Raw genomic sequence first — 109,539 nt, 5'->3', positions numbered from 1 at the left:
TACCTCGCCGACGGCAGCGTCCTGACCACCGAGATCACCGGACTGGGCCGGTCCGAGGCCAAGGCCGTCGCCGAGTCGGTGGCCTGATGGCCGCGGGCAGGAGCCGCGCCGACAGCCTGCGCTGGACGGCCCAGGGTACCGAGATCTTCTTCGGCGCCCTGGACACCCTGCCGGACGACCGGCTGCTCCGGCGGACGGCGCTCGACGGCTGGACCGGCGGCCACCTGCTGGCCCACGTCGCCGCCAACGCCGACGCGCTGGTCAACCTGGCACAGTGGGCGCGCACCGGGGAGGAGACGCCGATGTACGCCTCCCCGGCGCAGCGTGACGCCGACATCGAGGCCGGTGCCGCCCGGCCGGCGGCCGAGCTGCGCGCCTGGGCCACGCGGTCCGCCGGCACGCTTCAGGAGCGGCTCGCCGAGCTGGACGAGCGGCAGTGGGCCCGTCAGGTCCGCACCGCCCAGGGCCGCACCGTCCCGGCCGGCGAGATCCCCTGGATGCGGGCCCGTGAGGTCATGGTCCACGCGGTCGACCTGGGCGCGGGCGTGGGCTTCGACGCTCTCCCGGCCGACTTTCTCGCCGCCTTGATCGGCGACATCACCGCCAAACGGTCCGGCGCCGGTGACGGCCCCGCGCTCACCGTCACGGCCACCGACCACGACGGCGAGTGGTCCACCGCGGGCGCCGGCGGCTCCATCCCGGTGACCGGCACCCTCGCCGGCCTCGCGGCGTACCTCTCCGGCCGGGGGACGGACGCCGTCACCGGCCTCGGCGGCCGACCGGCGCCGGAGCTGCCCCGGTGGCTCTAGGACCGCGTGCCGGGCTCACCGGTCGTCGGCGGCCGCCGCCCAGTCCAGCAGGGCCTGCGCGGTCTCGAAGCGGCGGCTGGAGTCGGTCTCGCCGAGGAGTACGCCGATGAGACGGTCGCCGTCGTGCTCGGCCGCGAAGGCGAGGGTGTAGCCCGCGGCCCGGGTGTAGCCGGTCTTCACGCCGAGGACGCCCGGGTTGCCGAGCAGCCGGTTGGTGTTCTTCCAGCTGTACGAGCCGTGCTCGGACGTGGCGCTGACCGAGTGGTAGCGGGTCGAGGTGACCGTTCTGAGGGTCTCGTCGTCCAGCAGCGCCTTGGCGAGCATCGCCTGGTCACGGGCGGTGGAGTAGCCGCCGCCCTGGTACGGCATGCCGTCGGCGTTGACGTACATGGTGTCGTTCATGCCGAGCTCGCGGGCGGTGGCGTTCATCTCGGCGACGAACGTCTTCACGCCCGGCCCGTAGGCGCGGGCGAGCGCGTGCGCCGCGTCGGCCCCCGAAGGCAGCATCAGCCCGTACAGCAGGTCCTCGACGGTGAGGACGTCACCCGCGCGCAGGTAGGCCACCGACGCCCCGCCTTGCGCGCCGTACCGGACGTCCGCAGTGGTGATCTTGACCTTGTCCGTCGGCTTGGCCTGCTTGAGCACGGTGTAGGCGGTCATCGCCTTGGTGATGCTGGCGACCGGCCGGCGCAGGTCGGCCTCCTTGCTGAAGCGCACCTCGCCGCTCTCCGCGTCCATCAGGTACGCGGCGCTGCCGAGCACGGCGGGAGCGTCGGTGACGGGGGATCGGGTCTGGGCGGCGGCCGTGGCGTCGGCGGTGACGGCAGTGGCGGCAGTGGCGGCCGGCGAGGCGGCCTGCGCGGCACCGGCGCCGACGGTCAGGGCGCCGGTGGCGACGGCGAGGCCGAGCAGGGCATGGCTGAGCCGGTTGGTGAGACGCATGAAAAAGGGTTGCTCCTAGCTTCCATACCGCCTACCGGGTTAGCTGACGGGTTCGGGCGTGGAAGTGCCCTACAGCGCGGACATGCGCTGATTCACCCCAGAAGAGTGGGTCCCCGGCTCCGCCTGACGGCGGATTAGGCGGCCGCGCGAAGGCACGGTCCGGGCAATGAACAGCAACGGCCGCATGTACGGGACCGCCGCTCGCAAGCCCCAAACGTAGCAAACGGGTATAAATCGGTCAAGAATCGTTATGATCGCCCGCCCACGAGGGAGTCGCACCCGGTGTACGGGGGGAACAGTGATCCGGGTGCCGGGCGAAGTCGATCACCCGGTCCAGCTGGGCCAGAGCATGCTCCAGCTCGGCCATCTTCGCCGCGATGCGGTCGCGCTCGACGGACAGGACGTCGAGGACCTCGGGCGTCGCGGTGCCGGCGTCGACGCAGGGCAGCACGCGCAGGATGGTCCGGGTTCCTGAAGCGCGGCGCGCGGACGGTGTACGCGACCGCCCGCCGCGTCGTACGGACAGCGGGGCCCGGACCGGTGCGCCGCTCAGAGCAGCCGGGGCAGTCCGTAGCGGAGGGCCCGGATGAGCAGGGACCGGGTGAGCCAGCCGAGCCCGGCGGTGAACAGCGGCGCCCAGAACAGCGGGCTGAGGGAGTAGACGATCACGAACACGAGCGGCACCCACGGCTCGTGCACCGCGCGGTACAGCAGGGTGGTCTTACGCAGCCTGATCACGCGGGCGATGTCGGGCAACGCGAAGAACAGCAGGACGGCGACGGAGGCCACCACGCCGCTGGTGAGGCCCTGCGCGATCGCGAAGCCGCCGACGAAGACCGTGGCCACCCACCACGCGATCTTCCTCAACCACGGCCTGCGCTGCTCGGGATCTGCCGGCACTTCGTCGTATGGGAGTTCGAGGGTCACCCGACCAGCGTAGCCACCCGGAGGTGGGGAGGCCGCTCCTCCCAGGTCACCGGTCGGCGTGACTTACCTGGACGGCCGTTTCTCGAAGCATGAGGGGCACCCCCTCGCCGCAGCGGTTCCAGCAGGCGCAGGCCGCGGCTCCTGCTGACCCTGTCGCTCGCGACCGCGCACGACCCTCGCCAGATGCGGGAGCTGTTCGGGGAGCACGGCAAGCCACAGGCGGCGAAACTCCCCTGAGAGACCTCCCGGAAGGGCCGTCCGGCGGCGCCTCACGCAGGATCGGGGCGCCTCCACAGGAGGATGGCGGACGCGTGTGCGGACCGGTGGTACGAGGGCAGGTCGTCGCCGGTCCAGTAGACCTCGACCTGCGGATCGTGCTCGCCCATCTCCAGCAGTTCGTCCTGCGCCTCCAGGGCGAGCTCCCAGGCAGGGACACCTGGGTCCACCTCGGCCAGATAGACGCGGCGCGGCCCCGAGGGGCCGGCACGCCAGGCGCGCCGGACCTCCACGACGCCCGCGTGCTCGCTCAGCGCGTCGACCGCGAGGTGGTCGGTGAGGTCGAACAGCTCGTCCTCCAGGTCGGCGAACTCGCCAGGGACGCCGTCCGTCAGGTCGAGCCCGGCGGGCACGCGTGCCGGCCGAGCCGCATCGGGGGAGAAGACGTGATCCGTCGCGGGTGTGCCGGCCGCGACCGCGACCGCGTCGGTGCCCGCCGGGTCACCGTCCGCGCCGAGCGCGGCGAGCATCTCGCGCAGGACGGCGACCTCCTCGGCCGTCAGCGCGACCCCGCCCGCCACCGCCGCCATGGTCACCGTGTCGGGCAGGTAGGACAGCTCACCCCTGGCCAGCATGGCGCGGACCCGGGTGATCAGCTCGTCGGGCACCTGACCGGCCAGGCGGAGCAGCAGCCTGTGCGCGCCGCTGTAGAGCCGCCACGCCCTCTCGTCCAGCTCGCCCCACTCGGCGCTCACGTCAGCTCTCCTCCATCACGATGATCTCATAGGACCGCGGCGCCTCCGGGATGACGCCCCGGACGACCATGTCCGCGGCCAGCCGGTCCGCCTCCTCGCGAAGCCGCGCGGCCGATTCCGGATCGTCGACCCGGCGCGTACGCGAGTGCGGTGGGAAGACGGACTCCTGGTCCTCGGCGAAGGAGGAGAAGACGGAGATGTCGCGCGCCTGCCGCCCGGTGAGCCGATAGACGACCAGGACCTTGCGGTCGCCGGCCGGATTCTCCGCCATGAACCGGATGGCCACCTCCAGCAGCCCGCTCACGCTCAGGAACTCCCGGGCGGTCCCGTGCGGGTGCAGCCGGGAGCCGTAGATGGGGGAGTGTACCGGGGTGATCCAGTCCCCCCGGTACGCCTGCACGGGGTTCTCCGGTGAGCCGACGCCGGGTAGCCGCGTCATCGCGTCGTGCACCATGTCGGCGTGCCAGCGCATCTCGTCCCACAGGCGTGGCGTCACCCCGTCGAGGTGCTCCTTCAGCGCGTTCCACGCTTCCCGCCGGTCCCTGCGCGCCTGTCTGAGCTCCCCGCCCGCCTGTCTCGCCTCTTGCGTACGGCCCCGCTCCTGCAGGCCGGCGACCCGCTGCTTGGCCTCGTCCGTACGGCGGACCGCGTCGACGTAGGAGCCGGCGAGCGGGCTCAGCGGCGAACGCGAGTCGAGGTGACCGTCCCCGACGTGCAGCATCGGGCGCAGCGCCATCGGCAGGGGCAGCGCCTTGGTGCCCGCGGCCAGGTTGTCCAGGTAGTCGCCGACCAGCCGGCCGGCCTTGTCCGCCATGCGGTGGCGGACCAAGGACTCCGACATTCCCGCGGTCCACAGCTGAGTGCGCGTCACGTTGTTGATGAGGTAGTGGCTGTGCCGGGTGTACACGGTCAGCGCCATCACATGCGCCGGTGACAACCGCTCGCCCAGCGCGCGCACCTCGGCCGGGTCCGCCGGGTCGATGCCGGAACGCCGCAGCCAGTTCGACAGATCCGGGTCGGTCACCTGGCCGCTGGCGAGCTGTGGCCAGAGGCGGTCGACGGTCTCGCGGACCTTGGGATGCTGCGTCTCGGAGAAACCGGCCTTGTCCGTGGCATTCGCGAAATATCGGTGCTCGTGTGGGAACATGCCGTCGGGCAGGATCTCGTGCCGCAGTGTGGCGAGATCGAGGCCGGGCAGGTCGCGGTAGAAGTCCACGGCCGAGGGCCGGGAGCCGGGGTCGAGCCTCATCCCGCCCACGTCGGCGATCTGCGCGCCTCTGGCGATCTCGAACAGGGAGTGGTCCAGGCCCGGCAGCATCCAGCCCATGAGCGCGCCGAGGAACCGCTCGGTCGTCGGACGCCCCAGGTCGAGCATCTTGACCGCGGTGAGCATCTTGGCCGTGGTGCCCGAGATCCCGTCCACCACGAGGAAACCCTCCCCGGAGACTTTGCTCGCCCACCGGGTCGACGTGGACTCGTGCGCGGTCGCGCCCTCCCTCCAGGGCAGCGGCGTGTCGGGGCCGAGCCCGCCGTCGACGTTCTCCTCCACCAGCGCCCGCTCGAATCTGCCCAGCGGCGCGCCCAGCTCTTCGTAATGAGCGGGTGTCGTATGGAGGCCGAGCCGCTGGATCTCCGATTCCGAGCGCTCGTTCCGGTTGTGCTGGCTGCTGACCATCTCGGCGACGTCCCGGGCGCCACGTTCCGACAGCATGCCGACGTTGCCCGTGCCGAACGGGTCGCGGGCGAAGGTGTAGCTGTCGTCCATGAACCTGGCCTCCAGCCGTCCGAGCAGCGGACGGTGGAGTCGCTCGTCCAACTGGTGGTGCGCCCGGCGTACCTCGGCGACGTCGAGACCGACCTCGCGAGCCCGATCCCAGGCGCCGGTGTCCATGATGCGGAGCAGGGCCTTGCCGAAGATGTGCGGGTTGTGGCGGTTGTAATAGGCGGCGTTGTAGACCGCGGTCACCAGTTCGCGGAGGTTGCCGTGGGCGAGCAGGTCGTCGACCGTCAGGCCGGCGCGCGTGCCCACCTGACCGGCGCTGGCCGGGTCGTCCTTGAAGAAGGGGCTCTCCGCGCGGCGGGCGAAGGCGGCGGGCGACTCGCCCGGTTCCCCCGGGGTGAGGGCCAGGAGGACGTCCCGCAGCTTGCTCAGCACCGTGCGGGCGGCGTCCAGGGTCTGCGGGTCGTTGAAGTAGTGGGCGCCCAGACGCCGCTCGAACTTCGTGGCGTCCGCCGACCAGCGGGGATCGTTGTAGAAGCGTTCGAAGTCGAACGGGACCCGCGCGGGAGCGCTTCGCGAGCCCGCCTCCTCCGGGGGCGAAGCCGGATCGCCGTCCGCTCGGGACGGCATCGGCGGCACGCTCGCGAGGGTCGGCGGCACGCCTGCCGGCGTCGGCGGGACGCCTACCAGGGACGGGGGCATGCCTGCCGGCGTCGGTGGCACGCTCGCGAGAGACGGCGGCACGCCTTGCTGGGACGGGGGCACGCCTGCCGGGGTCGGCGGGAAGCCTGCCGGGGTCGGTAGGACGCCTGCCGGGGGCGGTGGGACGTCGCCGGCGGCGGCCGGAGTGGTGCGGTCCGGCGGGTGCGCGCGAGGCGCGCTGTCTCCGGGCTCGGGGACGTGGCTGAGCAGCCGCTCGATCCGGCTGGTGGGGACCGGCTCGCTGAGCGCTCCCTGACCCCCCGCCGCACCGCTCTCACCGCGGCCCGCTCCCGGTGGCGGCACGTCCGGGGCAGCGCCCTCCGCGCCCTCCGCGTCCCCCGTGTCACGGCGCGGCGTGCCGCCGGACAGCGGGTCGCCAGGCCGCCGCACGCCACCATCGGCTGTCTGCTCAGTGGCGTTCCGGGACGCGGGGGCGCTGTGCTCGCGCGGGGGCGGAGGTGCGGGTTGGTCGAGGGGGCGCGGTGACGGATCCGCCGTGCCGCCGCGCTCGGCTCCGCGTACGGGCGACGAACCCTGATCCGGTACGGTGTGCGCCCCCGTCTCCCCCGGAACGCCGGGGCCTGACGGCCGCTCCGCAGGAACAGGAACCTGCGGGACAGCGTCCTGGCCGTGGCGCACCTGGCTCAGAGAGGTGCCGCCATCTGGGCCGGTCACGCGGGCGCCCGGCGAGGGACCGGGTGACGAGGTGGGAGAGGGAACAGCGCGGGGATCGGCCGAGGGGTCGCCGCCCTTGGGAAGGGTCGTGGTCAGGTGCTGGCCATCGGCGCCGAGGGCGCTGGAGGTCATGCCCTTGGCGAGGAGTTCCCAGCTGAAGTCGCCCTGGGCCAGCATGGTCCCAGCCGTGGTGAGCCCACCGGTCAGCGCGTCCTGGGCGGCCTGACCGTGGAGCGACGAGGTGGCGGCCGCCAGCAGCCGCTCGGCCGTGCTCATCTCCGCTCTGGTCAGCCCGGCGCGCAGCGCGGGTGTGGCCAGCCGGGTCAGCCCGCCGGACAGGAGCCCCATCGCCCCTCCCATGGCCCCGCCGCTGAGCGCGGAGATGCCGAGCTGCCGCAGGTCGAGCTCGTCCCTGCGTCCCTGGGGCAGCTGGGTGAGCTGGACGCCGCCGTCCATGGCGGCCACGACCCCGGCGAAGATCGCGATGTTGGCGAGCGTGCGTTCGGCGATCTGAGCGACGGTCATGCGGGCGAGACGCACCCGCGCCGGGATGATCGCCAGGGTGGCTCCGCCGCTGGCCAGCGAGGCGGCCAGCAGGTACGTCAGCTGCGCGATCAGCAGCCAGACGGTGAGCTCGATCATGTACTTGGCGCACTGGATCTGCACGCCGACGCCGTTGAGCGCGACGGCGGCGTTGACGAGGCGGTTCACCACGTCGGCGACCTGGGCGTCGGTGGCCTTGGCGACGTACTCGGCGAAGGCCAGGTGGGCGCTGCCGTCCCAGTCCGCGCCGATCTTGGCCGCGGTCCACGGCTGGTCGGCGGCGGTGCCCTCGACGAGCCGGTGAGCGGCGGACACACAGGCGTCGGCGAGTCTGAAACAAGCTGTTTCGTCCCCTTCGGGCCAGTCCATACCGACCACCCAGCCGACGTACCCCTTGGCCCAGTCAGGGACCAGGACACCGTCGAACCCCATGCGACGGTCAGGAACCGGCAGCGGGGGGACGGTCCGCCGCCTCGTAATTAGCCGCGCTGGTGTGCAGGCCGGGAGCGATCCGGTCCAGCGCGTCGATGTAGGACCGCAACGCGGTGAAGATGCCCGATTCGATCCCCGGCAGCTTCTTGGCGAGTTCCGCGCCGTACTCGTCGTCGCCGAGCGCCTTCCTGTCGTGGTCGAAGGCGGCTCGCAGGAGGTCGCGCACCTCCGCCGCGTTCCGCCGCTGTTCGTCGTAGGCGCGGGAGCCGCGGCGCAGCGCGTCGGGGCGGACGTCGAAGCCGTCCCGGGACGGCTCGGTCATGCGTCCCCGTCCACGGGGGGCGGCAGGAACGCGTCGAGGGTGACGCCTTGGCCGAACACCTCGTCGTAGGGCAGTTCCGCGGGCATGAGCGGTGCGATGAGCCGTCTGCGCTGCTCCGCGACGTCCGCGGTGGCCCGTGCGGCCTGCTCCATGATCGCGCCGGCCAGCTCAGACGGGGACAGGTGCCGGTACGCCCGCGGATGGAGCCGGATGTCGTGGAGCCGGCCCTGAGGACCCACCGTCACACTGATCATGCCGTCCGCGGACTGTGCCGTGGCCTCGATCGCCCCCACCGCCTGGTAGGCCGCGCGCGTGCCGGCGATCCGCTGATCGATGTCGGCGGCCAGCTCCTCGACCGCCGCTTGGAACTCGTTCACTCGGCCATCACCTGCCACTTGGTTAACGAATGACTCCTATATTGCCGCGTAGTTAGGCTGTTTGCTCAAATTCCGATTTGCTCAAATTCCGATCGTCAGCCCGTGGCCAGGTCCATGCGGAGGAACTCGGTGATGCGCAGCAGCCTCGGTGGGCGTGCCACCTTGTCGGGGAGGGCCTGGAACGCCTCGTCCTCCCCGATGAGGCGCGGGACGGCGAGCTCCACCTCCCGCCCGTCGACCCGGAGCCGCGCACCGCCGGCCGCCAGGACGTTCCGCACCCAGTCCGAGCCCGATCCGTACACCAGGACGAACAGGTAGCCGCCGTCGACGGGATACGCGTCGAGCGGCGTGTGGTACGTCGCACCGGACGTGCGGCCGACGTGCGTAAGCACCGGCCACTTTCCGCCCGCGACCGCGCGAGGGTTGAACACCCGCTTGTTCACCTGCCCCCACCACCTCGGCATCGGCATTCGGGACCACCTTCTCTCGTCGTGACTTACACTCGTAAGGAAACTTACGCCAGTAAGGCTGACTTACACTCGTAAGGTTGTCAACCCGCGCCCACCCAGGAGTCGTCGTGTCCCCAGCACCGCTACCGCTCAGCCGAGGTCGCGTGCTCCAAGCCGCCATCAGGGTCGCGGATCGCGGCGGCGTGGAGGCGATCACGATGCGACGGGTGGCGCAGGAACTGGGCGTCGAGGCGATGTCGCTCTACCACCACGTACCGAACAAGGACGCGATCCTCGACGGCGTGGTCGACACGGTGTTCGCCGCGATCGAGCTGCCCGGCGCCGAGCGCGGCGATTGGCGCGACGCGATCCGGGCGCGCGCTCACTCCGCGCGTACGGTCCTGTCGCGGCACAGCTGGGCTCTCGCTCTCCTGGACTCCCGCCGCCACCCGGGGCCGGCGACGCTACGCCACCACGACGCCGTCCTCGGCGTCCTCCGGGAGGCGGGGTTCACCCTGCCGATGGCCGCGCACGCCGTCTCGCTCATCGACAGCTACATCGGCGGATACGTCCTCCAGGAGGCGAACCTGCCGGTGAAGACGCCCGCCGACGTCGACGAAGTGGCCGGCGGCATCCTCGCGCAACTGCCCGCGGACGAGTTGCCGTACCTCGCGGAGATGATCGTCGAGCACGCCCTGCGGCCGGGCTACGACCACACGAGCGAGTTCGGCTACGGCCTGGACCTGATCCTGGACGCGCTCGAAGCTCGCCGCGGGCAGAGCCCCGCCACGTGAACCTCGCCCCCGCCGGTCAGGCCAGGGGGCGGGCCGGAGGGAGGCGGAGGCGGTCGACGGCCTCGCGGCGGGTGCGCTCGGGGCGGCGGTCGTAGCGGGCGGTCGTGGCCGGGGAGGAGTGGCCCACCAGCGCCTGGGCGGTCGCCAGGTCGACCCCGGCGTCCAGCAGTTCGCCGATGAACGTGCGCCGGAAGTCGTGCGCGGTGCGCGGGGACGCGCCCGCCTCGCCGAGCCGGCGGGCCAGGATGTCGGCGATGCCCTGTCCTGTCAGCCCCACCGGCCGGTCGTCGCGCAGCCGCAGCCGCCCGGCCTTGCTGATCGGGCTGAACAGCGCCCCCGGAGTCCGGCCCCTTGCCTTCAGCCAGCGCTCCAGCAGGCCGATCGCCTCGGCCGTCAGATAGACCAGGCGTTCCTTGTCGCGCTTGCCGCGCACCCGCAGCGAGCGGGCGCCCGGATCGTAGTCGGCCAGCGCCAGCCCGCCGACCTCGGCGCGTCGGCAGCCGGTCGAGTACAGCACCGCGATCAGGGCCGCGTCACGCATCCCGGCCGCCGAGTCGTCGCAGGCCGACAGGGCCGCCCCGACGACCTCCGGCGGCACGTGCTGACCGGTGGGCAGGCGGCTCTGCCGGACAGGGGCCAGGTCCGAGGCGCGCGCGTAGTCCTCGGCGGTGGTCTGGCCGAGCCGCCAGGACTCCTTGAGCACCCGGCGCAGCGCCACCAGATGCTTGTTGACGTAGGCGGCCGACCAGCCCTGCTCGGTCAGCAGCGTGCGGATGCGCACGGTGTGCTCGTAGCGCAGCAGGTGCCACGGCTGCCCCGAGCCGGTGGCGGACTCGTCGCCGGTGAGCAGCCGGGCCAGCCGGTCGAGGCAGCCGCGCATGGTGCGCCGTGACTCCGGGCTGGTCAGCGAGGCGAGGTAGACGTGGTAGGGGTCGCGGGCCGGCTCGACGGGCGACGCCGCCGAGTCCAGCACGGCGGGCAGACTCATAAGGTGATCTTAGAAGCCGTTCAGCGGTCGCCGGACGCGAGCCGCTCGACCTGGCCGAGCGCCATGCCGGTGGCCCGGCCCAGATAGTCGGCGATGAGGCGCAACTCGGCGTCGGAGTAGGTGGCGAGCAACTCGTTGTAGGCGGCCCCCGGCCGGTCCCAGGCCGCGGCGATCCGGTCCTGGACGCCGGGCGTCAGCTCCACCAGGGCTCGCCTGCGGTCCACGGGATCGGCCCGCCGTTCGACGAGCCCGGCCTTCTCCAGCCGGTCGACCAGCCGCGAGGCCGACCCCGGCGTCAGCCCGGTGAGCTTGGCGATCCGGCCCGTGGTGACCGGGCGGCCCTCCAGGTCGAGCATGGACACGCACTGGAGGTCGGTGGGGTGCAGGCCGAGATGGTCGGCCATGGCCTGGTTGAACAGCGCGTACGCCGCGTAGTGCCGCTGGCTCTCGGCGGTGATCCGCCCCATCAACTCCCCAACGCGCTGGCCTGGGCCTGGCCGATCAGGTCCGGCAGGCCGGTGAGCCTGCCGTACCCGAACGCGCACAGCGACCCATCCACGAGGCCGACGTCGCGGACGTCGCGCTGGCCGTACTGACAAAGGCGGAAATTTCCGGACGGCCCTACACGCTGACCGGCCCTCGCTCACTCACCTTCGCCGAGCAGATCGATCACCTCTCCCAGGTGACCGGCCGGAGCATCGACACCCGGCACGTCACCCGGGAGGAGTGGAAGGCCGAGATGTCCGAGCACATCCCGGGCCACGTCGCCGACGCGCTGCTCGACTGGTGGCGGTCCAACGACGGCAGGCCCGCCGAGCTCACCACCACCGTCGAAGAGCTGACCGGCCACCCGGCCCGCCCTTTCGAGACCTGGGCGGCCGACCACGCCGGCGACTTCCTGCCGCCCCGCTGAACCGGAAGCGCCCTGCCTCCGGCAGGGCGGGCCGGGCGGGCTCAGTTCAGGTCGGCCACGCCCTCCAGGAGCCGGTCCACGTCGGAGCGGTCGTTGTAGTGGACCAGGCCGGCCCGCACCGCGCTGCCCGCATCGCGGATGCCGAGCGCGGCGGTGACCTCCCAGGCGTAGTTGTGCCCGTTCGCCACGTTCACGCCGCGCGCCGCCAGGTGCTGGGCCACCTCCAGAGGCGTGTGCCCGGCCACGGTGAAGTACGCGGTGGCGGTGCGCCTGACGGGCTTGCCGTACATGGTGACGTGCGGCATCGCCTCCAGGCCCGCTTGCAGGACCTCGAACAGCTCCAGTTCGTGCTTCTCCGCCGCCGTCATCGAGGCCAGCAGCCGCTCGCGTCGTGTCCCCATGCCGGGGGTCAGCGCGGCCAGATGGTCCACGGCCGCCGTCACCCCGGCCAGGTCGGCGAAGGCGGCGGTGCCCCGCTCGAAACGGTTGGGCACGGTGTCGGGGGAGGAGGCCAGCTTGTCCGGTCTGACCGTCTCCAGCAGGGCCGGGTCGGCGACGACCGCGCCGATGTGCGGGCCGGACCACTTGTAGGCGCTGGTGGCGTAGAAGTCGGCGCCCAGCGCCCGCATGTCGACCGGGCCGTGCGCGGTGGCGTGCACCCCGTCCACGTACGTCAGCGCCCCGGCCCGGTGCGCCAGCGCGGTGATCGCGGCCACGTCGGGGCGGGTGCCCAGCACGTTGCTCGCCGCCGTCACCGCCACCAGCCGGGTACGCTCGCCGATCAGCTCGGTGTACTGCTCCACCGGCAGTTCGCCGGTCACCGGATCGACCTCGGCCCAGCGGACCGTCGCCCCGGTCTGCACCCACGGGCGCACGTTCGCGTCGTGGTCCAGCCGCGACAGCACCACCTCGTCGCCCGGCCCCCAGTCCCTGGACAGCGCCCCGGCCAGCCGGTAGGTGAGGGTCGTCATGTTGGGGCCGAGGATCACCCCGCCGGGCCGCCCGCCGACCAGGTCGGCCACGGCCTCCCGGCACGCCGCCACGATCGCCTCCGAGCGATGGCTGGCGGGGAAGGCGCCGCCCACGTTGCCGATCCCGGCCCGGTAGGCGCCGGCGATGGCGTCGATCACCGCCTGCGGAACCTGAGTGCCCGCCGCGCCGTCGAGGTAGGCGTGGCCGTCGGTCAGGGCGGGATAGGAGGAACGTACTGATGCGATGGGAAGGAGCATGATGGAATCATGCTCACCCTGCGGGACCTCAACCGGGCCACCCTGGCACGTCAGCACCTGCTGCGGCGGCACCAGGGCGCCGTGACCGACGTCGTGCACCGGCTGGCCGGGCTGCAGGCGCAGGAGCCGCGCCCGCCCTACCTCGGGGTGTGGACCAGGCTGGCCGGCTTCGCCCGCGACGACCTGCACGCGGCGCTGCACGCCCGCACGGTGGTGCGGGCGACCCTGCACCGCGGCACCCTGCACCTGGTGACGGCGACGGACTTCGCCGCGTTCCGGCCGCTGCTGCGGCCCGTTCTGGAAGCCGCCGCGCGGCGCTTCGACGCCGTGGATCTCGGCGGGGACGTCGACGCCGTGGTGAAGGCCGCCGGCCGGATGCTGGCCGAGCGCCCGCACACGTTCAACGAGCTGCGGCCCCGGCTGCAGGCGGAGTTCCCCGGGGCCGACGACCGGGCGCTCGGCTACGCGGTGCGCATGCTCGCGCCGCTGATCATGGTGCCGACGGGGGACCGGTGGAGTTTCGCCCGCGAGTCCGCCTTCGCTGCCCGGCATCGACCTCGACCCGGCGCCCTCGACGGCGGACCTGGTCGAGCGTTACCTGGCCGCGTTCGGGCCCGCCACCGTCGCGGACATGCAGGTCTGGTCCGGGCTGGGCGGGCTCAAACCCGTCTTCGCCGGCCTGCGCGACCGGCTGGAGGTGCTGACCGACGAGACGGGCAGAGAGCTGTACGACCTGCCGGGCGCGCCCCGGCCGGGCGGCGACGTGCCCGCACCGGTCAGATTCCTGCCGGACTTCGACAACCTGATGCTCGGCCACGCCGACCGCACCCGGATGCTGGCCGACGAGCACCGCGGTGCGGTCGCCACCAAGAACCTGCGGATCCGCGCCACCTACCTCATCGACGGCTTCGCCGCCGGCACGTGGCAGATCAAGCGCTCCGGCAAGCAGGCGAGGCTGCTCGTCACCCCGTTCGCCGAGCACCCGATGGACCCGCTGGAGGAGGAGGGGATGGCGCTGCTGGCCTTCGCCGAGCCGGACGCGCCGGGCCGCCGACTTGAAGTAGTGGGGTGAGTCTGATTGGTTCAGGGCGGAGGTGTCACCATTTCACCATGTCCCAGCTGACCGCCCTGGATGCGCAGTTCCTGCACTTCGAGACCGCCACGAACGTCGCCAACATCGCCGGCCTGGCCGTCCTCGAGGGAAGTCTCAACCGCGCCGACCTGCAGGACCTGCTGGAGGCGCGGCTGCCGTACGTCCCGGCGCTGCACCGCAAGCTGGCCCCGGTGCCGTTCGGCCTGGACCACCCCTACTGGGTGCGGGAAGACGATCTCGACCTCGACTACCACGTACGTGAGATCGGGCTGCCGCCGCCGGGGGACGACAGGCAACTGGCCGAGCAGGTGGCCCGGCTGCATCCGCGCCGCCTGGACCGGGGCAGGCCGCTGTGGGAGATCTACCTCATCCACGGGCTGCGCGGCGGGCGTACCGGGCTCTATGTGAAGATCCATCACGCGGCCGTGGACGGCGTCGGCGGCGCGGACGTGCTGGCCGCGCTGCTCGACCTCGGGCCCGTCCCCGCGCCCCCGCCCGAGCACGAGCCCGAGTGGGACGAGCCGCCGCCCGGCCACGCCGAGATGGTGGCGCGCGGGCTGGCCAGGATGGCCGGCAACCCGGCGCAGGCGTTGCGGTTCGCCGCCCGCGCGATGCCGCACCTGGACGAGATCCCCGTCGTGTCGTCGCTGCCTGGCAGCGGGGCCGTCGCGGCGCTGGCACGCCGGGCCGCGGGCAGCGGGCAGGCGCCGGAGCTGCCGTCACTGCCCGCGCCGAAGACGCCGTTCAGCGGACCGATCTCGGCGCACCGGCGCTTCGCGTTCGCCTCGCTGCCGCTGGAGGAGTTCAAGGCGGTGCGCAAGGAGTTCGACGTCACCGTCAACGACGTGGTCATGGCGGTGTGCGCGGGGGCGCTGCGCCGCTGGCTCGCCGCGCACGGCGGGATCCCGGACCAGCCGCTGGTGGCCGGGGTGCCGTTCTCACTGCGCGCGGCGGGCGACGAGGGGACGGGCAACCAGGTCACGATCATGACCGCGCCGCTGGCCGTGCACCTGGACGATCCGGTGGCCCGGCTGCACGAGGTGCGGCACGCGATGCAGCGGATCAAGGACCGGTTCTCGCTGTCGCCCGCGCGGTGGCTGCGCGAGTTCAGCGAGTCGATGCCCGCGGCGCTCATGGGGCTCGCCTCCAGGTCGGCGTTCGGGCTGGTCGGGCAGACCGTGCCGCCGATCAACGTGTTCATCTCGAACGTGCCGGGCCCGCAGTTCCCGCTGTACGTGTCCGGCGTGCGGCTGCTGCACCACTATCCGGTCTCGGTGATCACCGACATGAGCGGCGGGGTGAACATCACCGCCTTCTCCTACGACGGCTCCCTCGACTTCGGAGTGGTCACCGACCGGACGATGGTGCCGGACGCGTGGGAGCTGGCCGGACACCTGCGCGAAGCCCTCGACGAACTGCTCAATGCGGAAGCATCCTTTCCGCGATAGTGCCTAGCCTGCCGGTATGAAGCTGAACCGCAGGGTGCTCAACCGCACGACGCTGGACCGCCAGCTCCTGCTCGCCCGCTCGTCGCTGTCCCCGGCGCGGGCGATCGAGCGGCTGGTCGCCCTCCAGGGGCAGGAGGTCAACCCGCCGTACTTCGGCCTGTGGTCGCGCCTGGCCTCCTTCGCCCACGACGACCTGACCTCCCTGCTGTACGGCAGGCAGGTCGTCCGCGGCTCGCTGCTGCGCGGCACCCAGCACCTGGCCCTGGCCGACGACTACCGGTGGCTGCGGCCGCTCATGCAGGCGCCGATGTCGCGGGCCCGGCAGGCCGGCTTCGGCCGGGCCACCGCCGGGGTGGACCTGGACGAGCTGGTGACGCTGGCCCGTGGCCACCTGGCGGGCCGTACGCTGACCCGGCCCCAGCTCCGCGACCTGCTCCTGGAACGCTGGCCGGACGTCGAGCCGTTGGCGCTCGGCTGGTCGGCGCAGGCGCTGGTGCCGGTGGTGCACACCCCGCCGAACGGCATCTGGAACCGGGGCGGGGCGACCCCTTTCACCCTGGCCGAGGAGTGGCTCGGACGGCCGCTGGACGACGCCCTGCCCGTCGAACGACTCGTCACCCGCTACCTCGCCGCCTTCGGCCCCGCGAGCGTGATGGACGTGCAGATGTGGTCGGGCCTGACCCGGCTGCGGCCGGTGATCGACGCCATGTCTTTACGGAAATATCATGACACCGAGGGTCGTGTTCTCTACGACCTGCCGGACGCGCCGCTGGCCGAGGAGGACGTGCCCGCTCCCGTGCGTTTCCTGCCGGCCTTCGACAACCTCATCGTCGCGTACGCCGACCGTACCCGGATGATGACGGACGAGCAGCGCAAAGCCGTGTGCGTGGGCGCCGTCATCTTCCCCACCTTCCTCGTCGACGGCGTCGTCGCCGGCATGTGGAACATCAAGGACGGCGTGCTGGACCTGCGGCCCTTCCACCCGCTGCCGGAGCCGGCCAGGGCCGAACTCGCCGCCGAGGGCGCCGGCCTGCTCCGCTTCGCGGGCGCGCCGGACGGCACCATCACATGGTGGCGCCCCTCGGCGGCGTGACGGCACCCCTCGGAAGACCACCGGCCGAGCGGCGCCGGCCGCTAGCCGAGGTAGTCGCGCAGCGCCATCGCCCTGGACGGGTGGCGCAGCTTGGACATCGTCTTGGCCTCGATCTGCCTGATCCGCTCGCGGGTCACGCCATAGATGCGGCCGATCTCGTCGAGGGTCATCGGCTTGCCGTTGGTCAGGCCGTAGCGCATGGAGATCACGCCCGCCTCGCGCTCGGACAGGTCGTCCAGCAGCGCGCGCAGCTGCTGCTGCAGCAGCGTGAAGGAGACGGCCTCGGCGGGGGAGACGGCCTCGGTGTCCTCGATGAGGTCGCCGAACTCGCTGTCGCCCTCCGTCCCGAGCGGCGTGTGCAGGGAGATCGGCTCGCGGCCGTAGCCCTGCACCTCGATCACCCGGTCGGTGGTGAGCTCGGTCTCGGCGGCGATCTCCTCCGGGGTGGGCTCGCGGCCGAGGTCGCTCTGCAGCGTGCGCTGGGCCCGCGCGACCTTGTTGATCATCTCTACCATGTGCACCGGGATGCGGATCGTGCGCGCCTGGTCGGCCATGGCCCGGGTGATCGCCTGCTTGATCCACCAGGTGGCGTAGGTGGAGAACTTGTAGCCGAGGCGGTAGTCGAACTTCTCGATCGTCCGGATGAGGCCGAGATTGCCCTCCTGGATCAGGTCGAGGAAGAGCATGCCACGGCCGGTGTAGCGCTTGGCGATGGACACCACCAGGCGCAGGTTGGCCTCCAGCATCCGCTGTCTGGCGCGGTCCCCGTCGTCGGCGATCCACTCGAGGTCGGCGCGGAGCTCACCGCTGATGCCGTCCTCGGTGTCGAGCCGCTCCCGGGCGAACAGACCGGCCTCGATGCGCTTGGCCAGGTCGATCTCCTGAGAGGCGGTCAGGAGCGGCACCCGCCCGATCTCCTTCAGGTAGGTCTTGACGGAGTCGGTGCCGATGACTGAAGTCGTGTTGTCGTCCAGGTCGACGAGCTCTGCTGCTGCTTGGGTCAAGGCGATCTCCTCGCTCGGGTTGGACGGAGTCGGCGGCGGCGCCGGCACCGGCGTCGGGTGCTTGTCGAGTTCGGGAATCGGCCCCCTAGCACGAGCGGGAGAATTGTTCACCCCCAAGCTACCCAACGGCACCGACAGCTTGTGACGCCCGTCTCAACCTGATCCGAAGGACATCCACGCCGCGGTCGCGTCGTCATGCGGCTTCCCGCGCACCGGGCCGTGCGCCCGCTCCTCCGCACGCACCCTGGCCAGCAGCTCCTCGGGGGCCCGCGCGGCGCCGCTGACCAGCCACTCCCAGGAGTGGCCGTACCAGTCCGCCAGTCTCGTCACGCCGTCGGTGAACAGGGCGATCCCGCGCAGCTCGGGCACCGGCGTCGAGCCGGTCAGCGCCTGCGCAGCCGCCTCGGGGCAGGTGCTCGCCACCCAGAACCCGCCGGGCCTGTTGCGCAGCGAGGCGACCAGCTCCAGTGAGTACGGCCGCCCGCCGGGCAGACGCTCGAGCCGGTCGTCGGTGACGACCATGACCGTGCCGTCGTGGCGCCACAGCCCGATGGCGCAGTCGCACAGCACCAGGTGGTCGAGCCGGTCGCCGCGGCGGCGGGCGATGGCGACGGTGCAGGAGGGCGAGTTCGGGTTGCCCAGGTCGCAGGTCGCCGCGTGCGCGTCCATGGTGGTGGCGATGGCCCGCCCCAGGATCCCGGGCAGGCGCTCGTCGCCGTCGAGACGGACCGCCAGGGCGCCGGCCAGCGTGCGCACCAGCCAGCTCACGTCGTGGACGCAGCCGGAGTCGATACCGCGCGGCGCGGTCGCGCCGTCCAGCACCACCACCCAGGACGGCCCGGCGATCACGTAGTCCTCGTTGACGCCGCCCGGCGCGGCGGCAGTGGCATAGCGGACCCGCGTCATCGAACTCCTCGGAATGGCCGGCGCATTCGCGGGTAACCGTTACGGAGAAAGGCTGCGCAAATGGCGATTCAAGATTGTCACGCGAGCCGGTCGGAGGCTCCGGCAGGTGATTTACATTCCCCTCATGACGGCCGTGCCCACCTCTCCGGCCCGTGACAGGGCCCGGATCTACCTTTGGCGGTACAACACATGACACGCCCTCGTTCGAGCCTCGTCCACCAGGCCTCGTACGCGCTCAAGCACCCCCACAAGGTCGTACCGCACCTGCGCAGGCTCGCCCGCGACTCGTGGCTCCGCCTGCGCACCCGCGACCACGTCGCCTACTACCGGGCGGTCATGAAGTCCGACACGGCGCGCAGCCCGGAGGGCGCCGTCGGGTCCCACTCGCACAAGCGCTGGCTGGCCCTGGGCCGCATGCAGTTCGACTACCTGGTGGAGCACGGGCTCAAGCCCGAATGCCGCATGCTGGAGATCGGCTGCGGCAATCTGCGGGCCGGGCGGCTGTTCGTCGACTACCTGCACACCGGCAACTACTACGGCATCGACATCTCGCCGGACATCCTCATGGCCGCCCACGACACCGTCGCCACCCACGGGCTGCGCGACAAGATGCCCTACCTCACCCCGGTACGTGACCTGCGCTTCGCGTTCCTGCCGGACGAGCACTTCGACGTCGTCCACGCCCACAGCGTCTTCTCCCACTCGCCGCTGGAGGTGATCGACGAGTGCTTCGCGCACGTCGGCCGGATCATGCGGCCGACGGGCTGGTTCGACTTCACCTTCGACCGCACCGAGGGCAAGGAGCACCAGGTGCTGCGTGAGGACTTCTACTACCGCACCGAGACCCTGGTGGCGCTGGCCGACCGGCACGGACTGGACGCCGCATTCATGGAGGACTGGGAGCGAGGACCGCACAAGCAGTCCAAGATCCGCGTCACCAGGCGACGATAAATCCGGATGCGCGCCGTACCCGCCGGTCCCTAGGGTGCTGGGGGTGAGAGACGTCCGCGCGCTGCCCAAGGCCCACCTGCACGTCCACCTGGAGAGCACGGTGCGGCCACGCACCGTGCTCGACCTCGGCGGCGAGCCGGCGCCGGAGGAGGGCTTCACGAGCTTCCGCGCGTTCGCCGACCAGCGGGCGCGGGTGCGCGGCCTGCTGCGCACGGCCGGTGACTTCCGGCGGGTGGCGCTGGAGTTCTGTGAGGACGAGGCGGCGCAGGGCACCCGCTACGCCGAGGTCACCTTCACCGCGGCCGCCCACGGCGAGCGGCTGGGGGCGCCGGAGATGCCGCTGGAGGCGGTGCTCGACGGGCTGGCCGAGGGCGCCCGGTACGGCATCGAGTGCCGGGTGCTGCTCGACCACTCCCGGCGGCGGCCCGTCGAGCGGCTCTGGCGGACCTACAGGCTCGCCACCCGCTACGAGCGGGTGATCGGGATCGGGCTGGCCGGTGACGAGAGCCACCCGCTGGCGCCGTTCGCCGAGGTGTTCGACGCGGCGAGGGACGCCGGCCTGCACCTGGTGCACCACGCGGGGGAGTTCGCCGGGCCGGCCAGCGTCCGCGAGGCCCTCACCCTCGGCCACGCCGAACGGCTCGGCCACGGCATCCGCGTGCTGGAGGACCCCGCCCTGGTCGAGGAGGTGCGGGAGCGGGGCATCCCGCTCGAGGTCTGCCCCACCTCCAACGTCCTGCTCGGCGTCGTCGCCGACCTGGCCGCCCACCCGCTGCCGCGGCTGCGCGCGGCCGGACTGGCCGTCACGCTCAACACCGACGGCGAGACCACCCTCGCCGGCGAGTACGGCCGCGCGCGCGACATCTTCGGCTGCGACGACCCGGCCCTGGCCGAGCTGGCCAGGGCCGGCATCGAGGCGTCGTTCGCCCGGCCGGAGCTCAAGGCCGCCCTCCTGACGGGGGTGGACGACTGGCTCGCCGGTGAGGTCAGGGCTCCCCGAGGCCCGCGTCCCGGGCCATGGTCACGGCCTCGACTCTGCTGGTGACCTGCAGCTTCTCGAAGATGCGGCCGATGTGGTTGCGTACGGTCTTCTCCGAGAGGACGAGCGCCGCGGCGATGCGGTGGTTGTTGAGCCCGCGGGCCGCCAGGGTGAGCACCTCCCGCTCCCGCGCGGTCAGCATGGGCAGGCGTGGCTGCGCGGCGTTCCCGCGCGGATCGGTGAGCAGACGCGAGATGCGCCGGGCGACGTCGGGGCCGAAGACGGCGCCCCCGGCCGCCACGGTGTGGACCGCGTGCAGCACGGTGTCCCGTCCCGCCCCCTTGACGAGGTAGCCGCGAGCGCCCGCCTGCAGCGCCGAGACCAGGCTGCCGTCGTCGTCGGACATCGTCAGGACCAGCACCGGAGGCGCGTCCTCGGCCGCCGCCAGCCGCCGGGTGGCCTCGACGCCCGATGCCCCGGGCAGCCCAAGATCCATGATCACAACGGTCGGGCGGTGCCGGGCGACGGCGTCGCCGACCTCCGCGGCGGAGCCCGCCTCGGCCACCACCTCGATGTCCCCCGAGCTCTCCAGCGCCGCCCGCAGGCCGTGCCGGAAGAGCGGATGATCGTCCACGATCAGAACGCGTACCGCCGGAACATCCTTCACAGCCTTCTACACTACGAGTAGTCGCCTGAACGCGTACAGCGATTGACGCTCTGCCCGGATCCCGGGCGCCCACCCCGGGCGCATCCGGGGCCACCGCCCCATGCGGTCATGACCACAGGCCTGCCACGTTCGAGGAATCACCCGCCGTATCACCCCGTACGAACCGAAGTGGAGTCACCGTGTGATGCGCTTCCGACCCGGCGGAGTCCCGCGATGACGGGCCCGGCCGGCCGCCTGGCCAGGCGGCAACTGACCGGCGCCTCCATCCTGTGCGTGCTCACCGCCGCGAGCCTGCTCTGCTGGGGCGCGCTGCTGTTCGGCGGCCAGGCCAGGGAGCGAGACGTCGGCACCCTGCTGGACGACGCCGGGCCCGTGCTGGTCGCGCTGGTCCTGGCCGTGTCCGGCCTGGTGATCGTCGCGCACCGGGCCGGCCTGGCGATGGGCTGGCTGTTCCTCGCCACCGGTCTGGGCATGATCATGGCCAGGGCGGCGTCCGAGCTGATGCCGGTCGTCGAGGGCGACGCCGCGGCCATCACCGTGGCGCTGCTGGTCTGGGTGCTCGGCAGCGCGCTGCACGCCTTCCTCACGGCCGTGCTCCCGCTGTGCTTCCCGGACGGCAGGATGCGGGCCGCGCGCGCGTACGTGGTCGTGGTCGCGGTGTGGGCGCTGGTCGTGTCGTTCCTGCCGGTCGCCGCCGAGAGCGAGCAGGCGGGCGAGCCCAATCCCCTGCGGTCGTGGGCGGCGGGCCGGGTCGCGGGCGACCTCTACGACCGGTTCCACGTCGTGGCCAACCTCAGCTTCGCCGTGGTGATCGGGATCGGGCTGGCCGTGCTGGCCCGGCACTGGCGGCACGCGGACTCGGCGCGGCGCCGGCAGGCGGTGGTGTTCCTCGGACCGTACCTGCTGTGGGCGGGCGCCCTGAAGGCGGCGTATTACCTGGAGGCGAGCGGCTGGATGCGGTTCGCGCTGCTCGGCTGCTGCGCGGCGCTGCTGTGCGCGGTGATCGTCCGGGTGTTCACCCGGGATCGGGTCTGGGCCATCGATCGGTCGGCCCGGTGGCTGCTGACCTGTTTCGTGCTCACCGTCGGGCTGATCGTGCTGCCCGGCGGCGGGGTCGCGGTGGTGCTGTTCCTCGCGCCGGCGGCCCGCAGCGGGCCCGCGCTGGGGCTGGCCGGGCTCGCGCTGCTCATCGGCCTCGCCGCGCGGCGGGCCGCGCGCTGGTCGGCCGGAGTCGCCGACCGGCTGTACTACGGGCGTCGCGCGCATCCCTACCAGCTGGTCCGCGACCTCGCCGCCGACCTCGGCCGGGTTCCCGGGCCGCAGGACGCCGCGCGCCTGCTGTGCGAGACCGCCGTCGAGCAGCTCGGGCTGCCCGCCGCGCGGATCATCGTACGAACCCGGCAGGGGCCGCGCGAGATCGCCGGGCGGGGCCGGATGCCGGACCGGCACAGCAGCTTCGACCTCGTGCACCAGGGCGCGGTCGTGGGCGCGCTGCTGGTGGGCGCGCGCGAGGGGGAGAGCGGGATCGACGGCCAGGACCGCGACATCCTGCGCGTCCTGATCGCCCAGGCGGCCTCGTCCGTCGCCGCCTGCCGCCTGTACGAGGACCTGCAGGCCAGCCGCGAGCAGATCATCACCGCCCGCGAGGAGGAGCGCCGCCGGCTGCGCCGGGAGATCCACGACGGCCTCGGCGCCACCCTTTCCGCGCTGCGGCTGTGGGTCGACACCACGTCGGCGCAGATCCCGGGCGACTCGCCGGCCTCGGCGTCGCTGGGGGAGGTGTCGGAGGGCATCGCCCGGCTGATCGTGGACGTCCGGCGCATCACCGACGGCCTGGTGCCCGTGACGCTCGCCGACTTCGGGCTGAGCGAGGGCGTACGCCGCCTGGCCGACTCCCTGCAGGGCGGCGGGCCGCGGCTCACGGTCGAGCTCGACCCCGATCCGCTGGTGGCGCTGCCGGCGGCGTTAGAGGTGGCGGCGTACCGCATCGTGTCGGAGGCGCTGACCAACGCCGTCCGGCACGCCCGCGCCGCGAACTGCCGGGTCACGGTGACGGTGACGCCGGGTGCGCTGGTGGCCGAGGTCGCCGACGACGGGACGGGCTTCCGCGCGGACGGCGGGCGCCGCGGCATCGGCCTGCGCTCGATGGCCGAACGGGCGGCCGAGCTGGGCGGCAGGTTCTGCATCTCGAGCGACGGGTCGGGGACCCGCGTCCAGGCGTGGCTGCCACGCTCCACGCCCGGACCTCTGCGGGAGGCCGGCCTCACTCATGGCGAAGCCGGCTCGCCGTCGGCTACCTGGTGGGCGGAGTCGAGTGGGGGCAGTACGGCGGGCACGGCAGCGGCAGCGGCGGCTCCCACGGGCAGTAGGGCGGGCACGGCAGCGGCGGCTCCCACGGGCAGTACGGCGGGCACGGCTGCGGACACTCCGGACCCGGGGTAGCCGACGGGGAGCCAGGCTCGGGGCAGTGGACGGCCGGTGACGCGCTCATGCCGCTGCCCGCCTGCTGGGCGGCGTGAGCCGCCGGCCCCAGTCCCGTGACCACCGCGATGCCCACGGCCAGCCCCCAACGACTCAACGTACGCACCACGTCAACCTCCGAATATGACTAAGAGTTACTGAACAACTCCCCAGGGTAGTTGACGTGATCGGCACGCGACGGAAAACGCCGCACAGCGGCGTGGTCGCGCGCCGGTAAGCAGGATCGCGATGCTCGCGGTCCAGGCGGCGCCGTACCCTCCGGCGTGGGCGAGCCGGCCGAAGCCGAAGGGGCCGATCGCGCCGCCCAGGAAGCATCCCGGTGGCCGCCCCGGCGCGGTGTGGGTGCAGTGTGGCCACGCCGTGCGCCATCGGGCCCTGCCGGCTCCAGCCGATGCCGCGGGTGACCATGGCCGCCAGGGCGACGACCGGGATCGGCGCGGCGATCACCAGGCCGAAGACCCCGGTTCCGGCCCGGTGCGCGGCGGCGGGTCAGGGGTGGCCCGCAGGCGTACGATCAACTATCGTCGATCGACGATGAACGCTCATGAGAAGCCGCTCGGCCGGGCCGCGGCCGAGGAGTACGCGAGCTGGTTCAAGGCGCTCGCCGACGCCACCCGCATCCAGATCGTGTCGATGCTGGCCAGGCGCCGGGAGCCGATGACCGTGGGGGAGATCGTCGCCGCGTCGGGCGTCGGCCAGTCGACCGTCTCCCATCACCTGAAGATCCTGGCCGAGGTGCGCTTCGTCCTGGTCGAGAAGCGCGGCACGTCCAGCCTCTACCGGATCAACGAGACCTGCGTGAGCTGCTTCCCCACCGCCGCCGACGTGGTGATGGGCAACCCCGCCCCGCTCGCTCCCGCCTGCGACTGAGTGACACGCGAAGGATTCGTCCCGGCCGCTCGACCGGCCGGCGCCTACCGTGCGACGTCCGGGGCGGTCAGGGCGCGGAAGTAGTCGTTCGCCGCCGTGAAGTCGACGCTGTCGCCGCGGTAGCCGATGTACTTGTCGGGGCGGACGATGTAGAGGCTGGGCCGGCGCACGCCGTAGCGGTTGTGCGCCTCGCTGCGCAGGTCCGCGGCGATGCCGGCGGCCGGGCCGGGTGGCAGATGGCCTCGCGTGATGACGTGCGCCTCGCCGTGCCCGGCCATCGCCGTGCGGGCCGCGGATCGCCAGGCCGCCAGGGCGGCGGGATCGGTGGTGTCCGCGGCGAACAGCAGCAGGTGGTGGCCGGGGCCGCGCAGGAGATGCCGAAGCGCCACCGGGCCGTCGCGCCTTTCCAGGTAGGCGTCGCGCATCAGCTCCCCTGGCCGTGGGCCGGTGCTCGCGAGGTCGCTCCAGGCGCGGGCCGGGGACTCGCGCCAGCGCTGGAAGACCAGGCGGCTGTCGCGGTAGTGGACCAGGTGCTCACCGAAGGCCTCGGACAGCCGCTGTTGCACCGGGTTCAGCCGGCCCAGCAGGCGCAACGCGTGCCGTCTGGCTCTGCGGACGATCAGGGTGCTGCCGGTGACGACCCTGGTCGTGGCCGAGGTGGCGTCGACGACGGCCTTGGCCACCGGCCAGCGTTCGGCGTGGTAGCTGTCCAGGAGCGCTTCGGCGGCGTCGCCGGTGACGACGAGGGCGAGTTTCCAGCCCAGGTTGTAGGCGTCCTGCATGCCGGTGTTCATGCCCTGGCCGCCCACCGGGCTGTGGTTGTGCGCGGCGTCGCCGGCCAGCAGCACCCGCCCGTCGCGCAGCCGCTCGGCCAGGCTTTCGCGGGCCACGAACGACGAGCTCCAGCACAGGTCGCGCAGGCGTGGGTCCAAGGGCGTGCGGTCGGCGACCAGGGCGGCGAAGGCGTCCAGGCCGGGTGCCGACGGCGGCTCTCCAGCGTCGGCCAGGATGCGCCAGTGGCCTCCCGCCATGGGGAAGACCGCGACCAGCCCCGATCGGGCGAAGTAGACGTGGAAGCGGTCGCGCGTCAGCGGCCAGTCGGCGGCGACGTCACCCAGGATGAATCCCCGCCGCAGGTCCGCCCGTTTCCGGCCGATCCCCGCCGCCTCGCGGACGGTGCTGTGCGCGCCATCCGCGCCGACCAGCCATCTGGTCTCGCAGCGCTCGCGACGGCCGTCGTCGTGCTGGAGCTCCACGGTGACCCCGTGTTCGCTCGCCTTCTGTTCCAGCAGGCGGGTGCCCCAGTCGACGGAGACTCCGAGTTCCGCCGCGCGTTCGCGCAGCAAGCCGACGGTCTGCCACTGCGGGATGCACAGGTCGAGGGGGAACGGGGAGTCCACGGCCGTGACGTCCATCTCGGCGAGCGTCGTGGTGCCCTGGTAGAAGTTCAGCGCGTGCAACGGCACGCCGCGGTCGATGGCGTCCTCGGCCAGCCCGAGGTCGTCCAGGACCTCCAGGGTCCGGGCCACGATGGACACCGCCCGGCTCTCCCGGTGGTCGGCGGCGCCCGCGTCGACGACGCGGGGGATCACTCCTCTGCGCGCCAGCTCGATCGCGAGCACCAAGCCGGTCGGCCCCGCGCCGGCGATGAGTACGTCTGGTCCGACGGTCATCACTCCTCCTAAAAAACGAACGATCGTTCTTTTAGAAGAGCATGAGTGAGCCATGGCCGTCAAGGGCCGCTGTCAGTTCGCCTGAGCGGGCGCCGACATCAGTGCGCGCATGCCGTTACGGAAGGCCGCCGCGTCCGCATGGCCGTCGTGGCCGTACACCGCGCGGGACACCAGGAATCCGTCCACCAGTGCCATCAGGACGTCCGCCACATGCTCGGCCGGGACGTCACCGGAGAGCAGCCCGTGCCGCTGGTGCCGCGCCACCAGGCCGGCGACCACCCGGCGAGCCTCCTCCATGACCGCCTGAAGCTTCGTGCGCAACGCCGGCGACCGCATCGCCTCCGCCCACACCTGGACCATGAACTGCGCGGACTCCCGCGAGCCGGACAGCGGCGGTCTTCCGACCCGCAGCACGAGGTCGACGAAGTCGTCCAGATCCGGCGGCGCGGCCGACTCGTCCGCCTCGAACGCCGTGGCCAACTCGGCGAGGGCTTCGGAGGCCGTCGCCGCGATGATGTCGTCCTTGCTCTTGAAGTAGCGGTAGACGGCTCCGGTCGACAGGTCGGCCTCGGCCAGAACGTCCTGCATGGACGTGGCATGGAAGCCGTTGCGGATGAAGCAGCGCCGGGCGGCGTCGAGGATCTGGCGGCGACGGGCCTCCAGATGCTCTTTGGGCATGCGGGCCATGCCACCTCACCGTAGAACGAACATTCGTCCTTGACAACTTTCCCGAGCTAAGGTCGGCCCTCAGCTCACGAGTCTGCCCTCGCGCAGCGTGAGCCGGGTGCCTTCGAAGCCGCCGCGGAAGCGGCGGTCGTGGGAGACCACCACCAGCGACCCCTCGAACGCGCCCAGGGCCTCCTCCAGCTCCTCGACGAGCGCGAGCGACAGATGGTTGGTCGGCTCGTCGAGGATGAGCAGGTCGGCCGGCCGGCTCACCAGGCGGGCGAGCTCCAGCCTGCGCCGCTGCCCCACGGACAGGTCACCGACCGCCCGCCCCAGCTCCGCCCCGGCGAACAGGCCGAGCGACAGCAGCCTGGCGGCGTGCTCGTCCGCCGGTCCCGGCAGCCCGGCGGCGAACGCGCCCAGCACCGTCGTACGCGAGGCCGCCGGCGGCACCTCCTGACGCAGGTAACCGACCCGGCGAGGCCGCCGGACCGTGCCGGAGTCAGGGGCGAGGTCGCCCGCCAGAACCCGCAGCAGCGTCGTCTTACCGGCACCGTTGGGCCCGGTGATCAGCACCCGCTCACCGGAAGCCATCCGCAGGCGGTCCACGCACAGCCGATCGGCCACGGTGACGCCTCGCATCGAGACGGCATCTCCGCCCGCATGGCCGCCGGCGGTCTCCTCGGCCCCACCCTCCAGGCGGGCCGTGAAGCGGAGCGGGTCCGGTGGCCGGGGCACCGGGTTCTCCCGCAGGCGCCGGAGGCGCTCGCGGGCGTTGCGTACCGTGCCCGACAGCCCGGCCTCGTGGGACCTGCGATGGCCCGCCGTGCGCGGCCGGTCCGCCGAGCGCTCCGCCGCGCCGAGCCTTACGATGCCGCTCTCGGCGAGGCGGGACTGGCGCTCCGTCTCGGCCACCCAGTCGTCGTACTCCTGCTGCCGGCGTCGGCGGGTGGCGGCCCGGGCCGCCACGTAGCCGTCCCAGCCGTCGCCGTAGCGGACGACGGTCCGCCGGTCATGGTCGACCTCGAGGATGGCGGTGGCGAACCGGCTGAGGAAGGCGCGGTCATGGGTCACCGCGATGACGGTGCCGCGGTGGCCGCGCAGCTGGTCCTCCAGCCACGTCACCGCCTGCTCGTCGAGGTGGTTCGTCGGCTCGTCCAGGAGGAGCAGCTCCGGCGCCGACGCCAGCACGCAGGCCAGGGCCAGGCGGGACCGCTCGCCGCCCGACAGGCTGCCGAGGGTCCGGTCCCGGGTGACGCCGGCCAGGCCCAGGCCGTGCATGGCGGCCACCACCCGCGCGTCGGCTTCGTACCCGCCACGGGCCTCGAACGCGGTGAGCAGCGCGCCGTAGGCGTCCATGTCGGCGGCCTCGGCGGCGCGGAGCATGCGCTTCTCCAGGTCGCGCAGCTCGCCGAGCGCCTCGTCCACGGCGTCCTGGACGGTGTGGCCCGGAGGCGGTTCCAGCGTCTGGCGCAGGTGCCCGACGCCGTCGGCGGCGACGATCACCTCGCCGCCGTCGGGCCGGTCCGCCCCGGCGATGATCCGGAGCAGGGTCGACTTGCCGGCCCCGTTCTCGCCGATGACACCGGCCTTCTCACCGGAGGGGACGGTGAGGGAGATCTGATCGAGTACGGCGCGTTCACCGTACGATTTGGACACGTCGCGAAGGGTGACTTGGCTCACGAAGGGAGCCCTCCAGGTCTGCGGAGAAATGATCAGGGGAAAAGAGGTGGTCCGGCTCGATCGGTGAAAAGCCGAGAGCCGCCTCGCCGCGTCAGCGCGGGAGGCTTAGTGGAACCACAGCCTGAAAGGCATCCCTGAACATGCACCCATGTCCGCGACCGTACCCGAAGGACTCGAAGGGTGCGACCGATTTATCGCGGGAACAGCAGTAAGCGGTCGCGCGGCAGCCGTACGCCGCCCAGGTGCTGCCAGCCCTGGCGCGGCTCGTCATGACTGCCGGACGGGACCTCCGCCGGTGTGCTGACCCGGACGGGCGCCGGTCGCGGGGCGGGAACGGGCGGCGGCACGGGGGCCGGGTGCGCCACGGCCGGCCGGCGGTGCCGGCGGGCCCACGCGCACGGCCCCGAGCGACCTCCGGCGCGCGCGTGGTCGCAGCGGAGAGATCGCCTCGAAGGCGGCCTTAAGACGCCACGGGCGCAGGCGTGCGCGCCGGGCCGGACCTGGGACAGTGTCACGTCGGGACTCCTCGGACGAGAACGGGACCGTCCCCCCAGGCCTACCGCCCGGCAGGTGGATCCATGCCCAACGGCTGTCCATGTTTGCGGGTGCGTCAGGTCAGGAAATCTCAGGCATGCGCCCCCACGGTGATCGTGCCGATGGTGAGCCGCGGCCTGCCCTCCAGAATCTTCCCGATCCGGGCCACCTGATCGTCGAGTTCGCCCAGCCGTGCCTGGGCGAGCTCGATCAACGGCTCCACCGTGACGTCGATCCTGCTGCCGGAGCGGCGCTGGTGCCAGACACCGGCCACCTGCCCGTCCACGAGCAGCACCGGGAAGTTGCCCGCCTGCCTGCCCGCCAGCGCCCGCTCGGCGGCCGGTCCGGGATACAGCAGATCGCGCGGCATGCCCGCCACCAGGTAGGCGTCGAAATACGGCAGCAGCCGCACCCCTCGCGGCGCTTCGGCGGGGGCCTCGGTGTCGCCCGCCACCACCCAGGCGGGCTCGCCCTCGAAGAGCACCTGCTCCAGCTCCATCGACGCGAACAGCGCCGTGGCCCACCGCTTCGGCGCGTCCAGCCATCGGGCGAACTGGCCGGAGGTCGCCGGGCCGTACGCCCGCAGATAGCTCGTGACCAGCTCGGCCAGCCCGTCGGCGGGACGGAGGCCGGCGGGTGGGGCGGTGTAGGTGACCTTGCGGTCCCTGACCGGGCCGAAGACGAACGCGCCCCGGTGCGCCGCGAGGCTCATGGCCTGCCGCCAGCGCGGCCACATCGTCTGGAAGGCGGGCATGACCGCGTCGCCCGCCCACGGCCCGGTGGCGGCGACGACCGCGTCGTGCAGCTCGTCGATCGTCAGGCAGGCCCCGTCCAGCGCCGCTCGGATGGCCGCCACCACCTCGTCGGTCTGCTCCGGCGTCATCCGGACGCTCTCGGAGTGGGCGCTGCGCCCCGTGGGCAGTGATGACAGGGCGCCCACCCATCCGGGCAGGTCACGGGTGGGCAGCACGTGTACGGTGCCGCGCGGCCCGTAGGTCTTGACCAGGCTGCGCTCCTCCCACAGCGCTCGCCGCACGTCCGCACGGGTGGCCTCCTCCAGGCGGAGCGCGATGGACAGCTCGGCAGCCGACATGACTTGCGCGTGCGCCCCGCACATCGCGGCCACGACCTGCGCCGGTGTGCCGTCCTTCACCGGTGCGGTCAGCCCCGCACGCTCCAGCCGCCTGGCGCTGACCTGCTGCCACGACATCTCGATCACACGTCCTCCTCGGTCCGTACGACCACGGTAGGAGCCATTGCGGAAGGTCCACTTCCGCATTGGCCGGAGATGGCCGGCGTTGTATGTTCGGGTCCCGGAGGAAGGGGCGCTCATGCGCGCGCTGCTCGCCGCTCTTCTCGCCGTGCTCCTGCTGACCCCGGCCTGCGGCGACGCCGCCCCCGACGACCCGAAGCTGCGGGCGGAGCTGCTGGAGATGCTGGAGCAGGACCAGCGGTTCAGGACCGCCGACGCCGCCCAGGCCGACTGGGACCGGGTAGAGAAGGCCAACACCGACCGTATGCGGCAGATCCTCGACACCCGTGGCTGGCCGGGACGCGCGATGGTGGGCGAGGACGGCGCGCACGCCGCCTGGGCACTCATCCAGCACGCCGACCTCGACCTCGACCTGCAACGCCGCGGCCTGGAGCTGATGCGCCGGGCGGTGGACGACGGCGACGCCGACCCGGGCGACCTGGCCTACCTCGTCGACAGGGTGCGGGTCGCGGAGCACAAGCCGCAGCTCTACGGCACGCAGTGGGAGACCACGGCCGACGGCGAGTGGAAGCCGCGCACCCCCATCGAGAACGAGGCCCAGGTGGACGAGCGCCGTGCGGAGGCCGGGCTCAAGCCGCTGCGGGAGTATCTGCAGGAGCTCAAGTCCGTGGAATGAGCCGGAATGAGCCGGATTGAGCCGTGAGTCGCGAGCGGGCGGCCTGCCTGGTTAGCTGTGCGGCATGAAATACATGCTGCTCATCTATGGCAATCCGGCCTCCCAGCAGGCGATCGCCGACGCTGTCGACGACGTGATGGCCGAGGTCGACGCGCTGATGAAGGAACTGACCGAGTCCGGGGAGCTCGCCGGCGGCCAGGCGCTGGCCGAGCCCGCCGCCTCGAGGACCGTCCAGGTGCGCGACGGCGTGCCGGTGGTCACCGACGGGCCGTTCCTGGAGGCCAAGGAGTTTCTGGCCGGCTATCTGATCGTCGAGTGCGACAGCCTGGAGCGGGCCACCGAGATCGCCGCCCGCTGGCCCGACGCGCGCCTGTGCGCCATGGAGGTCCGGCCGATCATCGACGAGGTCTCCTGAGGTGAGCACCGTCGAGGATGCGCTGCGCGAGCTGGCGCCGCACGTTCTCGGGGTGCTGGTGCGGCGCCACGGGCAGTTCGACGCCTGTGAGGACGCCGTACAGGAGGCGCTGCTCGACGCCGCCGTGCAGTGGCCCGAGCAGGGCATGCCGGACAATCCACGCGCCTGGCTGGTCACGGTGGCCACCCGTCGCCTGATCGATCAGGTGCGCAGCGAGTCGGCGCGTCGTCGCAGGGAGGAGAGCGCGGCGGCCCGCGTGCCGGCCGACGAGTTCGTGGCGCCCGCCCCCGGCGACGAACGCCTGCCCGACCAGGACGACACGCTCACCCTGCTCTTCCTGTGCTGCCATCCGGCGCTGTCGCAGCCCTCGCAGCTCGCACTGACGCTGCGCGCGGTGGGCGGGCTGACGACGGCGCAGATCGCCGCGGCCTTTCTGGTGCCGGAGGCGACGATGGCGCAGCGGGTCAGCCGGGCCAAGCAGCGCATCAAGGCGACCGGCGTGCCGTTCACGCTCCCGCCGGAGCCCGAGCGGGCCGAGCGGTTGCGCGTGGTGCTGCACGTCCTCTATCTGATCTTCAACGAGGGCTACACCGCCACCTCGGGGCCCGACCTGCATCGGGCGGAGCTGACGGGGGAGGCGATCCGGCTGACCAGGGCCCTGCGCCGGCTGCTTCCCGGCGACGGAGAGGTCGCCGGGCTGCTGGCCCTCATGTTGCTCACCGAGGCCCGCCGTCCGGCCCGCACCGACGCGGACGGGCGGCTGATCCCGCTGGCCGAGCAGGACCGCGGCCTGTGGGACCGCGACGCCATCGCCGAGGGCGTCGCCCTCGTCACCGGCGCGCTGTCCGGCTCGCCGCTCGGGCCGTACCAGCTCCAGGCGGCCATCGCGGCGGTGCACGACGAGTCCCCGACTGACGCCGACACCGACTGGCGGCAGATTCTGGCGCTGTACGGCGTGCTGTCGGGCATGGCGGACAACCCGGTGATCAGGCTCAACCAGGCGGTGGCCGCCGCCATGGTGCACGGCCCTCGGGCCGGGCTGGACCTGCTCGACGAGGTGGCCGCCGACGAGCGGCTGTCCCATCACCACCGGCTCGCCGCCGTCCGCGCCCATCTGTTGGAACGGGCTGGGGAGGCCGAGGCCGCCGTGACCGCCTACCGGGAGGCGGCCCGCCGTACCACGAGCCTGCCCGAGCGGCGTTACCTGGAGGAGCGGGCCGCGAAGCTGGCTTGACAAGATATTTTTTCGGTGCGATCGTTGGGCGCATGTACGAAGTGGCTGTGATCGAGGACCCCGCGGCAGCGGAGGCGTCGCTCGACCCCATGCGGTCCAAGCTGCTGGCCCAGCTGGTCGAGCCCGGCTCGGCCACCTCCCTGGCCGCCAAGGTCGGCCTGGCCAGGCAGAAGGTCAACTACCACCTCCGGACACTGGAGCGGCACGGCCTGGTCGAGCTCGTCGAAGAGCGTAAGAAGGGCAACGTCACCGAGCGGGTCATGCAGGCCACGGCCGCGTCGTTCGTGATCTCGCCGACGGCGCTGGCCTCGGTGCAGCCCGACCCCGCCAGATCCCCCGACCGGCTGTCGGCCCGCTGGCTGCTGGCCCTGGCCGCGCAGCTCGTCCGCGACGTCGGCTCGCTGGTCACCGGCGCGGCCGAGGCCCGCAAGCGGGTGGCCACCTTCGCCATCGACGGTGAGATCCGCTTCGCCTCAGCGGCCGACCGCGCCGCCTTCGCCGAGGAGCTGGCCGGCGCCGTCACCTCCCTGGTGAGCAAATACCACGACGAGGGCGCCGAGGGCGGCCGGGACCACCGCCTGGTGATCGCCGTGCACCCCGCCGTGCACCCAGCCGTGACGAAGGAGCACTGAGGTGGGCCACGAGTTCGAGCTGCCCCAGGAGGCCCTGGTCGAGGCGAGCCCCGAGGAGGTGTGGGCGGCCATCTCCACCGGCCCCGGCATCGACTCGTGGTTCATGGGCCGCAACGAGGTGGCGCAGGGCGTCGTCAGCACCGCCTTCGGCGGCATGGACCTGCCCGCGTCCACCGTGACCGCCGCCGAGCCGCAGCGCCGCTTCGCGCACACCAGCGGCACGGCCGAGGACGGGCGGTTCGTCGCCTACGAGTTCCTCATCGAGGGCCGCGACCAGGCGAGCACCACCGTGCGCATGGTGACCAGCGGCTTCCTGCCGGGCGACGACTGGGAGACCGAGTTCGAGGCGATGACCGGGGGCCTGGCGCTGTTCTTCGCCACCCTGGTGGCGTACCTCGACCACTTCGCGGGCCGGACCGCCACCCCGCTCACGGAGTTCGGCCCGCCCGTCACCGACTGGCCGCGCGCCTGGGAGACCCTGTACGCCGAGCTCGGGCATCCTTCGGTGGGCGACAAGGTGCGCTTCGCGCCCGACGGGCTCGCCCCCGTCGAGGGAGTCGTGTACCACATCGGCGCCCAGACCCTCGGGGTGCGCTCCGGGGACGCCCTCTACAGGATCCTGCAGGGGATGGGCGGCATGATGATCGCCTCCCACCACCTGTTCGGCGACACCGGAGACCAGGGCCCCGCCTGGCAGGCCTGGCTCCAGCGGCTCTACGGCTGAGGTTTGCGGGCTCTGATCGCCAGCACGACCGGCACGGACCCGCCGGTCTCGGCGAACCGCTCCAGGACCAGCCCCGCCTCCAGGAACGCGTGCAGCAGATCCTGGACCGGCCAATGGCTGGCGCCCACCTTGTCGCGAACGCCCCGGTCTGTCCAGGACTTCTTCGTCCAGTGGCCGTCGAGATAGCCGGGCCGGATCAGCACCTCCTCGGGATCCGTCCGGTCGGCGAAGCCGCCGCAGAAGCACGGATGCACGCCGACGTGCACGAACATCCCGCCGGGCCGCAGCACCCTGGCCACCTCGCGCAGCACCGCCGGGTAGCGGGGCATGTCGGTGTGCGTCATCATCGCGATCACCGCGGGCAGCCGCGCGTCGCGCACCGGCAGCCGCCCGGCGTCGCCGCGTACGGCCGGCAGGCGGCCCCGGGCGTGGCGCAGCATCCCGGCGGACAGGTCGACGCCCGCCGGCGTCCAGCCGAGCTCTCGGACCAGCGCCGCGTGCACGCCGGTGCCGCAACCGATCTCCAGGCAGGGGCCCCTCCCCTCGCCCAGCAGGTCGCGCAGCACCCGCTGCAGACCCAGCGGGTCACCCTGGGGAAGGAACTCGTGCTCGTACCAGTCGGCGATCTCGTCATAAGCGGCCTTCACCCCTCCAAACGACCACGAGCCCACACCGCCGGCCAGCGTTTCCGCCAACGGCGTAGGGAACGTACGGCCAGAGCTTGGACATGGTGTGCCGGTCACGAGGGCCGAGTGGCCGCGTCACGGAGCAGGGAGAGGCGGCCGTGCCGGGGGCGGACTGGATACCGGGGGAGGCGGCCGAGTCAGGGGGTGGAGGTGGTGGCGGTCATGGTGGCCTCGACGCCGGTGAGCAGGACGGTGAGCCCGGTGGCGAACGCCGCGCCCGCCTTGCCCTCCAGGTAGGAGGCGTGCTCGTCCGGCGGGGGAGTGGCCGCCTGGGTCTCGAGCCAGGTCACCATCGGGTAGCGGCCGGCGAACCCGGGCGCGACCTCCTCCAGCAGGGCCGCGCGCGCGTGCCACCACTCCTCGTCGGCCACGCCGGTCGCCGCCGGCGCCTGCCGCGACTCCGTGACCGTCCGGGCCGACCCGCGCACGAAGTCGTGCAGCAGCGCGACGACGCCCCGCAGGGTGCGCGCGTCGAGACCCGTCTCGCGCAGGATCCGCACCAACGCCTCGATCACCGCGAACTCGTTCGGCCCCAGCACGGGCCGCGCCTGCGAGACCTGCAGCACCCAAGGGTGGCGCAGGTAGAAGGCCCGGGTCCGCTCGGCCCACGCGGTCACGGCCGCCCGCCAGCCGTCCCGCAGGTCGTACGTGGCGGGCAGCTCGGCCAGGGCGCGGTCGTACATGAGGTCGACCAGCTCGCTCTTGCTGGGCACGTAGGTGTAGAGCGCCATGCCGCTGCGGCCGAGCCGCTCGCCGACTCTGCGCATGGACAGCGCCGCCATGCCCTCGCCGTCGGCGACGGCGATGGCCGCGTCCACGATCACGTCCACGCTCAGCCCGGGCTTGGGCCCCGGGCCGGTCCGCTTCTCCGAGGCGGCCTCGGCCCGCCAGAGCAGGGCCATCGAACGGCGTGCGTCGCCCTGTCCGGCGTAGACGACCAACGTGCGGCTCCTCGCGGCGTGCCCGAGACATCTCTTTACGCCCTAAGGCTATCAGCGGGTTCCCCGCCCGGTCTGCGGTTCGGCGCCGCCCGAACACAGGCCGGGGCCGGTCCTGGAACCCGTGTGGTTCAGGACCGGCCCCGGGGAGCGTCAGCCGTCCAGGCCCCACCAGCCCGGCTGCTGCCAGCCGTAGTGGTGGTGGCGACCGTCGTCGTCCTTCTCGTCCTTCTCGTCGTCCTTGTCGTCCTTGTCGTCGTCCTTGTCGTCATCGTCCTTGAAGACCACCCGGCCCTTGCAGGCGTCGGCGTCCCGCGTGCCCGCGGTGACCGAGTGGCGGTCGATGCGGAGCCAGGTCGCGTCCTGAGAGGCGTCCAGGACGCAGAGCGACGCCCGCTTGTCGTCGTCGGCGACGGCTGTACCCACCATGGTCGTAGCCATGGCAGCGGCGGCCAGCAGCACCCCGCCAGCGGCGATAAAACTACCTTTCATGATCCCCCCTGATCACGAAGTGACGACCATTCGTCACTATACGTATTCGTGTCTCCCCCCTGCGGAGTTGCGCCACACCTGACCGGGCGAACTTGTATCACTCCTGGTCAGAGGCCTACTTAGACCCCTTCTCAGCGCGAGATCATCTTTTCTCGCCCCCTTTTCGGTAACAGTGAGTAATCAACCCTGAGGAGGGTCAGCCCGGCGGGGGAGGGCCGGCCGCAACGGAGTGGCCCCCGACCCTTTCCATAGATCGCGAACCGACCTAACGTCGCAAGCACACCCCCGTCAGCGTCACAGGAGCCCGCATGACGAAACCGGCTGACGCCGCGTTGTCCGATGAGGGAATCGTCCGCGACGACTACGCGCTCCAGCGCGTGCCCCCCGACGCCCGCTACGGCTGGGCCACCGTGGCCGTACAACGATTCGGCCTGCTCAGCGCCCTGTCCCAGTTCCTGTTAGGCGCCACCCTCGGCATGGGCATGACCTTCTGGGACGCCGTGCTCGCCATCACCATCGGAGCCGCCATCCTGGAGCTCGCCGCCATCGCCGTCGGCGTGGCCGGGATGCGCGAAGGGATGTCCACCACCCTCCTGGCCCGCTGGGCCGGGTTCGGCCGCTACGGCTCCGGCCTCGTCGGCGTCGTTCTCGCGGTCAGCCTGCTCGGCTGGTTCGGCGTCCAGTCCGCCGTGCTCGGGCAGGGCCTGGCCGCCCTGCTCGGCGGCCCGCCCGTGTGGGTCTGGGCGGTGGCCGGCGGCCTGGTCATCACCGCCATCGTGGTGCACGGATTCGCCGGCATGGCCTGGACGGCGTGGATCACCGTGCCCGCCTTCCTCGCCCTGGCCGGCTGGGCCATCGCCGTCGAGCTGGCCAAGCAGCCGCTCGGCGAGCTCATCGCCTCCGCCCCACCCGGCCCCGTCATCAGCCTGGCCCAGGGGGCGACCCTGGTGGCGGGCGGATTCATCGTCGGCGCGACGATCAGCCCGGACATGTGCCGGTTCAACCGGAGCGCCGCCGACGTCGTCAAGCAGACGATCGTCGGCATCACCCTCGGCGAGTACGTCCTCGCGCTCGTCGGCGTCCTGCTCGCGCACGCGCTGCGCACCGGGGACGTGGTCGCCATCGTCACCACCACCTCCGGCGTGGTCGGCACCATCGTGCTGGTCACCGCCACCCTCAAGGTCAACGACTGGAACCTCTACTCCTCCTCCCTCGGCGTCACCAACGCCCTGGACACCGCCTTCGGCCTCCGCGTCAGCCGCGCCAAGGTCACGATCGTGCTCGGCGTGCTCGGCACCGCCCTCGCCGCCCTGGGCATCGCCGACCACCTGGTGGGCTTCCTCGTCCTGCTCGGCGTCGCCGTGCCGCCCATCGCCGGCATCCTGATCGCCGAGTACTACGTGGTCCGCCGATGGCGGGCCGACCTGGCGGAATCCCGGGCCCGCGGCGAACTGCCCGCCTCGGCGCCCGGCTGGGTGCCCGCCGCGCTCGTCGCCTGGCCGGCCGCCGCCCTCATCGGCCACTTCGTGGCCTGGGGCATCCCCGCCCTCAACGCCCTGGTGGCGGCGTTCGTCCTCTACGCGGTCATCGGCAGGCTGAGCGCGAAGCCACGTACCACCTGATCAGCGGGAGCACCAGTGCGCGTAGGGATCGACGTGGGCGGGACCCACACCGACGCCGTCCTCATGGACCAGACCACCGTCGTAGCCGAGATCAAGACCGCGACCACGCACGACGTCACCGGCGGCGTCGTCACCGCGCTGCGGCGGCTGCTCGCCGCCGGCCGGGTCGACCGCGCCCGCATCACGGCCGTGATGATCGGCACCACCCACTTCACCAACGCCCTCGTCACCGGCCGCGGCCTCGCCCCCACCGCCGTCGTGCGGCTCGCCCTGCCCGCCACCGCCGCGCTGCCGCCACTCGTGGACTGGCCTCACCGGCTGCTGACCGCGATCCGGCCCAGCGTCCACCTGTGCGACGGCGGCCACGAGTTCGACGGCCGCCCCATCTCCCCGCTGGACCCCGAGCAGCTCAAACGGGTCGCCGCCGCCATCGAGGCGAGCGGCGCCCGCAGCGTCGCCGTCTCCTCGGTGTTCTCGCCGGTCAACACCGAGCTCGAGGAGCGGGCCGCCGCCATCCTGCGCGCCGAACTCCCGCACCTGCACATCAGCCTGTCCCACCAGATCGGCCGCCTCGGCCTGGTGGAGCGGGAGAACGCCACCGTCGTCAACGCCTGCCTGCGCGACCTCGCCGACGACATCGTCGAGGCGTTCGAGCAGGCGCTGCGCACCGTGGGCGTGGCGGCGCCGCTGTTCCTGTCACAGAACGACGGCACGCTCATGGACGCCGGCCACTGCCGCCGCTATCCCGTCGCCACCTTCGCCTCCGGCCCCACCAACAGCATGCGCGGCGCGGCGTTCCTCGCCGACCGGGCGGACTGCGCCGTGGTCGACATCGGCGGCACCACCACCGACGTGGGCGTACTCACCGGCGGCTACCCGAGAGCCGCCACCGGCGAGGTGGACATCGGCGGCGTCCGCACCAACTTCCGCATGCCCGACGTGCTGTCCATCGGCCTCGGCGGCGGCAGCCGCGTCACCCACGCCCTGGGAACCAGGGCGGGCACCGAGGACGGCCCCGGCGGGCGGCACGGCTGGGGCAGGAACAGGCACGGTGGCGCTGACGGGCCCACCGGCCGGGACGGGCTGGAGGTCGGTCCGCAGTCCGTGGGCTATCAGCTCACCGAGCAGGCGCTCGTCTTCGGCGGCTCCGTGCTGACGGCCACCGACCTCGCCGTCGCGGCCGGGCTGGCCGACATCGGCGATCCCGCGTACGTCCGCCACCTCGACCCCGACCTGGTCCGCCGCGGCATCGCCTGGATGGCCGCCCGCGTCGCCGACCTGGTCGAACGGATGCGGGTGTCCGCCGCTCCGCTGCCCGTCATCGTCGTCGGAGGCGGCAGCGTGCTCATGCCTCCGGAACTGCCCGGCATCCCCTCCGTGCACCGCCCGGAACACCACGCGGTCGCCAACGCGATCGGCGCCGCCATCGGCCAGATCGGCGGCGACGTCGACCGGCTGTTCGCGATCACCGCCACGCACACCCGCGAGGACGTCCTCGACCAGGCGCGCACGGAGGCCGTCGAACGCGCGGTCGCGGCCGGCGCCGCCCCCGACACCGTCGAGGTGGTCGAGATCGACGAGGTCCACGTCGGCTACCTGCCGGGCAATGCCGTACGGATCCGCGTCAAAGCGGTCGGCGACCTCGACCTCGCCCGCCACACCCGCACGGAGGAGGAGCCCCAGTGGGTTACGCCCTGACCCTCGAAGGACTGCGCGACCTGGCCGAAGGCGCGGCGGTCCTCGGCACCGGCGGGGGAGGTGACCCCTACATCGGCCGCCTCCTCGTCGAACAGCAGCTCAAGGCCGGCCGCACCGTCACCATCATCGACGCCGCCGAGCTGCCCGACGACGCCCTGGTCATCCCGTCGGCGATGATGGGCGCTCCCACCGTCTTCATCGAGAAGCTCCCGTCGGGCGCGGGCAACATCGCCGCCCTGCGCGCCCTCGAAGCCCACCTCGGCCGGACCGCCGCCGCCACCATGCCGATCGAGTGCGGCGGCCTCAACAGCATGATGCCGCTCCTGCTCGGCGCGCAGCTCGGCCTGCCGGTCGTGGACGCCGACGGCATGGGCCGCGCCTTCCCCGAGCTGCAGATGGAGACCTTCGCGGTCTACGGCGTCTCCGGCTCGCCCATGGCCATCGCCTCCGACCACGGCGACACGGGCATCATCAACGCCACCGACAACCGCCGCATGGAATGGCTGGCCCGCGCGATGACCATCCAGATGGGCGGCGCCTCCTACATCAGCGACTATCCGATGGACGCCGCCACCGTCCGCCGCACCGCGGTGCCCGGCACCCTCACTCTCGCCCGCCGCCTCGGCGCCGCGCTCCGGCAGGCCCGCGCCGAGCACGCCGACCCCTTCCAGGCCCTGGCCGCCGCCCTGTCCGGCACCCTCTACCGGCACGGCCTGGTCCTGTTCAGAGGCAAGGTGACGGACGTGGACCGCAAGACCGTGGACGGCTTCGCCCGCGGCCACGTCACCCTCGCCGACCTGGAGGACCCGCGCGACCAGCTGGAGATCACCTTCCAGAACGAGCACCTCGTCGCCAGGCGCGGCGGCCGGGTGGCGGCCATCGTCCCCGACCTGATCTGCACCCTCAACACCGAGACGGGCACCCCGGTGACGACCGAGGCCCTGGCGTACGGCCAGCGCCTGACGGTGTTCGCCATCTCCACCCCGGCTCTCATGCGCACCCCGGACGCCCTCGACTGCTTCGGCCCCGCGGCCTTCGGCCTCCCCGACCCCTACATCCCCGTGGAACACCTCACCGCGCCCGCCACCACCTGACGCCACCACCTGCCCCGACCATCTGCCCCGACCTTCTGATGTCACCCCGGCCCGGCCCTGCCTCGGCGGGGACCTTCACGTGTGCGCAGAGGCCTTCACGTGTGCGTCAGAGGCCTTCACGCGTGCGTCAGAGGAAGGCGGCGACCTCGGTGGCGAACTCGTCCGGGGTGATGATCTCCACGCCCAGGGACTCGGCCTTGGTGCGCTTGGAGCCCGCCTTCTCGCCTGCCACCAGCAGGCTCGTTTTGGCCGAGACGCTGGAGGACGACTTGCCGCCGGCCCGCTCGATCAGCTCGTTCATCTCGTTGCGGGACAGCTCGGCCAGCTTGCCCGTCATGGAGCCCGTGACCACGACCGTCTTCCCGGTGAGCGGCAACTCGGCGACCGCGCTCGTCAGGACAGCGTCCCCCTCACCGATGACCCCCTCGGCGGCGACCACCCCGGCGGCGTCCTTCGCACCGTCGACGGCGACGGCGCCGGGCGCGGTGACGCCCGGCTCGGTCATGTTGACGCCGGCGGCGATCAGCTTGGCGATCAGCGGCCGCAGCTCCTCCAGCTCGGCCAGCAGGAGCGTCGCCTTCTCCTTGCCCATGCCGTCGACGACCTGGATGGCCTCGGAGTCGGCCGCGAGGATGGCGTCCATGGTGCCGAAGTGCCGCGCCATCCGGCGGGACATCGACCGCCCCGTGCCCCGCACGCCGAGCGCGCAGAACACCCGGCTCAGCGGCCTGCTCTTGGCCTGCTCGATGGCCGCCAGCAGCTTGTCGGTGCTGGTCTCGCCCATCCGGTCCAGGCCGAGGACCTGCTCCCGGTCGAGGGTGAACAGGTCGGCGAAGTCCACGATGAGCCCGGCGTCCAGCATCTGCACGATGCGGCTCTCCGCCAGCGTCTCGATGTCGAGCTGGTCGCGGCCGGCCGCGTAGAGGATGGAGGCGACGGCCTTGCAGGCGCGGCCCTGCACGCAGCGCCACCTCTCCTGCGACTTGTCGATCTCACCGCCGCAGTTGGGGCAGACCTCGGGGATGGGGATCTCGGTCTCCTCACCCGTCCGCAGATGCACCACGGGCGCCTCCACCCGTGGGATCACGTCGCCGGCCTTGTGCACCATGACGGAATCGCCGAGCATGAGCCCGCGTCGGGCGATGTCGGCAGGGTTGTGCAGGGTGGCGTAGTTGACCTTGCTGCCGTCGAGCTCGACCTCCTTCAGCCTGGCCCGCGGGGCGATGATGCCGGTGCGGCCGACGCCCCACTCCACCCCCAGCAGCTTGGTGATCTTCTCGGTGGCGGGCAGCTTGTAGGCGATCGCCCAGCGCGGCACCCGGGTGCCGAACCCGGCCTCAGCCTGGTCGGCCGCGCTGTCGGCCTTGATCACGATGCCGTCGATGCCGAACGGCAGCTCCGGCCTGGCGGCGGCCAGCTCGCCGATGCGCTCCTGGATCCGCTCGACCGAGGTGGCCACGATGCCGGCGACGGGGGTCGCCGCTGTGGTGGCCACGCCGAGCTCGGCGACCAGCCGCATGACCTCGCTGTGCGGCAGCTCGCGCAGCCGGGTGGCGAGCTCGGAGTCGTCGTCCGGCGGCAGCGGCAGCGCGCCGTAGCCGAAGAAGGTCAGCTCGCAGACGTAGGGCCGGTCCTTGGCGCGCAGGGTGCCCGCCGAGGCGCTGCGCGGGTTGGCGAACGTCGTGCCGTCGTGCGCCTCCCGCTTGGCGCAGGCGTCCTTGAACTGCTCATTGGTCATCAGCACCTCGCCGCGGATCTCCACGGTCACCGGCTCGGCCAGCTCGAGCGGCAGCCCCACGATGGTGCCGATGCCGTGCGAGACGTCCTCGCCCGCCGCGCCGTCGCCCCGGGTGACGAGCTGGACCAGCCTTCCCCCGTGATAGCGGGCCGAGATGGCCAGGCCGTCGAGCTTGGGCTCCACGCTGTAGGTCTCGACGGGGCGGCCGAGGCGGCGCTCCAGGCCGGCCACCCACTTGACCAGCGCCTCGGCGGAGAACACGTTGTCCAGGCTGAGCATGGGCACTGTGTGCGGGACGTCGCCGACCACCGCACCACCGGCCACCTTGCTGGTGGGGGAGTCGGGCACCACCTCGTCGGGGTGCTCGGCCTCGTAGGCCTGGATGCCGCGGAACAACCGGTCGTAGGAGTCGTCGTCCAGCGACGACTCGCCCGCGCCGTAATAGGCCGCGTTGGCGTCCACCGCCAGTTGCACCGCCGCCACGTAGGCGGCGTGGTCGGGCAGGACGGTGATGGGGGGCGCGTCAGTCATGGTCCTATCGTGCCGGGTCCCACCGACAATTTCCGTACCGCCCGCCGCGCCCACGGTAAAGCCCTCACCTGCGGCTCGGTGTCGTCTCGGCGGGCAGGAAGGCCACCAGCGCGGCCATGCCGAGGGTCCGCTACTCCCCGGGTCGCCGGGGACGTCGTAGCGGGCTGGGGCATGCTGGGCTTCCCATGTCGTCAGGAATGCGTCGAGCTCGTTCTCCTCTTACTCCTACGGCGTGCCGGACCCCTCTCGCCCAGTGTCACAGGCCCCATTCTCGCGGAGCCGGCGGCCGCGCCGTGCAGCTCGACCTCGTCGAGGACGTCGAGCCAGACGTCTCCATGGCACGGGTCGCCGGGGCGGCACCAACAGGCCAGATCCTTCCCAGCGAGTTCGCGCCGGGCCTGCTCGACCACCTCGGGGTGTTCGACCAGGTGATGCCGGAAGAGCTAGGAAGCAGGCGTCGTCCGGCTTGATGCCCAGTGGCCCCGCCCATCCGCTGGCCACTACGGCACGTAACCATGACGGCCCCTGAAGGCGTGAACACGCGACAGTTGATTACGAGGTCGCCAGTTTGGCACCCCCAGGAAGAGCCTCGATCAGCGTTGGTACACGTTGGTGCTGAGGTACTTCAGCCCCGAGTCGACCAGCAGGGTCGCGACCCTGGCCTGCGGCCCCAGCCGCTGCCCGAGCTGGATGGCGGCGAGGACATTCGCTCCGGACGACGTCCCGGCGAACAATCCCTCTTCCCGAGCCAGACGCCTGGCCATCTCCTCGGCGTCGGCGGTGGAGATGGGAACGATGTCATCCGGAAGGGTGGGATCCCACATCGGCGGAAGGTAGCCGATGCCGATGCCTTCGATGCGGTGTGCGCCGGGCCGGCCGCCGGAGAGCACCGCGGACTCCGCTGGTTCTACCGCGACGACTCGAAGCGCTGGATTGTGACGCTTGAGGGGAGTCATCGCTCCGCGAAGTGAGGCCGTCGTCCCGATCGAGTGGACGAATGCATCGACTCGTCCCCCAGTCTGCTGCCAAATCTCCTCGCCCATGGGGTAGTAGCCGACGATGCTGTCAGCATTGTTCAGCTGATCGGTCCAGTACGTGCGCGGTTGCCGGCTGAACTCCCGGGCGGTTTCGATCATGCCTTGGATGAGGGCCTTGGTGATCAGCCCGTTCTCGCTGGGTACGAGGGTGAGCTCCGCGCCGAGCGCCGCCATTTGGATCAGCTTGTCCTCACTGAAGGCATCAGAGCTGACAATCCGCAGACGGTAGCCTTTGGCCGCGCACACCAGAGCGAGGGAGGCGCCGGTACTGCCCCCCGTGTACTCCACGACGGTGTCACCGGGCTTTAGCCGCCCATCGTCCTCGGCTCTCGCGATCATTGACTGGGCCATTCGGTCCTTCATGCTCCCAGTCGGGTTCTGGCCCTCCACCTTGACGAAGATCTCCGCGCATCCGGCCGGCACGACCCTGCGCAGTCTCACCAGCGGCGTGTTTCCGATCGCCGTCAGTACGCTGCTGTCACTGTCCATGATCCATTAGTTCCTTTCGCCGTCCGTGCTGCGCTTCGATCGTCTGGCCGATCGCACGCCGCATCCAGTTCAAGGTCTCGGTCACCGAGGTCTTCGACCGAGCGTGGCCCTCATGAGGTGAGTCTTGACCATCTGACCACTAGAACGCACGCCTTCCCGCGTGGCCGCGCGTGCGGGCGTGGGCGGGCCCGTCAGGGTGCGGGGTGAGGGCCGGCGATGCGGGCGGCGTGGCGGTAGTCGGCGGCGGTGGAGCGGTGACTGCGGGCGGCGCCGGCGATGGCCACCGATGTGGTGCGGCGGGCGAGCTCGGCGACCTGCGCTTCCCAGCCGCTCGATGGGCCCACCACCGTGCGATCGGCCAGGTGGCCGATTGCGTCGCTGTGTGGCTCGCTGTCGGCGGCCGTCGGTGTGCCGACCACCATCGCGGTGGTGTGGAGGGTGGTGAGTTGGCGGTCGGGTGGGCGAGCTGGTCGACGTCGACTGTGAGGCGGCGTCGCAGGTGGCAAGTGCCTGCAGGGCGCGGGCGGCGCTGTCACGGGCGCTGTCACGGGCGCGGTGCGCGCCCTGACGGCAGGACTCGCCGCAGTAGACGGCCCCCGAGTAGGCCCGGCGCTCGGGTCGGTGCCATGAAGCGCAAAGTAGCTCTATGTAATCGCTCGTCAGCGTCGGTAAACGGCCGTCTGCCGACACTCCCGCCGGAAACCGCAAGGTCACAGGTGATGAACGTCGAGAACTCGTGTCGAGAATCAACGTCGGTGAACGGTTCGGTGAGTGGATTCCGGCAGGCACCGGTGCGACGCCGTGACCTCGGGATACGCCCCTACTTTGCGGCCTATGGCACCGACCCGAGCGGAGGGCCGGGTAGGGGAGGGCCAGGGCGGTGTCCTGGCCCTCCTACCGTGGGTGAGGTCCGGGGTGTTCTATCCGGTCTTGCGGCGCTGGTCGTGGCTGGCCAGTTCGGTGACGGGGGCGAGGACTTCGCCTTGGACGCGTTTGTGGCGCAGACGCAGGTGCCGCCAGGCGGTCACCCATACCTGGATGTCATGCTCGGAGTGCGAGCAGGCCCAGATGAAGGCACGGACCAGTTTCTCCGCGGGCAGGCGGGTGGAGTTGAGCGCCTCGCACAGACTGCTGGCACCGAAGGCTTTACCGGAACGGCGGGCCAGTTCACGGTAGCTGGGCTCGCCGGCCCAGATGCGGTAGTCCTTCATCCGCTCCACGAAGTCGGCGGCGGTGCGGGCGGTGAGCGGATCCGGTTTGAGGTCGTCGTAGCCGTCCAGGTCGGCGATCGCGCCGCCGGGCGCCTGGGCCGGGCCGGAGGCCGCCGGGGAGCCGGTGACCTCGGGCGGGGAGCTCGAGGAGAATGTCACGCTCGTGTGCGCACCGGTGGGCGAGGTGAACCACGACGATCTGTCGCCGACGGCATGCGGGGGGAGCTGGACGGTGACCTGGGCGTTCTGGCCGAGCAGTTCCTGCAGACGCTGTGCGGCCTGGACGACGTTGGCAGGGGCCCGTCCCATCAGGCCTCCCTTGCCACGGCGGGCGGGGCCAGGTGCCGGGCGGCCTTGACCGCGACGGCGCCGGCGCCGGCCACGATCAGCAGCACGGTCTCGGGTGGGTAGCCGAGACGGAGCAGCGTCAGCATGAAGATGATCACGATGATGAGGATGCCGATCCCCGCGCGCGGGGATCGGAGTCGGATGGAGAGCATCGGGGACTACCTGCCTTTCCAAGAAAGGACATCGACCACGGAACACGCCCGCAGGATCGATGATCCCGGACCGGCGCCAACCAGCCAGGATCAAGGGCGCTGGCTCCATTTTCACCGACGCCGCCAGGGCTCTTTCGGGATGGAGCGTGCATTCGTCCGCGCGCGGGGGCGTAGGCGTGCGCGGGTGTTCGGCGGTGTTCGGAAACGCTCGATGTCGTTCCTGCCACGTTCGGTCTCGTACGGAACTGGCGCAGGCTTATGTCCGCGTCCACCTGGCCGGGTTCAATGGTGGGAGACGCAAGCATCGTTCAACAATCTGTGTGTGGGCGATCTTGCGATGAAGTCCGGGGAATCCGCCTCGACCACGGAACACCTCGACATGAAGGGGGCCCGCTGCGCCAACAGCGGGCCCGACCCACCTACCGGCTCTTGGAGGCCGGCAGTTCGGCGGGTCCAGAAGCTATGCGGTTACCGGTCGGGAGTCTCGGTCGGCTCATGCGCGCCGGTTGGAGGCGACTGCGGTGGGCGACGGAGGACGGGGTGTCGGTAACACTCGTGCCACCAGGTACACGCAATCGGGCGTCCTCCTCCCGAAGGTGTCCCCAGTCGCCAACTAGCGCCGACCAGTCAGAACTTCAACTCTGTCCGGTTTCCGCGGTGGCATAGCCGCGGGTCAGCGCAGGGGGTTATGTTCTGTGCCGATTCGGCCGCATCTCAGCACCACCCTCCCGCCGCCGAAACCCCAGCCTCTGCGCCGTCCGGAACACGCCTCTGACGTGCAACGATCGAGCCGCACCGACGGCCCATGACCGCCTGGCCGGCCCAGCGCGTCCCCAGGCGTTCCGTCGCGGCGGCGCCGGTCGGCGCCGGACGACGCAACTCCCCCGGCTCCCCCTTGATCCGTCGGAAGGCCAGGCCATGACCGCTGCCCTGACCAGCTCCTGCCCGGTGTGCGCGGGCCCGATCCAGGCCTCGTCGCGCGGCCGCGAAGTGAGGCCTGGATCGTGTCTGAGCAGACTGGGCGAGAGCCGGCCAGGGGCGGTGGCATGCGACCGCTCCTGAACCGGTCAAGCCGCTTCGATAGCTTTAAGTAGCTATGCTGCTACTGTGAGTGGCGGACGTGATGCGAAACCATCTCCCTGACTCCACCAGTAACGAAAGGATCGCTATGAGTAACGTCGCGCGTCCGGTCATCATCGCTGTCATGGCAGGTGGCCTACTCGGCCTAGTCACCCCCGCCTCGGCCGATGTCCAAGACGACACCGTTCACAGCAGCGTCCAGACTCCGGGCGGCAAGCTCCTCGGCCCGCCCGCCGGAACCCCCGCAAACGACGACCACGGCGACCACGGCGACGGCGCAGACGACAACCGGTGAAGTCTCAACCAGCTGACCAAGGGAGCTCCCGCCGGGATCGCTCACCGTCGCCCGGTACCACCTGATCATGACGTCGCCCCCCGCTGGACCCCACCAGACAGGGGGCGACGTGACACGCTCGCCGGGCAGCGCCGCCCAGGTCGGCGGCGATGTCCGGCAGCGCGATGGACGCCACCGTCTGGTCCAGCACGGACCTCGGCACACCCAGCATCAGCCCGGCCACGGCGAGCGGGACGTTGAGGCCGACCTCCCGGCGCCGGGCGCGGCGACGTCGGGGCGGGCCATCAGGCCGCTCCCGCCGGGAACGGCCGCGGCAGCGCGAAGTCCTCGCTGAGCAGGTCCTGGTCGATCATGCCGCCCGCCACCGTGCCGCCGGCCGCGGCGGCGATCACGGCCGCGAGCGGCATCGGGAGCGTGGCCCGCCGCGCCATGTCCCCGGCCGCGTACACGCCCTCCTCGCTGGTACGGCCGAACTCGTCGATCTCGACCGTGGCATCGGGGAACGTGCGGCACCCCAGCTTCCCGGCGAGATCCGAGCGCTGCCGGGGCGTGGTCCTGACGAACAGCGCGTCGCGCGCCAGCGGCCGGGCGCCCTCGAAGACGATGTGGCCAAGCCTGCCGCCCTCGCCCTCCAGCCGGGCGATGGGCTCGCAGCGCACCGGGACATCGGCTGCCGCGAGCAGGTCGCGGCCGGGTCCGTCCAGCGGGAGGCCGCCGGTGCACAGCACCACGTCGGGGGTGAAGCGGCTCAGCTGCAGGGCGAGCCGCACCCGGTCGGGTCCCGCCCCGATGACGGCGACCCGCCGGCCCGTGACCTCGTACCCGTGGCAGTAGGGGCAGTGGAAGGCCGACCGGCCCCAGAGCGGCTCCAGCCCGGTGATCGCGGGCAGCCGGTCGGCCAGGCCGGTGGCCAGCAGCAGCCTGCGTCCCGTCGCGACGACGCCCCCGCCGTCATCGCCGAGCTCGAAGCCGCCCTCCGGCAGGCGGCGGACGCCGGTGACGACGCCGTCCAGGAAGCGGACCGCAGGGTAGGCCGCCAGCTGCTCGCGGGCGAGGGCGCGTACCCGCTCGGGAGGTGTCCCGTCGCGGGTGAGGAAGTTGTGCACCGCCTCGGCCGGGGCGTTGCGGCCCTCGTCGGAGTCGACGAGCAGCACCTCGCGGTGCGCGCGGCCGAGCATCAGGGCCGCCGAGAGACCCGCCGGGCCGCCACCGATGATGATCACGTCTTGCATGCCGTCTCCCTTGTACGGACCGGGACGCGCGCCCGGCCTTGACAACGGCTCCAACTCTGCAAGTTAATGTCAACATGAAGTCAAGCGCGGCGGCCGAGATGACCATCGGAGAGCTGGCGGCGCGCTTCGGCCTGGCCACTCACGTGCTGCGGCACTGGGAGACGATGGGCCTGCTGACCCCGGTCAGGCAGGCGAACGGGCGACGCCGCTACACCGGGGACGACCTGTCACGCATGACGCTGATCGTGCGCGGGAAGGCGGCCGGGCTCAGCCTCGAGCAGCTGCGCGACATCCTGCAGGCCCATCGCCCGGAGGAACGGCGCGCCCTGCTTGAGCGGCACAAGGCGGAGCTGGAGTGGCGGATAGGGCAGATCGAGCTGTCCAAGCGGCTCATCGAGCACGCGCTGGGCTGCTCGGAGCCCGATTTCACCCAATGCCAGAAATTTCGGCAAATGTGCGAAGAGGGGCCCTGCGCCTGACCGGCCGCCCAGAAGCTCACTCATATTCCTCCCGCCGCTCCCGTGGCTGCTACAGAATGTGATGCACGCATCACGCACTGTCGGGGGGTCTCATGAACGTCACGTCGATCGGCGCTGCCGCAGCAGGGGTCATGGCCGCGCTGAGCCTCACCGCCGTTCCAGCCCGTCCGCAGACCGCCACCTCCCTCGCCGGCGTTCCAGCCCGGCCGCACGCCGCCACCTTCCTCACCGGCGTTCCCGCCCGTCCGCAGACCGCCACCTTCCTCACCGCCGCTCCGGCTCAGCCTCGCACCATGGCCCTCCTTCCGGCCGCGCCCCGCGCCGTCACGCTGGCCTGCGACGTCGGCACACCGCCCGGCAGCCCGCCGACGTTCGTGCCGGCGCTCACGCTGATGCCGGGCCAGGTCACCGTGCGCGGCGCCCTGTGGCTGAGCGGCTGTCACGGCTCGCGCCCCCGGCTCCGGTCCGCCTGGATCACCCTGCGCGCCACCGGCCAGGCCTCCTGCGCGGGAGCCCGAGGGCTGCGCGGCGTCGCCACCATCACCTGGTACAACGCGGCGGGCCGCCCGATCGGCAGCTCCAAGCTGCGCACCCGGGGCGGTGACCTGGCGGACCGCAGCGCGGGCGGCGGGCTGCTGACCGGCACGGTGACCAGCGGCCCACTGGCGGGCCGGCGATCACGCGGCGGCATCACGTCCGCTGACAGCGTGCTCGCCTGTGCCATGCGCGGCACCGGCGCGATCTCCGGCGCGGGCCGCGTCACCTTCGGCTGAACGCGCCGAACGGGTCCGCGCGCGCTGGATCGACGTCATGCAGGATTGAACAATGGAATCTGCGCGCGCCAGTGTCCCGCGAGCGGCAGGGGCAGCATGACAGCCGTGAAAGAGCTGGCCGACAAGATGCACCGCACTTTCTTCAGGACGCTCTCCCTGCTCTCCTCGCGGGGGCAGGGAGCCCTGCTGCGCCGCTACTTCGACTGGTGGCACCGTCGCCCCGACCCGTGGAACATGGGCACGGACGCCTACGAGCAGGCCAAGTACGCCGCCACCCTCGCCCAGGTCCCCGCCCACCCCTACCGGCGCATCCTGGAGATGGGTTGCAGCGAGGGCGTCTTCACCCAGCAGCTCGTCCGGGCCCACCCGGATGCCCACGTCACGGCGGTGGACATCTCCGAGCGGGCCCTGCGGCGGGCCGGCGAGCGGGTCGCGGAGGCCGCCGGCCGGACACTGCTGGTCTCGGCCGACCTGCTCACCTTCGCCCCCGAGCACCGCTACGACCTGGTGTTCTGCTCCGAGACGCTCTACTACATCGGCCGCGGTGACCGGCTGCGCCTGGCCAGTGCCCAGCTGACCGGCCTGCTCGCCCCCGGCGGAGTCCTGGTGCTGGTGCACCCCTGGCCGGAGGCGAGGAGGCTGCACCGCTTCGTCGACGCCAGTGCGAGGGTGTCGCGGGTGAGCGAGTTCGTGGAGACCTCGGCGCACCGGCCGTTCGCCGTCTCGGTCTATCAGGCTCCCGGCCAGGCGGCGGGTTCGGCGACCGGCTGAGCCGGTGGAGGCGCGGCGAGGGCCCGCCGGCGCAGGGCCGAGGCCAGCACGACCGTCCCCAGCGCCGCCACGCCGAGCCCGGCACCGATCCAGGCTACCGGCGGGTAGCCGTGGCCGGCGCCGATCGCCAGCCCGCCCAGCCAGGGGCCGACGGTGATGCCGACGTTGAAGGCCGAGACATTGACCGAGGCGGCGAACGTCGGTGCGTCCTGGGCCAGCGTGAACACCCGGGTGTTCAGCGCGGGGTTGATGCCGAACCCGAACGCGCCCAGCAGGAAGATCAGCGGTACGGCCAGCCACGGGACGCCCGCGGTCATGGCCAGCGCCCCCGAGATCACCGTCACCCCCGCCAGGCCGGCGTACAGGGAGCCGAAGGGGCGGGCGTCGGCGGTGCGCCCGCCGATGGTGATGCCGATCAGCGAGCCCGCGCCGTACAGCGCCAGGACGCCGGGCACCCATGCGGGCGCGAGCCCCGTGGCCTCGACCAGCATCGCGCTCAGATAACTGAAGGTGACCAGCATCGCCGCCGTGGACAGCGCGGTGGTGCCGTAGGCGAGCCAGAGCCGGGGAGCGGCCATGGCGCGCAGCTCGTCGCGCAGGGAGGAGACGCGCTGTGCGGGACGGCCGCCGGGGACGGTGGCCAGCACGCCGACTGCGGCGAGCGCGGACAGTCCCGCCACCGCCCAGAACGCGGCCCGCCAGTCCAGGGTCTGCCCGAGCAGCGTGCCCGCGGGCAGCCCGAGCGTGGTGGCCACGGTGAGCCCGCCCGTCACGACGCTCATCGCCCGGCCGCGGGCGTCCGCCGGAACGAGACCGACCGCGGTGACCGTCGCCACCGCCCAGAACCCCGCGTACACGAACGCGCCGGCCACTCGCGTGGCCAGCAGCGTCCCGTAGTCGGGAGTCAGCGCGCCGATCACGTGCGTGACGGCGAACACCGCCATGAACGCCAGCAATGTCGTACGGCGCGGCCGGCGCAACGTGACCACGGCCAGCACCGGCGCGCCCACCAGCATCCCGACGGCGAACGCGGAGATCAGCAGCCCCGCGTCGGGCACGGACACGCCGAGGTCGGCGGCCATCTCGGGAAGCAGTCCGGCGAGCATGAGTTCGGAGGTCCCCTGGGCGAAGATCGCCAAGCCCAGGATGTAGACGGCCGGTGGCATCAGGACTCCAAGTTTTGGATAGATCAGTACATAATGAGGACAGCGAAAAACCGGAAGCCGGTGTGGAGGCCGGCACAACCCGGCGCCGAGGTGGGGAGCAAGCAGAACCGGCGCCGGTGCGAGAAACCCGGTGCCGGTGTGAAGGGCCGCGAAAGCCGTCGTCCGCGTCAGAAGGCGGTGAGTGCCGTGGTGGCGATCGCCTCCAGTGCGGAGCGGTCGGCGCCGCCGCGCGCCACGACGCGCATCCCGCTGACCGTCGCGACGAGGAAGTGCGCCAGGGTGGCGGGGTCCGTGTCCTGGCCGAGCTCCCCTCGGTGGTGGGCCAGGCCGATCGCCGCCCGCAGCGCCTCCAGGCGGCGCTCCTGGTCGCGCTGGAGGCATGCGGCGACCTCCGGATCGTGCGGAGCCAGCTCCACCATGCTGTTGACCACGAAGCAGCCGGTCGGCTCGTCGTCGTCGCCGTCCACGATCTGCCACAGCAGGACGCGTACCTTCTCCCGGATCGGCAGGTCCCGCTCCAGCAGCTCGAACAGGCCGGCGTTCTTCCGCGTCATGTAGTGGCGCAGCGCCCTGTCGTACAGCTCGCGCTTGCTGGCGAAGGTGTTGTAGATGCTGCTGCGGCCCAGTCCGGTGGCCTCGCACAGGTCCTGTGTCGAGGTGGCCTCGTAGCCCGCGTCCCAGAACGCGCGCATGGCCGCCTCTACCGCCCGTTCCTCCTCGAACTTCCTCGGTCGCGCCATACCCGGTACCGTAACACGTTTTGAAACGAGCAGTCCAATACTGTTCGGAGGGCCGTAACGCGATGGTCGCGGGTCAGCCGAGGTCGCGACGGCGGAGCACGGCCAGCCCCGCAGCGGTGAGCCCGGTGGCGACGGCGGCCAGCAGGACCAGCGGCGTCACCGTGAACTCGGCGACCGGCAGCCCAGGGGTCTGCGCGAACGGCGACACCCGCAGCACCGACGGGTCGACGCGCAGCAGTTCGACCGCGAACTCGAGCGCGAGGCACCCGCCCAGCGCGGTGTAGGCGATGATCGCGGCGAGCCGTGGCAGCAGACCGTACGCCAGCGCCGCGACGGCGGCCAGCACCAGGACCGAAGGCAGCCGCGTCAGGCTCGCGCCCAGCAGCCGCGTGATCTCGCCGCCCGGATCCCCCGTGGAGAGCCCGTGGACCAAGCCCATCCCGAGGCCGAGCCCGGCGAGCACGATCCCCGACCCGGCGGCGACGAGGGCCAGGTGACCGCCCGCCCAGCGCAACCTGCCGACGGGCCCGGCCAGGACCGCTTCGGCGCGACCGGAGGTCTCCTCGGCCCGCAACCGCAGGGTCGCCTGAATCGCGTAGACCGTGATGACCTGGCTCATCAGGTAGATGGCGAAGGCGAAGAAGCCGTCGGCGGGACGGCCACCGCCGCCCATCCGCTCGATCAGCCCTCGGAGAGCCTCGCTGGCGTTCAGCTGTTCGGCGGCGCTCCGCGCCACGCCTCCCAGGCCGGCGCCGAAAGCGGTGAACGCGACGGCCCAGGCGAGCAGTGTGCCCCGCTGCAGCCGCCAGGCCAGGGCGAGCGAGGTGCGCAGGCCCGGCGTGGCGTGCGCGGGGCCGAGCCGGGGAGGGAGGACCCCGGCGCCCAGGTCCCGGCGTGCGGAGATCCGGTACGCGACGGCCACCAGCAGCAGGACCAGGCCGACGACGGGCAGGAGCGGCCACATGTGGTCACCGGCGAAGGGCCGCATCCGCTGGGTCCAGCCGAACGGTGACAGCCAGGACGCCCAGGCGCTCCCGCCGACGTCCGCGACCGCGCGCACCGCGTACAGGACGCCCATCGCCGTGACGGCGATGCCCGCGGCGGTGCGGGAGGTGTCGGTCAGCTGGGCCGTGAGGCCCGCGAGCGCGGCGAAGACCCAGCCGGCGGCGGCGACCGACAGCCCCATCACCAGCGAGCCCCGCGCGGGCAGGCCCTGGCTCATCAGCCCGAGTGCCACGACCAGGGCGGTGACCAGGTTGGCGGCGAACGCCACGGTCAGCGCGGCCGTCAGCGCCGCGTGCCGGCCGACCACGGTCGAGCCCAGCAGTTCGGCGCGGCCGGCCTCCTCCTCCGCGCGGGTGGCGCGGATCACCAGGAGCAGGCTCGCCAGCGCGATGAGCAGGGCGGCCTGCCCGCGGACGCGCCACGCGGCGAGCCCTCCGGCGGACGGGTCGTAGATCGGGCCGATCATCATGAGCTGGGTCGGGTCGCCGTTGGTCGTCTGGAGGAAGACCTGACGTGCCTCCTCGGTGGGATAGGCGCCGGCCACCGAGCTCGCGACTCCGATCACGAGCAGCGCCACCAGCCCGAACCAGGCCGGCGCCCGCACCCGGTCGCGTCGCAGGATGAGCCGGATCAGGCCGCCGGTGCCGGTGAGGGTGCTCATCGCCGTACCGCCGCGTGCTCCGCGGTCGCGCCCGCCGGAGCGTCCTCGTAGTGGCGCAGGAACATCTCCTCCAGCGTCGGCGGCCGGCTGACCAGGCTCCGCACGCCGACTTTCACGAGCTCGGCCAGCAGCGCGTCCAGCGCGCCGCCGTCGACCTGGCAGCGCAGCCGGTCGCCCTGCGTCCACACGTCGTGCACGCCCGCCGAGCCGGCGAGCGGGGGGACGGGGCCGTCGAGCTCGGCCGTGATCGACGTGCGGGTGAGGTGGCGCAGCTCGGCGAGCGTGCCCGTCTCCACCGTGCGGCCGCGCCGGATGATGCTCACCCTGTCGCACAGCGCCTCGACCTCGCCCAGGATGTGGCTGGACAGCAGCACCGTGCGTCCCTTGCGCCGCTCTTCCTGGATGCTCTCCTGGAAGACCGTCTCCATCAGCGGGTCGAGGCCGGAGGTGGGCTCGTCCAGGATGAGCAGCTCGGCATCCGAGGCCAGCGCCGCGATCAGGGCCACCTTCTGCCGGTTGCCCTTGGAGTACGCGCGCCCCTTTTTGCGCGGATCGAGCTCGAACCGGTCGAGCAGCTCGGCCCGGCGCCGGGGGGAGAGCCCGCCGCGCATCCGGCCGAGCAGGTCGATCGTCTCACCGCCGGACAGCGTCGGCCACAGGGTCACGTCGCCGGGCACGTACGCCAGCCGGCGATGCAGTGTGGTCGCCTCGCGCCATGGATCGCCGTCCAGCAGCCGGGCCGTGCCGGAGTCCTGGCGCAGCAGGCCGAGCAGGATCCGGACGGCGGTGGACTTGCCGGCCCCGTTGGGACCGAGGAACCCGTGCACCTCGCCGGCCCGGACCGTCAGGTCCAGCCCGTCGAGTGCCCGTGTCCGGCCGAAGGTCTTGACCAGGCCGGATACGGAGATTACTTGTGACATGATGTGCAATGTACATGGATTTCACGAAATTCGTGAACTATCGGAAAGCTGTAGCCTTGGGCCGGCAGAGACGAACGCGCAGAGGTGTGCATGACCGGCAGGGCTGACGACGGGAGCGGCGTGATCGAGACAGGTGGCGGCGGGCCCACGGCCGACGGGCTGCGGTTCCTCGAACGCTTCGCCCTGATCATGTCCGACTCGGGTTATCCCCGGATGGCCGCCCGCGTGCTCGCGGCGCTCCTCATCGCCGACGACGGCCGGCGTACCGCCGCCGAGCTCGCCGACGTGCTGCAGGTGGGCCCGTCGGCCGTGTCGGGGGCGGTGAAGTACCTGATGCGGGTCGGGATGGTGACCCGCGAGCGCGACCCGGGGGAGCGCCGCGACCATTACCGCGTCGACCAGGCGGCCTGGTACAGAGCGGCGGCGTCGAGTGACGAGGTGTTCCGCCGCTTCGAGGAGGGCGCGCGCGACGGGGCGGAGGTGCTGGGCACGGACACGCCCGCGGGCGCCCGGATGGACGAGACCCGGCGGTTCTTCGCCTTCCTCCGCAGCGAGGTGCCCCAGCTGCTGCACAAGTGGAACGAGGTCAACGCCCGATCCGCGCAGGAGTAGCCGTGCTGGGCGTCGTCGCGCGGAGGCTGGCCGGAGTCGTGGCGGGGACGGTCACCGGCGCCGCCGAACTGCTCCTCCTCGTCCTGGCCTGGCCGCTCAGGAAGCGCTGGACGGCTCCGATGGTGGCGCTGGAACGGGCGCGGCTGCGGGTCCTGTTCGCCCAGGACAGCGACCCGGGCCCGGCCGGGCCCGGGTACCTCGCGCTGCGCGGGCTGGCCGGGCTGCTCGGCGGCTACCTGGCGACGTCCCTGCTCTTCCTCGGCCTGCTGTTCCTGGCGGGGGCCGGCTGGGCGGCGCTGACGGGGCAGGTCATCCCCGTGTCGCTGCACTTTCCCGGCATCCGCCTGATCACCGAGACCCGGATCGTCGGCCTCGTCTCCGGCCTCTTCCTGATCGGGGTCGGCGGGTTCTGCTGCCTGGGCGTGGTGGCCGTCGAGCGGCGCCTGGCCGCCCGCTTCCTCGGCCCCGGTACGAGCGAGCGGATGCGCCGGCGGATCGCCGAGCTCACCACGAGCAGGTCCGGCATCGTCCGCGCGGTGGACGACGAGCGGCGCCGGATCGAGCGTGACCTGCACGACGGCGTCCAGCAGCACGGCGTCGCCCTGGCCATGCTGCTCGGCCGCGCCCGCCATGACCCCGGCGCCGCCGCGGACCTGGTCGGCCAGGCTTACACCGAGTCCCGCCGGCTCCTGGACGAGCTGCGCAGCGTCGCCTGGCGCGTCTACCCGACCGCGCTCGACGAGCTCGGCCTGCGCAGCGCGCTCGCGGGCGTCGCCGAGTGGTCCAGCGTGCCGGTGACGATCCGGTACGGGCTGGCCGGGCGGCCCGTCCCGGAGGTGGAGACCGCGCTCTACTTCGTGACCAGGGAGGCGATCACCAACGCGGTCAAGCACGCCCAGGCCCATGACATCCTGGTCGTCCTGACCGAGGACGAGCGGACGGTGAGCGTGGTGATCTCCGACGACGGCCGGGGCGGGGCCGACCCGGCCGGCGCCGGCCTGTCCGGCCTCGCCCGGCGGGTGCTGGCGCTCGACGGCGTCTTCGAGGTGACCGGCTCCGAAGGCGGCGGCACCCGCGTGCGCGCCACCCTGCCGAGGCAGGCGCCGTGCGGCTGATCCTGGCCGATGACGCCGTGCTGCTCCGCGAGGGCCTGGCCGTGCTGCTGCGCGAGGCGGGCCACGAGGTCGTGGCGGCGGTCGGCGACGCACCCGCGCTCATCGAGGCGGTCGGCGCCCACCGTCCCGACGTCGCCGTCGTCGACGTGCGGATGCCGCCCGACCACACCGACGACGGCCTGCGCGCCGCGCTGCGCATCCGCGAGGACCGGCCCGGCGTGGGCGTGCTCGTCCTGTCGCAGTACGTCGACAAGACGTACGCGGCCCAACTGCTCTCCGGCGAGACCGGCGGGCTCGGCTACCTGCTGAAGGACCGGGTCTCGGAGGTGGCCGAGTTCCTGGAGTCGCTGGAGCGGGTCCGCGCCGGCGGCACCGTCATCGACCCGGAGGTGGTCCGGCAGCTCCTCGCCCGCACCACCCACACCGACCCGCTGCGCACGCTGACCGGACGGGAGAGCGAGGTGCTGCGCCGCCTGGCGCAGGGCTACACCAACGCGGCGATCGCGGCCGGCATGCACGTGTCCCTGAGCACCGTCGAGAAGCACATCAACGCCATCTTCGACAAGCTCGACCTGCCGGCCACCCCCGCGTACAGCAGGCGGGTGCTGGCGATCCTCCGCTATCTCGACGGCTAGCCCCGTCGCCCCGCCCGTGCGTGCTCTTCGGCGGAGGTCTCGTACGGGGCGCTCGATCAAGCGACAGAACAGCGGCGCGGATCAGCGGGGCTCGGCCGCCTCGCCGGGGTAGGCCGCGTCCCACCGCTGCCGGGCCGCCGCCATGGCGTCCTTGTGCTCCCTCGACCAGCCGGCCAGCCGCTCGATCGTCTCGGCCAGGCTCCGGCCGACCGGTGTCAGCCGGTACTCGACCTGCGGCGGGATCGTCGGGTACGCCGTCCGCTCGACCAGCCCGTCCCGGCACAGCCGCCGCGTCGTCAGCGTCAGCATCCGCTGGGAGATGCCGGGGATCGCCCGTTGCAGCTCCCTGAACCGCCGCACGCCTTTGGTCAGTTCCACCATCACCAGCACCGTCCACTTGTCGCCGAGCCGGTCGAGCACGTCGCGGATGCCGCAGTCGTCATCCCCACACGGCCCGGGGGCCTGGGGGGTTACCTCCGTGTGCGCGACTGACATGAAAGTGCCTCCTTACAGCGGGTGCCAGGACGCCCCCATGCTGGGCGTCGGTCACCCTTTCGGTCACCTCGCACATCAACAACAGGAGTGGTCTCATGATTCTCGTCACCGGCGTGTCGGGGCGACTTGGCGGTGCGGTCCTCGCCGGACTGCGGGCAGCGGGCGGACTGGCGACGGCCGGGGCCAGCAGCTCCGGTGACGGCGCCACGGCGCGGCTCGCCGACTTCGACCGGCCGGAAACGCTGGCGCCGGCCTTCGCGGGCGTGGACGTGCTGGTATTCGTCTCTGCGGGGTACGCCGAGGACGACGTCGTCCTGGCCCGTCACGGCGCCGTGGTGCGGGCGGCCACCGCCGCCGGCGTCCGGCACGTGATCTACACCAGCCTGGCCGGCTCGGGGGAGCGGCTCACGATCGCGCTCGCGCACCGCTGGACCGAGGCGCGACTGGCCGAGGCGCCCTTCGACGTCACGGTCCTGCGCAACGGCCTGTACGCCGAGATTCCGGCCGGGCTGGCCATGGCCGGAGCCGCTGCGGCGGCGGCCGGCGGGGTGTTCACCGCGCCGCTCGGCGACGGGCGGCTGTCGGTCGTCGCCCGCGACGACCTGGCCGCCGTGGCCGTGCGCGTGGCGGCCGAGGCGCAGGCGGACCTGGCATCCGGGGCCTCGGGGGCGTCTGGGGCCCCGGGGGCATCGGGGCGGCACGTGGGGCGCACGTACGAGCTGGAGGGCGTGGAGGCGGTCGGCGGGCGGGAGCTTGCGGAGGCGCTGGCCGAGGCGCTCGGCCGGCCCGTCCAGTACCGGCCGGTGCCGCTGGGCGAGGCGCGGGCGGCGCTGACCGGGCTGGAGCCGTACCAGGCGGGGCACACCATGTCGACGTTCTCCAACATCGGCGCGGGGCTGCTGGAGGGCCGCGGCGGCCACCTGACCGCGTTCCTGGACGCGCCGCGGCCGGTGCGCGGCCTCGTCGTGGCGTCGGTCCAGTCGGCCCTGGCAGGTCAGCGCTGACCCGCGCCTATCATGGACAGCGATCTCTGAAAGGACTGAGCGGGTTGTCGGACGAGCGGGCCCTGCGGGCTGACTGCGCGAACTGTTTCGGGCTGTGCTGTGTCGCGCTGCCCTTCGCCGCGTCCGCGGACTTCGCGGTCGACAAGCCCGCCGGGCAGCCGTGCGGCAACCTTCAGGCCGACTTCCGCTGCGGCATCCACCGGCGCCTGCGGCAGGAGGGCTTCTCCGGCTGCACCGTCTACGACTGCTTCGGCGCGGGCCAGAAGGTCTCCCAGGTCACCTATGAGGGGCGGGACTGGAGGCGGCACCCGGAGACCGCCGAGCGGATGTTCGAGGTGTTCCCGGTCATGCGGCAGCTTCACGAGCTGCTCGCCTACCTCACCGAGGCGCTGGCCCTGCCGGCCGCCCGCGCGATCCACGGTGACCTCCGGTCGATGCTGGACGAGACCGAGCGCCTGACCCGCCGAGGGCCGGCCGACCTGCTGGAGCTGGACGTCGCCGGGCATCGGCAGCGGGTCAACGTCCTGCTGCTGCGCACGAGCGAGCTCGTCAGGGGCGGCGCGGGCCGCCGAAAGAAGGACCGCAGAGGGGCCGACCTCATCGGGGCCGCCCTCAGGGGCGCCGATCTGGCCGGGGCCAATCTGCGCGGCGCGTACCTCATCGGGGCCAATCTCAAGGGCGCCGATCTGCGGCGGGCCGACCTCATCGGGGCCGACCTGCGGGGCGCCGACCTGAGCGGGGCCGACCTCACCGGCAGCGTCTTCCTCACCCAGTCCCAGCTCAACGCGGCCAAGGGCGACGCCGCCACCCGGCTCCCGCCCGCGCTCACCCGTCCGGAGCACTGGGCTTCCTGAGCGGGGGGCCGGTCAGGCGCCCCGAAGACCGGGACGCCTGCCGGACGGCCGCTACTGCGGCATGAGGACCTTGTCGATGACGTACACGGTGGCGTTCTTCGTCGGCACGTTGCCGCAGACCACCTTCGCGTCGTTGACCGTGAGGTCCTCGCCCGAGCCCTTGGCGGTCAGCTCGCTGCCCCCGAGGGTGGTGAGAGTGGCGTCCTCCAGGTCGGCCGGCTCGTTCTTGCCCTCGACCACGTGGTTGTTGAGGACCTCGGTGAGCTGCTGCTTGTCGGCCATCAGCTTGTCCCGCGTCTCCTGCGGGATCGCCTCGAACGCCTCGTTGGTCGGGGCGAACACGGTGAGCTCTTCGGCCGAGTTCAGCTTGTCGGCCAGGCCCGCCTGCTCCAGCGCGTCCGCCAGCGTGGAGAGCTCGCTCACCTCGGAGACCGCGGTCCCGACCGGCTGCTCGGCGATGCCGGCGAGGGAGCTCTCGATCGCAGAGCACGCGGGGCCGAACGGGCTGGCGTCGGGTGAGGGAGCGGGGGAGAATGCGGATGCGCTCGTGGTGGTCATTGTGGCGGTCAGCGTCATGGCCGCCGCCAGAAGAAGTCGTTTCACCATGGTCTCCTCGGTTCGATGGAGCCGTCGGCGTTATGCCTCGCATCCAGTCTCCGGAGGCGTCGAGAAGCCTGGGGTCGCATCTATCCCAAAAGGGGATAAAGAGCACCTGCCGTCGGTCTTGAACGGATCCGGATCCGAGAAAGACGGTTTCGGGAGGTGTGACGAATGACGCGATGCCTGGTCACAGGCGCGACCGGTTACATCGGCGGACGGCTGGTCCCCGAGCTGCTCGCGGCGGGACACGACGTCCGCTGCATGGTGCGCTCGCCGGCACGGCTGCGCGACCTGCCCTGGGCGGGCCGGGTCGAGATCGCCGGAGCCGACGCGGGCGACGCCGCCCGCACGGCGGACGCCCTGCGGGGGATCGAGGTCGCCTACTACCTGATCCACACCATGGGCGGCGGGAAGGGCTTCGAGGAGGCCGACCGGATGGCCGCCCGCGGGTTCGCCAGGGTCGCCGAGGCGGCGGGCGTACGGCGGATCGTCTACCTCGGCGGCCTCACCCCTGGTTCGGGCGGGCACCTGTCGCCGCACATGAGCTCACGGGCCGAAGTCGGCGAGATCTTCCTCGGGTCCGGGGTGCCGGCCGTGGTCCTGCGAGCCGCGATGATCATCGGATCGGGGTCGGCCTCCTTCGAGATGCTGCGCCACCTGACCGAACGGTTGCCGGTGATGACCACGCCCCGCTGGGTGCGCAGCCGTACGCAGCCCATCGCCGTCCGCGACGTCCTGCGCTACCTCGTCGCCTGGGCGGACGTCCCCGGCGAGGTCGACCGCGCCTTCGACGTCGGCGGCCCCGACGTGCTCACGTACGCGGACATGATCCACCACTACGCCGCCGTCGCCGGCCTGCCGAGACGCCTGATCATCCCGCTGCCGATGCTGAGCCCGGGGCTGTCCAGCCACTGGGTCGGCCTGGTCACCCCGGTGCCGGCCACCATCGCCCGCCCTCTGGTGGAGTCGCTGCGCAACCCGGCGGTCTGCCGGGAGCACGACATCGCGGCGTACGTGCCGGATCCGCCGGACGGGCTGATCGGCTTCCGCGAGGCCGTCACGCTGGCCCTGCAGAAGATCAAGGAGGCGGACGTGGCGACGCGGTGGTCGTCCGCCTCCACGCCGGGCGCGCCCAGCGATCCCCTGCCCACCGATCCGGGCTGGGCGGGCGGCAGCCTCTACATCGACCGGCGCCGCAGGCTCGTCGACGCGCCCCCCGAGGCGCTGTGGGAGGTCATCGAGGGGATCGGCGGCGAGAACGGCTGGTACTCCCTGCCCGTCGCCTGGCGGATCCGCGGCGCGCTCGACCGGCTGGCCGGCGGGGTGGGCCTGCGCCGGGGCCGGCGCGACCCACGGCGCCTGCGGGTGGGTGACGCCATCGACTTCTGGCGGGTGGAGGAGGTCGAGCGGGGACGCCTGCTGCGCCTGCGCGCCGAGATGAGGCTCCCCGGACTGGCCTGGCTGGAGCTGAGCCAGAGCCAGGAGGACGGCCGGACGGTCTACCACCAGCGCGCGGTGTTCCACCCGCGCGGACTGCTCGGCCATCTCTACTGGTGGCTGATCTCGCCCTTCCACGGCATCGTCTTCGGCCGGATGCCGCGTAACGTCGCGGTGGCGGCGGTCCGTCGCGCCGCGCGATCCCGTCCGCACCCCGGCCCGCATGACCGGGGCGCGCGAGAACGCACGTGAGGCCGTGGCCGGACCGCCACGACCGGGATGCGGGGACCGGGATGCGGGCCGGCGCGGCTCAGACGGCGCGGCTCAGACGGCGCGGTGATACTGGTCGGGCCGGCGCGTCTGCACGCCGAGCTCACGCGCCGCCTGGAGCGGCCAGTACGGGTTGCGCAGCAGCTCGCGGCCGAGCAGGACGGCGTCCGCCTGGCCGGAGGCGAGGATGGACTCGGCCTGGCGCGGGTCGGTGATCTCGCCGACCGCGGCCACCGGCAGGTCCGTCTCGGCCCGCACCTGATTGGCGAACGGCACCTGGTAGCCGGGCCCGGTGGGGATCCGCACGCCCGCGGCGTTGCCGCCGGTGGAGACGTCCAGCAGGTCGACGCCGTGCGCGAGCAGCTCCTTGGCCAGGCGTACGGTGTCCTCCCCGGTCCAGCCCTGGCCGTCGGGCAGCCAGTCGGTGGCCGAGACGCGGAAGAACACCGGCAACTCCTCGGGCCAGACGGCGCGTACGGCGTCCGCGACCTCCAGCGCCAGACGGATGCGGTTCTCGAACGGGCCGCCGTAAGCGTCGGTGCGGCGGTTGCTGTGCGGGGAGAGGAACTCGCCGATCAGATAGCCGTGCGCGCCGTGGACCTCCACGACCTGGAAGCCCGCACGGCGGGCGCGCTCGGCGGCGGCGGCGAAGTCGGCCACGACGCGGTGGATCCGCTCGACCGTCAGCTCCTCGGGCACCGGGTGGCCGTCGGCGAAGGGGATCGCGCTCGGGGCGACCGGCCGCCAGCCGCCGTCGGCGGCGCTCACCGGCCCGCCGCCGAGCCAGGGCCGGTCGGTGGAGGCCTTGCGGCCGGCGTGCGCCAGCTGGATCCCGGGCACGGTGCCCTGCTCGGACAGGAACCTGGTGATCCGGGAGAACGCCTCCTGCTGGGTCTCGTTCCACAGCCCGAGGTCGGCGGGGCTGATCCGGCCCTCAGGGGAGACGGCGGTGGCCTCGGCCAGGATCAGCCCGGCGCCGCCCACCGCCCGCGTCGTGAGGTGGGTGAAATGCCAGTCGTGCGGCACTCCGGCCGCCGGGCCGTCAACGGCGGCCGAATACTGGCACATCGGGGCCATCCACACACGGTTGGGGATGGTCAGCGACCGCAGGGTGATCGGGTCGAACAGCACGGGTCCTCCTAGGCGAGCTTTGTACGACACTTAACGTACTACGAGAAATGTCAAACTACGAGACCTGTCGTACTATTGCTGGGGTGAGAGTACTGGAGCATCCGACGTCCGAGGAGATCCGGCTGGAAGCGGTCCTCCACGCGTTCGCCGACCCCGTGCGACTGGAGGTGGTGCGCTTCCTCGCCCAGACCGGCAGGGAGGTGTCCTGCTCGGAGATCGACCTGGTGGTCAGCAAGTCCACGGGCACCCACCACTTCCGCGTCCTGCGTGAGGCCGGGGTCATCAACCAGGTCTACCGGGGCACCGCGAAGATGAACTCCCTGCGCCGTGACGACCTGGACGCGCTCTTCCCCGGCCTGCTCGACAGCGTCGTCGCCGCCACCGCCAGGCAGCGGCCGGCGGTCGAGGCTTCAGCCCATCGGTGATCTCGCTCGACGGTCCGCTGATGGTCGTACGACGTGACTACGACGTGGGTCGGTGCGCCGGCTCCGGGGGCTCGTAGGGCCGGCCGAGCATGGCGCACAGGTCACGCAGGCACTCCTCGAAGACCGGCTCGACGTCGGAGTAGGCGAAGCTCAACTGGTTGAGCACCTCCATGCACAGCAGCCCGTACAGCCTGATCCAGCACGACAGGAAGACGTGCGCGGCCTCGGGCGGCAGGCGCCCGCCGAGGCCGGCCGAGTAGGCCCGCAACTGGTCGCGCAGCGAGGGAGGCAGGTCTTCCAGGTCGGGGACGGGGAACGGGCCGCTGTCCCAGAGCTCCGCCACCTGCTCCAGGAAGACCTGCTCGAAGGCGACCCCGGCCTGGTGCTCGGCGGACTCGGGGCGGCGCTTGCCGGGCGCGGGGGCGGGCCGGGCGAACAGCCAGCCGAACTCCGCCGGGTGCGAGACGGCCCAGGCGCGCATGGCGCGGGCCGTGGCGAGCAGGCGCGAGATCGGCGAGGAGAGGCAGGCGTCGCGGACGGCGCGCATCTCGTCGGCGAGCTCCTGGTAGAAGCCGGCGGTCACGGCGCCGATGAGGTCGTCGAGGCCGGAGTGGTAGTGGTAGAGGGCGGGGCCGCTCATGCCCACCTCGCGCGCGACCGCGTTGATCGTCACCGCCGAGGAGCCCTGCGTGACCAGCAGTTTCCGCGCTGCGGCGTGGATCTCCGCGAGCGTGCTCCGCCGCAGCCTGTCCCGCCTGCTGGAGGCCTGTGCGGTCATCGTCCTCCTTCTGTCGTCCGGTTGACATCCTAACGACCCTATGTTTGCTTAATGGCTCTAAGCTAGTTTAGAGCCTCTAAACAGGGAGTCGCGACATGAGGACCGAACGCCGTAACCCGCTCGCCGGCGCGTTCGCCAAGTACGTCGCCGGAGCGACCGTGGCCGAGGTGGGGATGGTGACGCCGGCGATACGCCGGATCCGGCTCGTCGCCGATGAGCCGATCACGCTGCCGTACACACCGGGGCAGCACGTGCGGATCCAGATCAACGACCCGCTGTCGCTGCGCGGGCTGCTACGGCCCGTCGAGACGCTGCGTACCTACACCATCTGGGACTACAGCCCCGCTGAGCGCGCGATCGAGCTGCGGATCCACCTGTACGAGGGTGACGGCATCGGGCTGCGGTGGGCGCGTGCGGCCGGGCCGGGGGATCCGGTGACGTTCTGGGGCCCGCAAGGGGACTTCCACCCCCGGCCCGCGCCGTTCCACCTTTTCGCGGGGGAGGAGACGGCCACTGCGGCGTTCGGGCCGATGATCCGGGCTCTCGGGCCCGATGCGGAGGTCTACGGGGCGCTGGAGAGCGACACTCCGGACAACGAGCTGCCGATCCCCGGGCCGTACCGGCTGCGCCGGGTGCACCGGGGCGGCGCCCCGGCGACCGGCTCACAGGCCCTGCTGGCGGCGGTGGCGGCGCTGGACCTGCCCGGCAACGCCGGTGCCGCCTACCTCGCGGGGGAGGCACGCACCTGCCAGCTCATCAGGAACTATCTGGTCCGTGAACGGAACTGGCCGCGAACCTCGATCACGGTGAAGCCGTTCTGGGCCCCGGGCAAGCGGGGCCTGCACTGAAGCGGCGCGTCAGGGCAGCCGGCCGACGAAGGCGAGAGCCTGCTTGAGCAGCACGCCCTGGCCGCTGGTCATCTCCTGCTGCACCATCGGCGAGGCGGCCTCGTCAGGGGTGAACCACTCCAGGTCGAGCGCGTCCTGCCGCGGCCGGCAGTCGCCCCGCACCGGCACGATGTAGGCCAGCGAGACGGCGTGCTGGCGCGGATCGTGGAAGGGCGTGACGCCGGGAGTCGGGAAGTATTCGGCCACGGTGAACGGCACCGGGGAGGCGGGCAGGCTGGGCAGCGCCACCGGGCCGAGGTCCTTCTCCAGGTGGCGCAGGAGGGCGTCGCGGATCCGCTCGTGGTAGAGCACGCGCCCGGAGACCAGGGCACGGCTCACGCCGCCGTCCTGCGCGATGCGCAGCAGGAGGCCGAGGCGAGTCACCACACCCGCGTCGTCGACCCGCACGGGCACGGCGTCCACGTAGAGGATCGGCATCCTGCCCCGCACCGATTCCAGCTCCTCAGGAGCGAGCCAACCGGGCACGGTCTCGGTTATTTCGGTCACCCGCTGATCGTACTTGCCGCCGGGCCGTGAACCGCGATCGGGACGCCGCCGATCTCGGCGATCTTCACCCGCGGTGGTCGCGGAAGAACGCCCGGACGTCACCGGTCAGCAGGTCCGGCACCTCCATGGCGGGGAAGTGGCCGCCCCGGTCGAACTCCGACCAGTGCTCGATGGCGTTCGCCGGGTCGATCAGCGCGCGGACGCTGAAGTCGGCGGCGAACACCGCGACGCCCATCGGCGGGCCCGCGTGCGCCTGATCCTGACCCGACCCGGCCATCCGCGCGTACCCGCGCATCCCCTCGTACATGGCGTTGGCGGAGGACGCGCCCGACCTGGTGAACCAGTAGAGGCTGACGTTGGTCAGCAATTGGTCGCGGTCGACGGGCTCGTCCGCCGGGCCGGACCACTCGGCGAACTTCTCGGCGATCCAGGCGAGCTGCCCGGCGGGAGAGTCGGTCAAGCCGTACGCGAGCGTCTGGGGGCGGGTCGACTGCAGGTGCAGGTAGCCGAGTCCATGGCTCTGGAAGTCGTTGAACCGCTCGGCCCGGACCAGGTCGGCGCCGGACAGCCCGTCCAGGTCGACGGGACCGCCCAGGGGGTACGGCCCCGGTCCGTTGATGTGCACGCCGGTGACCTGGTCCGGCGCGACCATGGCGAGCAGCATCGCCACGCCCGACCCCACGTCGGTGCCCTGCGCCGCGTACCTGTCGTAGCCGAGGCGGGCCATCAGCTCCGCCCAGGCCCGCGCGACGTGGAACAGGTCGCCCCCGGAGGCGTCGCCCAGCGGCGACAGGCCGTACCCCGGCAGTGACGGGATGACCAGGTGGAAGGCGTCGGCCGGGTCGCCGCCGTGCGCCCGCGGGTCCGTCAGCGGGCCGATCACCTTGAGGAACTCGATCGGCGAGCTCGGCCAGCCGTGCGTGAGGATCAGCGGGAGCGCGTCAGGCTCCGGAGACCGTACGTGCAGGAAGTGAATCCGCCGGCCGTCGATCTCCGTGGTGAACTGCGGGTAGGAGTTGAGCTCGGCCTCCCGCTCACGCCAGTCGAAGGAGGTCCGCCAGTGGTCGGCGAGTTCCTTGACGTGGTCCAGCGGCACGCCGCGGCTCCAGGCGGCTCCCGGCGCCTCGTCGGGCCAGCGGGTCCGGGCCAGCCGGTCGAACAGATCGTCCACGTCGGCCTGCGGGATGTCGAGGTGAAAGGGGCGGATCTCGCTGTTCTCGGTCATGGGAACACCGTAGGAGGCATTGCGGAAAGGATCGTTCCGCATTTCAGGAAGTGTCGGTGGGCGTTGGTAGAACGGCGGGAGAGGAAGGAGAAGACGATGGATCGTCCCCGAGTCATCACGCACAACAGCGCGGCCGTGGACGGCCGCCTCGCGCTCTCTCCGGGCACACCGATCATGTTCGATGAGCGCTGGCCCTCGTCCGGTCAGGACGGCTACGCCGACATCATGCGCCGGCACCGGCCGCGGATCCTGCTGGAGGGCAGCGGGTCGTTCGTCGCCGGCGGCCACGAGCCGCCGCCCCTGCCGCCCGCCGACCGGCCCGCCGCGACGCTGCTGGGCGACTTCGTGCCCGACGAGATCGCGGCACGGGCCACCAAGGGCTGGCTGACCGTCCCCGACAGCGGGGGCCGGGTGCGGTGGACGTACAAGGAGTATCCCGACGAGGCGTGGGCGGGCTGGCACGTCCTGGTCCTCGCCGCGGCCCGCACGCCGCTCGACTACCTCGCCTACCTGCGCCGCGAGGGGGTTTCGTACCTCGTCGTGGGGGAGGAGCGGGTCGACCTCGGCGCGGCGCTGGCGGCGCTGCGCGCCCGGTTCGGGGCGGAGACCGTCGTCGCCACGGGCGGCGGCAGGCTGGGCGGCGCGCTGCTGCGGGCGGGGCTGGTCGACGAGGTCGAGGTGGAGGTGCTGCCCATGGCCGTCGGGGGGACCACCACGGCCGCCCTGTTCACCGCCCCCGACCTGGACAGGGAGGCCGCGCCCACCGGGCTGCGGCTGCTCGGGGTGGAGGAGAGGCCGGGGGGACGCGTCCTGCTGCGTTACGCCGTCGAAGAATCTACTTTGTAAAGGCGTCGGCGTCGTAGCGCGGGGAGCCACGGCAGAGCGCCGAACAGCGAAAGGATCGACAGCAGCGGGACGCGCCACCACGGTGAGACGACGGTCGGCGGCGGGGCGGGCACGGCGGCCACCCAAGGCCGCGCGGTTTTGGACCAGGCCAGGAACGCGTCCCCGATGGGGAGCAGGCCGAAGGCGTACCGCTTGGTCCAGGGGGTGCCGAGCGGCAGCCCGGCCAGCTCGCCGTAGTTGGCCAGCGCGCCGGCGAGCGGCGCGTCGCCGTGGACCTGGGCGGCGCCCAGGGTGACGGCGGTCGCCGAAAGGCTGATCCCGAGCGGGAGCGGGCCGGAGTCGACGTCGCCGGGTCCGTCCATGCCGTGGGGGTATTCGCGTACGGCAGGGCCGAGGCCCAGGGGCGTGGCGAGGAAGCGGTCGCGGAAGCGGGTGTACTGCTCGCGGGCGAAGGCCGGGTCGATGTCGGCGAGGAAGCGTTGGATGAGGCTCTGCGAGCTGCCCCTGGCCACCTCGACGGGGTCGCCGGTGCCGGGGTCGGCCTGGTGCGGGAGCAGGCCGGTGCGTGGATCGAGCCGCCGCCGCGCCTCCCGGAGCCACCGCTCGGTGGTGCCGGCGAACCGGGGCGGCAGCAGCGTGTCGTGCAGCCGCAGAGACGCGATCGCCACGGTGGAGTCGACCGGCCAGGCCTGGCCCGGGTAGGCGGCCAGATAGGGCGAGGCCGAGGCGCCGAACGCGGCGCCGAGGGCGGCGGAGTCGTCGGCGAAGCGGCGCGCCTCCGCCGGGTCCCGTTGCCCGGCCGGTTGGAGGCTCAGCGTCTGGCCGCGTAGCAGGTTGGTCCAGCCGCGGTGGAAGACGCCGTAGGGAGGGGTGAGGGCCGGGCTGAAGGGGGCGCGGCCGGCAGGTGATTCCAGGCGTGCCAGCGCCCAGCGGGCCTCCCGTAACGCCGCCGACCGCTCGCCGGGCGGTCGCCGCATGCCGAGCTCGGCCCAGGTCAGGCCGTACAGGGCGTGCAGGAAGAAGTATCCCTCGGGGAAGAGCCGCTGCGCGTCGTCGCCGGCTCCGCCGTCGAGTGTGGCGCGCAGGAAGGTGAGCTGCCGCTGGACTCCGGCCGGCTCGCCGGTCGGCCCTGCGGTGGCGGGCACGACGAGCCGCACGGCGCCGGCCAGCGCGCAGAGGCTGATCACGACGGCGGCCAGCCGGCGCGCCCAGCGGGTCGATCGGTGTGCTCGTGACGGGGGCTCGGGCATCCGGTGATCGTATAGGCCGACCTCGGCGGCGGCGAGCCGGTTCGGTGGCGTCAGGCGTCTGGGGCGCTCACCTCCGCTCCTGCACTCTCGCTGGAGCGGGCCTCGCGGCGGCGCGAGAGTCCTCGGCGCGGGGCGCGGGCAGCTGTCCCGGGTCGTGGTCGAAGAGCCAGCCGGTGGCCCGGTCGTAGAAGCGTCCCATGAAGAACGGCATGAAGGTGTCCCGCAGCCTGGTCGCCAGCGGCCCGGCCGTCTTGGCGTCCCGGTTGGCGGCCGCGGTCTTGGCCAGCTTGCCGGTGCGGTCGTGGCGTACCCGGTCGAAGGCGGCCAGGGCCGCCGGGACCTCGCCGGTCGTGGCCAGCGCGCGGGCCAGGGCGACGGCGTCCTCGATCGCCATGGAGGCCCCTTGCCCGGAGCCGACCGGATGGGCCGCGTCGCCGACCAGCACGGTCCGGCCGTCGTGGCGGCGCCTGGCCGGAGCCAGCACGTGCAGCAGGGTCCCGGCGTGCACGCTCGCCCCGGCACGCAGCAGCGCGAGCGCCGTGGGCTCGGTGTGGAACAGCGCGGCCAGCTCGTCGACGCCGATGGCGGCCGGGTCGGCGGGCGGCTCGGCGGAGACGACCTGGGCGGACCACCACACGGTGCCGTCGGGCGCGGGCAGGTGGATGAAAGTCCCTCGGCGGCCGTAGGTCATGGTGAAGCCGGGCGTCCGGTCGCCGGGGCCGGTGCTGGTGCCGGAGACGGAGTAGAGGCCCGCGTAGACGGGGTCGGGGAGCTCGGGGTCGAGAGCGCGGCGGGTGGCGGACCAGATGCCGTCCGCCCCGACGACCAGGTCGGCGCCGGTGACGGCGGGGTCGCGCGGGCCGGTGAGCCGCCGGTCGGTGAGGAGGCGCGCGCCGGATCGCACCGCCTCCTCGCGCAGCGTCCCGACCAGGTCGGCGCGCATCAGGGTGACGCTGTGCAGGGAGTCGCCGGGCCGCCGCCCACGGGGGACGTCGCCCAGGAGCTTGCCCCGGCCGGACCACATGCGCTGCCGTTCGACCGCGAAGCCGGCCCGCTGGACGGCGGGCAGGCAGCCGAGCGCGTCCAGGGAGCGCAGCCCGTTGACGGACAGGCTGAGGAAGGACCCGACGGGCCCCGCCGGATCGTCGTGGGCCTCGTAGACCGTCACCTCGGCCCCGATCCGCGTCAACGCGATCGCGCACGCCGCCCCGGCCACCCCGCCGCCGATCATCACTGCTCGCATGTGCACTCCCTGAATTCGGATTCACCGAATCCTTATTCGGTGAAAACGCGTTCAGTATGATGTGGCCGCGAGATCGACGTCAACTGGAGGACCGGATGAGTGTGCGGAAGGCCAGGGCGGCCGAGACCGAGGCGGCGCTGAAGGAGGCCGCCCGGCGCCAGTTCGTTGAGCGCGGTTATCTGAACACCAAGATCAGTGACATCACGGCCGCCGCCGGCCGGGCCACCGGCTCCTTCTACGACCACTTCACCGGCAAGGAGGACCTGCTGCGCGCCCTGCTCGCCGACATGCGCGACCAAGGCCATGACCTCGCCGCGCCGGAGCACCCGGCGCACGACCTGACCGACCGCGACCAGCTCCGCCAGCACCTGGCGGTGGCCTGGCGGGTGATGCGCGACAACCGGCCGGTCACGATCGCGCTGTTCGAGTCGGCCATCGCCGCCGGGCCGGGCAGCGGCGATTTCTGGCGGCGGCTCGTCGAGGAGACCGAGGTGTTCCGCGACCATTTGGCGCACCTGGAGCGGCGGGAGCATCCGCTGCCAGGCGATCCGACGCTCGTGGGGGTGGCGATCGGCGGGATGCTGTCCATGCTCGCCTACGCGCTGCTCGCCGACGCCCCGGACTCCCGGCTCGCCGACGACGAGGTCATCGACACCCTCACCGACCTCCTGCTGTACGGCCTCGCGGGGCGGGATCCGGCCTGAGGTCCCGCCCGGGCGGCCCTGGGCGGTGAGACAGGCCGCCTACACCGGCCGGCCGGCGGACTTCAGGGCGTCCCGGAGGAAGTCCAGCTGAAAGCGCAGCAGACCCTCGACGGCCGCCTCGGAGGTCGGCATGTGCGTGGCACCGGACAGGGGCAGCACCTGGTGCGGGCGGCCCGCCGCGAGCAGCGCCGCCGACATGCGCAGCGTGTGCGCGGGCACCACGTTGTCATCGGCCAGCCCGTGCACCAGCAGCAACGGCCGCCGCAGCCGGGCCGCGTCACCGATCGGCGAGGAGCGGTCGTAGTCGTCAGGATGCTCGTCGGGGTGGCCGAGGAACCGTTCGCGCCAGTGCGTGTCGTAGAGGCGCTGATCGCTGGGGGCGGCGCCGGAGACGGCGGCGTGGAACACCTCCGGCCTGCGCAGCACCGCGGCGGCGGCGAGGGTGCCGCCGTAGCTCCAGCCCCGGATGGCCACCCTGCCCAGGTCCAGGGCGGGACAGTGCTCGGCGGCGGCGTGCAGGGCGGCCACCTGGTCCGCCAGCGGCGCCGACAGGGTGTCACGGTGCACGGTCTTCTCCCAGGCGGGACCGCGGCCGGGGGTGCCCCGACCGTCAGCGATCACGACGGCGAATCCGGCCTCCGCGAACCACTGCGCCTCACACAGGAACCAGTGCCTGGCCCGGACCACCAGCTGCCCCGCAGGTCCGCCGTACGGCGCCATGAGCACCGGGAGCGGATCATCACCCGGCCCGTGCCAGGAGGGCAGCAGCAGCGCCGTACGGATCTCCCGCACGCCCAACCGCAGCCAGGTGACGCGCGGGGCGACGACCGGCTCGGCGTCGAGGGAGGCGACGGTGGCCATCGTGGTCAGAGGGGCGACGGCCCGGCCCTGACGGGTCACCGTGAAGGCGCGTCCGCGCTCGGTGTGTGCGGAGATGAGCAGCGCGTCACCGGCGCGCGCGCCGGTGTGGACGCCCGGCCCGTCGCTGAGGCGTACGAGGTTCCGTTCGTATGCCCACAAGTGGGTCTCGGTGGGCTCGTCGCTCGCGGTGAAGAGCACGCTCTCGCCGCTCACGTCCAGCACCTCGCGGACCTGCAGTCCCTCCGGGGTGACCGGCCGGTCGTCCACCAGGAGCCGCCGGGTGGTGGCGGTGTCGGCCGTGTGAACGAGCGAGCCGGAGGCGGTCCGGGCGGGCGTGCCGGGGATCAACTCCACCCAGGCGGCGTCGCGCTGTTCGTGCAGGAGCGTGGTGCGGCCGGTGTCCGGGTCGGCGGCCAGGACCCGGAGCGAGCGCTGGTCGCGGCTCTGCACGCCGATCAGCGGGCCGTGCGCGTCCCAGCCGGCCGCGGTCACGTACTCGTGGGCGGTCCTGTCCCAGTCGACCTCGACGGCCCGCCCCTCCAGATCGAGCAGGTGCAGGGTCACCTCGGCGTTGGCGGTCCCGGCGGCGGGGTAGGCGATCTCGCGGGGTGGCCGGGCCGGGTCGGCCGGGTCGGCGACCCACCAGCGCCGCACCGTCGAGGTGTCCACCCGCGCGGCGAGCAGCCGGGTTCCGTCGGGTGACCACCAGTGGCCGCGCGTGCGGTGCATGGACTCCGCCGCGACGTGCTCGGCCAGGCCCCAGGTGATGTTCTCTCCTTCGGGTACGGCGAGGGGCCGGTCTCCGCCGCCGGCCAGGTCGGCGACGTGCAGGGCGCCCCCGGTGACGTACGCGACCCGCCGCCCCGTGGGGTCCAGCCGGGGATCGGTCACCGGCCCGGCGGTGGGTACGAGGCGTGGTGCGGCGGTGGGTTCGGGGCGCGGTCCGGCTGCGGGCACGGGACGTGGTGTGGCGGTGGGTCCGGGGTCTGATCCGTCCGCGGGCGGGGTGCGCGGGTCGTCCGTCGAGCCGGGCTCCGGGCCGACGTCCACCGCCCAGAGTGCGCCGTCGACGGCGAAGACGGCGGTGCGCAGGGCGGCGTCGGCCGAGTAGGCGACCACGCCGGCCGCGGTCTCCCGGGCCCGCTCGCGCCGTACCAGCTCGGCCTCGGGCACGGGCCCCGCGACGCCGAGGGTCTCCGGGGCGGCGAGCAGTCGCTCCCGGTCGCCGTCGAGCAGCCACAGGCAGCTCGTCCGGTCCTCGCCGCCGCGCGTGCGCAGGAACAGGACCCGCTTCCCGTCGGGCGAAAGGGTGAAGGCGCGGGGGACGCCGAGGGTGAAGCGCCGGGTGCGGGCAAGCTGGTGGGGGAGTCGGTTGGTGTCCATAAGGGGGAGCTTGCCCGTCTTATCGGTGAGCTCGTGGGGGAAGTTTCGGGCCTCGACGCGAATCCTGCGGAGGCGGGCCGGGCGACTCGGCACCAGCGGATGAATCCTAGCACCGGCGTGACCACCGGATGTGCCAAGAACGCGCGAATAGGACATTGGTACGTTGTCGTACCAGTAAGCCCCCGATGCAGCGAAGGATGGGTTCGTGCGCGCCCGAAACGTGCTGGTGATCGTCCGATGACCGTGCTGTCCTGGCTGGCCGTGGCGGTCTTCCTGGCCTCCTACGCGCTGATCGCCACCGAGAAGGTGCACCGGGTGGCGGCCGCGCTGGGCGGGGCGGGGGTCATGCTGCTGATCCACGCCACCGGAGCCGAGTCGGCGTTCTTCTCCGAGCATTCGGGCATCGACTGGAACGTCATCTTCCTGCTGACCGGCATGATGATCATCGTGGGGGTGCTCAAGGAGACCGGCGTCTTCGAGTACCTCGCCATCTGGGCGGCGAAACGGGCCCGCGGGCGGCCGTTCCGGCTCATGGTCCTGCTGGTGATCATCACCGCGTGCGCCTCGGCCCTGCTGGACAACGTCACCACCGTGCTGCTGATCGCGCCGGTGACGTTCCTGGTGTGCGAGCGGCTCGCGGTCCCGGTCGTCCCGTTCCTGATCGCCGAGGTGATGGCGTCCAACATCGGCGGCGCCGCCACGCTGGTCGGCGACCCGCCGAACATCATCATCGCCAGCCGGGGCGGGCTGAGCTTCAACGACTTCCTCATCCACATGGCGCCGATGGTGATCGTGCTGGTGGCGGTGTTCATCGGGTTGTGCTGGCTGATGTTCGGCCGCCGGTTCCGCTACGACGCGGAGCGGGCGGCCGAGGTCATGGCGCTGCGGGAGCGGGAGGCGATCACCGACCGGCGGCTGCTGTGGCAGTCGCTGACCGTGCTGGCGCTGGTGATGGCGGCGTTCGTGCTGCATCCGGTGCTGCACTACGAGCCGTCGGTGGTGGCGGTGCTCGGCGCGGGCATCCTGGTCGCCGCGACCAAGGTGACCACCGAGCAGGCGATCACCGAGGTGGAGTGGCCGACGCTGGTGTTCTTCGCCGGGCTGTTCGTGATGGTCGGCGGCCTGGTCGAGACCGGCGTGATCGGGCAGCTGTCCACCGCCGCCGTGCAGGCCACCGGCGGGCGGCTGGAGACGGCGGCGCTGGGGCTGCTGGGCGGCTCGGCCGTGCTGTCGGCCGTCGTGGACAACATCCCGTACGTGGCGACGATGAGCCCGATCGTGGCGGAGCTCGTGCGGGCCGTCGGCGGCGACGGGCCGGGCCAGGTGCTCTGGTGGGCGCTGGCCTTCGGCGCCGACCTCGGCGGCAACGCCACCGCCGTCGGCGCGGCGGCCAACGTCGTGGTGCTCGGCATCGCCGCGCGCAACGGCGTGCCGATCAGCTTCTGGCACTTCACCAAGTACGGCCTGATCGTCACGGTGGTGACCGTCGGCCTGGTCGCGCCGTACCTGTGGGTGCGCTATCTCATGTGAGCGGCTTGTAGAAGAAGCTGCAGTCGCGCAGGGAGCCGTCCGGGTCGGCGGCGTAGCCGGGGACGACGCCGAAGCGGGTCCAGCCGCCGGTGAGGTAGAGCCGCTCCGCCGCACTGCCGGTCCGGGTGTCCAGGACCAGGAGGGTGACCCCGGCTTCGGCGGCGGCCGCCTCGACGGTGGCCAGCAGGGCGCGGGCCAGCCCCCTGCCGCGGGCGTCGCGGTGCACCAGCAGCTTGGAGACCTCGGCCCGGTGCCGGGAGTTGGGCTTGCCCGCCAGGGCCAGGCTGACGGTGGCGACGATCCCGCCGGCGTCGCGGCAGACCCAGACGACGAGACTGCCGTCGGCCACCGCCGGGGCCCGCTCCTGCCACCAGGCGGCCGCGGCCTCCCGGTCGAACGGCGTCACGAATCCCACCGAGGCGCCGTCGTCGACGGCGTCGGCCAGGACCTCGGCGAGGCCCTTGACGCTGCCGGGGAAGTCCTCGGCGGACAGGCGTTCGACGGTGTGCACGAGGGGTGTCTCCGATCTTCGGGTCAGGGCAGGACGACCAGCAGCGCGTAACGTGCCGGGCTGGCGCCGAGGCAGCGGAACCGTGAGCCGCCCCAGAGGCGGAAGCGCAGGCAGTCGCCGGCCTCCAGCCGATGCGCCCGCCCGTCGGTGGTGATCTCCACGGCCCCTTCCAGGACCCAGAGGTGCTGCTCCAGCCCGGCCACCGGCGGCGCGTCGTAGGAGATGTCCGCGCCCGGCCGCAGGATCCCCTCGACGACCTCGCCGCGCAGGCCCGGGTGGGGCGGGGAGACGGACCTGCGGGTGAATCCCGACGCCTGATCGTGCCAGACCGCCTGCTCGGCGGCGCGCACCACCCGCGGCGGCTCGGACTCGACCTCGGCCAGCAGCCGCGACATCGTCCGCTCGTAGACCGCGCACAGCCTGCCCAGCAGGGCGGCCGTCGGGCTGATCTCCGCCCGCTCCAGCCGCGACAGCGTCGAGCGGCTGACGCCGGACCTGGCGGCCAGCTCGTCCAGCGACCAGCCGTGCTCTGTCCGGAGCTCGGCCAGCCGGTGGGCGAGTCGTTCATCCAGAGCGGCCTGTCTCATATCTGAGACGATATCCCATCAGGGAGACAACCCTGAATGGTGCTCAGCGCCTGACGGACGTGCTCGGCGCGGGTGCGGACGCTGAGGACGCACAGCCGCAGGTAGAACCGGCCGCCGATCGTGGTGCTGGACAGGTAGATCCGCTGGGTGGCGTTGATCCTGGCCAGCAGGTCGCGGTTGGCCTCGTCGGCGCCGCGCAGCCGGAACGCCACCACGGACAGGTCCGGCTCCCACGGCAGCTCCACGCGCGGGTCGCGGCTCAGCTCCCGGTGCACGAGCGCGGCCAGGTCCAGCTTCTCCTCCAGCGCCTCGGCGAAGGCCCGCACGCCGTGCAGGTGCAGCGGCAGCCACAGGCGCAGTCCGCGGAACTCCCTGGTCAGCTCCACGCCCATGTTCCCGAAGTCCGGCAGGTCTCCCAGGCGGTCCAGGTCCTGCAGATACTGCCCGTCCGCGGCGTGCGCCGCGTGCAGGACGGCCGGGTCGCGCACCAGCAGCACGCCGGTCCCGTACGGCATGAACAGGCTCTTGTGCGGGTCGAACGCGACCGAGTCGGCCCGCTCGATCCCGGCGAGCCTGGCCCTGCCGCGCCCGGTGAGCCGGAAGCCGCCCCCGTAGGCGGCGTCGACGTGGAACCAGAGCCCCTCGGCGCGCGCCAGGTCGGCCAGCTCGGGCAGCGGGTCGACGGTTCCCGTGCTGGTGGTCCCGGCGGTGCCCACCAGCAGGAAGGGCCGAAGCCCGGCCGCCCGGTCGGCCGCGATCAGCTCGGCGGCGGCGCCGACGTCCATCCGCAGCTCGGCGGTGGCCGGCACGAGGCGCACCCGGTCGGCCGGCAGGCCCGCGATCCTGGCGGCCTTGGCGACACTGAGATGGGTGTGCTCGGTCACGTACAGGGTGCCGTCGCGGGCGTCGTCGCCCAGCCGGTCGTGCCGGGCCGCGACCACCGCCGACAGCGTCGCCAGCGACGCGCCCGTCGTCACCACCCCGCCCGCGCCGGCCGGCAGGCCGAACAGGTCGCACAGCCAGGTCAGCACGCTCTGCTCCATGGCGACCAGCGCGGGCGCCGTCTGCGCCACCCCGGTGTAGCGGTTGGCCGCCTGGGCCAGCATCTCCGCCAGCACCGAGGAGACCAGGCCGCCCGCCGGGAAGTAGGCGAGGTAGTTCGGACCCGCCGTGTTCACGCCCTGGCCGGCGGCCTGGCGGAAGGTCTCCAGCAGCTCGCGGAAGTCGCCGGGCTCCGCGCCCGGAGGCCGCCGCAGCAGCCCGGTCAGGTGGCCGGCCTGCCGGTAGTCGCTGGCCGGGGCCGACTCCAGCTCGCCGATCCGCTCGGCCAGGAAGTCCACCGCGTACCGGCCCAGCTCGGCGACCAGGTCCTGGTCGAGGTCAAGGGGGAGAGCGAGTCGCTCCTGATGGCTCGTCATCCGGACACGGTAGGAGTCGCCGTACCGGTGCGGATTGGACGTTATTGCACCGCGCGCTGGTAGAGGCCCGGGGTGGCGCCGACGATCCGCCGGAAGTGGCGCGACAGGTGCGACTGGTCGCAGAACCCGACGGACACGGCGGCCGTCGCCGGCGGCACGCCGTGTTCCAGCAGCTCACGAGCGCGCCGCACCCGCAGCTGGGTCAGGTAGGCGTGCGGCGGCAGCCCGTAGGCACGCTGAAAGGCCCGCAACAACGCGAACGGCGTCGCCCCCGCAGCGGCGGCCAGCTCACTCAAGCTCGGCGTCGCCCCCGTGACGGCGGCGAGGTCGCGGAGGTTCGGCGTCGCCCCTGTGACGGTGGCGAGGTCGCGGGGGTCCGGCGTCGTGCCGGCCGCGGTGGCCAGGCCGGGCGGGGGCGGTGGGGCGGGGAGTGAGGCGTGCAGGAAGTCGCGGGCCCTCGCCGCGCTGCTCGGGCCGGCCGGGTGCGCCGGCCGGCCGGGCCGCTGGCTGCCGTAGGCGGCCAGCAGGCGGGCCAGCAGCAGGCGCAGGCGGGAGTCGGCGGTGAGCGGGTCGCCGGTCTCGGCGGCCCGGTGCGCCGCCACGACCGCGCGGGCCATCCGCCGGTCGGTGACCACCCGCCGGGCGAACGACGGGTGCGGGCCGGGCGCGCCGATCTCCTCGCCGATCGCCGCGAGCTGCTCCGTGCTCGGGTAGAGGACCCGGTACGTCCAGCCGCCGGGGGAGTACGCCCGGCCGGTGTGCACGACGCCCGGATCGATCAGCACGACCTCGTCGGCCCCCGTGCGCTCGACGCCGTCGGCGAAGCGAATCTCCTCGACCCCCGACTCCACCGCGCCGATCGCGAACGTCTCGTGGCTGTGCCGGCTGAAGCGGTGCCCGACGAACCGCGCCCGCATCAGGTGCAGGCCGCCCAACCCCTGGTGCCGCCAGTAGCGCACCGACTCCTCGGAGCTCATAGGCCTCACCGTAGGGGATCGGGGACGGATGGCATCTGTTATGCATGTCCTTCCTAGTTGCGACAATATTGCAATAGCGAGGGATCTTCTTTAAGGTCGCTCGCATGAGGCGCGGACTGTCATTGATCGGGGCGATGGCCCTTGTGCTGGCCGCCTGCTCGGCCCCCTCGCAGGACGGGGCGGCGCAGGCGCGGGACACCGTGGTGCTGGGACTGGCGTCGGAGCCCGACACGCTCAACCCGATGCTCGGCTACGCCCCCGACGGCGGGTCACTGCTGTTCGACGGGCTGGTCCGCCGCACCCCCGACCTGCGGCTGCAGCCCGCACTGGCCGAGGCGCTGCCCGAGGTCGAAGGCACCGAGGTCACCTTCAAGCTCCGCCAGGGCGTCACCTTCCACGACGGCAGGCCACTGACCGGCGCGGATGTCGCCTACACCTACGAGCAGGTGCTGAAGCCCGCCAACAACTCGCCGATCCGGGGCGACTACGCCGCCATCGACAAGGTGGACGCGCCGGACGCCCGGACGGTCGTCTTCCATCTCAAACATCCGTACGCGCCGATCCTGCAGCGGGCCACGCTCGGCATCGTCCCCTCCGGCTCGGACCCGGCGGCCACCGCCACCCCGGTCGGGACCGGCCCGTACACCTTCGGGTCCTGGACCAAGGGCGACAAGATCACGATGACGGCCAACGCCCGCTACTGGGGCGGGGCGCCGGCCGTTCCGACCCTGGTGCTGGCGTACGCGGCCGACGACAACGCGCGTGCCACCCGCATGGCCGCCGGCGAGTTCACCGCGACCGAGCTGCCGCCCAAGGCGGTCGCCCGGTTCAGGAACGAGCCGGGCGTCACCGTTCACGAGGCGCCCAGCGCCGACTACCGGGGGGTCATGTTCCCGCTGGCGCAGCCCGTGACCGGGGACCTGGCCGTCCGCCGGGCGCTCGGCCTGGCCGTGGACCGCTCGGCGATGGTGTCGGTGATCCTCGCCGGCGCGGGCGCCCCCGCGTTCGGGCCGATCGCCCCCGGCACCGACTGGCACAACCCGGCCGTCACCGGATCGGGCGCGCCCGATCGGCGCAAGGCCGTACAGATCCTGGAGGAGGCCGGCTGGAAGCCGGGCGCGGACGGGGTGCGGGCCAAGGACGGCACGCCCGCCAGGTTCACCCTCATGTATCCGGCGGGCGACTCGCTGCGCAAGGAGCTCGCGCTGGCCGTGGCCTCGGACGCCAAGCAGATCGGCGTGGACGTCCGGCTCGCCGGGCTGGACTGGTCCGCCATCGAGCCGCGCCTGGCCAAGGACGCCCTGATCATGGGCTATGGCACCCCGTTCGACCCCGACTACACCAACTACGAGCTGTTCCACTCCTCCTACGCCGGACAGGGCCTGTTCAACCCGGGCCGCTACGAGAACGCCCAGGTGGACCGGCTGCTCGACACGGGCCGGCGGACGTCCGGCCAGGCCGAGCGGAAGAAGGCCTACGACGAGCTCCAGCGGCGCATCGCCGAGGACGCGATCTGGCTGTACCTGGTCTACCTGAAGCACACCTACGTCGTCCGGGGCGACTGGGAGGGCATCACCGTGGGCGTCGAGCCGCACGAGCACGCCACCGGCGGCCTGCTCGGCACGGTCGTGAACTGGAAGCCCGCCTCGTGAGGTGGTTGCGGATCGTGGCCTGGCGCCTGGCGTTCGCCGTCCCCCTGCTGCTCGCCGTGACGTTCGGGATGTTCGCGCTGGCCAAGGCGTCCCCGTTCGATCCCGTACGGCAGTATCTGGGGGACCGGGCGGCGATCACCAGCCCGCAGATCATGGCCGAGATCAGGGCCAACTGGGGGATCGACCGGCCGCTGCTGGAGCAGTACACGACCTGGCTCGGCAACCTGCTGCGCGGCGACCTGGGCGAGTCGCGGTCACTGCACCTGCCGGTGGCGCAGGTGATCGGGGAGCGGCTGGGCTGGACCCTGCTGGTTGTCGGCTGCGCGCTGGCGCTGATGCTGGTGGCCGGGCTGGCCCTCGGCACGCTGGCCGCCTGGCGGCGGGACTCGTGGCTGGACCGGCTGATCAGCGGCACCGCGTTCGCCACCGAGGCGGCGCCGGTGTTCTGGGTCGGCCTGCTGGCCATCTGGGTGTTCGCCGTGACGCTGGGCTGGCTGCCCGCCGGCGGGCTGACCGACGCCGCCTCGGCGAGCGTGACGGTGACCGGCCTGCTCGCCCACATGGTGCTGCCGGTGACCGTGCTGGCCTTCTCGCAGTCGTCGTGGCTGCTGCTGTTCGTCCGCGAGTCGGTCATCGGCGTGCTCAAGGAGGACTACGTGACCGGTGCGCGGGCCCGGGGGCTGCGGGAGCGGACCGTGCTGCTGCGGCACGCGCTGCGCTCGGCGCTGCTGCCGTTCATCACCATCATGGGGGCACGGGTCCCCGAGCTGGTGACCGGGGCCATCCTGGTCGAGGCGGTGTTCTCCTGGCCGGGTGTGGCCGGCACCACGATCAAGGCGGCGCTCGCGGTGGACTTCCCGCTGCTCGCCGCCCTCACCCTGCTGGCCACCGTCGCGGTCGTGCTGGGCAACCTGCTGGCGGACCTGGCCTACACGGTGGCCGATCCGCGCGTGCGCGTGCTGGGGGTGAGCTGATGAGCGCGCCCCGGCACCGGCTCGCCGCCGCCACTCTCGCCCTGCTGGTCCTGGTCGTGCTCCTGGTGCCGCTGATCGCCCGGCTCGACCAGCAGCTCGTGGACCTGCGCGCCGCCTCACTGCCGCCGTCGCCCGGCCATCCGTTCGGCACCGACGAGGTCGGCCGGGACGTGCTGCTCCGCTCGATCTACGGGCTGCGCGTCTCGATGCTGGTCGGCCTGGTGGCGGCGGTGGTCAGCGTGGCCATCGGCGGCCTGGTCGGCCTGGTCGCCGGTGCGGCCGGCGGGTTCGCCGACCGGCTGCTGATGCGGGTCGTGGACGGCTTCAACTCGCTGCCGCACCTGCTGTTCGGCATCTTCATCGTGGCCCTGTTCGCGCCCAGCTCCACCGCGGTGATCGTGTCCGTGGCGGTCACCCACTGGACCACGACCGCCCGCATCGTCCGGTCCGAGGTGCTGTCCCTGCGCGGGCGCCCCTTCATCGACGCCGCCATCTCCGGCGGCTCGTCCAGGCTCCGCGTCATCCGCCGGCACTTCCTGCCGAACCTGGCGCCGCAACTGCTGCTCAGCACCGTGCTGATGATCCCGCACGCGATCTGGCACGAGACCGCGCTCAGCTTCCTCGGCCTGGGCCTGCCACCCCACCTGGCCTCACTCGGCAACATGATCAACGACGGGCAGCGGTCCCTGCTGGCCGGCGACTGGTGGACCAGCCTGTTCCCCGGCCTGCTCGTGCTGCTGCCCACGCTGGCGATCTCGGCGCTCGCCCAGCACCTGCGCGACCGCGCCAACCCGCGCTGGAGATCGGAGCTGGTCCTGTGAAGCTACGCGTCGACGGGCTCTCCGTCCGCTTCCACCTGCCGGGCGCGGAGGTGCACGCGGTCACCGACGCCCGCTTCGAGCTGCGCGAGGGCCGCTGCCTCGCGCTGGTCGGCGAGTCCGGGTGCGGCAAGTCCGTGATGGCGCACGCGCTGCTCGGCCTGCTCCCCGGCAACGCGACCGTCACCGGGCACGCCTGGCTCGACTCCCTCGACCTGGTGAACGCGCCGGAGAAGGTGCTGGCCCGGCAGATCAGGGGCCGCAGGATCGGGCTCATCCCGCAGAGCCCCGCCGCGCACCTCACCCCGGTCCGCACCGCGCGGGCGCAGCTCGCCGAGACGCTGCGCGAACTCGGCCGCGACGAGACCCCCGAATCGGTGGCCGCCCGCGCCGGCCTGCGCCCGGCCGACCTCGGCCGCTACCCGCACCAGCTCTCCGGCGGCATGGCTCAGCGGGTCGCCAACGCGCTGGCCCTGGCCGGCGACCCGCCGCTGATCATCGCGGACGAGCCGACCAGCGGCCTGGACCGCCCGCTGGTCGACGCCACCATGGCCGAGCTGCGCCGGCTGTGCGACGAGGGCCGCGCCGTCCTGATCATCACCCACGACCTGCGGGCGGCCGAGCAGGTCGCCGACGACCTCGCCGTCATGTACGCCGGCCGCGTCGTCGAGCTCGCCCAGGCGGACAACTTCTTCGCCGCGCCGCGGCATCCGTACTCCCGAGGACTTCTGGACGCGCTGCCCTCGCGTGCCTTCGCGCCGATCCCCGGCCAGCCGCCCGAACTCACCCGCCTGCCCGGCGGGTGCGCCTTCGAGCCGCGCTGCCACCTGGCCACCTCCCTGTGCCAGGAGCAGCCGCCCCTGAACGACGTGGCCTGCCACCATGCTTGAAGCCACCGGTGTCACCCTCGCCTTCGGTCGCCACCGGGTGCTCGACCAGGTGTCGCTGTCCGTGCCGCCCGGCGAGGTCGTCGGCCTGGCCGGGCCCAGCGGCTGCGGCAAGTCCACCCTGGCCCGCGTGCTCGCCCTGCTGCTGCCGCCGTCCGCCGGCACCGTCAGCGTCGACGGGCGGCGGGTCGGCCGGTGGCGGCACCGCGCCCCGCAGCGCACCTCGATCGGCCTGATCTTCCAGCAGCCCCGGCTTGCCGTCGACCCCCGCTTCACCCTGCTGGACGTGATGGCCGAGCCGCTGCGCGCCGCCGGACGCCCCCTGGCGCGGGCCCACCTGCTGGCCGAACGGCTCGGGCTCACCGCCGAGCTGTTCACCCGGCTGCCGCACGAGGTGTCCGACGGCCAGCTCCAGCGCGCCTGCGTGGCCCGCGCGCTCGCCCTGGAGCCGCGCTACCTGATCTGCGATGAGATGACCACCATGCTCGACGCGTCCACCCAGGCCCACCTCGTCGCCGTGATCGAGGAGTACCGCACCGCCACCGGCGCCGGAGTGCTCGCCATCAGCCACGACACCGAGCTTCTGCACCGCTGGGCGGGCGCGGACGTCCGCGCCTGGACGGCTGACGAAGGTCCCGGACGCATGGCCGGGCCTCCGGCATACAACGCCGGGGAGGGGGGACGTCGTCCTGGTGGGGGGTGACGGTGATGAGCAGGTTCGTCGTCGTGGGAGTGGACGGTTCGAAGGCCGCGGCAGTGGCGCTCGACTGGGCCGTGGACGACGCCGCCCGGCGCGGGCTCGTCCTGCGTGTGGTGCTCGTCCGCCAGCCGTGGGCCGCCGAGCACCCGCGTAGCGCGGACTACGAATCCCGCACCGAGCAGTGCCACCGGCTGCTCGACGCCGCGGCGGACCGGGCCCGCGCCCGCTCGCCCGGCCTGGAGACGACCACCGCGCTGGTCACCGGCGCGGTGGTCGAGCGGCTGCGGACCGAGTCGGAGACCGCGGACACGGTGGTGATCGGCAGCAGGGGGCTGGGCGGGTTCGCCGGGCTGGTGCTGGGTTCGGCGGGGCTCGGCCTGGCCGGGCACACGCACGGCCCGCTCGTCATCGTCCGAGGCCCGGCGCACGCGAGCTACGGCGAGGTCGTCGTCGGCTTCGACGGCTCCAGCGGCTCCGACGCCGCCATCGCGTACGCGCTGGAGCAGGCACGCGCGCGAAGAGCGCGGCTGCACGCCGTCTACGGCAGGCCGTACCCGATGACCGCGCCCCATCCGGCCGGATTCGGGCCGCTGCCGCCCGATGCCCTGGACCTCGAGGAGCGGCTCTCGTCCTGGCGGGAGCGGTACCCGGAGCTCGAGGTGGTCGGGTCCGTGGTGCCCGGGCACCCCGCGCCGGTGCTGGCGGACGCCTCGCGCGGCGCCGACCTGGTCGTGCTCGGCTCGCGCGGGCTCGGCGGGCTCGCCGCCGCCGTGCTCGGCTCGGTGAGCCACGCGGTCCTGCACCGGGCTCACTGCCCGGTCGCCGTCATCCCGACTCCCCTCCCGACTCCGGATCGGTGAGCCGATCAGAGCCGTACGGGGTCACAGGCCGTGGATGCGGCGGCCGGTGATCTGCGACGGGATGATGCGGACGTACAGCCGGCGGTCGCCGCCCGCCCACGGGCTCACGTCCGAGCCGGTCAGCGCGGCCGCCTCCTCCGGCGACACGTGGTGCGCCGGGCCCTGTACGAGGACGCTCCAGCCGTCGCGCTGTGCCTCGTCGATCCGGTCCACCTCGAAGCCCACCTTGATCTCCACTCCTTGGACGCCGGTGCGCAGGTCCTGATCCATCGGGCCGCCCACGGCGGTGCGGAACAGGATGGCGCCCTCGTGCAGCTTGAAGTTGACGGGCAGCACCGTGGGGCCGTGCGAGCCGTTGAACGCCACCCGGCCGATGCCGCCCGGCGCGATCAGGCGCAGGCACTCCTGTTCGTCCAGCTTCTCCAGCACCGGCGCCGCCGCCGCGGGGCCGCGCCCCGGAGGACGGTCGACGGCGCCGCCGAGCAACTCGTCGACCGTCGTCTCCAGCGCTCCGGCGAGGCGGGCGACGGCGTCGGTGCTGGGACTGCCGATGCTCTCCTCCAGGTATTCGACGTAGCCGGGAGAGACGGCCGCCCGTTCGGCGACCTGGTCGCGGGTGAGTCCGAGGCGCTCGCGGTGATAGGCGATGCGGCGCCCGAGATCGCCGGTGCCGGTCATGTTCATTCCCCCTTGTTCGAAGGTGACGATGCGGCTCCTGCCACGCGTCGCTGTCTCGCCGTCCACGACCACCTCGCCGTCGCGGGCTTCGATCACGTACGGCACCCCGCGCACCTGGAGGTTCAGCGCCACGGCGCCGCACCGGTCCGGCAGCGTCGGATCCACCCAGAGGCCGTCACCCCGCAGCTCCAGGCCCAGGTAGCGGCGCTGGAGCAGTTCGAGCGTGCCGGCCATGGCGCCGAGATGGACGCCCTCCTGCGTGGTGCCGCCCTGCACGTCCCTGATGTCGCTCATCAGCGCCTCGCCGAACAGCTTCCCGAACTGCTCGTGACCGGCGCCGGCCAGCACCTGGGAGTGCACGACGGCGCTGAGCGTGGAGCCGTGGCTGGTCCGCTCCAGGTAGTAGTGGATCGTGCGCGGGATCAGGTCCGGCTTGGCCGGGTAGCCGAGCCGGTCGAGGATCGCGTGCAGCTCACCGGGGCCGAACAGGTAGCACAGCATCAGCGTGTCGGCCTGCTTGGCGGCCTTGTAGCGGTTGACGTCGTCGCCGTGCGCCTCCAGGGCCCGGTCCAGCCTGCGCACCCCCCGGTAGCGCTCCCAGTCCAGCTCTGCCAGGTCCGCGTAGCCGCTGAACTGGCTGATCACGCCGTCGTGGAAGTCGACCCGCATGCGCCGGCTGATGTCCTCCCAGCGCCCGGCCTCGTGCTCGGCCACGCCGGTCGCCAGGTGACGCAGCTCCAGGGCACGCGTCAGCAGCCAGACGGTCATGACGTTGGTGTAGGCGTTGTTGTCCAGGCCGGGGGAGGAAGCGCCCGGATAGCCGGTGTGGTACTCGTCGGGCCCCATCACGCCGCGGATCTCGTACCGGCCCGAAGCCTCGTCGAGGACGGCGAGCGAGGCGAAGAACCGCGCGATGTCGATCAGCATCTCCACGCACCACGGCGGCGAGGAGCCGGTGGCCAGGCGGTGCTGCCACACGTTGTAGGCGATGGCCAGGCCGACGTGCCGCTGCAGGTGGGAGGTGTCCGGCAGCCAGCGGCCCGAGGCCGGGTTGAGGTGCAGGGTCTGCGTCTCCTCACGTCCGTCGCTGCCGCTCTGCCAGGGGAACATCGCGCCGTCGAACCCCTCGGCGCGGGCGGCGGCCCTGGCCTCCGGCAGGCGCCGCCACCGGTAGCGCAGCGGGCCGACGGAGATCTCGGGGAAGCGCAGGTTCAGCCACGGCAGCACGAACAGCTCGTCCCAGAACACGTGCCCGCGGTACGCCTCGCCGTGCAATCCCCGGGCGGGCACCCCGACGTCGAGGTCGGCGGTGTGCGGGGACAGCGTCTGCAGCAGGTGGAAGATGTGCAGGTGGACGATCCGGGCGAGCTCCGGGTCGGTGAAGTCCATCCGGGCCCGCTGCCACAGGCCCTCCCACGCGGCGGCGTGCCGGGCCAGGAGCCGGTCGAAGCCGGGGGCGAGCCGGGCCTGACGCAGGGCGGCGGAGCACGGGTCATGGATGGCGTGGTCGCGCGAGGTGACCAGCGCCACCACCTTCGCCACCGTCTCCGGCTCCTCCTGGACGAGATCGAGCACCAGGTCGGAGGTGATGACGGTCCGTTCGGCGGTCACCTCCGCCCGCCCCGGCGCGTCCATGCGGGCCGCCAGCGCGACGGTGATCCGCGCGGAGCGGGTCAGCGCGGTGAGCCAGGTGAGGCCGTCGCACGTGCCGGTGGCGTGCCCGGTCAGATGGTCGCCGCGCAGGTCCCGGTAGCGGGCCACGCCCCGGTTGGCGACGTCGCCGTGCAGGGCGGCGCGCACCCGCAGCGGGCCGGACCAGTTCTCGGCGGTGAAGGTGGTCTCCAGCGCCGCCAGCAGGGGATCGGCCATGGACACCAGCCGCCGCTGGCTGACCCGGGTGACGCGGCCCGCCTCGTCACGCCGGCGCAGCGTGCGCCGCAGCACCCCGTGGCGCAGGTCGAGCTCCTGCCGGTAGTCCAACAGGCCGGGCCGCTCGGGACGGAAGAAGTCGCAGCCGGGCGTGGCGAAGGTCAGCGGCAGCCAGTCGGGCAGGTTGACGAGGTCCTCGTTGGTCACCGTCCGGCCGGCGATCGGCGAGGTCAGCCGGTCATAACAGCCGGCGGCGTAGGTGCCGGGGGCGCGCACCAGCCCGTCAGGGGTGGCTCCGCGGGTGGCGAACCGGCCGTTGCCGAGCGTGCACAGCGCCTCCCGGAGGCTCTCGGAGCCGGGGTCGAAGCCGTCGTAGGACAGGGTCCAGGCGTTCATCGCGGTCCCACGGGAACCCGTCCGGTGACCGACAGCTCCGCCAGGTCGGTGACGACGGCGTCGGCTCCGGCGGCGATCATCGCCGCCGCCTGCGTCCGCGAACGGTCCACCGCCACCACGAACCCGAAGCCGCCCCGGCGACCGGCCTCCACGCCGGGCAGGGCGTCCTCCACGATCGCCACCTCGACGGCGGGCACCCCCAGCCTTCGCGCGGCCTCCGCGAACAGCGCCGGGTCGGGCTTGCCCGGCAGGCCGAGCCGGGCCGCGTCGTTCCCGTCGACCAGCGCGTCGAACAGGTGGATCAGGCCCGAGGAGGAGATGACGGCGTGGCAGTGGCGGCTCGCCGACACCACGGCGGTGCGGCAGCCGCGGCGGCGCAGCTCGTGCAGCAGCGCGACCGTCGAGGGGAAGGCGGCCACCCCGTGCTCGGCGATCTGCCGCACGAACAGCTCGTCCTTGACCATGCCGAGCCCGTGCACGGTCGGCGCGCCCGGCTCGTCGTCCGTCCCGCCCTCCGGCAGGCAGATGCCGCGGGAGGCGAGGAAGGTGCGCACACCGTCCAGGCGGGGCCGCCCGTCCACGTGACGCAGGTAGTCGGCTCGGATGTCGAACGGTGCGGAACGACCGCGCAGGAAGGTGTCGAACGTGTGCTTCCAGGCGGCCGCGTGCACCCGTGCCGTGTCGGTGACCACGCCGTCGGTGTCGAACACCACGGCGCGCAGGCTGGACAGATCGATGGCGGCCATGGAAGGGACGCTACCCAGGCGATCCCCGGCCATCCACGGTCGTCGGACCCACCTTGACGGGACCTCCGGCCCTGCCCGTGCCCGCGCGGGCCGCGGTCCGATGGAGCCGGGAACCAGACACCGGCGATCCAGGTCGAGGACCGGCCTGACCGTCCGGGCCTACGCGCCGCCCCAGACGGGGATGTCGACCACGTCGTCGTGCTTCCAGGCGAGCTTGTCGCGCACCGCCACGACGCCGTCGACGTTGGCCGCCATGCGGGCGACGGCGATGGCCTCGGTGTGCCTGGTGACGACGCCCGACAGGATGACGACGCCGTCGGACACGCGGACGGTGACGGCGTCCGGAGGGCTCCACACGGCGGTGTCAGCCACGCTCTCCATCACCTGGCTCCTGATCTCCTCGTCGTCGCGGACGAACACCCTGATCAGGTCCAGCCGGCTGACGATGCCGACGAGCCTGCCGTCGGCGTCCACGACCGGCAGCCGCTTGACGCCACGGGAGTCCATCAGCCTGGCCGCCTGGACGACGCTCGCGTCGGGTGTGATGACGTGGGCCGGCGCGCTCATCAGCTGGCCCGCGGTCTCTCCCTTCGCCTTGTAGAAGCCGCTGCCCTCACCGCCGAAGGCGTGCCGTAGCCGGGCGCGCAGCGGCGGGCGGTAGTCGTCGCCGTAGTAGCGCTCCTTGAACTCCTCCTTCGCCAGCAGGTCGGCCTCCGAGACGACCCCCTGGACCCGGTCGTCGTCGTCCACCACAGGGACGCCACTGACGCCCCTGTCGATCAGCAACTCGGCCACGACGTGGAAGGAGGCGTCCTGGTGGACGGAGGCCACGTCGGTGGTCATCACGTCTCGCACGGTCATGCTCATGGCTGCTCCCGAAGTGCCTGCGCCAATGATCCTTCTCTGCCGGTACTGCCCCCCGCGTCCCTCGACAGGGGCGCGTCCACCCCATGGGATGGTCACGATCAGCATGGGGTGGCGGCATGGGCGGGTGCGAGACTTGTCCGTATGACGGAGAGCGAGCAGAGTCCGCTGATCCCCCAGATGCGGCTCGACGACCTGCTGGCCGAGCTGCAGGTCCGGCTGAACACCGTGCTGGCGACCCGGGATCGGGTGCACGCCCTGCTCGAGGCCGTGGTCTCGGTGGGCAGCGACCTCGACCTGGAGACCGTGCTGCGCCGCATCGTGGAGACCGCCACCAAGCTCGTCGACGCCAGTTACGGCGCGCTGGGCGTGGTCGGGCAGGAGAGCACGCTCGTGCAGTTCATCCCGGTGGGGCTGAGCGAGGAGGAGATCGCCGGGATCGAGCACTGGCCGCACGGGCTCGGCCTGCTCGGCCTGCTGATCAAGGACGCGCGGCCGCTGCGCATGGGCCGCATCTCCGATCACCCCGAGTCCTACGGCTTCCCGCCCGGACACCCGCCGATGGGCACCTTCCTCGGCGTGCCCATCAGGGTGCGCGACGAGGTCTTCGGCAACCTCTATCTGACGGAGAAGCGCGGCGGGGGAGAGTTCGACGAGGAGGACGAGGCCATCGTCATCGCGCTGGCCACCGCGGCCGGGGTCGCGGTCGAGAACGCCCGCCTGTACGAGGAGACCCGCCGGCGCGAGAAGTGGCTGCAGGCCTCCGCCGAGATCACCACCAGCCTGCTGTCCGGCGCCGCACCGCACCAGGTGCTCACCATGATGGCCCGCCGCGCCCAGCAGATGACCGACGCCGATCTTGTACAGGTGCTGCTGCCGGAGGAGAGCGGCGGGGTGCTGGGCGTGGACTTCGCCGAGGGCGAGTGCGGTGACGAGACGACCGAGCTCACCTTCGACCTGCGGGCGACGGCGGCCGGGCGGGTGTTCACCAGCGGCCGGGCCGCTTCGGCGGACGAGCTGCACGACGGTGACTGCCCGCTGCGGGACCTCGGCTACGGTCCCGAGCTGCTCATCCCGCTCGGCTCCGGCGCCACCGTGCGCGGCGTGCTGGCTCTGGCCAAGCGGTCCGGCCGGCTGCCCTTCAGCGGCGGCGACCTGCGCATGCTGGAGGCGTTCGCCGGTCAGGCGGCCATCGCGCTGGAGCTGGCCGAGACCCGCCGCGACGCCGAACGGCTCGGCCTGCTCGAAGACCGCGACCGCATCGCCAAGGACCTGCACGACGTGGTCATCCAGCGCCTGTTCGCCATCGCCATGACCCTCATGAGCGCGGTGCGGCTGGTGGACCGGCCGGAGGCGTCCAACCGGCTGCAGCACGCCATCAACGAGCTCGACGAGACCATCCGGCAGATCCGCTCGACCATCTTCGCCCTGCAGAGCCCCTCGGGCCCGGCCGGGCCCGGCCTGCGCTCCCAGATCGTCGACCTGGTCGAGTCCGCCCGCGGCCACCTGGGTTTCATGCCCGGCCTGCGGATGGAGGGCCAGCTGGACAACCGGGTGCCCGACGAGATCGCCGAGCACCTGCTGGCCGTCCTGCGCGAGGCGCTGTCCAACGTCGTGCGCCACGCCAAGGCGGCCAAGGCGGACGTGGCGGTGGAGGTGTCGCGCGACGAGCTCGCGCTGACCGTCCGGGACGACGGCGTGGGGCTGCCCCGCGAAGGCAGGCGCAGCGGGCTGCGCAACCTGGAGAAGCGGGCGACCGGGCTGGGCGGCTCCTTCGACGTCACCTCTGCCGAGGCGGGAGGCACCGTGCTCAGCTGGGTCGTCCCGCTCTGACCTCAGTCGTTCCGGTCCGCGCGCAGCCGCGCCGACAGGGCCGCCGCCTGGGTACGGCGCTGCATGTTCAGCTTGGACAGCAGGTTGGACACGTAGTTCTTGACCGTCTTCTCGGCCAGGAACATCCGCTCGCCGATCTGCCGGTTCGTCAGCCCCTCGCCGATCAGGTCGAGGATGTTCCGCTCCTGGTCCGACAGCGCGGCCAGCGGGTCCTGCCTGGCCGCCCGGTCCCGCAGCCGCTGCAGCATCGAGGCGGTGGTCTGCGGGTCGAGCAGCGACTGGCCGGAGGCCACCGTGCGGACCGCGCCGACCAGGTCCGAGCCGTGGATCTGCTTGAGCACGTAACCGGCCGCGCCGGCCATCACCGCGTTGAACAGCGCCTCGTCGTCGGCGTAGGAGGTGAGCATCAGGCAGGCCAGGCCCGGCACCTTGGAGCGCGCCTCGCGGCACACGTCCACCCCGTTGCCGTCGGGCAGCCGTACGTCGAGCACCGCCACGTCCGGTCTGAGGGCGGGGATGCGAGCGGTCGCGGACTCCGCGGTGCCCGCCTCGCCGACGACCTCTATGTCGTCCTCCGAGTCCAGCAGGGCGGCGACGCCCCGGCGGACCACCTCGTGATCGTCGACGAGGAACACGCGAATCATGTTCCGACCGTAGTCACCGGGGTCACGCCGGGGGAAGAGACCAAAGTCCTTTCGGCCGGGGCCGTCCGGCTGATGGGCCCGGATCTCCGGGGCATAGGCTCTCGAACACCGAGGAAAGAGGGCAGGCGCATGATCGTAGTGGGAGTCGACGGATCACGGGCGGGTCTGGAGGCCGTGGCATGGGCCGCCAGGGAGGCGGCGCTGCGCGAGGTGCCCCTGCGGATCGTGCACGTCATCACCGAGTGGGCGGCCGACACCGAGACCGGCCGCTACGCCGAGGTGGCCAGGTGGATGCGGCAGGGCGGCCAGTCCGTGCTGGCGACGGCCGAGGACCGCGCCCGCGCCGAGCGGCCCCGGCTCACCGTGGAGACGGCCCTGCTGCCCGGCGACCCGCGCGCCGCCCTGATCGGCGCGAGCGAGGGCGCCGATCTGCTGGTCCTCGGCAGTCACGGGCTCGGCGGCGTGCGCGGCATGCTGGTCGGCTCCGTCGCCCACGGCGTGACCGGGCGCGCGGCCTGCGACGTGGTGCTGGTGAGCGAGCTGCCGTCGCTGCCGCGCGGCGAGATCGTGGCGGGCGTCGACGGGTCGTCCGCCTCACCGGGCGTGCTGGACTTCGCGTTCGCCGAGGCGGAGTTGCGCGGCACCCGCGTGCGGGTGGTGTACGCCTGGACCTGGCCGGGGCCGGAGCCCGTCGACGAGGGCGACGAGCGGCTGGTGGTGCGGGAGGCCCTCGCCGGGCGCCGCGAACGCCACCCCGGCGTGGACGTGGTCGAGGAGATCGTGCAGGGGCACCCGGTGGAAGCGCTGAGACAGGCCGCGACGGGCGCGGACCTGCTGGTGGTCGGGTCTCGCGGGCGCGGCGCGTTCGCCGGTCTGGTGCTCGGCTCGGTCAGCCAGGCCCTGCTCCAGCGCTCGCCGTGCCCGCTGGCGGTGATCCGGACTCGCCGCTGACGTCGTCGGTCCTGTCGATCTGGATGTTCCACTCCGCCGCCAGCGCCGCCAGCGCGCTGACGGCGGTGATGACCGGCGCCAGGATGAACGCGCCCACGCCGACGGTGACCGGCACCTCCATCACGGTGTGCCCGCGGGAGTCCTTGACGATGATCCGGCGGACGTTCCCCTCGTGGATCAGCTTCTTCACCCTCTCGGCCAGCTCCGGGCCGCGTACCTTGGTCTCTTCCCTGGTGACGGTCATGTCCGGCGTTCCTCTCATCGGGCTACCTCTGGTTGAGGCTTCCCTCCGGCCGGGGCCGTGACCGTGATCAGCCGCCTCCGGGTCGTGAAGAACTCGCCCGGATCCCACAGCGGCAGGTAGATCCGCCCCGGAAACCCAGATGCGGCCCGCGAACGCACGCTGCTAATCTGCGCGCCATGCGCACCGCTCCGATCGAATAGCGCCCGGCACGAGGCATCCAGATCCTTGTGTCCGCATTCGCTAACGGAGCGTCACCGCATGATTCCCCTTCGACGGGACAGAAACTTCATCCTGCTTCTTTCCGGCCGCGTCATCTCCTACGCCGGCGATCAGATCCAGGACTTCGCCTTCCTGCTGCTCGTGCTGGCGATGACCGGCTCGTCCGGGCAGAGCGGCTTCGTCCTCGGCCTCAACACCGTCTCCTACCTGCTGTTCGGCCTGGTCGCGGGCGCGCTCGCGGACCGCTGGGACCGCAGGCGCACCATGATCTGGTGCGAGCTCGGCCGCGCCGCCCTCGCCGGCAGCGTCGCCGTCGCGCTGTGGCTGGATCGGCTCACGCTGCCCCATCTGTACGCGGTCGCCGCCCTGGCCGGGGTGCTGACCACCCTCTTCGAAGCGGCCGGCGCGGCGGCCCTGCCGAGCATCGTCGGCCCTGACCGGCTCTCCCGCGCGCTCGGCGTCACCCAGGGCGTGCTCAACACGCTGCGCGTGGGCGGCGCCTCGATCGCCGCCCTCGTCCACGGACTCGGCCGGACGGTGCCGTTCGTGGTGAACGCCGTCTCGTTCGTCGCCTCCGCGGCGACCCTCCGCCTGATGCGCGCGCCGTTCCAGGGGGAGCGGCCTGCCGCCGCACCCGCCGCACCCGCCGGCCGGGTCACCGCCGAGATCCGCGAAGGCCTCGGCTGGCTGTGGCGGCAGCCCGTGATCCGCCTGCTGGCCCTCGTCCAGACCGGAGACAACCTCAGGTACGGCGCCGGATACCTGGTCATCGTCACCCTCGCCCAGGGGGTCGGGGCGAGCCCGGCACAGATCGGGCTGATCTTCAGCGGCGCGGCGGTGGGCGCCCTGGCCGGATCGCTCCTCGCCGACCGGGTCACGCGCCGCTTCCCGCTGGGCGGGATCGCGGTGACCATGCTGTGGGTGGAGGCCCTGGTGTTCCCCCTGTACGCCGCCGCCCCCGGCCCGCTGCTGCTCGGCCTGGTCGCCGCTGCCGAATCCGTGATCGCGCCGATCTGCTCGGTGGCCATCGGCACCCACCGGCTCACCGTCACCCCCGAGCCGCTACGTGGCCGTACCTCCGCCGCCGTGCAGACCCTCACCATGGGCGCGCTGTCGATCGGCACCATGCTGGGCGGGGCCATGATCGCCGCCATCGGGCCGCAGGCCACGACACTCGCGCTGGGCGGCTGGCTCGCCCTGCTGGCCCTCTTCGCCACCGCGAACCGCGACGTCCGCACCGCCGCCCTCACCCCCGCCGAGCGTCCCTGAAGGCCGGGACGGCGCTGTCCCGCCGAGCGGCGCTCAGCGGGAGGGGGCCAGGGGGATGCGGAGGACGAGGCGCGCGCCGCGCTCCGAGTCTTCGACGGTCAGGTCGCCGCCGTGCCGGTGGGCGGTTTCTCTGGCGATCGCCAGCCCCAGTCCCGTGCCGCCCTGGTCCTTGTTGCGGGCCGCGTCCAGCCGGGCGAAGCGCTGGAACACGATCTCCCGCTGGTCGGGAGGGATGCCGAGGCCGTCGTCGGTCACGTCGAGCACCGCCACGTCGCCCTCACGCCGGGTCGAGATCGTCACGGTGGAGGCGGCGTGGCGGGCGGCGTTGTCCATGAGGTTGGTGAGCAGCCGGGCGAGCTCCAGCCTGTCCCCGCACACGAGCACGCCCGGCTGGAGGTCGGTGTGCACGCCCTTCATGGGAGCGCGGCGCCGCAGCTCGGACCTGACCAGCTCGCTCAGGTCCAGGCGGTCGTCCGCGCGCTCGGCCCCGGACTCCAGGCGAGCGAGCGTGAGCAGGTCGCCGACGATCGCCTCCAGCCGGTCGATGCTGGTCAGCAGCGCCTGCGCGGTCGAGGACCAGTGCGCCTGATCCGGGTGCATCAGGGACTCCTCCAGCTGGGTGCGGATGGCGGTGATGGGGCTGCGCAGATCGTGCGAGGCGTCGGAGGCGAACCGCCGCTGCTGCTCGACCGCCGCCTCCAGCCGGTCGAGGGTCCGGTTCGCGGTGTCGGCCAGCGTCCAGATCTCGTCCCGGTGCTCGGGCACGGGCACGCGGCGGCCCAGATCGGTCGAGGTGATCTCGGCCAGCTCCGCACTGATGGCTTCCACGGGGTCCAGGGTCCTGCTGACCGTGCGGTAGGCGCCGATCGCCGTGGCGCCGATCAGCAGCACGGACCCGACGAGGACCGCCGCCAGCAGCGAGTGATCGACGTACCAGGGGACGACGGGATCGGCGCCGTAGACCAGCCACTCGCCCCCAGGCCGGTCGATCTTCATGGCCACGACCGTCAGGCAGGTGTGCGGAAAGTCCGGCAGGTCGCAGATGACGTGGTCCGCTCGTACGCTCTGTCCGGGCGGGGAGAAGGAGGCCACCCGGGGTCTGCCGCGCATCCGCGCGTTCGCCGCCACGATCCGGCCGTCCGGGGCGACCACCTGGATGACGGCGATCCTGTGGTCGGGGAGCACGGAAGGGGTCGGGTTCCGCAGGATCTGGCGGATGACGTGCACGTCCGCGAGGAGAATCCGATTCGTCTGGTCACCGGTGGCATGGTCGTGGGCGCTCACCAGGATGACCCCGGACAGCGTCGTGCACAGCAACGCCATGACGACACTGGACAGCAGTGTCATCCGAGCCCGCACGGACAGGTCGCGCCTCAAGCTCACCATGCCTCTCCGCCCACCTGATCACGTTAGGTGCGCGTCGGGCGATCCTGCGGCGATGGCGAGGTAAGACACCACCAACTGTGAACCAAGACCATGCGAGCACCCCGCCTGGCACGGCTCGGGTGAAGCCGTCAACCGGCCGGCCGGGGGGAGCGGAGGCCGGAGATGACCATGTGGATCAGCAGGTCGTAGCTCTCGTCGAGCTCCTCACGCCGCTGGAAGGCGCCCGCCGCCTCCAGGACCCCGAACCCGTGGACGGCCGCGCGCAGGCAGCGCGCCGCGTGGATCGCCTCCGCCCCTTCCAGGTCGTACGCGCGCAACGCGGCGAGCATGACGTTCACCAGCCGCTCGCCCGCCGCGGCCGTGGCCGGTTCCGGAGACTGGAGCATCGCCGAGTAGCGGTGCGGGTGCCGGGTGACGTACGAGCGCCAGGCGCGCATGAGGGCGCGGAGCGCGTCGTCGCCCGAACGGCCGAGCACGGCCTCGCTCGCCAGGCTCTCGATCTCCTCCATGATCCGTCCGGAGACCAGGGCGCGCAGCTCGGCGAGGCTGCGTACATGCTTGTAGAGCGACGGCGGCGCGACCGCCGCGCGCCCGGCGACTGCGGACAGGGTCAGCGCGCCGGCCCCCTCCTCGTCGACGATCCGCAGCGCGTGATCGACGACCGCCGCGGGAGACAGCATCGCTCTAGCCAAGGCTCCGCTCCTTGAGGAACCGCAGCATCGCGGTGGCGACGTCGTCGGGGAACTGCGCGTGCGGGTAGTGGCCGGCGCCTTCGATCAGCACGACCCTGCCGATCCCCGCCGGCATGCCCGCGACGACGCCGTCCGCCTCGGCCCGGGGGTCGTTCCAGTCGGGGTCCAAGGAGCCCATGAGGACCAGGGCGGGGCAGGAGACCCGGCCGAGCAGGGCGCCCGCGTCGGTGGGGGCGGACATACCCATCTTGGTGACCACGGCCATCCGGCCGGGCCCGCGCAGCTCGCCCTCCAGCGTGCTGAGGTAGTCGGCGAAGTCGGCCGGCTTGGCCCCCGGATAGGCGTGGGCCAGGTAGCTCTTCCACATCCCGACGCTGCGGAACAGGGCGGTGCCCATGAGCCGCAGCATGCCCTTGCGATAGCGGGGGTTGCGCAGCAGGCCGCCGAGATCGGTTTGCTGCGCCCGGGTGAACGGGCCGATCTCCACGACGGCGCTGACCAGCTCGGGCTCCCGCGCCGCCGCGATGGTGGCGGAGCCGCCCGCGAACGAGTGGCCCACGACCACGGCCGGACCCCCCAGCCGGCGGATCAGCGCCAGGATGTCGCCGGCCGTGTCGGTGCGGGTGTAGGAGGGCCAGCCGGTGGTGGAGTCGCCGTGACCGCGCAGGTCCAGGTTCGCCACCCGGTATCCGGCCGTCACCAGCCGGGGGATCAGGAAGCGGTAGGCCCGCCTGCTGTCGCCCATGCCATGGACCAGCACGACGAGCGGCCCTTCACCCGACACCTCGTAGCCGAGCCGCCCGCCGTCGACCTCAAGAAACGCCGTCATGTCCGCCTCCAGGAATGATTGATAGCCATCAAGCTAATGCCATTAGCCGCTGTTGGCAAGCCGCCCCAGACGCCCGGCGTCGATCTCAGGGACGGGTGAGCTGTCCGTGCAGGCGGCGCGCCTGCCGTACCAGCTCGCTGTCGCGTGCCCGGCCGGCCGGCTCCGCGACCTCCGGCAGCTCGCCCCGCGCGCCCGCCCACTCCGCCACGTCGGCCGCGAGCGTCATCAGCCGGGTATGCGCGGTCGTGGCCCGCCCGCCCGGCCCTGGCAGGTAGGCGGGCAACAGTCCGGTCATCACCTGCCAGACCTCCTGGTGCGCGCCCTGCTCCGCCGCCACCCGCAACGCGGCGAAGACGTCGGCCGGGCGGTCCTCGCCGCGCAGGAGCAGGGTGGCCAGCTGCCTGCCGAGCTCCACGCCGGGCAGGCCACCCGTGGCGGCCAGGCGCAGCAGCGGTCCTACGCCCCCGCCGTCGGGCCCGTCGAGCAGGTAGTGGGCCAGCAGCAGCGCCACGCCGGGACCGGCGGGCCCTTCGGCGGCGACCAGCCGGTCGAGATCCTCGATCGAGGCTCTGGCCAACGGCCAGGACGACTTCAGCGCGTACACGCAGCGGGCCGCGGCCAGCTCCCGATGCCCGGCGAAGACGGCGAGCAGCTCTTCGCAGGACTCGTCCTGATGGCGGAAGTCGAGAAGATCACCCAGCAGCTCCGCATACTCCGGCTCCGCCACGTACTCGGCGGAGATTCGGATGTCGCGATCGTGAGCCGTCCAGCGCAGCGTCACCCGCGGCTCGGCGGGCCGCTCGGTCAGCCACCTGGCGACCGTGCGCCCCGCCTCCCCGGTGAGGCTCGCCGCCCGCGCGGCCACCTCCCCGGTGACGGTCCGGCGCAGCCGCAGCAGCGCCTGCCGCAGGTCCAGCGGCAACGCCGGCACGCCCGCACGCTCGTATCCCGCCACCCGCTCCACCAGCGTCTCCGCGTCGAGCAGGCCGCCGGCGTGGGTGGGCGTGCTGAGCAGGTACGGGGGCAGCCGCCCGGCCAGCTGCGCCTGGTAGACCTCCGCGAAGCGAGCGAGCGGCATGAGCTTCCCGGTCGAGCCCTGAACCGTGACGGGAACGCGTTCGGCGACGCTGGGAGCGCCGTGCTGACGAGCGGTGCGCTCGGCGCCGGGCTGGACCAGCTCCCTGGCCATCGCCGTGGCCCATTCGGTGAGCGACCACCACGGTCTGCTCCGATACTGGTCGTCTCCGCAACGCGCCGCCAACGGCGCGAGGGCGGTGGCCAGTCGTGCACGGTCCGGCTGAGCCGCCAGGTGGACGAAGCCCTCCAGCCAGATCTCGGCGCTCAGCCAGTCGGACGCGAAGAGCCGGAGTCGTGCCAGTGTCTCCGGCTGCCGCGTCGGCGGCGGCATCCGCCCCGGTTCCGGCACCGGCGGGAGCGGCGGGGGACGGAAAGGCGCGGGCTCCGGCTCGATCGCGGCCGTACCGCCGAACGCCGCCGCCAGGTCCGCGCCCTGCCGCGCGGGCAGCATCGCGACGGCGTCCCTGATCGTCTCGGCCCCGAGCGGACCGAACCGTCCCGCGTGCTTGACCGCCAGCCGCACGGCGCGCTCACGGGCGTCACCCGACTCGCACACCAGCGCGGTGCCCAGGGCGGCGGCGTAGGCGTCCAGGTCGCCGACCGGATCCTTCAGCAGCCGGTCGAGCCAGGCCAGCCCGGCCCGTACCAGCTTGCCCTCACTGCGGAACAGCAGCCCCTCGACGGCTTCACCCGCCTGGTCAGGCGGCACCGGACCAGTACGGCGGACCTGCTTGAGCGCCAGGTCGGCGACGTTAGCCGGTGCGGTGGCGAGCAAGGCCAGGTAGTCACGCTGATGCGGGGCGACCTCCTCCTCGGCCGGGTCGAGCAGCTCGTGCAGGCGCAGGAAGAAACGCTGGTCGGCCGCCTGACCGCCGCGCAGGAACCGGCTGCGGCACCCGGTGAGCAGCATCTCGCGCCGCACTCTGCCGCCACCGGCCGGCTCGGCCAGCTCGGCCAGGGCGGCGGGCAGGTCCTGGTCGGCACGCAGGAACCTGCCCACGCCCTCCGCCTCGAACAGCCTGGGCGCCATCACCTCCAGCAGTGGATCATCCGCCAGCCGCTCGACTGGGGTGGCGGCGATCCAGGCGAGCGTGAGCGGGTCGTGCTCGGGCGGCGCGGCTCCGGTGACACGCAGCAGCTCCAGGGCTAGTCGCGCCCGCCGATCGGGCTCGGGCCGCAGGCTCCGCAAGCGCGCCGCCAGCCGTACGGCGAGGTCCTCCCGCCAGGCGGCGGGCCGGGCCGCCACGACCTGAAGGATCAGCGGGACGTCGTCGATCTCCGGAGTCTCCCAGCCGCGCTCGAAGTCGCGCCTGTTGAGCCAGGTCACGACGGCCGCGGCACCCGGGATGACGCCCGCTCCCGCGACTCGCATCGGCTCCATCCAGCGGTCGCGTACGGGAAGGTTGTGGTACTCGTGCACCCCGTCCATCTCCCAGATCGATCGGTGCGTCCGCTGCGCCTCCTCGTGCAGCGCCGCCCACCAGGCCTCGCGCTCCTGATCCCGTTGCCGGTCCCTGCGCCGGCCGGCCTCGCGTGCCGCCGGCAGGTGGCGCGGCAACTCCCGCGCCACCTCACGGCGCTGGGCCTCGTCGAATCCCCCGACCAGAGCGGCGACGGCGGCGGCGTCCTCGGCGTCTATCGCCGCGTGGATGTCCGTCCATGCGTTCGTCATGATCGGGACAATAGGGGCGCCCGCCGACAATTATTCGATCTTGCGTAGGTCGTGCCGCGCCGGAGCTCCTGGTCGTCGCCGCCCGCGTCAGGCCTGGGGGAGCCGCAGCCGCATGGCGGGGTCCGGGGTGCGGGTGAAGCCCAGCGAGCGGTAGAGCGGCTCGCCCTCCTCCGACGCCCGCAGGAAGACCGCCATGATGCCCTGGTCCCGGTACCAGTCGAGCAGGGCCGTCACGCACTGCCGCGAGTAGCCGCGCCGCCGCTGGTCCGGATCCGTGGCGACGCTGAACATGTCGGCGGCGGCCCGCCGCCAGTCGTCCCCGGCCGGATCCCGCCCGCTCATGTGGGCCGGCAGCACCGCCCGCAGCCGGACCAGCTCGTCGGCGTCCGCCGCCGTCGCCCTGCGCGCCTCATCCATCGGCGGGGCCGCCCGTCAACCAAGCCCGCTGTACGGTCTCGTACCCGATCACCGTGATCTCCTCCTGCCGCAGCAGCTCGCGGGCCTCGGGGGAGGTCAGGAACTCGTAGTCGGTACGGCGCACCCGCCAGCCGTCCGGATCCACCGTCTGGGACTCCGCGTCGCCCAGGCCGGGATGGACCGCCCATTCGCTGAGCCCCGGCGGCAGGTCGCGCAGCATCCGGGCGTACCGGGCCTGCTTGCCGTCGAGGTCGAGGGAGAAGCTGTCCAGGAAGGGGTGGTCGATGGCCGGCCGGCCGCGCCGCCGCGTCTTGCCGCGTCCGGGCTCCAGCCAGACCCGCGCCGCCAGGCCGTACTCCCCGGCCAGCGCCACGGTCAGGTCGAAGATCTCCTCCCGGCCGCCGTCGGCCAGGCAGTGCCAGTCCAGATGGGTCGGCGACAGCCCGGCGGCGAGCACGGCCTCGATCTGGGCGCGGAACTCCACCTCGACCTCGTCCAGCCGGGCCTGGGCGAGCAGGCCGCCGATCTCCGCGAACAGTTCGCCGTCCGGGGCGAGCAGCGAGGGCACCTTCTCCCTGGCGGTCAGCGGCCCCCACCGGTGGCCGGGCATCTCACAGGTCAGCGTGAGATGGATGCCGGACGGGATCTCCGGCCGCTGCCGGAGCAGGCGCATGGCGTCGGCCGCTCCCGGGCAGGGAGGCATGAGACTGCACGAGACGGCGATCCCCTCCTCGATCGAGGCGACGACCGCGGCGTTGATCGCCTGGTGCATCCCGAAGTCGTCGCAGTTGAGCATGAGCACGCGGGCTTCTGGGGCAAAGCCAAGCAACTCGTTCGACGTGAGGTCCATGAGCACAGCATGGGCTGTCGATCCGGCCGCAGGCCATTCGTTTAAGGGATGAGGGACCGCCGCCCAGCGAAGGAGCACACCCATGACCGTCCTGCTGAACGACCTGGTGATCGGCGAGTCGCCGCGCTGGCACGACGACCGGCTCTGGTTCTGCCACTGGGGAGCGCACGAGATCATCGCCGTCGGCCTCGACGGCGACAGCGAGGTCGTCCTCCGCGACCCGGAGATCAGCCCGCACTCCATCGACTGGCTGCCCGACGGCCGCCTGCTGATCGTGCCGAAGAACGCCGAGCCCAAAGGCCGTCTCCTGCGCCAGGAGCCCGACGGGTCACTGGTCGGCCACGCCGATCTGAGCGGCCTGCCCAGCGGGTTCAACGAGATCGTCGTCGACGGCCGCGGCAACGTCTACGTCAACGGCGCCGACTTCGACTTCCTGGCCTTCCTCGAACGACTCCAGAGCGAGGGCCCCGACGCCATGAACGTCCCGCTGCGGGACAGGCCCGACTTCGTCCCCGGATACATCGCGCTGATCACCCCCGACGGCACGGCCCGCCAGGTGGCCGACGGCATCGAGTTCCCCAACGGGATGGTGGTGACGCCCGACAACGGCACGCTGATCATCTCGGAGTCGTTCGCCGGCCGGCTCACCGCGTTCGACATCGCCGCCGACGGCAGCCTGTCGAACCGCCGCGTCTGGGCCGACGGCCTCGGCCCCGACGGCATCTGCCTCGACGCCGACGGCGCCATCTGGACCTCGATCGGTGAGACCGACTGTGTACGGGTCCGCGAAGGCGGCGAGGTGCTGCAGCGGATCGAGCTCGACCGCAGCCCGTTCGCCTGCATGCTCGGCGGCCCGGACCGCCGGACGCTGTTCATCATGGCCGCCCGGTGGAACCCGGCGGACCCGTTCGGCGGGCCCAGGACCGGCCAGGTGCTCGTCGTCCCCGCGCCCGCGCCGGGCGTCGGCCGGCCCTGACACGCCGTACGTTCAGGCCGACGGGGTGATCGGCCCGTGCAGCCGGACCCCCTCGGCGGCCAGCCGCTCGTCGTACGCTCCCGCCAGGTCGCGCAGCGCCTGCCCGGCGTCGCCCTGGTAGGCGGGGCCGTGCATGAGGCAGAGCGTCTCCGGCTGCAGCACGGCCAGCGCGCGGATGGCGGGGCCGGTCCCCGGAGTGAGACAGGTCGCGCCGTAGGCGTCCTCGGCGGTCAGGGCCGGGCCGACGATCTCCTTGTCGGTGAGCGCCGGAGCCTCGCCCATCGCGGTGAACAGGTCGCCGCAGAGCAGCGTCCCCGTCGTCTCCTCGAAGAACAGGCCCGCGTCCCAGCCGTGCGGCACGTGCGGCGTCTCGATCCGCCGCACCCGCCGCCGGCCCAGCTCCAGAAGCTCGCCGTCGGCCAGCGGCCGGGGCGGCCGGTCCGCCAGGTCGTTGACGTTCACCAGGCAGCCCACCACCCCGTGCGCCACCTGTGAGTGAGGCGCGGCGGCGAGCCAGGCGTTCATGGACCCGCACTCGTCGGCCTCGACATGCCCGAAAGTGATCCAGCGCAGCCGCTCGACCGGCATCACCCGCCCCAGCGCCGCGGACACCGACGGGAACAGCGCCCGCAGGCCGGTGTGGAACAGCAGGGGCTCCTCGGCGTCGATCAGATACTGGTTGAACATGATCCCGGCATCCGGGACGAAGGTCGACAAGCGGTAGATGTCCGGTGCGACCTCGGTGACGGTGGTGTCCATCCGGCTCCTCCCCCCGGAGTGCTTCCCCCGCCCACCATCGTGCCACGGAGTGGGAACGTACGCTGATCTGCGTATTTCATCGCGAAACCGATCCCGCGACCCGGTGCGCTGGTCGGCCTGGCGCCGGCGGTATGGCAGGACGTGGCCACGATCCCGGTCATCTACGCTGGCCGGGTTCCTGCTCGCCGGCTCGGCGACCAGGTGACGTGCACGGCCGCGGGTCCGATGTCGACCCCGTTGCGGATCCACTCGATCCGGTCGACGGCCTCCTGGAGTTCGAGGCCGGGCAGCCGCCGGGCCAGGGCGCCCAGCGCGGCGGCCACCTCCACGCGGGCCAGGGACGCGCCCAGGCAGTAGTGCAGTCCGTGCCCGAACACCAGGGACGGGCTGGACCGCCGCTCCGGTGCGAACCGGTCGGGGTCGGCGAAGTGCGCGGGGTCGCGGTGGGCGGCTTCGAGCCGGACCAGCACCATGTCACCGGCGCTGATCGCGACACCGGCCAGGTCGAGGTCTTCCTGGGCGTAGCGGGGGAAGGGCTCGCCGGTCAGCCCGGCCTGCATGCGCAGCACCTCCGCCACGATCGCGTCGGTCCGTTCGGGAGCCGAGGTCGCCAGTGCGGCGAGCCGTCCTTCGGTCGCGAGCCGGATCGTACCGGTCGAGATGGCGTTGCAGACCGACAGGTAGCCCGCCGAGACGATGGTGGTGGTCATCGCGACGAGTTCGGTGTCGCTGAGCCGCCCATCGCCGGTGTCGCGTACCGCGATCAAGGCGCTGAGCAGGTCGTTCCCGGGTTGCTCCCGCTTGGCGGTCACCATCGCGGCGGCGAAGTCGCCGAGTGCCTCCCACGCCTGCGCGGCCGCGGCCATGTCCTCCTCCGAGCCGAAGACGAAGTCGGCGCCGCTCGCCGCGTCGACCAGGTCACGGAAGTGCTCGCGCGCGCCGGCCGCCACGCCGAGCAGCTCGCCGATCATGGTGATCGCCAGGGGCGCCGCGAGTCCGGTGACGAGGTCGGCGGGCGGGCCGGTGCGGGCGATCGCCGAGACGAGCTCGGCGGCCAGTTCCTCGGCACGCGGGCGCAGCGCGGCCAGCCTCCGGGAGCTGAAGGCCGTCGACACCAGCCGGCGGAGCCGGGCATGAGCCTCGCCGTCCTGGAACAGGGTGTCGTTGCCGGGATACCCGGCGCCGGGCGGCGCCAGCCCGAACCGGCGGTCGGCCAGCACCGTCGCGACGGTGTCGTAGGAGGTGGCCAGCCAGGCAGGCCGCCCGTCCGGGGCGAGCACGGCGGACACGGGCGCCGCTTCGCGCAGCGGCGCGTAGTCCGGCGGTGGTTCCATGGGGTGGGGCCGGTCGAACGGCAATGTCGTCATGGCGTGGACACCTTTCGGTCAGTGAGGAGCCGGACCACCTGGCGGATGACCTCCGCCTGGGCCGGGGCGAGCTCATGGAGGAAGGGTTCGACCGACTCGGCGCTCCAGCCCGGCGGGCCGGGCGTCGGATCGGTCAGCAGGTGCTCGGTGGTGTAGGCGGCGAGCGCCGAGGCCAGGGGCTCGATCCGGGCGTCGTCCGGCGCGGCCCCGGCCGGCTCGTCCAGCCGCCGGTAGAAGTCGTGGCCCAGGGCCGTCATGGCGGGATCGGCGGCCGGCGTCGCGAACCTCGCGGAGGAGCGTTCGCGGTCGGGTGCGGGCGTCATGCCGTCCAGCAGCACCAGCACGTCACGATCCCACGCCGCCGCCGCCTCCGACGACGGGACGATCGTCCGCGACGAGGTCACCGGCCTCCTCCGCCCGAGCTCGACCAGGCGGCGGACCCGTGCCAGGACGATCGCGTCCCGTAGGCCGTACTCGCGATAGCCGTTGGCGCGGCGGGACGGCTCCGGCAGGACACCCTGACGGTGGTAACGGCGCACGGTCCGGGTGGACACCCCGAGCAGCGCGGCGAGTTCTCCGATCCGCATGCCTCCCAGTCAAGACGTTGACGTCGCGTCAAGGTCAAGCCCTGGTGATCGGGTCTTCCTGACTGGTCAGGGGAGGTGCAGAAAGTCTTATTGATCTTTGGGAGCCAAACGGGGAGCCAGTGCTCTACCCGGTTTGAGACTTGAAGATCTTGTCCATCACGACGGCGCCCTCTGTGAGCGCTGGTCGGATCTCGTGCCGGTAGACGGTCTCGGTTACGTGCGTTGACGAGTGGCCAACGAGGCGTGCGATCTCCTCAAGGGCCACGTTGTGAGCGGACAGCAGGGACACGAAGCTGTGCCGCAGTTCGCGTGGGCACCAGTTCGAGCCGATGCCGGCCGCCTCTGTGATGATCTGGAATTCGCGCCAGACGTACCAGCGGTTCATCGGGGTTCTGTCTTCGCGCCGGAACACGTGCGCGGTGTCTTCTCCCCGTTCGCCGGACGCGAGGCGTTCCGCTTGTCTGGCCGTGTGCAGCTCTTTCAGGACGCGGAGACCCTGTTTGGAGACTTTGAGGACTCGGCGTGATTTCCGTGTCTTGGTTTCTCCCTTCACTCGTTCCGATCGGTAGACCGCGATCGTGCCTGCTTTAAGATCGACCTCCGTCCATCGGAGGGCGCGAGCCTCTTCCGTTCGTAGCCCGCTGAGAAGGCACAGGATCACGTATGCCTTGAGCGGGCTGGATAGCGCGGCGCGGATAACTGCCTTTGCTTGTTCCAGATTGAGGGCTTTTGACGGGCGGCCCTCTTGTCCCTCAGGGGCGTCAACGAGGTTCGCGACGTTTCGTTGTACCTTGTCCCTCCTTTCGGCGTGGCGTATTGCTCGCCGGACGATTTGATGGATCAGACGGAGTGACCGAGTGGAGAGCACTTCGGCTCGATCCTCCAGCCAGTCGTCCAGCTCATCGGCGGTCAGCCTCTTGAGCTTCACTCTGCCGATGTAGGGGAGGATGTGGTGGACGGCCATCGACCGGTAGTTGCGTACGGTGCCCTGCTGGTCGCGGCCTTTGAGGCCCTTCTCAAGCCAGTCGTTGATGCAGTCCTCGACGGTGTAGCCCTCCCCCGTCTTGATGCCCGACTCCAGCTCTTCGACTGCCTCGATGAGCTTGTCCTTGACTTCGGTCTTGGTCCTCCCCTTGCGCTTGATCCGTTGCCGCTTGCCGTGTGTGTCGAACCCTAGTGATAGGGCTCCTGTGTACCCGTTGCCTTCCGGGTAAATGCTCGCTTGATACTTGCCGATGTAGATGGTGGCCATCACGCTCCCTTCACGTTGTTCTGTCGGGCCGTGTCCCGGTCTGCCGTCGAGGCGTACCACCGGTTTCGTGGCGACCGGGACTCTTTGTCTTGTGGCGACTTATGTATTCATCGATGGCCTTGCGAATGACGTAGGCCATGTCTCGATCCTGCTCCTCTGCGATCTCCTGCAGTTGTCGCCGGCGTTCCGTGTCCAGCCGCAGCGTGTAGTTCTCTGTCGGCAACGCGCTCTCCCTTCCTCCTCGGGTTCGATGCGGTTCCGTTCACGGAGTATGTGCCGGGGTGCATTGCACTGCAATGCAGTCTGCGGAATTAGTCTTGATCGATTGGTTCGAGGGATGCGATGAAGTCGGCGAGATGTTGATCAGTGATCCGCCTCAACCGACCGATCTTGATGCTCTTGAGCTGACGGGTCCGGATCAGCTCATAGATCTTGTCCCGCCCTACGTGTAGCAGCTCGGCTACTTCCTCGACTTTGTACGCCTTCAGATGCCTCACCTCCCCTCTCTGCGGCTCCTGTGCTTCGTAGGAAATTACGCTCCGTGTTTGTCTCACTGTCTCGTCTCAGCGCGTCTATTACCCCTTAGGTGCAGGCGCGCGTGAGACTGAGACATTGAGACGATTACGGAAAGTGGCCGACTACTTGGGGTCGCTGTCTCGCCGTGAGCGCCAGAACCCCCGGCTTACCTGGCGGACACGGCCCTCTCGTTCGAGGTGACCCAACCGCCGGTACAGCGTGGGACGGCTCATGCCGGTTGCGGTGATCAGATCTCCCACCGACGCCCCCGCGTCCGGGGCGGTGTCGAGGGCCGCGATGAGGGCCATGTCCGCTTCCTGAGGGGCGCTGGAACGGGCGTGCCGCGGCGATGGCCTTGTCGCACTCTGGGAGGTTTTCAGCGCCTCGTGCGCCTCCAGGGCAGCGGCAGAGATCGCGTCCAGTAGGGGACGGTTGGGTGCGTGGCGCTCGGCAGTGCGCTGTACGCCCTCATCGTCCAGCAGGTAGGTCCGTGCGCGTCGGGGCACGTCGTGTTCCGGTGCGCTGATCAGGAACTTGCCGGGGGCGTCGAGGCGGTGGGCGTGCCATCCGGCTTTGAGCATGCCTTGTCCGAGGATGAGGTCCACGTCGCGTTGTTCGCGTACGCGGAAGGACAGCCGGATGTCCATCTGCGAGCGCACGGCCCCCTTGCCCATGGCGCGCTGTGAGGGGCGTTGCGTGGCCGCTACCAGGGTCACGGCAGGAGCACGCCCCCGCCGCGCGATGGAGTCGGTGTAGCGCTCTGCCCCGTGTGCTTCCTCGATCAGTTCGGCGTACTCGTCGATCAGGATGATCAGGGCGGGTGCGTCGGGGTGAGGTTCCCAGACGCGCAAGCCCTGTTGGGTGAGGTGATCGGCGCGGCCGTCGAGGATGGCGACGGCATCGGCCAGCAGCGCGTCTGCCGCCTGTGGTGTGGTGGCGAGCCGATCGAGGCAGGATACCCAGGGCATGAGTTCCATGCCGCGTTTGAGGTCGATGCCCCAGATGATCGCGTCGGGGCAGGCGGTGAGGTCGCCCAGAAGGACGTTCACGCCACCTGACTTGCCCGCTCCCGCGATGCCGCCGAACAGCCCATGCCGCCGCTTCAGCGACACGCGCACGGGGCTCCCGTCCTCGAACACGCCCAGCTTGACGGGTTGGGTTACCGACGTGATGGATGGACCGGGCCAGGGGATCGCGTCGGCGTGCGGGTCCTTTTCGACTACCCGCATGTCGGCGCGGTTGGCCAGTTCGGGAACGGGTTGGATGCGGATCGCGCCGCGCCGGGTGTGCAGGGCGGATTCAAGCGCCGGCATTTGCTTGATCGCGTCTTCCACGGTCTGGCCGCGTCCGAGCTTGAGGCGGACGCGGTAGCCCCAGAGGTCGACCATGGCCGATTGGATGCGGGATCCGGCCAGGCCGACGGCTTGAGCGATGTCCGGCCAGGCGGCCAGCGTGCGCTCTACCCGCACGCGGGCTCGCCTACGCCGGTGCGCCCACCACGGCACGGCCAGCACGAACGAGCCGATGCCCAGCACGGCGGGCAGGGGTGCCGTGAAGGGCCCGAAGTGGGCGGCCAGCGTGAGCCACGTTCCCGCGAACGCTGTGGTGAAGGCGGCATAGCCGCGCTCGATCGGACGAGGCAGGTTGACCCATCGGCCCCCGATGGCCAGTGCGCTGGCCATCCCGATCGTGCTGATCAGGACGGTAGGCCACCATTCAGGAAACCAATGGCGAAGGATCATGCCGTTGAGCAGGACAGATCCGGCGACGATGAGCGGGGCGAGTTCGGACCGGTAACGCCAGATCAGACGTGCGATGCTGACGATGACCAGGGGCGCGACCTCCAGGTCATTGACCGTGGCGACGGGTTGGATGCCGTAGCGGCGCATCCGGCGTGCATTGCGGCGCATCTCGTAACGCGATGTCCGGTGCCTGCTCATCGGCCCTCACCCGCTGGCCGATCGGTAATGGTTTGGGCGTGCAGCTCGTCGCGCACGTAGTACAGGGGGTCATCATCCCCGTCGTGGTCGGCGGCCAGGGTGGCGCGCATGGCCGCTAGGGCGTTGGCGCGTTGGTAGCGGACGCTGGCCAGTTCGGCGCGTAGGCCGCTGATCTCGTCGATAAGAGCTTCGATGTCGTCGAGGGCGGCGATCACGTGCGCCCAGACGGGGAGCAGGGGCAGGGGGTCTCGGGTGAGTGCCGCCAGGAGCTGAGCGGCGGTGTAGTTGCGGTTCGCAACCTCCTGGAGATCGGTATGCGGGTAGGGGTGACGGTTGGGCACTAGGCATCCCTCCTTACAGGTCGGGGGTCATTGGCCGGTGATCCACTTCGCGATGCCGTGAATCACGGTGCGGATGCCGGGCGCGAGCGTGGTCGCGGCCAGCAGGAAGCCGAATATGAGCGCGATGATCGCGTGCCACAGGCGCAAGCCGAGGTAGCGCCAGGAGATGAACACGATCACGCCCACAATCACGACCAGTGGGACAGTCACTTCCACGAGGTTCCTCACCTCCTCTCACGGGAGGGCATGGGGAGTCGGCGGTGCGTTCCAGGGGCGGCGCGGTCGCCCCGGATGCCGCCGGGTAGCAAACGGTCAGATGCCGTCGTGGTGCGCCTTGCGCCGATGCCAGCGGGCACGTGCGCGGCACTTGGTGCACCGCCTCTGACCAGGGTGTACGGCGGCACCGCAGATACAGCCGCGCGCCAGCGGAAGCGTGATCGGCAGGGTTCGCATCAGATTCTCACCTCCGCTCTGGTCACTCGGTGGGAGCGGTGCGCGTAGGTGCCCAGAACACGGCGGCTCATCGCCCCCGTGGGAGAGGCGGCCCTGTCAGGGAGGTGGCCCTTGTCCTCACGCTTGATCGCGACGACCAGTACGGCGAAGAACAAGAGGACGGAGATCATCAGCAGCGTTCCCGCAAACATGACGAGCAGGGCGATGTCCATGGGTCACAGCTCCATGCCCTGATCGAGAATGATGGCGTTCTCGTAGGACCTGCGCGCGTGGGAGCGGGCGTGCGCCTCCTCGGTGACGACCGTCAACTCATAGCTGACGGTGCCGAACTCCTTGGTCGCGACGTGGTGACCGTCCTCCACCGTGACCGGGGTGTTCAGCAGAGCGGCAACGCGCTCAACCTCCGCGATCGCTTCAGACTCGGTGGCCGCGTCGGTGTCGTACAACGGGTGAACCGACATCCTGACGCAGCCCAAGCGCGGAACGGGTACCTGCGGGTGCGCCGCCAGGTAGTCAGCGAGGCTGCGCAGGTCCGCGATCACCCGGGTTCGGCGATCAGTCTCGTGTTGGGTGGTCATAGGGATCAGCTCCTCTCACAGGGGCCGCGCTGACCGGTCCTACGGTCAACGTAGTACGTTGAACG

108 protein-coding genes, 2 pseudogenes and 1 riboswitch (1 of these 111 running past the window's edge) are annotated in these 109,539 nt (G+C 72.2%); of the genes and pseudogenes, 44 read left to right on the top strand and 66 right to left on the bottom strand.

The features are described from left to right. A protein-coding gene (locus ACIBQX_RS01145; RefSeq protein ID WP_396999327.1) for a fumarylacetoacetate hydrolase family protein crosses the window boundary here: on the top strand, positions 1-87 show its 3' end. Its footprint begins 750 nt before the window's first position; 87 of the gene's 837 nt are visible here — the last part of the coding sequence; the start codon falls outside the window, past its left edge; the stop codon is at positions 85-87. Continuing rightward, positions 87-809, top strand: coding sequence for a maleylpyruvate isomerase family mycothiol-dependent enzyme (locus ACIBQX_RS01140; RefSeq protein WP_396999326.1), 723 nt, complete (start codon positions 87-89; stop codon positions 807-809). The genes ACIBQX_RS01145 and ACIBQX_RS01140 overlap by 1 nt, the downstream gene beginning before the upstream one ends. Positions 810-824: 15 nt before the next feature. Here ACIBQX_RS01140 and ACIBQX_RS01135 read toward each other — a convergent pair whose 3' ends face one another. From ACIBQX_RS01135 to ACIBQX_RS01100, 8 genes are all read right to left on the bottom strand, one after another. Then, the gene (locus tag ACIBQX_RS01135; protein WP_396999325.1) at positions 825-1,751 is read right to left on the bottom strand and encodes a D-alanyl-D-alanine carboxypeptidase family protein; all 927 of its coding nucleotides are present in this window, start codon (positions 1,749-1,751) and stop codon (positions 825-827) included. A 13-nt stretch (positions 1,752-1,764) separates the two neighbouring features. Further along, positions 1,765-1,902: riboswitch (cyclic di-AMP (ydaO/yuaA leader) on the bottom strand. Positions 1,903-1,989: 87 nt separating this feature from the next. Beyond that, positions 1,990-2,202 (bottom strand): hypothetical protein, encoded by a 213-nt coding sequence (locus tag ACIBQX_RS01130; RefSeq protein WP_396999324.1) that lies wholly within the window; start codon positions 2,200-2,202, stop codon positions 1,990-1,992. Positions 2,203-2,300: 98 nt separating this feature from the next. Then, positions 2,301-2,678 (bottom strand): hypothetical protein, encoded by a 378-nt coding sequence (locus tag ACIBQX_RS01125; RefSeq protein WP_396999323.1) that lies wholly within the window; start codon positions 2,676-2,678, stop codon positions 2,301-2,303. Between the two features lie 269 nt (positions 2,679-2,947). After that, a complete protein-coding gene (locus ACIBQX_RS01120) occupies positions 2,948-3,649 on the bottom strand; it encodes a hypothetical protein (protein WP_396999322.1) in 702 nt (233 codons plus the stop codon). Between the two features lies 1 nt (position 3,650). Continuing rightward, positions 3,651-7,721: a hypothetical protein gene (locus ACIBQX_RS01115; RefSeq protein WP_396999321.1), complete on the bottom strand. Its 4,071-nt coding sequence runs from the start codon at positions 7,719-7,721 to the stop codon at positions 3,651-3,653. Positions 7,722-7,728: 7 nt separating this feature from the next. Further along, entirely contained in the window at positions 7,729-8,043 is a 315-nt protein-coding gene (locus ACIBQX_RS01110) for a hypothetical protein (protein WP_396999320.1), read from the bottom strand. Then, positions 8,040-8,420, bottom strand: a complete 381-nt coding sequence (locus tag ACIBQX_RS01105; RefSeq protein WP_396999319.1) for a YbaB/EbfC family nucleoid-associated protein — start codon at positions 8,418-8,420, stop codon at positions 8,040-8,042. The genes ACIBQX_RS01110 and ACIBQX_RS01105 overlap by 4 nt, the downstream gene beginning before the upstream one ends. Positions 8,421-8,515: 95 nt before the next feature. Continuing rightward, positions 8,516-8,890, bottom strand: a complete 375-nt coding sequence (locus ACIBQX_RS01100; RefSeq protein WP_396999318.1) for a nitroreductase family deazaflavin-dependent oxidoreductase — start codon at positions 8,888-8,890, stop codon at positions 8,516-8,518. Positions 8,891-8,997: 107 nt separating this feature from the next. On the opposite strand from ACIBQX_RS01100, the gene ACIBQX_RS01095 reads away from it, so the two are divergent. Then, positions 8,998-9,663: a TetR/AcrR family transcriptional regulator gene (locus ACIBQX_RS01095; RefSeq protein WP_396999317.1), complete on the top strand. Its 666-nt coding sequence runs from the start codon at positions 8,998-9,000 to the stop codon at positions 9,661-9,663. A 16-nt stretch (positions 9,664-9,679) separates the two neighbouring features. Here ACIBQX_RS01095 and ACIBQX_RS01090 read toward each other — a convergent pair whose 3' ends face one another. Both ACIBQX_RS01090 and ACIBQX_RS01085 read right to left on the bottom strand, forming a co-directional pair. Beyond that, entirely contained in the window at positions 9,680-10,651 is a 972-nt protein-coding gene (locus ACIBQX_RS01090) for a tyrosine-type recombinase/integrase (protein ID WP_396999316.1), read from the bottom strand. Positions 10,652-10,671: 20 nt separating this feature from the next. Beyond that, positions 10,672-11,118 (bottom strand): MarR family winged helix-turn-helix transcriptional regulator, encoded by a 447-nt coding sequence (locus ACIBQX_RS01085; protein WP_396999315.1) that lies wholly within the window; start codon positions 11,116-11,118, stop codon positions 10,672-10,674. A 215-nt stretch (positions 11,119-11,333) separates the two neighbouring features. On the opposite strand from ACIBQX_RS01085, the gene ACIBQX_RS01080 reads away from it, so the two are divergent. After that, entirely contained in the window at positions 11,334-11,564 is a 231-nt protein-coding gene (locus ACIBQX_RS01080; protein ID WP_396999314.1) for a hypothetical protein, read from the top strand. Between the two features lie 41 nt (positions 11,565-11,605). Here ACIBQX_RS01080 and ACIBQX_RS01075 read toward each other — a convergent pair whose 3' ends face one another. Further along, positions 11,606-12,793 carry a cysteine desulfurase-like protein gene (locus ACIBQX_RS01075; RefSeq protein ID WP_396999313.1) on the bottom strand — a complete coding sequence of 396 codons (1,188 nt, stop codon included), beginning with the start codon at positions 12,791-12,793 and terminating at the stop codon, positions 11,606-11,608. A gap of 9 nt (positions 12,794-12,802) precedes the next feature. Between ACIBQX_RS01075 and ACIBQX_RS01070 the strand changes: the two are divergent. The 3 genes and pseudogenes from ACIBQX_RS01070 (at position 12,803) to ACIBQX_RS01060 (ending at position 16,427) form a co-directional block, all read left to right on the top strand. Then, positions 12,803-13,865 (top strand): annotated as a pseudogene (locus ACIBQX_RS01070) (winged helix DNA-binding domain-containing protein). Positions 13,866-13,903: 38 nt separating this feature from the next. Further along, positions 13,904-15,334 (top strand): wax ester/triacylglycerol synthase family O-acyltransferase, encoded by a 1,431-nt coding sequence (locus ACIBQX_RS01065; RefSeq protein WP_396999312.1) that lies wholly within the window; start codon positions 13,904-13,906, stop codon positions 15,332-15,334. A gap of 16 nt (positions 15,335-15,350) precedes the next feature. Beyond that, positions 15,351-16,427, top strand: coding sequence for a winged helix DNA-binding domain-containing protein (locus tag ACIBQX_RS01060; protein WP_396999311.1), 1,077 nt, complete (start codon positions 15,351-15,353; stop codon positions 16,425-16,427). Between the two features lie 41 nt (positions 16,428-16,468). Here ACIBQX_RS01060 and ACIBQX_RS01055 read toward each other — a convergent pair. After that, positions 16,469-17,368, bottom strand: a pseudogene (locus ACIBQX_RS01055) (RNA polymerase sigma factor); the annotation flags it as partial. A gap of 216 nt (positions 17,369-17,584) precedes the next feature. Beyond that, positions 17,585-18,337: a protein phosphatase 2C domain-containing protein gene (locus ACIBQX_RS01050; protein WP_396999310.1), complete on the bottom strand. Its 753-nt coding sequence runs from the start codon at positions 18,335-18,337 to the stop codon at positions 17,585-17,587. Positions 18,338-18,526: 189 nt separating this feature from the next. On the opposite strand from ACIBQX_RS01050, the gene ACIBQX_RS01045 reads away from it, so the two are divergent. Together ACIBQX_RS01045 and add are read left to right on the top strand one after the other, a co-directional pair. Next, entirely contained in the window at positions 18,527-19,288 is a 762-nt protein-coding gene (locus ACIBQX_RS01045) for a class I SAM-dependent methyltransferase (protein ID WP_396999309.1), read from the top strand. Between the two features lie 43 nt (positions 19,289-19,331). Beyond that, positions 19,332-20,333 carry an adenosine deaminase gene (gene add / locus ACIBQX_RS01040; RefSeq protein WP_396999308.1) on the top strand — a complete coding sequence of 334 codons (1,002 nt, stop codon included), beginning with the start codon at positions 19,332-19,334 and terminating at the stop codon, positions 20,331-20,333. Here add and ACIBQX_RS01035 read toward each other — a convergent pair. Continuing rightward, positions 20,275-20,934 (bottom strand): response regulator, encoded by a 660-nt coding sequence (locus ACIBQX_RS01035; RefSeq protein WP_396999307.1) that lies wholly within the window; start codon positions 20,932-20,934, stop codon positions 20,275-20,277. The two genes, add and ACIBQX_RS01035, sit on opposite strands and share 59 nt — an antisense overlap. Before the next feature lie 213 nt (positions 20,935-21,147). Between ACIBQX_RS01035 and ACIBQX_RS01030 the strand changes: the two genes are divergently transcribed. Further along, positions 21,148-23,376: a sensor histidine kinase gene (locus ACIBQX_RS01030; protein WP_396999306.1), complete on the top strand. Its 2,229-nt coding sequence runs from the start codon at positions 21,148-21,150 to the stop codon at positions 23,374-23,376. Between the two features lie 267 nt (positions 23,377-23,643). Then, the gene (locus ACIBQX_RS01025; RefSeq protein ID WP_396999305.1) at positions 23,644-24,285 is read left to right on the top strand and encodes an ArsR/SmtB family transcription factor; all 642 of its coding nucleotides are present in this window, start codon (positions 23,644-23,646) and stop codon (positions 24,283-24,285) included. A 44-nt stretch (positions 24,286-24,329) separates the two neighbouring features. On the opposite strand, the gene ACIBQX_RS01020 is transcribed toward ACIBQX_RS01025, so the two are convergent. From ACIBQX_RS01020 to ACIBQX_RS01005, 4 genes are all read right to left on the bottom strand, one after another. Beyond that, positions 24,330-25,958 (bottom strand): FAD-dependent monooxygenase, encoded by a 1,629-nt coding sequence (locus ACIBQX_RS01020; protein ID WP_396999304.1) that lies wholly within the window; start codon positions 25,956-25,958, stop codon positions 24,330-24,332. Between the two features lie 72 nt (positions 25,959-26,030). Then, positions 26,031-26,636, bottom strand: a complete 606-nt coding sequence (locus ACIBQX_RS01015; protein WP_396999303.1) for a TetR/AcrR family transcriptional regulator — start codon at positions 26,634-26,636, stop codon at positions 26,031-26,033. Between the two features lie 69 nt (positions 26,637-26,705). After that, positions 26,706-28,307 carry a ribosomal protection-like ABC-F family protein gene (abc-f, locus tag ACIBQX_RS01010; protein ID WP_396999302.1) on the bottom strand — a complete coding sequence of 534 codons (1,602 nt, stop codon included), beginning with the start codon at positions 28,305-28,307 and terminating at the stop codon, positions 26,706-26,708. A gap of 625 nt (positions 28,308-28,932) precedes the next feature. Beyond that, positions 28,933-30,051, bottom strand: coding sequence for a winged helix DNA-binding domain-containing protein (locus ACIBQX_RS01005; RefSeq protein WP_397001499.1), 1,119 nt, complete (start codon positions 30,049-30,051; stop codon positions 28,933-28,935). 121 nt (positions 30,052-30,172) lie between these two features. Here ACIBQX_RS01005 and ACIBQX_RS01000 point away from each other — a divergent pair, with 121 nt between their 5' ends. The 5 genes from ACIBQX_RS01000 to ACIBQX_RS00980 all read left to right on the top strand — a co-directional run bounded on the left by ACIBQX_RS01000 (position 30,173) and on the right by ACIBQX_RS00980 (position 33,735). Beyond that, entirely contained in the window at positions 30,173-30,730 is a 558-nt protein-coding gene (locus tag ACIBQX_RS01000) for a DUF6624 domain-containing protein (RefSeq protein ID WP_396999301.1), read from the top strand. A 64-nt stretch (positions 30,731-30,794) separates the two neighbouring features. Then, positions 30,795-31,145 carry a YciI family protein gene (locus ACIBQX_RS00995; protein ID WP_396999300.1) on the top strand — a complete coding sequence of 117 codons (351 nt, stop codon included), beginning with the start codon at positions 30,795-30,797 and terminating at the stop codon, positions 31,143-31,145. Position 31,146: 1 nt separating this feature from the next. Further along, positions 31,147-32,379, top strand: a complete 1,233-nt coding sequence (locus ACIBQX_RS00990) for an RNA polymerase sigma factor (RefSeq protein WP_396999299.1) — start codon at positions 31,147-31,149, stop codon at positions 32,377-32,379. Between the two features lie 32 nt (positions 32,380-32,411). Then, entirely contained in the window at positions 32,412-33,011 is a 600-nt protein-coding gene (locus ACIBQX_RS00985) for an ArsR/SmtB family transcription factor (protein WP_396999298.1), read from the top strand. A gap of 1 nt (position 33,012) precedes the next feature. Then, on the top strand, positions 33,013-33,735 hold the full coding sequence (locus ACIBQX_RS00980; RefSeq protein WP_396999297.1) for an SRPBCC domain-containing protein: 723 nt from the start codon (positions 33,013-33,015) through the stop codon (positions 33,733-33,735). Here the strand turns inward: ACIBQX_RS00980 and ACIBQX_RS00975 are convergent. The 3 genes from ACIBQX_RS00975 to ACIBQX_RS00965 all read right to left on the bottom strand — a co-directional run bounded on the left by ACIBQX_RS00975 (position 33,726) and on the right by ACIBQX_RS00965 (position 35,851). Then, positions 33,726-34,382 carry a class I SAM-dependent methyltransferase gene (locus ACIBQX_RS00975; protein ID WP_396999296.1) on the bottom strand — a complete coding sequence of 219 codons (657 nt, stop codon included), beginning with the start codon at positions 34,380-34,382 and terminating at the stop codon, positions 33,726-33,728. The two genes, ACIBQX_RS00980 and ACIBQX_RS00975, sit on opposite strands and share 10 nt — an antisense overlap. Before the next feature lie 176 nt (positions 34,383-34,558). Then, a complete protein-coding gene (locus ACIBQX_RS00970; protein WP_396999295.1) occupies positions 34,559-35,362 on the bottom strand; it encodes a TetR/AcrR family transcriptional regulator in 804 nt (267 codons plus the stop codon). A gap of 150 nt (positions 35,363-35,512) precedes the next feature. Continuing rightward, positions 35,513-35,851 carry a hypothetical protein gene (locus tag ACIBQX_RS00965; protein WP_396999294.1) on the bottom strand — a complete coding sequence of 113 codons (339 nt, stop codon included), beginning with the start codon at positions 35,849-35,851 and terminating at the stop codon, positions 35,513-35,515. A gap of 308 nt (positions 35,852-36,159) precedes the next feature. Between ACIBQX_RS00965 and ACIBQX_RS00960 the strand changes: the two genes are divergently transcribed. The 3 genes from ACIBQX_RS00960 to ACIBQX_RS00950 are packed head-to-tail and all read left to right on the top strand — an operon-like array spanning position 36,160 to position 40,265. Continuing rightward, on the top strand, positions 36,160-37,473 hold the full coding sequence (locus tag ACIBQX_RS00960) for a purine-cytosine permease family protein (RefSeq protein WP_396999293.1): 1,314 nt from the start codon (positions 36,160-36,162) through the stop codon (positions 37,471-37,473). 15 nt (positions 37,474-37,488) lie between these two features. Further along, positions 37,489-39,171 (top strand): hydantoinase/oxoprolinase N-terminal domain-containing protein, encoded by a 1,683-nt coding sequence (locus tag ACIBQX_RS00955; protein WP_396999292.1) that lies wholly within the window; start codon positions 37,489-37,491, stop codon positions 39,169-39,171. Further along, the gene (locus ACIBQX_RS00950; protein ID WP_396999291.1) at positions 39,156-40,265 is read left to right on the top strand and encodes a DUF917 domain-containing protein; all 1,110 of its coding nucleotides are present in this window, start codon (positions 39,156-39,158) and stop codon (positions 40,263-40,265) included. Before ACIBQX_RS00955 ends, ACIBQX_RS00950 begins: the two co-directional genes overlap by 16 nt. Before the next feature lie 127 nt (positions 40,266-40,392). Here the strand turns inward: ACIBQX_RS00950 and ligA are convergent, their stop codons facing one another. The 6 genes from ligA to ACIBQX_RS00920 all read right to left on the bottom strand — a co-directional run bounded on the left by ligA (position 40,393) and on the right by ACIBQX_RS00920 (position 45,771). After that, entirely contained in the window at positions 40,393-42,534 is a 2,142-nt protein-coding gene (ligA, locus tag ACIBQX_RS00945; protein ID WP_396999290.1) for an NAD-dependent DNA ligase LigA, read from the bottom strand. Between the two features lie 191 nt (positions 42,535-42,725). Further along, complete coding sequence (locus ACIBQX_RS00940; protein WP_396999289.1) at positions 42,726-42,944, bottom strand: DUF4326 domain-containing protein; 219 nt, start codon at positions 42,942-42,944, stop codon at positions 42,726-42,728. Positions 42,945-43,127: 183 nt separating this feature from the next. Continuing rightward, the gene (locus ACIBQX_RS00935) at positions 43,128-44,060 is read right to left on the bottom strand and encodes a PLP-dependent cysteine synthase family protein (protein WP_396999288.1); all 933 of its coding nucleotides are present in this window, start codon (positions 44,058-44,060) and stop codon (positions 43,128-43,130) included. A 191-nt stretch (positions 44,061-44,251) separates the two neighbouring features. Continuing rightward, entirely contained in the window at positions 44,252-44,482 is a 231-nt protein-coding gene (locus ACIBQX_RS00930; protein WP_396999287.1) for a hypothetical protein, read from the bottom strand. Between the two features lie 498 nt (positions 44,483-44,980). Continuing rightward, positions 44,981-45,580: a hypothetical protein gene (locus ACIBQX_RS00925; RefSeq protein WP_396999286.1), complete on the bottom strand. Its 600-nt coding sequence runs from the start codon at positions 45,578-45,580 to the stop codon at positions 44,981-44,983. Beyond that, positions 45,580-45,771, bottom strand: a complete 192-nt coding sequence (locus ACIBQX_RS00920) for a hypothetical protein (protein WP_396999285.1) — start codon at positions 45,769-45,771, stop codon at positions 45,580-45,582. Before ACIBQX_RS00920 ends, ACIBQX_RS00925 begins: the two co-directional genes overlap by 1 nt. Positions 45,772-46,975: 1,204 nt before the next feature. Here ACIBQX_RS00920 and ACIBQX_RS00915 point away from each other — a divergent pair. Then, positions 46,976-47,146: a hypothetical protein gene (locus ACIBQX_RS00915; RefSeq protein ID WP_396999284.1), complete on the top strand. Its 171-nt coding sequence runs from the start codon at positions 46,976-46,978 to the stop codon at positions 47,144-47,146. Between the two features lie 284 nt (positions 47,147-47,430). On the opposite strand, the gene ACIBQX_RS00910 is transcribed toward ACIBQX_RS00915, so the two are convergent. Further along, complete coding sequence (locus ACIBQX_RS00910) at positions 47,431-48,378, bottom strand: NAD(P)/FAD-dependent oxidoreductase (RefSeq protein WP_396999283.1); 948 nt, start codon at positions 48,376-48,378, stop codon at positions 47,431-47,433. 74 nt (positions 48,379-48,452) lie between these two features. Here ACIBQX_RS00910 and ACIBQX_RS00905 point away from each other — a divergent pair, with 74 nt between their 5' ends. The 3 genes from ACIBQX_RS00905 (at position 48,453) to ACIBQX_RS00895 (ending at position 50,401) form a co-directional block, all read left to right on the top strand. After that, the gene (locus ACIBQX_RS00905) at positions 48,453-48,857 is read left to right on the top strand and encodes a MerR family transcriptional regulator (protein WP_396999282.1); all 405 of its coding nucleotides are present in this window, start codon (positions 48,453-48,455) and stop codon (positions 48,855-48,857) included. 92 nt (positions 48,858-48,949) lie between these two features. After that, positions 48,950-49,630 carry a hypothetical protein gene (locus ACIBQX_RS00900; protein WP_396999281.1) on the top strand — a complete coding sequence of 227 codons (681 nt, stop codon included), beginning with the start codon at positions 48,950-48,952 and terminating at the stop codon, positions 49,628-49,630. Between the two features lie 96 nt (positions 49,631-49,726). Continuing rightward, positions 49,727-50,401 (top strand): class I SAM-dependent methyltransferase, encoded by a 675-nt coding sequence (locus tag ACIBQX_RS00895; protein ID WP_396999280.1) that lies wholly within the window; start codon positions 49,727-49,729, stop codon positions 50,399-50,401. Here ACIBQX_RS00895 and ACIBQX_RS00890 read toward each other — a convergent pair. From ACIBQX_RS00890 to ACIBQX_RS00875, 4 genes are all read right to left on the bottom strand, one after another. Further along, a complete protein-coding gene (locus tag ACIBQX_RS00890) occupies positions 50,362-51,567 on the bottom strand; it encodes a Cmx/CmrA family chloramphenicol efflux MFS transporter (protein ID WP_396999279.1) in 1,206 nt (401 codons plus the stop codon). The two genes, ACIBQX_RS00895 and ACIBQX_RS00890, sit on opposite strands and share 40 nt — an antisense overlap. Before the next feature lie 167 nt (positions 51,568-51,734). Then, positions 51,735-52,307 carry a TetR/AcrR family transcriptional regulator gene (locus ACIBQX_RS00885; RefSeq protein ID WP_396999278.1) on the bottom strand — a complete coding sequence of 191 codons (573 nt, stop codon included), beginning with the start codon at positions 52,305-52,307 and terminating at the stop codon, positions 51,735-51,737. Positions 52,308-52,380: 73 nt separating this feature from the next. Continuing rightward, positions 52,381-53,973 (bottom strand): ABC transporter permease, encoded by a 1,593-nt coding sequence (locus tag ACIBQX_RS00880; protein WP_396999277.1) that lies wholly within the window; start codon positions 53,971-53,973, stop codon positions 52,381-52,383. Further along, entirely contained in the window at positions 53,970-54,893 is a 924-nt protein-coding gene (locus ACIBQX_RS00875; protein WP_396999276.1) for an ATP-binding cassette domain-containing protein, read from the bottom strand. Before ACIBQX_RS00875 ends, ACIBQX_RS00880 begins: the two co-directional genes overlap by 4 nt. A gap of 90 nt (positions 54,894-54,983) precedes the next feature. Here ACIBQX_RS00875 and ACIBQX_RS00870 point away from each other — a divergent pair, with 90 nt between their 5' ends. Genes ACIBQX_RS00870 through ACIBQX_RS00860 form a run of 3 tightly spaced genes read left to right on the top strand, consistent with a single transcriptional unit; the run spans position 54,984 to position 57,255 of the window. After that, entirely contained in the window at positions 54,984-55,505 is a 522-nt protein-coding gene (locus tag ACIBQX_RS00870) for a GbsR/MarR family transcriptional regulator (protein ID WP_396999275.1), read from the top strand. Between the two features lie 2 nt (positions 55,506-55,507). Beyond that, positions 55,508-56,620, top strand: a complete 1,113-nt coding sequence (locus ACIBQX_RS00865) for a sensor histidine kinase (protein WP_396999274.1) — start codon at positions 55,508-55,510, stop codon at positions 56,618-56,620. After that, a complete protein-coding gene (locus ACIBQX_RS00860) occupies positions 56,611-57,255 on the top strand; it encodes a response regulator (RefSeq protein ID WP_396999273.1) in 645 nt (214 codons plus the stop codon). Before ACIBQX_RS00865 ends, ACIBQX_RS00860 begins: the two co-directional genes overlap by 10 nt. Positions 57,256-57,336: 81 nt before the next feature. Here ACIBQX_RS00860 and ACIBQX_RS00855 read toward each other — a convergent pair whose 3' ends face one another. Beyond that, positions 57,337-57,750, bottom strand: a complete 414-nt coding sequence (locus ACIBQX_RS00855; RefSeq protein ID WP_396999272.1) for a winged helix-turn-helix transcriptional regulator — start codon at positions 57,748-57,750, stop codon at positions 57,337-57,339. Positions 57,751-57,845: 95 nt separating this feature from the next. Between ACIBQX_RS00855 and ACIBQX_RS00850 the strand changes: the two genes are divergently transcribed. Beyond that, complete coding sequence (locus ACIBQX_RS00850) at positions 57,846-58,754, top strand: NAD(P)H-binding protein (protein ID WP_396999271.1); 909 nt, start codon at positions 57,846-57,848, stop codon at positions 58,752-58,754. Positions 58,755-58,798: 44 nt separating this feature from the next. Beyond that, complete coding sequence (locus ACIBQX_RS00845; protein ID WP_396999270.1) at positions 58,799-59,608, top strand: pentapeptide repeat-containing protein; 810 nt, start codon at positions 58,799-58,801, stop codon at positions 59,606-59,608. Positions 59,609-59,659: 51 nt separating this feature from the next. Here ACIBQX_RS00845 and ACIBQX_RS00840 read toward each other — a convergent pair whose 3' ends face one another. Next, a complete protein-coding gene (locus tag ACIBQX_RS00840) occupies positions 59,660-60,211 on the bottom strand; it encodes a fasciclin domain-containing protein (RefSeq protein ID WP_396999269.1) in 552 nt (183 codons plus the stop codon). A gap of 168 nt (positions 60,212-60,379) precedes the next feature. Here ACIBQX_RS00840 and ACIBQX_RS00835 point away from each other — a divergent pair, with 168 nt between their 5' ends. Next, entirely contained in the window at positions 60,380-61,897 is a 1,518-nt protein-coding gene (locus ACIBQX_RS00835; protein WP_396999268.1) for an SDR family oxidoreductase, read from the top strand. Between the two features lie 72 nt (positions 61,898-61,969). Here the strand turns inward: ACIBQX_RS00835 and ACIBQX_RS00830 are convergent, their stop codons facing one another. Further along, a complete protein-coding gene (locus ACIBQX_RS00830; RefSeq protein WP_396999267.1) occupies positions 61,970-63,046 on the bottom strand; it encodes an NADH:flavin oxidoreductase/NADH oxidase in 1,077 nt (358 codons plus the stop codon). A gap of 83 nt (positions 63,047-63,129) precedes the next feature. Between ACIBQX_RS00830 and ACIBQX_RS00825 the strand changes: the two genes are divergently transcribed. Continuing rightward, complete coding sequence (locus tag ACIBQX_RS00825; protein WP_396999266.1) at positions 63,130-63,471, top strand: ArsR/SmtB family transcription factor; 342 nt, start codon at positions 63,130-63,132, stop codon at positions 63,469-63,471. A gap of 37 nt (positions 63,472-63,508) precedes the next feature. On the opposite strand, the gene ACIBQX_RS00820 is transcribed toward ACIBQX_RS00825, so the two are convergent. Next, positions 63,509-64,249: a TetR/AcrR family transcriptional regulator gene (locus tag ACIBQX_RS00820; RefSeq protein WP_396999265.1), complete on the bottom strand. Its 741-nt coding sequence runs from the start codon at positions 64,247-64,249 to the stop codon at positions 63,509-63,511. A 95-nt stretch (positions 64,250-64,344) separates the two neighbouring features. Between ACIBQX_RS00820 and ACIBQX_RS00815 the strand changes: the two genes are divergently transcribed. Then, positions 64,345-65,097 (top strand): siderophore-interacting protein, encoded by a 753-nt coding sequence (locus ACIBQX_RS00815; RefSeq protein WP_396999264.1) that lies wholly within the window; start codon positions 64,345-64,347, stop codon positions 65,095-65,097. A 9-nt stretch (positions 65,098-65,106) separates the two neighbouring features. Here the strand turns inward: ACIBQX_RS00815 and ACIBQX_RS00810 are convergent, their stop codons facing one another. Both ACIBQX_RS00810 and ACIBQX_RS00805 read right to left on the bottom strand, forming a co-directional pair. Then, complete coding sequence (locus tag ACIBQX_RS00810; protein ID WP_396999263.1) at positions 65,107-65,643, bottom strand: NUDIX hydrolase family protein; 537 nt, start codon at positions 65,641-65,643, stop codon at positions 65,107-65,109. A gap of 64 nt (positions 65,644-65,707) precedes the next feature. Continuing rightward, on the bottom strand, positions 65,708-66,868 hold the full coding sequence (locus ACIBQX_RS00805; protein WP_396999262.1) for an epoxide hydrolase family protein: 1,161 nt from the start codon (positions 66,866-66,868) through the stop codon (positions 65,708-65,710). Between the two features lie 96 nt (positions 66,869-66,964). Between ACIBQX_RS00805 and ACIBQX_RS00800 the strand changes: the two genes are divergently transcribed. Continuing rightward, positions 66,965-67,714 (top strand): dihydrofolate reductase family protein, encoded by a 750-nt coding sequence (locus tag ACIBQX_RS00800; RefSeq protein ID WP_396999261.1) that lies wholly within the window; start codon positions 66,965-66,967, stop codon positions 67,712-67,714. Here ACIBQX_RS00800 and ACIBQX_RS00795 read toward each other — a convergent pair. Both ACIBQX_RS00795 and ACIBQX_RS00790 read right to left on the bottom strand, forming a co-directional pair. After that, complete coding sequence (locus tag ACIBQX_RS00795) at positions 67,687-68,964, bottom strand: hypothetical protein (protein WP_396999260.1); 1,278 nt, start codon at positions 68,962-68,964, stop codon at positions 67,687-67,689. The genes ACIBQX_RS00800 and ACIBQX_RS00795 overlap by 28 nt on opposite strands. 67 nt (positions 68,965-69,031) lie before the next feature. Further along, positions 69,032-70,207 carry an FAD-dependent oxidoreductase gene (locus ACIBQX_RS00790; RefSeq protein ID WP_396999259.1) on the bottom strand — a complete coding sequence of 392 codons (1,176 nt, stop codon included), beginning with the start codon at positions 70,205-70,207 and terminating at the stop codon, positions 69,032-69,034. 95 nt (positions 70,208-70,302) lie between these two features. On the opposite strand from ACIBQX_RS00790, the gene ACIBQX_RS00785 reads away from it, so the two are divergent. Continuing rightward, positions 70,303-70,911, top strand: a complete 609-nt coding sequence (locus ACIBQX_RS00785; RefSeq protein WP_396999258.1) for a TetR/AcrR family transcriptional regulator — start codon at positions 70,303-70,305, stop codon at positions 70,909-70,911. Positions 70,912-70,950: 39 nt separating this feature from the next. Here the strand turns inward: ACIBQX_RS00785 and ACIBQX_RS00780 are convergent, their stop codons facing one another. After that, a complete protein-coding gene (locus ACIBQX_RS00780) occupies positions 70,951-73,155 on the bottom strand; it encodes a prolyl oligopeptidase family serine peptidase (protein ID WP_396999257.1) in 2,205 nt (734 codons plus the stop codon). 237 nt (positions 73,156-73,392) lie between these two features. Between ACIBQX_RS00780 and ACIBQX_RS00775 the strand changes: the two genes are divergently transcribed. Further along, positions 73,393-74,685 carry an ArsB/NhaD family transporter gene (locus tag ACIBQX_RS00775; protein ID WP_396999256.1) on the top strand — a complete coding sequence of 431 codons (1,293 nt, stop codon included), beginning with the start codon at positions 73,393-73,395 and terminating at the stop codon, positions 74,683-74,685. Here the strand turns inward: ACIBQX_RS00775 and ACIBQX_RS00770 are convergent. Genes ACIBQX_RS00770 through ACIBQX_RS00755 form a run of 4 tightly spaced genes read right to left on the bottom strand, consistent with a single transcriptional unit; the run spans position 74,678 to position 78,178 of the window. Beyond that, positions 74,678-75,196, bottom strand: coding sequence for a GNAT family N-acetyltransferase (locus tag ACIBQX_RS00770; protein WP_396999255.1), 519 nt, complete (start codon positions 75,194-75,196; stop codon positions 74,678-74,680). The genes ACIBQX_RS00775 and ACIBQX_RS00770 overlap by 8 nt on opposite strands. 23 nt (positions 75,197-75,219) lie before the next feature. Continuing rightward, positions 75,220-75,783, bottom strand: a complete 564-nt coding sequence (locus ACIBQX_RS00765; RefSeq protein WP_396999254.1) for a helix-turn-helix domain-containing protein — start codon at positions 75,781-75,783, stop codon at positions 75,220-75,222. Beyond that, on the bottom strand, positions 75,780-77,201 hold the full coding sequence (locus tag ACIBQX_RS00760) for a pyridoxal phosphate-dependent decarboxylase family protein (RefSeq protein ID WP_396999253.1): 1,422 nt from the start codon (positions 77,199-77,201) through the stop codon (positions 75,780-75,782). The genes ACIBQX_RS00765 and ACIBQX_RS00760 overlap by 4 nt, the downstream gene beginning before the upstream one ends. Positions 77,202-77,242: 41 nt before the next feature. Further along, positions 77,243-78,178 (bottom strand): AraC family transcriptional regulator, encoded by a 936-nt coding sequence (locus ACIBQX_RS00755; RefSeq protein WP_396999252.1) that lies wholly within the window; start codon positions 78,176-78,178, stop codon positions 77,243-77,245. A 104-nt stretch (positions 78,179-78,282) separates the two neighbouring features. Between ACIBQX_RS00755 and ACIBQX_RS00750 the strand changes: the two genes are divergently transcribed. From ACIBQX_RS00750 to ACIBQX_RS00725, 6 genes are read left to right on the top strand one after another with little or no spacing between them, the layout of a single operon-like run. Next, complete coding sequence (locus tag ACIBQX_RS00750) at positions 78,283-79,830, top strand: ABC transporter substrate-binding protein (RefSeq protein WP_396999251.1); 1,548 nt, start codon at positions 78,283-78,285, stop codon at positions 79,828-79,830. 14 nt (positions 79,831-79,844) lie between these two features. Further along, complete coding sequence (locus ACIBQX_RS00745; protein ID WP_396999250.1) at positions 79,845-80,804, top strand: ABC transporter permease; 960 nt, start codon at positions 79,845-79,847, stop codon at positions 80,802-80,804. Beyond that, entirely contained in the window at positions 80,804-81,625 is an 822-nt protein-coding gene (locus tag ACIBQX_RS00740) for an ABC transporter permease (RefSeq protein WP_396999249.1), read from the top strand. Before ACIBQX_RS00745 ends, ACIBQX_RS00740 begins: the two co-directional genes overlap by 1 nt. After that, a complete protein-coding gene (locus tag ACIBQX_RS00735; protein WP_396999248.1) occupies positions 81,622-82,512 on the top strand; it encodes an ABC transporter ATP-binding protein in 891 nt (296 codons plus the stop codon). The genes ACIBQX_RS00740 and ACIBQX_RS00735 overlap by 4 nt, the downstream gene beginning before the upstream one ends. Then, positions 82,505-83,212 (top strand): ABC transporter ATP-binding protein, encoded by a 708-nt coding sequence (locus tag ACIBQX_RS00730; RefSeq protein WP_396999247.1) that lies wholly within the window; start codon positions 82,505-82,507, stop codon positions 83,210-83,212. Before ACIBQX_RS00735 ends, ACIBQX_RS00730 begins: the two co-directional genes overlap by 8 nt. A 5-nt stretch (positions 83,213-83,217) precedes the next feature. Then, positions 83,218-84,069: a universal stress protein gene (locus ACIBQX_RS00725; protein ID WP_396999246.1), complete on the top strand. Its 852-nt coding sequence runs from the start codon at positions 83,218-83,220 to the stop codon at positions 84,067-84,069. A gap of 21 nt (positions 84,070-84,090) precedes the next feature. On the opposite strand, the gene ACIBQX_RS00720 is transcribed toward ACIBQX_RS00725, so the two are convergent. The 3 genes from ACIBQX_RS00720 to ACIBQX_RS00710 form a co-directional block, all read right to left on the bottom strand. Next, the gene (locus ACIBQX_RS00720) at positions 84,091-87,012 is read right to left on the bottom strand and encodes a pyridoxamine 5'-phosphate oxidase family protein (RefSeq protein WP_396999245.1); all 2,922 of its coding nucleotides are present in this window, start codon (positions 87,010-87,012) and stop codon (positions 84,091-84,093) included. Further along, positions 87,009-87,758 (bottom strand): HAD family hydrolase, encoded by a 750-nt coding sequence (locus ACIBQX_RS00715; RefSeq protein WP_396999244.1) that lies wholly within the window; start codon positions 87,756-87,758, stop codon positions 87,009-87,011. Before ACIBQX_RS00715 ends, ACIBQX_RS00720 begins: the two co-directional genes overlap by 4 nt. Positions 87,759-87,917: 159 nt before the next feature. After that, positions 87,918-88,625 carry a CBS domain-containing protein gene (locus tag ACIBQX_RS00710; RefSeq protein WP_396999243.1) on the bottom strand — a complete coding sequence of 236 codons (708 nt, stop codon included), beginning with the start codon at positions 88,623-88,625 and terminating at the stop codon, positions 87,918-87,920. 141 nt (positions 88,626-88,766) lie between these two features. Here ACIBQX_RS00710 and ACIBQX_RS00705 point away from each other — a divergent pair, with 141 nt between their 5' ends. Further along, positions 88,767-90,455: a GAF domain-containing protein gene (locus ACIBQX_RS00705; protein WP_396999242.1), complete on the top strand. Its 1,689-nt coding sequence runs from the start codon at positions 88,767-88,769 to the stop codon at positions 90,453-90,455. A 2-nt stretch (positions 90,456-90,457) separates the two neighbouring features. On the opposite strand, the gene ACIBQX_RS00700 is transcribed toward ACIBQX_RS00705, so the two are convergent. After that, on the bottom strand, positions 90,458-91,099 hold the full coding sequence (locus tag ACIBQX_RS00700; RefSeq protein ID WP_396999241.1) for a response regulator: 642 nt from the start codon (positions 91,097-91,099) through the stop codon (positions 90,458-90,460). 129 nt (positions 91,100-91,228) lie between these two features. Between ACIBQX_RS00700 and ACIBQX_RS00695 the strand changes: the two genes are divergently transcribed. Then, positions 91,229-92,050, top strand: coding sequence for a universal stress protein (locus ACIBQX_RS00695; RefSeq protein WP_396999240.1), 822 nt, complete (start codon positions 91,229-91,231; stop codon positions 92,048-92,050). Here the strand turns inward: ACIBQX_RS00695 and ACIBQX_RS00690 are convergent. Next, complete coding sequence (locus tag ACIBQX_RS00690; RefSeq protein WP_396999239.1) at positions 91,989-92,294, bottom strand: DUF4342 domain-containing protein; 306 nt, start codon at positions 92,292-92,294, stop codon at positions 91,989-91,991. The two genes, ACIBQX_RS00695 and ACIBQX_RS00690, sit on opposite strands and share 62 nt — an antisense overlap. 258 nt (positions 92,295-92,552) lie before the next feature. Between ACIBQX_RS00690 and ACIBQX_RS00685 the strand changes: the two genes are divergently transcribed. Next, positions 92,553-93,782: an MFS transporter gene (locus tag ACIBQX_RS00685; protein WP_396999238.1), complete on the top strand. Its 1,230-nt coding sequence runs from the start codon at positions 92,553-92,555 to the stop codon at positions 93,780-93,782. A 33-nt stretch (positions 93,783-93,815) separates the two neighbouring features. On the opposite strand, the gene ACIBQX_RS00680 is transcribed toward ACIBQX_RS00685, so the two are convergent. From ACIBQX_RS00680 to ACIBQX_RS00655, 6 genes are all read right to left on the bottom strand, one after another. Further along, positions 93,816-95,168 carry a sensor histidine kinase gene (locus tag ACIBQX_RS00680; RefSeq protein ID WP_396999237.1) on the bottom strand — a complete coding sequence of 451 codons (1,353 nt, stop codon included), beginning with the start codon at positions 95,166-95,168 and terminating at the stop codon, positions 93,816-93,818. 128 nt (positions 95,169-95,296) lie between these two features. Beyond that, positions 95,297-95,860, bottom strand: coding sequence for a TetR/AcrR family transcriptional regulator (locus ACIBQX_RS00675; RefSeq protein WP_396999236.1), 564 nt, complete (start codon positions 95,858-95,860; stop codon positions 95,297-95,299). Beyond that, positions 95,853-96,689, bottom strand: coding sequence for an alpha/beta fold hydrolase (locus tag ACIBQX_RS00670; RefSeq protein WP_396999235.1), 837 nt, complete (start codon positions 96,687-96,689; stop codon positions 95,853-95,855). The genes ACIBQX_RS00675 and ACIBQX_RS00670 overlap by 8 nt, the downstream gene beginning before the upstream one ends. Before the next feature lie 85 nt (positions 96,690-96,774). Beyond that, positions 96,775-99,438, bottom strand: a complete 2,664-nt coding sequence (locus ACIBQX_RS00665; protein ID WP_396999234.1) for a DUF6493 family protein — start codon at positions 99,436-99,438, stop codon at positions 96,775-96,777. An 87-nt stretch (positions 99,439-99,525) separates the two neighbouring features. Next, positions 99,526-99,855 carry a GNAT family N-acetyltransferase gene (locus ACIBQX_RS00660; RefSeq protein WP_396999233.1) on the bottom strand — a complete coding sequence of 110 codons (330 nt, stop codon included), beginning with the start codon at positions 99,853-99,855 and terminating at the stop codon, positions 99,526-99,528. Further along, positions 99,848-100,705 (bottom strand): polysaccharide deacetylase family protein, encoded by an 858-nt coding sequence (locus tag ACIBQX_RS00655; protein WP_396999232.1) that lies wholly within the window; start codon positions 100,703-100,705, stop codon positions 99,848-99,850. Before ACIBQX_RS00655 ends, ACIBQX_RS00660 begins: the two co-directional genes overlap by 8 nt. 82 nt (positions 100,706-100,787) lie before the next feature. Between ACIBQX_RS00655 and ACIBQX_RS00650 the strand changes: the two genes are divergently transcribed. Next, positions 100,788-101,681: an SMP-30/gluconolactonase/LRE family protein gene (locus tag ACIBQX_RS00650; RefSeq protein WP_396999231.1), complete on the top strand. Its 894-nt coding sequence runs from the start codon at positions 100,788-100,790 to the stop codon at positions 101,679-101,681. Positions 101,682-101,693: 12 nt separating this feature from the next. Here the strand turns inward: ACIBQX_RS00650 and ACIBQX_RS00645 are convergent, their stop codons facing one another. The 10 genes from ACIBQX_RS00645 to ACIBQX_RS00600 form a co-directional block, all read right to left on the bottom strand. Further along, complete coding sequence (locus ACIBQX_RS00645; RefSeq protein ID WP_396999230.1) at positions 101,694-102,440, bottom strand: hypothetical protein; 747 nt, start codon at positions 102,438-102,440, stop codon at positions 101,694-101,696. 161 nt (positions 102,441-102,601) lie between these two features. Continuing rightward, complete coding sequence (locus ACIBQX_RS00640; RefSeq protein WP_396999229.1) at positions 102,602-103,807, bottom strand: cytochrome P450; 1,206 nt, start codon at positions 103,805-103,807, stop codon at positions 102,602-102,604. Then, positions 103,804-104,394, bottom strand: a complete 591-nt coding sequence (locus ACIBQX_RS00635) for a MerR family transcriptional regulator (protein ID WP_396999228.1) — start codon at positions 104,392-104,394, stop codon at positions 103,804-103,806. The genes ACIBQX_RS00640 and ACIBQX_RS00635 overlap by 4 nt, the downstream gene beginning before the upstream one ends. A 124-nt stretch (positions 104,395-104,518) precedes the next feature. Continuing rightward, positions 104,519-105,646 (bottom strand): tyrosine-type recombinase/integrase, encoded by a 1,128-nt coding sequence (locus tag ACIBQX_RS00630; RefSeq protein ID WP_396999227.1) that lies wholly within the window; start codon positions 105,644-105,646, stop codon positions 104,519-104,521. A 311-nt stretch (positions 105,647-105,957) separates the two neighbouring features. Further along, on the bottom strand, positions 105,958-106,143 hold the full coding sequence (locus ACIBQX_RS00625) for a helix-turn-helix domain-containing protein (protein WP_396999226.1): 186 nt from the start codon (positions 106,141-106,143) through the stop codon (positions 105,958-105,960). A gap of 141 nt (positions 106,144-106,284) precedes the next feature. Then, complete coding sequence (locus ACIBQX_RS00620) at positions 106,285-108,072, bottom strand: helix-turn-helix domain-containing protein (protein WP_396999225.1); 1,788 nt, start codon at positions 108,070-108,072, stop codon at positions 106,285-106,287. Positions 108,073-108,098: 26 nt separating this feature from the next. Next, a complete protein-coding gene (locus ACIBQX_RS00615) occupies positions 108,099-108,443 on the bottom strand; it encodes a hypothetical protein (RefSeq protein ID WP_396999224.1) in 345 nt (114 codons plus the stop codon). Between the two features lie 27 nt (positions 108,444-108,470). Continuing rightward, positions 108,471-108,659 (bottom strand): hypothetical protein, encoded by a 189-nt coding sequence (locus ACIBQX_RS00610; protein WP_396999223.1) that lies wholly within the window; start codon positions 108,657-108,659, stop codon positions 108,471-108,473. A 236-nt stretch (positions 108,660-108,895) separates the two neighbouring features. After that, complete coding sequence (locus ACIBQX_RS00605; protein WP_396999222.1) at positions 108,896-109,108, bottom strand: hypothetical protein; 213 nt, start codon at positions 109,106-109,108, stop codon at positions 108,896-108,898. 3 nt (positions 109,109-109,111) lie between these two features. Next, a complete protein-coding gene (locus ACIBQX_RS00600) occupies positions 109,112-109,474 on the bottom strand; it encodes a hypothetical protein (protein WP_396999221.1) in 363 nt (120 codons plus the stop codon). Between the last annotated feature and the right edge of the window lie 65 nt (positions 109,475-109,539).

The sequence above is a fragment of the Nonomuraea sp. NPDC049714 genome, from assembly GCF_044465295.1.
In the GTDB taxonomy this organism is placed as follows: domain Bacteria; phylum Actinomycetota; class Actinomycetes; order Streptosporangiales; family Streptosporangiaceae; genus Nonomuraea.
This window is presented reverse-complemented; position numbering and strand designations above follow the sequence as displayed.

What these genes read in the sequence shown, in the direction of transcription:
- ACIBQX_RS00925 (WP_396999286.1), bottom strand. Translation starts at nt 45,580, where the DNA reads ATGGGACGGGCCCCTGCCAACGTCGTCCAGGCCGCACAGCGTCTGCAG.
- ACIBQX_RS01115 (WP_396999321.1), bottom strand. Translation starts at nt 7,721, where the DNA reads ATGGGGTTCGACGGTGTCCTGGTCCCTGACTGGGCCAAGGGGTACGTC.
- ACIBQX_RS00695 (WP_396999240.1), top strand. Translation starts at nt 91,229, where the DNA reads ATGATCGTAGTGGGAGTCGACGGATCACGGGCGGGTCTGGAGGCCGTG.
- ACIBQX_RS00875 (WP_396999276.1), bottom strand. Translation starts at nt 54,893, where the DNA reads ATGTCACAAGTAATCTCCGTATCCGGCCTGGTCAAGACCTTCGGCCGG.
- ACIBQX_RS00815 (WP_396999264.1), top strand. Translation starts at nt 64,345, where the DNA reads ATGAGGACCGAACGCCGTAACCCGCTCGCCGGCGCGTTCGCCAAGTAC.
- ACIBQX_RS00855 (WP_396999272.1), bottom strand. Translation starts at nt 57,750, where the DNA reads ATGTCAGTCGCGCACACGGAGGTAACCCCCCAGGCCCCCGGGCCGTGT.
- ACIBQX_RS01020 (WP_396999304.1), bottom strand. Translation starts at nt 25,958, where the DNA reads ATGACCGTCGGACCAGACGTACTCATCGCCGGCGCGGGGCCGACCGGC.
- ACIBQX_RS00915 (WP_396999284.1), top strand. Translation starts at nt 46,976, where the DNA reads ATGGCAGGTGGCCTACTCGGCCTAGTCACCCCCGCCTCGGCCGATGTC.
- ACIBQX_RS00800 (WP_396999261.1), top strand. Translation starts at nt 66,965, where the DNA reads ATGGATCGTCCCCGAGTCATCACGCACAACAGCGCGGCCGTGGACGGC.
- ACIBQX_RS01075 (WP_396999313.1), bottom strand. Translation starts at nt 12,793, where the DNA reads ATGCTCCTTCCCATCGCATCAGTACGTTCCTCCTATCCCGCCCTGACC.
- ACIBQX_RS00630 (WP_396999227.1), bottom strand. Translation starts at nt 105,646, where the DNA reads ATGGCCACCATCTACATCGGCAAGTATCAAGCGAGCATTTACCCGGAA.
- ACIBQX_RS00985 (WP_396999298.1), top strand. Translation starts at nt 32,412, where the DNA reads ATGTACGAAGTGGCTGTGATCGAGGACCCCGCGGCAGCGGAGGCGTCG.
- ACIBQX_RS00670 (WP_396999235.1), bottom strand. Translation starts at nt 96,689, where the DNA reads ATGACGGCGTTTCTTGAGGTCGACGGCGGGCGGCTCGGCTACGAGGTG.
- ACIBQX_RS00600 (WP_396999221.1), bottom strand. Translation starts at nt 109,474, where the DNA reads ATGACCACCCAACACGAGACTGATCGCCGAACCCGGGTGATCGCGGAC.
- ACIBQX_RS01065 (WP_396999312.1), top strand. Translation starts at nt 13,904, where the DNA reads ATGTCCCAGCTGACCGCCCTGGATGCGCAGTTCCTGCACTTCGAGACC.
- ACIBQX_RS00700 (WP_396999241.1), bottom strand. Translation starts at nt 91,099, where the DNA reads ATGATTCGCGTGTTCCTCGTCGACGATCACGAGGTGGTCCGCCGGGGC.
- ACIBQX_RS01100 (WP_396999318.1), bottom strand. Translation starts at nt 8,890, where the DNA reads ATGCCGATGCCGAGGTGGTGGGGGCAGGTGAACAAGCGGGTGTTCAAC.
- ACIBQX_RS01005 (WP_397001499.1), bottom strand. Translation starts at nt 30,051, where the DNA reads ATGTCGTGGCAGCAGGTCAGCGCCAGGCGGCTGGAGCGTGCGGGGCTG.
- ACIBQX_RS00795 (WP_396999260.1), bottom strand. Translation starts at nt 68,964, where the DNA reads ATGCCCGAGCCCCCGTCACGAGCACACCGATCGACCCGCTGGGCGCGC.
- ACIBQX_RS01015 (WP_396999303.1), bottom strand. Translation starts at nt 26,636, where the DNA reads ATGCCCAAAGAGCATCTGGAGGCCCGTCGCCGCCAGATCCTCGACGCC.
- ACIBQX_RS00660 (WP_396999233.1), bottom strand. Translation starts at nt 99,855, where the DNA reads ATGGATGAGGCGCGCAGGGCGACGGCGGCGGACGCCGACGAGCTGGTC.
- ACIBQX_RS00905 (WP_396999282.1), top strand. Translation starts at nt 48,453, where the DNA reads ATGAAGTCAAGCGCGGCGGCCGAGATGACCATCGGAGAGCTGGCGGCG.
- ACIBQX_RS00930 (WP_396999287.1), bottom strand. Translation starts at nt 44,482, where the DNA reads ATGGTGGTCGGCACACCGACGGCCGCCGACAGCGAGCCACACAGCGAC.
- ACIBQX_RS01000 (WP_396999301.1), top strand. Translation starts at nt 30,173, where the DNA reads ATGCGCGCGCTGCTCGCCGCTCTTCTCGCCGTGCTCCTGCTGACCCCG.
- ACIBQX_RS00765 (WP_396999254.1), bottom strand. Translation starts at nt 75,783, where the DNA reads ATGAGACAGGCCGCTCTGGATGAACGACTCGCCCACCGGCTGGCCGAG.
- ACIBQX_RS00605 (WP_396999222.1), bottom strand. Translation starts at nt 109,108, where the DNA reads ATGGACATCGCCCTGCTCGTCATGTTTGCGGGAACGCTGCTGATGATC.
- ACIBQX_RS01030 (WP_396999306.1), top strand. Translation starts at nt 21,148, where the DNA reads ATGACGGGCCCGGCCGGCCGCCTGGCCAGGCGGCAACTGACCGGCGCC.
- ACIBQX_RS00890 (WP_396999279.1), bottom strand. Translation starts at nt 51,567, where the DNA reads ATGCCACCGGCCGTCTACATCCTGGGCTTGGCGATCTTCGCCCAGGGG.
- ACIBQX_RS00640 (WP_396999229.1), bottom strand. Translation starts at nt 103,807, where the DNA reads ATGACGACATTGCCGTTCGACCGGCCCCACCCCATGGAACCACCGCCG.
- ACIBQX_RS01085 (WP_396999315.1), bottom strand. Translation starts at nt 11,118, where the DNA reads ATGGGGCGGATCACCGCCGAGAGCCAGCGGCACTACGCGGCGTACGCG.
- ACIBQX_RS01135 (WP_396999325.1), bottom strand. Translation starts at nt 1,751, where the DNA reads ATGCGTCTCACCAACCGGCTCAGCCATGCCCTGCTCGGCCTCGCCGTC.
- ACIBQX_RS00870 (WP_396999275.1), top strand. Translation starts at nt 54,984, where the DNA reads ATGACCGGCAGGGCTGACGACGGGAGCGGCGTGATCGAGACAGGTGGC.
- ACIBQX_RS00705 (WP_396999242.1), top strand. Translation starts at nt 88,767, where the DNA reads ATGACGGAGAGCGAGCAGAGTCCGCTGATCCCCCAGATGCGGCTCGAC.
- ACIBQX_RS00650 (WP_396999231.1), top strand. Translation starts at nt 100,788, where the DNA reads ATGACCGTCCTGCTGAACGACCTGGTGATCGGCGAGTCGCCGCGCTGG.
- ACIBQX_RS00750 (WP_396999251.1), top strand. Translation starts at nt 78,283, where the DNA reads ATGAGGCGCGGACTGTCATTGATCGGGGCGATGGCCCTTGTGCTGGCC.
- ACIBQX_RS01060 (WP_396999311.1), top strand. Translation starts at nt 15,351, where the DNA reads ATGAAGCTGAACCGCAGGGTGCTCAACCGCACGACGCTGGACCGCCAG.
- ACIBQX_RS00785 (WP_396999258.1), top strand. Translation starts at nt 70,303, where the DNA reads ATGAGTGTGCGGAAGGCCAGGGCGGCCGAGACCGAGGCGGCGCTGAAG.
- ACIBQX_RS00680 (WP_396999237.1), bottom strand. Translation starts at nt 95,168, where the DNA reads ATGGTGAGCTTGAGGCGCGACCTGTCCGTGCGGGCTCGGATGACACTG.
- ACIBQX_RS01110 (WP_396999320.1), bottom strand. Translation starts at nt 8,043, where the DNA reads ATGACCGAGCCGTCCCGGGACGGCTTCGACGTCCGCCCCGACGCGCTG.
- ACIBQX_RS01090 (WP_396999316.1), bottom strand. Translation starts at nt 10,651, where the DNA reads ATGAGTCTGCCCGCCGTGCTGGACTCGGCGGCGTCGCCCGTCGAGCCG.
- ACIBQX_RS00710 (WP_396999243.1), bottom strand. Translation starts at nt 88,625, where the DNA reads ATGAGCATGACCGTGCGAGACGTGATGACCACCGACGTGGCCTCCGTC.
- ACIBQX_RS00760 (WP_396999253.1), bottom strand. Translation starts at nt 77,201, where the DNA reads ATGACGAGCCATCAGGAGCGACTCGCTCTCCCCCTTGACCTCGACCAG.
- ACIBQX_RS00655 (WP_396999232.1), bottom strand. Translation starts at nt 100,705, where the DNA reads ATGGACCTCACGTCGAACGAGTTGCTTGGCTTTGCCCCAGAAGCCCGC.
- ACIBQX_RS00935 (WP_396999288.1), bottom strand. Translation starts at nt 44,060, where the DNA reads ATGGACAGTGACAGCAGCGTACTGACGGCGATCGGAAACACGCCGCTG.
- ACIBQX_RS00820 (WP_396999265.1), bottom strand. Translation starts at nt 64,249, where the DNA reads ATGACCGCACAGGCCTCCAGCAGGCGGGACAGGCTGCGGCGGAGCACG.
- ACIBQX_RS00895 (WP_396999280.1), top strand. Translation starts at nt 49,727, where the DNA reads ATGACAGCCGTGAAAGAGCTGGCCGACAAGATGCACCGCACTTTCTTC.
- ACIBQX_RS01140 (WP_396999326.1), top strand. Translation starts at nt 87, where the DNA reads ATGGCCGCGGGCAGGAGCCGCGCCGACAGCCTGCGCTGGACGGCCCAG.
- ACIBQX_RS00850 (WP_396999271.1), top strand. Translation starts at nt 57,846, where the DNA reads ATGATTCTCGTCACCGGCGTGTCGGGGCGACTTGGCGGTGCGGTCCTC.
- ACIBQX_RS00690 (WP_396999239.1), bottom strand. Translation starts at nt 92,294, where the DNA reads ATGACCGTCACCAGGGAAGAGACCAAGGTACGCGGCCCGGAGCTGGCC.
- ACIBQX_RS00720 (WP_396999245.1), bottom strand. Translation starts at nt 87,012, where the DNA reads ATGAACGCCTGGACCCTGTCCTACGACGGCTTCGACCCCGGCTCCGAG.
- ACIBQX_RS00685 (WP_396999238.1), top strand. Translation starts at nt 92,553, where the DNA reads ATGATTCCCCTTCGACGGGACAGAAACTTCATCCTGCTTCTTTCCGGC.
- ACIBQX_RS00920 (WP_396999285.1), bottom strand. Translation starts at nt 45,771, where the DNA reads ATGCTCTCCATCCGACTCCGATCCCCGCGCGCGGGGATCGGCATCCTC.
- ACIBQX_RS00620 (WP_396999225.1), bottom strand. Translation starts at nt 108,072, where the DNA reads ATGCGCCGCAATGCACGCCGGATGCGCCGCTACGGCATCCAACCCGTC.
- ACIBQX_RS00885 (WP_396999278.1), bottom strand. Translation starts at nt 52,307, where the DNA reads ATGGCGCGACCGAGGAAGTTCGAGGAGGAACGGGCGGTAGAGGCGGCC.
- ACIBQX_RS00730 (WP_396999247.1), top strand. Translation starts at nt 82,505, where the DNA reads ATGCTTGAAGCCACCGGTGTCACCCTCGCCTTCGGTCGCCACCGGGTG.
- ACIBQX_RS00740 (WP_396999249.1), top strand. Translation starts at nt 80,804, where the DNA reads ATGAGCGCGCCCCGGCACCGGCTCGCCGCCGCCACTCTCGCCCTGCTG.
- ACIBQX_RS00835 (WP_396999268.1), top strand. Translation starts at nt 60,380, where the DNA reads ATGACGCGATGCCTGGTCACAGGCGCGACCGGTTACATCGGCGGACGG.
- ACIBQX_RS01045 (WP_396999309.1), top strand. Translation starts at nt 18,527, where the DNA reads ATGACACGCCCTCGTTCGAGCCTCGTCCACCAGGCCTCGTACGCGCTC.
- ACIBQX_RS00755 (WP_396999252.1), bottom strand. Translation starts at nt 78,178, where the DNA reads ATGAGCTCCGAGGAGTCGGTGCGCTACTGGCGGCACCAGGGGTTGGGC.
- ACIBQX_RS00900 (WP_396999281.1), top strand. Translation starts at nt 48,950, where the DNA reads ATGAACGTCACGTCGATCGGCGCTGCCGCAGCAGGGGTCATGGCCGCG.
- ACIBQX_RS00880 (WP_396999277.1), bottom strand. Translation starts at nt 53,973, where the DNA reads ATGAGCACCCTCACCGGCACCGGCGGCCTGATCCGGCTCATCCTGCGA.
- ACIBQX_RS00790 (WP_396999259.1), bottom strand. Translation starts at nt 70,207, where the DNA reads ATGCGAGCAGTGATGATCGGCGGCGGGGTGGCCGGGGCGGCGTGCGCG.
- ACIBQX_RS00995 (WP_396999300.1), top strand. Translation starts at nt 30,795, where the DNA reads ATGAAATACATGCTGCTCATCTATGGCAATCCGGCCTCCCAGCAGGCG.
- ACIBQX_RS00805 (WP_396999262.1), bottom strand. Translation starts at nt 66,868, where the DNA reads ATGACCGAGAACAGCGAGATCCGCCCCTTTCACCTCGACATCCCGCAG.
- ACIBQX_RS00780 (WP_396999257.1), bottom strand. Translation starts at nt 73,155, where the DNA reads ATGGACACCAACCGACTCCCCCACCAGCTTGCCCGCACCCGGCGCTTC.
- ligA (WP_396999290.1), bottom strand. Translation starts at nt 42,534, where the DNA reads ATGACTGACGCGCCCCCCATCACCGTCCTGCCCGACCACGCCGCCTAC.
- ACIBQX_RS00960 (WP_396999293.1), top strand. Translation starts at nt 36,160, where the DNA reads ATGACGAAACCGGCTGACGCCGCGTTGTCCGATGAGGGAATCGTCCGC.
- ACIBQX_RS00635 (WP_396999228.1), bottom strand. Translation starts at nt 104,394, where the DNA reads ATGCGGATCGGAGAACTCGCCGCGCTGCTCGGGGTGTCCACCCGGACC.
- ACIBQX_RS01050 (WP_396999310.1), bottom strand. Translation starts at nt 18,337, where the DNA reads ATGACGCGGGTCCGCTATGCCACTGCCGCCGCGCCGGGCGGCGTCAAC.
- ACIBQX_RS00775 (WP_396999256.1), top strand. Translation starts at nt 73,393, where the DNA reads ATGACCGTGCTGTCCTGGCTGGCCGTGGCGGTCTTCCTGGCCTCCTAC.
- ACIBQX_RS00965 (WP_396999294.1), bottom strand. Translation starts at nt 35,851, where the DNA reads ATGAAAGGTAGTTTTATCGCCGCTGGCGGGGTGCTGCTGGCCGCCGCT.
- ACIBQX_RS00645 (WP_396999230.1), bottom strand. Translation starts at nt 102,440, where the DNA reads ATGGACACCACCGTCACCGAGGTCGCACCGGACATCTACCGCTTGTCG.
- ACIBQX_RS00665 (WP_396999234.1), bottom strand. Translation starts at nt 99,438, where the DNA reads ATGACGAACGCATGGACGGACATCCACGCGGCGATAGACGCCGAGGAC.
- ACIBQX_RS00715 (WP_396999244.1), bottom strand. Translation starts at nt 87,758, where the DNA reads ATGGCCGCCATCGATCTGTCCAGCCTGCGCGCCGTGGTGTTCGACACC.
- ACIBQX_RS00910 (WP_396999283.1), bottom strand. Translation starts at nt 48,378, where the DNA reads ATGCAAGACGTGATCATCATCGGTGGCGGCCCGGCGGGTCTCTCGGCG.
- ACIBQX_RS00725 (WP_396999246.1), top strand. Translation starts at nt 83,218, where the DNA reads ATGAGCAGGTTCGTCGTCGTGGGAGTGGACGGTTCGAAGGCCGCGGCA.
- ACIBQX_RS01025 (WP_396999305.1), top strand. Translation starts at nt 23,644, where the DNA reads ATGCTCGCGGTCCAGGCGGCGCCGTACCCTCCGGCGTGGGCGAGCCGG.